At 64.1% G+C, this 114,615-nt stretch carries 101 protein-coding genes (1 of these 101 only partly in view); 44 read left to right on the top strand and 57 right to left on the bottom strand.

Translation table 11 applies throughout. The annotated features are described in order from the left end of the window. On the bottom strand, positions 1–639 hold the start of the coding sequence (locus H6718_21825; GenBank protein MCB9588061.1) for a putative metal-binding motif-containing protein. Its footprint begins 1,056 nt before the window's first position; the window shows 639 of its 1,695 coding nt (coding positions 1–639); the start codon lies at positions 637–639; its stop codon lies off the left edge, out of view. A gap of 73 nt (positions 640–712) precedes the next feature. Next, the gene (locus H6718_21820; GenBank protein MCB9588060.1) at positions 713–2,650 is read right to left on the bottom strand and encodes a PE-PGRS family protein; all 1,938 of its coding nucleotides are present in this window, start codon (positions 2,648–2,650) and stop codon (positions 713–715) included. A gap of 221 nt (positions 2,651–2,871) precedes the next feature. Between H6718_21820 and H6718_21815 the strand changes: the two genes are divergently transcribed. Beyond that, complete coding sequence (locus H6718_21815; GenBank protein MCB9588059.1) at positions 2,872–4,062, top strand: VWA domain-containing protein; 1,191 nt, start codon at positions 2,872–2,874, stop codon at positions 4,060–4,062. 33 nt (positions 4,063–4,095) lie between these two features. On the opposite strand, the gene H6718_21810 is transcribed toward H6718_21815, so the two are convergent. Next, positions 4,096–5,418, bottom strand: a complete 1,323-nt coding sequence (locus tag H6718_21810; protein MCB9588058.1) for a hypothetical protein — start codon at positions 5,416–5,418, stop codon at positions 4,096–4,098. Positions 5,419–5,722: 304 nt separating this feature from the next. On the opposite strand from H6718_21810, the gene H6718_21805 reads away from it, so the two are divergent. The 4 genes from H6718_21805 to H6718_21790 all read left to right on the top strand — a co-directional run bounded on the left by H6718_21805 (position 5,723) and on the right by H6718_21790 (position 13,381). Beyond that, positions 5,723–6,358 (top strand): hypothetical protein, encoded by a 636-nt coding sequence (locus H6718_21805; GenBank protein MCB9588057.1) that lies wholly within the window; start codon positions 5,723–5,725, stop codon positions 6,356–6,358. A 241-nt stretch (positions 6,359–6,599) separates the two neighbouring features. Then, positions 6,600–7,637, top strand: coding sequence for a hypothetical protein (locus H6718_21800; GenBank protein MCB9588056.1), 1,038 nt, complete (start codon positions 6,600–6,602; stop codon positions 7,635–7,637). A gap of 9 nt (positions 7,638–7,646) precedes the next feature. Further along, on the top strand, positions 7,647–10,394 hold the full coding sequence (locus H6718_21795; protein ID MCB9588055.1) for a VWA domain-containing protein: 2,748 nt from the start codon (positions 7,647–7,649) through the stop codon (positions 10,392–10,394). Positions 10,395–10,678: 284 nt separating this feature from the next. Beyond that, entirely contained in the window at positions 10,679–13,381 is a 2,703-nt protein-coding gene (locus H6718_21790; GenBank protein MCB9588054.1) for a VWA domain-containing protein, read from the top strand. A gap of 18 nt (positions 13,382–13,399) precedes the next feature. Here the strand turns inward: H6718_21790 and H6718_21785 are convergent, their stop codons facing one another. Beyond that, positions 13,400–14,008 carry a hypothetical protein gene (locus tag H6718_21785; protein MCB9588053.1) on the bottom strand — a complete coding sequence of 203 codons (609 nt, stop codon included), beginning with the start codon at positions 14,006–14,008 and terminating at the stop codon, positions 13,400–13,402. A gap of 189 nt (positions 14,009–14,197) precedes the next feature. On the opposite strand from H6718_21785, the gene eno reads away from it, so the two are divergent. After that, positions 14,198–15,466, top strand: coding sequence for a phosphopyruvate hydratase (gene eno / locus H6718_21780; protein MCB9588052.1), 1,269 nt, complete (start codon positions 14,198–14,200; stop codon positions 15,464–15,466). A gap of 96 nt (positions 15,467–15,562) precedes the next feature. Here eno and H6718_21775 read toward each other — a convergent pair whose 3' ends face one another. After that, positions 15,563–16,294, bottom strand: a complete 732-nt coding sequence (locus H6718_21775; protein MCB9588051.1) for a hypothetical protein — start codon at positions 16,292–16,294, stop codon at positions 15,563–15,565. Positions 16,295–16,327: 33 nt separating this feature from the next. Beyond that, entirely contained in the window at positions 16,328–17,044 is a 717-nt protein-coding gene (locus H6718_21770; GenBank protein ID MCB9588050.1) for a class I SAM-dependent methyltransferase, read from the bottom strand. 152 nt (positions 17,045–17,196) lie between these two features. Here H6718_21770 and H6718_21765 point away from each other — a divergent pair, with 152 nt between their 5' ends. Then, positions 17,197–17,826, top strand: coding sequence for a DUF4215 domain-containing protein (locus H6718_21765; protein MCB9588049.1), 630 nt, complete (start codon positions 17,197–17,199; stop codon positions 17,824–17,826). A 19-nt stretch (positions 17,827–17,845) separates the two neighbouring features. On the opposite strand, the gene H6718_21760 is transcribed toward H6718_21765, so the two are convergent. Next, complete coding sequence (locus H6718_21760) at positions 17,846–18,550, bottom strand: hypothetical protein (protein ID MCB9588048.1); 705 nt, start codon at positions 18,548–18,550, stop codon at positions 17,846–17,848. 168 nt (positions 18,551–18,718) lie between these two features. Here H6718_21760 and H6718_21755 point away from each other — a divergent pair, with 168 nt between their 5' ends. Beyond that, a complete protein-coding gene (locus H6718_21755; protein ID MCB9588047.1) occupies positions 18,719–19,960 on the top strand; it encodes a radical SAM protein in 1,242 nt (413 codons plus the stop codon). A gap of 11 nt (positions 19,961–19,971) precedes the next feature. On the opposite strand, the gene H6718_21750 is transcribed toward H6718_21755, so the two are convergent. Beyond that, entirely contained in the window at positions 19,972–20,391 is a 420-nt protein-coding gene (locus tag H6718_21750) for a putative metal-binding motif-containing protein (protein ID MCB9588046.1), read from the bottom strand. 652 nt (positions 20,392–21,043) lie between these two features. Between H6718_21750 and H6718_21745 the strand changes: the two genes are divergently transcribed. Together H6718_21745 and H6718_21740 are read left to right on the top strand one after the other, a co-directional pair. Continuing rightward, complete coding sequence (locus H6718_21745) at positions 21,044–22,852, top strand: MYXO-CTERM sorting domain-containing protein (GenBank protein MCB9588045.1); 1,809 nt, start codon at positions 21,044–21,046, stop codon at positions 22,850–22,852. Between the two features lie 43 nt (positions 22,853–22,895). Further along, a complete protein-coding gene (locus tag H6718_21740; protein MCB9588044.1) occupies positions 22,896–23,792 on the top strand; it encodes a hypothetical protein in 897 nt (298 codons plus the stop codon). A gap of 66 nt (positions 23,793–23,858) precedes the next feature. Here H6718_21740 and H6718_21735 read toward each other — a convergent pair whose 3' ends face one another. The 6 genes from H6718_21735 to H6718_21710 all read right to left on the bottom strand — a co-directional run bounded on the left by H6718_21735 (position 23,859) and on the right by H6718_21710 (position 31,732). Next, positions 23,859–24,308: a hypothetical protein gene (locus H6718_21735; GenBank protein MCB9588043.1), complete on the bottom strand. Its 450-nt coding sequence runs from the start codon at positions 24,306–24,308 to the stop codon at positions 23,859–23,861. An 80-nt stretch (positions 24,309–24,388) separates the two neighbouring features. Continuing rightward, positions 24,389–25,651, bottom strand: a complete 1,263-nt coding sequence (locus H6718_21730; protein ID MCB9588042.1) for a hypothetical protein — start codon at positions 25,649–25,651, stop codon at positions 24,389–24,391. Between the two features lie 27 nt (positions 25,652–25,678). After that, positions 25,679–26,962, bottom strand: a complete 1,284-nt coding sequence (locus H6718_21725; GenBank protein MCB9588041.1) for an MFS transporter — start codon at positions 26,960–26,962, stop codon at positions 25,679–25,681. Between the two features lie 85 nt (positions 26,963–27,047). Further along, on the bottom strand, positions 27,048–29,954 hold the full coding sequence (gene topA / locus H6718_21720) for a type I DNA topoisomerase (protein MCB9588040.1): 2,907 nt from the start codon (positions 29,952–29,954) through the stop codon (positions 27,048–27,050). A 206-nt stretch (positions 29,955–30,160) separates the two neighbouring features. Then, complete coding sequence (locus H6718_21715) at positions 30,161–31,066, bottom strand: NAD(+)/NADH kinase (protein MCB9588039.1); 906 nt, start codon at positions 31,064–31,066, stop codon at positions 30,161–30,163. Between the two features lie 9 nt (positions 31,067–31,075). Further along, positions 31,076–31,732, bottom strand: a complete 657-nt coding sequence (locus tag H6718_21710; protein MCB9588038.1) for an NUDIX domain-containing protein — start codon at positions 31,730–31,732, stop codon at positions 31,076–31,078. Between the two features lie 154 nt (positions 31,733–31,886). Here H6718_21710 and H6718_21705 point away from each other — a divergent pair, with 154 nt between their 5' ends. Further along, complete coding sequence (locus tag H6718_21705) at positions 31,887–32,771, top strand: HEAT repeat domain-containing protein (GenBank protein MCB9588037.1); 885 nt, start codon at positions 31,887–31,889, stop codon at positions 32,769–32,771. Continuing rightward, positions 32,768–34,573 (top strand): PQQ-binding-like beta-propeller repeat protein, encoded by a 1,806-nt coding sequence (locus tag H6718_21700; protein MCB9588036.1) that lies wholly within the window; start codon positions 32,768–32,770, stop codon positions 34,571–34,573. Before H6718_21705 ends, H6718_21700 begins: the two co-directional genes overlap by 4 nt. 6 nt (positions 34,574–34,579) lie before the next feature. Here the strand turns inward: H6718_21700 and H6718_21695 are convergent, their stop codons facing one another. Genes H6718_21695 through H6718_21680 form a run of 4 tightly spaced genes read right to left on the bottom strand, consistent with a single transcriptional unit; the run spans position 34,580 to position 37,437 of the window. Beyond that, positions 34,580–34,990, bottom strand: coding sequence for a hypothetical protein (locus tag H6718_21695; protein MCB9588035.1), 411 nt, complete (start codon positions 34,988–34,990; stop codon positions 34,580–34,582). 25 nt (positions 34,991–35,015) lie between these two features. Next, on the bottom strand, positions 35,016–35,567 hold the full coding sequence (locus H6718_21690; protein ID MCB9588034.1) for a hypothetical protein: 552 nt from the start codon (positions 35,565–35,567) through the stop codon (positions 35,016–35,018). 50 nt (positions 35,568–35,617) lie between these two features. Next, positions 35,618–36,253 (bottom strand): sel1 repeat family protein, encoded by a 636-nt coding sequence (locus H6718_21685; GenBank protein MCB9588033.1) that lies wholly within the window; start codon positions 36,251–36,253, stop codon positions 35,618–35,620. A 41-nt stretch (positions 36,254–36,294) separates the two neighbouring features. Continuing rightward, a complete protein-coding gene (locus tag H6718_21680; GenBank protein ID MCB9588032.1) occupies positions 36,295–37,437 on the bottom strand; it encodes a Nif3-like dinuclear metal center hexameric protein in 1,143 nt (380 codons plus the stop codon). Positions 37,438–37,601: 164 nt separating this feature from the next. On the opposite strand from H6718_21680, the gene H6718_21675 reads away from it, so the two are divergent. From H6718_21675 to H6718_21665, 3 genes are read left to right on the top strand one after another with little or no spacing between them, the layout of a single operon-like run. Beyond that, entirely contained in the window at positions 37,602–38,249 is a 648-nt protein-coding gene (locus H6718_21675) for a DUF2760 domain-containing protein (GenBank protein MCB9588031.1), read from the top strand. Beyond that, positions 38,246–40,060 (top strand): Hsp70 family protein, encoded by a 1,815-nt coding sequence (locus tag H6718_21670; protein ID MCB9588030.1) that lies wholly within the window; start codon positions 38,246–38,248, stop codon positions 40,058–40,060. The genes H6718_21675 and H6718_21670 overlap by 4 nt, the downstream gene beginning before the upstream one ends. Positions 40,061–40,098: 38 nt before the next feature. Then, positions 40,099–40,311, top strand: a complete 213-nt coding sequence (locus H6718_21665) for a DUF5360 family protein (protein ID MCB9588029.1) — start codon at positions 40,099–40,101, stop codon at positions 40,309–40,311. Here the strand turns inward: H6718_21665 and H6718_21660 are convergent. Next, the gene (locus tag H6718_21660; protein MCB9588028.1) at positions 40,308–40,928 is read right to left on the bottom strand and encodes a hypothetical protein; all 621 of its coding nucleotides are present in this window, start codon (positions 40,926–40,928) and stop codon (positions 40,308–40,310) included. The genes H6718_21665 and H6718_21660 overlap by 4 nt on opposite strands. A 180-nt stretch (positions 40,929–41,108) precedes the next feature. On the opposite strand from H6718_21660, the gene H6718_21655 reads away from it, so the two are divergent. From H6718_21655 to H6718_21640, 4 genes are read left to right on the top strand one after another with little or no spacing between them, the layout of a single operon-like run. Further along, the gene (locus H6718_21655; GenBank protein ID MCB9588027.1) at positions 41,109–41,744 is read left to right on the top strand and encodes a helix-turn-helix transcriptional regulator; all 636 of its coding nucleotides are present in this window, start codon (positions 41,109–41,111) and stop codon (positions 41,742–41,744) included. Between the two features lie 46 nt (positions 41,745–41,790). Next, the gene (locus H6718_21650) at positions 41,791–42,561 is read left to right on the top strand and encodes a transglutaminase family protein (GenBank protein ID MCB9588026.1); all 771 of its coding nucleotides are present in this window, start codon (positions 41,791–41,793) and stop codon (positions 42,559–42,561) included. Continuing rightward, entirely contained in the window at positions 42,534–44,129 is a 1,596-nt protein-coding gene (locus H6718_21645; protein MCB9588025.1) for a protein kinase, read from the top strand. Before H6718_21650 ends, H6718_21645 begins: the two co-directional genes overlap by 28 nt. After that, a complete protein-coding gene (locus H6718_21640) occupies positions 44,122–44,853 on the top strand; it encodes a class I SAM-dependent methyltransferase (protein ID MCB9588024.1) in 732 nt (243 codons plus the stop codon). Before H6718_21645 ends, H6718_21640 begins: the two co-directional genes overlap by 8 nt. A gap of 44 nt (positions 44,854–44,897) precedes the next feature. On the opposite strand, the gene H6718_21635 is transcribed toward H6718_21640, so the two are convergent. Both H6718_21635 and H6718_21630 read right to left on the bottom strand, forming a co-directional pair. Further along, positions 44,898–46,223, bottom strand: a complete 1,326-nt coding sequence (locus H6718_21635; GenBank protein MCB9588023.1) for a hypothetical protein — start codon at positions 46,221–46,223, stop codon at positions 44,898–44,900. Continuing rightward, the gene (locus tag H6718_21630; GenBank protein ID MCB9588022.1) at positions 46,205–46,642 is read right to left on the bottom strand and encodes a hypothetical protein; all 438 of its coding nucleotides are present in this window, start codon (positions 46,640–46,642) and stop codon (positions 46,205–46,207) included. The genes H6718_21635 and H6718_21630 overlap by 19 nt, the downstream gene beginning before the upstream one ends. 108 nt (positions 46,643–46,750) lie before the next feature. Between H6718_21630 and H6718_21625 the strand changes: the two genes are divergently transcribed. After that, on the top strand, positions 46,751–47,380 hold the full coding sequence (locus H6718_21625) for a YdeI/OmpD-associated family protein (GenBank protein ID MCB9588021.1): 630 nt from the start codon (positions 46,751–46,753) through the stop codon (positions 47,378–47,380). Positions 47,381–47,423: 43 nt separating this feature from the next. Then, positions 47,424–48,353 carry a DUF2236 domain-containing protein gene (locus H6718_21620; GenBank protein ID MCB9588020.1) on the top strand — a complete coding sequence of 310 codons (930 nt, stop codon included), beginning with the start codon at positions 47,424–47,426 and terminating at the stop codon, positions 48,351–48,353. 21 nt (positions 48,354–48,374) lie between these two features. On the opposite strand, the gene H6718_21615 is transcribed toward H6718_21620, so the two are convergent. From H6718_21615 to H6718_21590, 6 genes are all read right to left on the bottom strand, one after another. Beyond that, positions 48,375–48,782, bottom strand: a complete 408-nt coding sequence (locus H6718_21615) for a hypothetical protein (GenBank protein ID MCB9588019.1) — start codon at positions 48,780–48,782, stop codon at positions 48,375–48,377. Between the two features lie 26 nt (positions 48,783–48,808). Next, a complete protein-coding gene (locus H6718_21610) occupies positions 48,809–49,375 on the bottom strand; it encodes a DUF1697 domain-containing protein (protein ID MCB9588018.1) in 567 nt (188 codons plus the stop codon). Continuing rightward, positions 49,376–50,122, bottom strand: a complete 747-nt coding sequence (locus H6718_21605) for a hypothetical protein (GenBank protein MCB9588017.1) — start codon at positions 50,120–50,122, stop codon at positions 49,376–49,378. Next, on the bottom strand, positions 50,119–51,246 hold the full coding sequence (locus H6718_21600; protein ID MCB9588016.1) for an AAA family ATPase: 1,128 nt from the start codon (positions 51,244–51,246) through the stop codon (positions 50,119–50,121). Before H6718_21600 ends, H6718_21605 begins: the two co-directional genes overlap by 4 nt. 75 nt (positions 51,247–51,321) lie before the next feature. Beyond that, the gene (locus H6718_21595) at positions 51,322–51,882 is read right to left on the bottom strand and encodes a DinB family protein (GenBank protein MCB9588015.1); all 561 of its coding nucleotides are present in this window, start codon (positions 51,880–51,882) and stop codon (positions 51,322–51,324) included. A gap of 62 nt (positions 51,883–51,944) precedes the next feature. Then, on the bottom strand, positions 51,945–52,835 hold the full coding sequence (locus tag H6718_21590) for an MBL fold metallo-hydrolase (GenBank protein MCB9588014.1): 891 nt from the start codon (positions 52,833–52,835) through the stop codon (positions 51,945–51,947). Positions 52,836–53,162: 327 nt separating this feature from the next. Between H6718_21590 and H6718_21585 the strand changes: the two genes are divergently transcribed. The 3 genes from H6718_21585 to H6718_21575 all read left to right on the top strand — a co-directional run bounded on the left by H6718_21585 (position 53,163) and on the right by H6718_21575 (position 57,969). Beyond that, positions 53,163–56,021, top strand: a complete 2,859-nt coding sequence (locus tag H6718_21585; protein ID MCB9588013.1) for an Hsp70 family protein — start codon at positions 53,163–53,165, stop codon at positions 56,019–56,021. Between the two features lie 86 nt (positions 56,022–56,107). After that, the gene (locus H6718_21580) at positions 56,108–56,734 is read left to right on the top strand and encodes an HAD-IA family hydrolase (protein ID MCB9588012.1); all 627 of its coding nucleotides are present in this window, start codon (positions 56,108–56,110) and stop codon (positions 56,732–56,734) included. Between the two features lie 59 nt (positions 56,735–56,793). Beyond that, positions 56,794–57,969, top strand: coding sequence for an alanine--glyoxylate aminotransferase family protein (locus tag H6718_21575; GenBank protein ID MCB9588011.1), 1,176 nt, complete (start codon positions 56,794–56,796; stop codon positions 57,967–57,969). 9 nt (positions 57,970–57,978) lie between these two features. Here the strand turns inward: H6718_21575 and H6718_21570 are convergent, their stop codons facing one another. Continuing rightward, positions 57,979–59,061 carry an aldo/keto reductase gene (locus tag H6718_21570; GenBank protein ID MCB9588010.1) on the bottom strand — a complete coding sequence of 361 codons (1,083 nt, stop codon included), beginning with the start codon at positions 59,059–59,061 and terminating at the stop codon, positions 57,979–57,981. Positions 59,062–59,160: 99 nt separating this feature from the next. Here H6718_21570 and H6718_21565 point away from each other — a divergent pair, with 99 nt between their 5' ends. Then, complete coding sequence (locus tag H6718_21565) at positions 59,161–60,081, top strand: LysR family transcriptional regulator (GenBank protein ID MCB9588009.1); 921 nt, start codon at positions 59,161–59,163, stop codon at positions 60,079–60,081. Positions 60,082–60,103: 22 nt separating this feature from the next. Here the strand turns inward: H6718_21565 and H6718_21560 are convergent, their stop codons facing one another. The 3 genes from H6718_21560 to H6718_21550 all read right to left on the bottom strand — a co-directional run bounded on the left by H6718_21560 (position 60,104) and on the right by H6718_21550 (position 63,289). Beyond that, positions 60,104–61,366 (bottom strand): serine hydrolase, encoded by a 1,263-nt coding sequence (locus tag H6718_21560; GenBank protein ID MCB9588008.1) that lies wholly within the window; start codon positions 61,364–61,366, stop codon positions 60,104–60,106. 93 nt (positions 61,367–61,459) lie between these two features. After that, the gene (locus H6718_21555) at positions 61,460–62,236 is read right to left on the bottom strand and encodes a response regulator transcription factor (GenBank protein ID MCB9588007.1); all 777 of its coding nucleotides are present in this window, start codon (positions 62,234–62,236) and stop codon (positions 61,460–61,462) included. Between the two features lie 6 nt (positions 62,237–62,242). Further along, complete coding sequence (locus H6718_21550) at positions 62,243–63,289, bottom strand: histidine kinase (GenBank protein MCB9588006.1); 1,047 nt, start codon at positions 63,287–63,289, stop codon at positions 62,243–62,245. 112 nt (positions 63,290–63,401) lie between these two features. On the opposite strand from H6718_21550, the gene H6718_21545 reads away from it, so the two are divergent. Further along, on the top strand, positions 63,402–63,836 hold the full coding sequence (locus H6718_21545; protein MCB9588005.1) for a DUF4019 domain-containing protein: 435 nt from the start codon (positions 63,402–63,404) through the stop codon (positions 63,834–63,836). A gap of 33 nt (positions 63,837–63,869) precedes the next feature. Here the strand turns inward: H6718_21545 and H6718_21540 are convergent, their stop codons facing one another. After that, positions 63,870–64,895, bottom strand: a complete 1,026-nt coding sequence (locus H6718_21540; protein ID MCB9588004.1) for a hypothetical protein — start codon at positions 64,893–64,895, stop codon at positions 63,870–63,872. 386 nt (positions 64,896–65,281) lie between these two features. Here H6718_21540 and H6718_21535 point away from each other — a divergent pair, with 386 nt between their 5' ends. The 3 genes from H6718_21535 to H6718_21525 all read left to right on the top strand — a co-directional run bounded on the left by H6718_21535 (position 65,282) and on the right by H6718_21525 (position 68,829). Then, entirely contained in the window at positions 65,282–65,797 is a 516-nt protein-coding gene (locus tag H6718_21535) for a hypothetical protein (GenBank protein ID MCB9588003.1), read from the top strand. Between the two features lie 215 nt (positions 65,798–66,012). Beyond that, a complete protein-coding gene (locus H6718_21530; protein MCB9588002.1) occupies positions 66,013–67,131 on the top strand; it encodes an FIST C-terminal domain-containing protein in 1,119 nt (372 codons plus the stop codon). After that, on the top strand, positions 67,132–68,829 hold the full coding sequence (locus tag H6718_21525) for a response regulator (protein MCB9588001.1): 1,698 nt from the start codon (positions 67,132–67,134) through the stop codon (positions 68,827–68,829). A 38-nt stretch (positions 68,830–68,867) separates the two neighbouring features. Here H6718_21525 and H6718_21520 read toward each other — a convergent pair whose 3' ends face one another. The 6 genes from H6718_21520 to H6718_21495 form a co-directional block, all read right to left on the bottom strand. After that, positions 68,868–70,439 (bottom strand): cysteine--tRNA ligase, encoded by a 1,572-nt coding sequence (locus H6718_21520; GenBank protein ID MCB9588000.1) that lies wholly within the window; start codon positions 70,437–70,439, stop codon positions 68,868–68,870. A gap of 1,018 nt (positions 70,440–71,457) precedes the next feature. Then, positions 71,458–72,024: a hypothetical protein gene (locus H6718_21515; protein ID MCB9587999.1), complete on the bottom strand. Its 567-nt coding sequence runs from the start codon at positions 72,022–72,024 to the stop codon at positions 71,458–71,460. A gap of 356 nt (positions 72,025–72,380) precedes the next feature. Next, the gene (locus tag H6718_21510; GenBank protein MCB9587998.1) at positions 72,381–73,130 is read right to left on the bottom strand and encodes a TIGR04255 family protein; all 750 of its coding nucleotides are present in this window, start codon (positions 73,128–73,130) and stop codon (positions 72,381–72,383) included. A gap of 143 nt (positions 73,131–73,273) precedes the next feature. Next, positions 73,274–75,448 (bottom strand): sensor domain-containing diguanylate cyclase, encoded by a 2,175-nt coding sequence (locus tag H6718_21505; protein ID MCB9587997.1) that lies wholly within the window; start codon positions 75,446–75,448, stop codon positions 73,274–73,276. Positions 75,449–75,509: 61 nt separating this feature from the next. Next, a complete protein-coding gene (locus H6718_21500) occupies positions 75,510–75,998 on the bottom strand; it encodes a glutathione peroxidase (GenBank protein MCB9587996.1) in 489 nt (162 codons plus the stop codon). A gap of 100 nt (positions 75,999–76,098) precedes the next feature. Then, complete coding sequence (locus tag H6718_21495; GenBank protein MCB9587995.1) at positions 76,099–76,281, bottom strand: hypothetical protein; 183 nt, start codon at positions 76,279–76,281, stop codon at positions 76,099–76,101. Between the two features lie 220 nt (positions 76,282–76,501). On the opposite strand from H6718_21495, the gene H6718_21490 reads away from it, so the two are divergent. Further along, on the top strand, positions 76,502–77,413 hold the full coding sequence (locus H6718_21490) for an NAD(P)H-binding protein (protein ID MCB9587994.1): 912 nt from the start codon (positions 76,502–76,504) through the stop codon (positions 77,411–77,413). Positions 77,414–77,438: 25 nt separating this feature from the next. Here H6718_21490 and H6718_21485 read toward each other — a convergent pair whose 3' ends face one another. Together H6718_21485 and H6718_21480 are read right to left on the bottom strand one after the other, a co-directional pair. Next, the gene (locus tag H6718_21485; protein MCB9587993.1) at positions 77,439–78,152 is read right to left on the bottom strand and encodes an outer membrane beta-barrel protein; all 714 of its coding nucleotides are present in this window, start codon (positions 78,150–78,152) and stop codon (positions 77,439–77,441) included. Between the two features lie 110 nt (positions 78,153–78,262). Further along, positions 78,263–78,940 (bottom strand): outer membrane beta-barrel protein, encoded by a 678-nt coding sequence (locus H6718_21480; protein MCB9587992.1) that lies wholly within the window; start codon positions 78,938–78,940, stop codon positions 78,263–78,265. Positions 78,941–79,280: 340 nt separating this feature from the next. Here H6718_21480 and H6718_21475 point away from each other — a divergent pair, with 340 nt between their 5' ends. Continuing rightward, the gene (locus H6718_21475) at positions 79,281–79,700 is read left to right on the top strand and encodes a hypothetical protein (protein MCB9587991.1); all 420 of its coding nucleotides are present in this window, start codon (positions 79,281–79,283) and stop codon (positions 79,698–79,700) included. A 285-nt stretch (positions 79,701–79,985) separates the two neighbouring features. Here H6718_21475 and H6718_21470 read toward each other — a convergent pair whose 3' ends face one another. Both H6718_21470 and H6718_21465 read right to left on the bottom strand, forming a co-directional pair. Continuing rightward, the gene (locus H6718_21470; GenBank protein MCB9587990.1) at positions 79,986–80,534 is read right to left on the bottom strand and encodes a hypothetical protein; all 549 of its coding nucleotides are present in this window, start codon (positions 80,532–80,534) and stop codon (positions 79,986–79,988) included. Between the two features lie 11 nt (positions 80,535–80,545). Beyond that, positions 80,546–82,090, bottom strand: a complete 1,545-nt coding sequence (locus H6718_21465) for a mercuric reductase (protein MCB9587989.1) — start codon at positions 82,088–82,090, stop codon at positions 80,546–80,548. Between the two features lie 92 nt (positions 82,091–82,182). On the opposite strand from H6718_21465, the gene H6718_21460 reads away from it, so the two are divergent. Next, on the top strand, positions 82,183–83,571 hold the full coding sequence (locus H6718_21460; protein MCB9587988.1) for a hypothetical protein: 1,389 nt from the start codon (positions 82,183–82,185) through the stop codon (positions 83,569–83,571). Positions 83,572–83,580: 9 nt separating this feature from the next. Here H6718_21460 and H6718_21455 read toward each other — a convergent pair whose 3' ends face one another. After that, positions 83,581–84,342, bottom strand: coding sequence for a hypothetical protein (locus tag H6718_21455; protein ID MCB9587987.1), 762 nt, complete (start codon positions 84,340–84,342; stop codon positions 83,581–83,583). 393 nt (positions 84,343–84,735) lie between these two features. Here H6718_21455 and H6718_21450 point away from each other — a divergent pair, with 393 nt between their 5' ends. Continuing rightward, positions 84,736–86,634 (top strand): AgmX/PglI C-terminal domain-containing protein, encoded by a 1,899-nt coding sequence (locus H6718_21450; protein MCB9587986.1) that lies wholly within the window; start codon positions 84,736–84,738, stop codon positions 86,632–86,634. Positions 86,635–86,757: 123 nt separating this feature from the next. Beyond that, positions 86,758–88,764 (top strand): serine/threonine protein kinase, encoded by a 2,007-nt coding sequence (locus tag H6718_21445; GenBank protein ID MCB9587985.1) that lies wholly within the window; start codon positions 86,758–86,760, stop codon positions 88,762–88,764. A gap of 7 nt (positions 88,765–88,771) precedes the next feature. Here H6718_21445 and H6718_21440 read toward each other — a convergent pair whose 3' ends face one another. The 5 genes from H6718_21440 to H6718_21420 all read right to left on the bottom strand — a co-directional run bounded on the left by H6718_21440 (position 88,772) and on the right by H6718_21420 (position 94,852). Next, positions 88,772–89,305, bottom strand: a complete 534-nt coding sequence (locus H6718_21440) for a hypothetical protein (protein ID MCB9587984.1) — start codon at positions 89,303–89,305, stop codon at positions 88,772–88,774. A 968-nt stretch (positions 89,306–90,273) separates the two neighbouring features. Beyond that, complete coding sequence (locus H6718_21435; protein MCB9587983.1) at positions 90,274–90,768, bottom strand: hypothetical protein; 495 nt, start codon at positions 90,766–90,768, stop codon at positions 90,274–90,276. Positions 90,769–90,823: 55 nt separating this feature from the next. After that, entirely contained in the window at positions 90,824–91,117 is a 294-nt protein-coding gene (locus H6718_21430; protein ID MCB9587982.1) for a hypothetical protein, read from the bottom strand. Positions 91,118–91,246: 129 nt separating this feature from the next. Continuing rightward, the gene (locus tag H6718_21425; protein MCB9587981.1) at positions 91,247–93,631 is read right to left on the bottom strand and encodes a hypothetical protein; all 2,385 of its coding nucleotides are present in this window, start codon (positions 93,629–93,631) and stop codon (positions 91,247–91,249) included. A gap of 156 nt (positions 93,632–93,787) precedes the next feature. Further along, on the bottom strand, positions 93,788–94,852 hold the full coding sequence (locus H6718_21420) for a tetratricopeptide repeat protein (protein MCB9587980.1): 1,065 nt from the start codon (positions 94,850–94,852) through the stop codon (positions 93,788–93,790). A gap of 387 nt (positions 94,853–95,239) precedes the next feature. Between H6718_21420 and H6718_21415 the strand changes: the two genes are divergently transcribed. Beyond that, on the top strand, positions 95,240–96,685 hold the full coding sequence (locus tag H6718_21415; protein MCB9587979.1) for a serine/threonine protein kinase: 1,446 nt from the start codon (positions 95,240–95,242) through the stop codon (positions 96,683–96,685). A 7-nt stretch (positions 96,686–96,692) separates the two neighbouring features. Here the strand turns inward: H6718_21415 and H6718_21410 are convergent, their stop codons facing one another. The 3 genes from H6718_21410 to H6718_21400 form a co-directional block, all read right to left on the bottom strand. Beyond that, entirely contained in the window at positions 96,693–98,129 is a 1,437-nt protein-coding gene (locus H6718_21410; protein ID MCB9587978.1) for a hypothetical protein, read from the bottom strand. A 170-nt stretch (positions 98,130–98,299) separates the two neighbouring features. Then, complete coding sequence (locus H6718_21405; GenBank protein ID MCB9587977.1) at positions 98,300–99,676, bottom strand: hypothetical protein; 1,377 nt, start codon at positions 99,674–99,676, stop codon at positions 98,300–98,302. 230 nt (positions 99,677–99,906) lie between these two features. Next, entirely contained in the window at positions 99,907–102,438 is a 2,532-nt protein-coding gene (locus tag H6718_21400) for a hypothetical protein (protein MCB9587976.1), read from the bottom strand. 278 nt (positions 102,439–102,716) lie between these two features. Here H6718_21400 and H6718_21395 point away from each other — a divergent pair, with 278 nt between their 5' ends. The 3 genes from H6718_21395 (at position 102,717) to H6718_21385 (ending at position 105,222) form a co-directional block, all read left to right on the top strand. Next, a complete protein-coding gene (locus tag H6718_21395) occupies positions 102,717–103,958 on the top strand; it encodes a saccharopine dehydrogenase NADP-binding domain-containing protein (GenBank protein MCB9587975.1) in 1,242 nt (413 codons plus the stop codon). Between the two features lie 177 nt (positions 103,959–104,135). Continuing rightward, complete coding sequence (locus tag H6718_21390) at positions 104,136–104,726, top strand: hypothetical protein (protein MCB9587974.1); 591 nt, start codon at positions 104,136–104,138, stop codon at positions 104,724–104,726. 157 nt (positions 104,727–104,883) lie between these two features. Beyond that, a complete protein-coding gene (locus tag H6718_21385; protein MCB9587973.1) occupies positions 104,884–105,222 on the top strand; it encodes a hypothetical protein in 339 nt (112 codons plus the stop codon). Between the two features lies 1 nt (position 105,223). Here the strand turns inward: H6718_21385 and H6718_21380 are convergent, their stop codons facing one another. The 4 genes from H6718_21380 to H6718_21365 form a co-directional block, all read right to left on the bottom strand. Then, complete coding sequence (locus H6718_21380; GenBank protein ID MCB9587972.1) at positions 105,224–105,928, bottom strand: class I SAM-dependent methyltransferase; 705 nt, start codon at positions 105,926–105,928, stop codon at positions 105,224–105,226. A 203-nt stretch (positions 105,929–106,131) separates the two neighbouring features. Next, entirely contained in the window at positions 106,132–106,419 is a 288-nt protein-coding gene (locus H6718_21375; protein ID MCB9587971.1) for a hypothetical protein, read from the bottom strand. Positions 106,420–106,664: 245 nt separating this feature from the next. Beyond that, positions 106,665–107,393: a UDP-2,3-diacylglucosamine diphosphatase gene (locus H6718_21370; GenBank protein ID MCB9587970.1), complete on the bottom strand. Its 729-nt coding sequence runs from the start codon at positions 107,391–107,393 to the stop codon at positions 106,665–106,667. Then, positions 107,390–107,887, bottom strand: coding sequence for a cyclic nucleotide-binding domain-containing protein (locus H6718_21365; protein ID MCB9587969.1), 498 nt, complete (start codon positions 107,885–107,887; stop codon positions 107,390–107,392). The genes H6718_21370 and H6718_21365 overlap by 4 nt, the downstream gene beginning before the upstream one ends. 184 nt (positions 107,888–108,071) lie before the next feature. On the opposite strand from H6718_21365, the gene H6718_21360 reads away from it, so the two are divergent. Continuing rightward, entirely contained in the window at positions 108,072–109,220 is a 1,149-nt protein-coding gene (locus H6718_21360) for a hypothetical protein (GenBank protein ID MCB9587968.1), read from the top strand. A 5-nt stretch (positions 109,221–109,225) separates the two neighbouring features. Here the strand turns inward: H6718_21360 and H6718_21355 are convergent, their stop codons facing one another. Beyond that, on the bottom strand, positions 109,226–109,870 hold the full coding sequence (locus H6718_21355) for a DUF4303 domain-containing protein (protein MCB9587967.1): 645 nt from the start codon (positions 109,868–109,870) through the stop codon (positions 109,226–109,228). A gap of 21 nt (positions 109,871–109,891) precedes the next feature. Further along, positions 109,892–111,208 (bottom strand): hypothetical protein, encoded by a 1,317-nt coding sequence (locus H6718_21350; GenBank protein ID MCB9587966.1) that lies wholly within the window; start codon positions 111,206–111,208, stop codon positions 109,892–109,894. A 394-nt stretch (positions 111,209–111,602) separates the two neighbouring features. Between H6718_21350 and H6718_21345 the strand changes: the two genes are divergently transcribed. The 5 genes from H6718_21345 (at position 111,603) to H6718_21325 (ending at position 114,548) form a co-directional block, all read left to right on the top strand. Next, a complete protein-coding gene (locus H6718_21345) occupies positions 111,603–112,199 on the top strand; it encodes a hypothetical protein (protein ID MCB9587965.1) in 597 nt (198 codons plus the stop codon). Positions 112,200–112,359: 160 nt separating this feature from the next. Beyond that, a complete protein-coding gene (locus H6718_21340) occupies positions 112,360–112,893 on the top strand; it encodes a hypothetical protein (GenBank protein ID MCB9587964.1) in 534 nt (177 codons plus the stop codon). Positions 112,894–113,032: 139 nt separating this feature from the next. Continuing rightward, the gene (locus H6718_21335) at positions 113,033–113,419 is read left to right on the top strand and encodes a hypothetical protein (GenBank protein ID MCB9587963.1); all 387 of its coding nucleotides are present in this window, start codon (positions 113,033–113,035) and stop codon (positions 113,417–113,419) included. Positions 113,420–113,581: 162 nt separating this feature from the next. Further along, positions 113,582–114,076, top strand: a complete 495-nt coding sequence (locus tag H6718_21330; GenBank protein MCB9587962.1) for a CAP domain-containing protein — start codon at positions 113,582–113,584, stop codon at positions 114,074–114,076. Between the two features lie 304 nt (positions 114,077–114,380). Continuing rightward, positions 114,381–114,548 carry a DUF1328 domain-containing protein gene (locus tag H6718_21325; GenBank protein ID MCB9587961.1) on the top strand — a complete coding sequence of 56 codons (168 nt, stop codon included), beginning with the start codon at positions 114,381–114,383 and terminating at the stop codon, positions 114,546–114,548. Positions 114,549–114,615 lie beyond the last annotated feature (67 nt).

Here is a 114,615-nt window from a genome sequence, read left to right as displayed (position 1 = left end):
GAATCTCCCGCCGGAGAAGGAGTTGAGGGTCGCGACATCCAGAACGCGCTCCGAAAGCGGCAAACCATCCTCCAGGTCCGCCTTCCCATCGCAGTCGTTGTCTATCCCATCGCAGACCTCCGGAGCGCCGGAGTACACCTTGTCGTTGCTGTCATCGCAATCGTCTCCGGTTGCCTCCTGGCAACGCGAGTCGCCGTGCTGATCACCATCGGTGTCCTTCGCCGTCAGCTGACACTTGGGGCCACTGCTGGTCTCGAAGCACTTGCCCGCGCAGTAGGTCGAATCGATACCGGAGCAGTCAACCGCGCTGCCGTTCTGACAGAAGTTGCCGTCGCAGGTCTCGACGCCGTTGCAGGCTTTGCCGTCGTCGCACTCCGCGTTCTTGGTGCACGGCTTTCCGCCTGTGCCACCGGCGCCAGCGACTTCAGTTCCCCCAACCCCGGCTGTCGACGAACCACCAATCCCCGCGGAACCACCTGTCCCGCCTGCCGCGGAGGATCCAGCGCTCCCAGCTGCGCCGCCAGCGTCGGTTCCCCCAACTCCCACGGCCGGCTTGAAGTCATCGAGACCAATCAGCTGCCCACAGGCAACGACCGAAAGCCCGGCAAACAGCACCACTCCAAAGCCAACGCGACGCATCTGGTCGGGTTAGCTCAGCCGGCGCCGGATGGCGAGGCCGAAGGCCTGCTTCCTTGTGGAAGCAGGCCTTTTTTCAGTTGATGTTCAGTCGCGCGGCCGTGGTGCCCGTGGTTCCAGCGTTGCCCGTGAAGGGCGAGGTGCCCGCCAGGCCACCCGTCCCCGGAGAACCGGGAACGCAGCTCCCCGGATCGCTAACGGGTTGATATTGCACGTTGGCGAGTCCACCGATCGCAACGCACACACTCGGACCACCGCCGCCGCCGCCGCCAGGTCCACCTGCGCCGCCCGCCGAGCCATCCCCACCGCGGCCACCAGGACCGCTGTCGTCGCTGTGCCCGCCCCCTGCAGCGCCCGTGCCGCCTTGCTGCCCGGACGCCCCATTGCCGCCATTGGCGCCCTTCCCGCCGTTGCCTGGGAAGATCCGGTTGTCGAACACGATGGCGTTGCCCGCGGCGGCAAACACACCAAACGAACCACCGCCGCCACCGCCGCCAAGGCCGGCATTTCCGCCAAGGCCCCCACAGCCGCCGCTGCCACCCCCGCCACCAAAGTCGGCACAACAGAGATTGTTTCCGCTCCCACCGCCACCGCCACCGCCACCGCCACCGCCGTTACCGTCTTGACCTGGCGTCCCGTTCCCGCCGGTTGCCGGAGAGTAGCCATCAGACGCAACCGAACCGACGGAGAGTCCGCCCGCTCCCGGCCCACCTCCCGATACCACTGAGCCCGGAGTTCCTGGCGAGCCTTGCGTTCCAGCGTCGGGTAGAAGCGGCGTGCATGAGTTGGCCGAAGCGCCAGGACCGCCGGGAGCACCGCTAGCAGCCGGAGATCCCGGTTGCCCAGTCGTGTTGCCCAAGCCACCGTCGCCACCCTTCCCACCCGAGCGAGCACCGCAAGCTACGATGGCACCACCCCCGTGACCGCAATCAGAGTTGCCGTCGCAGTCGATGATGCCCGTGCCCTCGCATCCGCCGTCGCCAACCTTCCCGTCCGGCGCACTGGTCTGCGCGTGCGACTGACCGTTGCCTTTGAACTCACCGTCAGTGCCGTTCGCGAGATCGATCACGTTGTAACGCACATACAGCTGACCGCCGCCGCCGCCGAGGCGCACACCGTAGGTGCTTTGACTGAAGCCTGAAGGCGCCGAGGCTTCCATCGTGAAGCCCTCGATGTGCGTCTCGTCGTTGATCACCGGTGCGTAGAAGACCGTGCCTACAGCGCGAACTACGGTCGTCGCTGCCGCGCTGCGCCTGAACTTGAAATTCGGATCCGTGTGGTCAAAGCCACCGTAGACGGAGATGCCGCTCTCGACGTTGACGGTCTCGTTGTAAATCTCCCCGGAAACGCACACGGCGGGCGCGCCTTGAGTCTTGGCGTAGCCGATGGCTGCGTTGATGCTGGCGAACGGAGCGGCGCGGGTGCCGTCGGCGCTCCCGTCAGAGCCTAGGGAGGCTGAGACGTAGATGCAGGTCTCGACGATGCCGTCGCCGCCGTCGCAGTTCTCGTCTTTGAAGTCCGGGTCGATCTCGTCGGTGCTGCTGGTCGGCGTGCACTCGTACTCACAACCGCAACCGCTGCCGGTGATGGGGTTGCCGTCCAGGTTACAGAAACCTGCAGGGCAGCAAGAGTCGCAACCAACGCCAAGGCCTCCACCGGAGCCTGCCGTGCCGCCGGTGTTGCCGCTACCGCCAGTGCCTCCAGCGCCGCTCATCCCCGCGGCACCGCCCGTGTTCGTTCCACCAGTGCCTGCGGTGCCACCCTCACCCCCAACACCGGCGGTTCCACCGTCTGCTCCGGCGCCTGCGTTACCGCCATTGGCGCTGCCTGAATTTCCACCCGTGGAATTCCCGGCGTCACCGCCCGTGCCTCCGTCACCCGAAACGCCCGCTTCGCCGCCGGTTCCGCCAGAAGCGCCCGAGCCGCGCGCGGTCTCCGCCTCTCCGCCAGCGGCACAAGCCGCCAACGAGCCAGAGAGAATGGTCAACGAAGCACCCCAAAGCAGTCGCCGCATGACGCGAGTGTCTCACGCACCACAGCCGGAAACAAAGCTGCTACAACTCGGTCCTGCTCGCTTCCTTGGTTTGAAACGTTGGTTCCACTGAGGGTGCGTGGCGCGCTTGGGTAAGGCGGCGTCGCAAACGGTCACAAACCCCGCGTATTCGTTTAAGTCTAAAGCATCTCGCCGGCTGTTCGACATCTCGCGTCGGCGGCCAAAGAAGCAAGGAAAGTCCGATGGCTACGAGCTCTGGTCGTCCGAGGTTGGTGCGCTTGGTCTCGCTCTGCTCGCTCGCTCTTGCAGTGGGACTCGCGGGCGCATGCTCCGGTGCGGACGAGGCCCCCGACACCGGCGTCACGGGTGGGAGCGGTGGCGCGCAAGGTGGCAGCGCGGGCAACGCAGGCGGCGCGAGCGGCGGCAGCGCTGGCAACGGAGCGGGTGGTTCCGGCGGCTTCTTGGATGCAGGGGGGAGCGACGCGTTGGATCCCGACGCGGCGTGCGGCTTGGTCACCGAGCGCGCCCAAGCGTTCCCGTTGAACCTCTACATCATGCTCGACAAGTCCGCATCCATGTCCGGCTATAAGTGGGACGCGGTGAAGGACGGCATCACCGCGTTCGTGAACGACGCTGACTCCGCCGGGCTCAAGGTCGCGCTGAATTTCTTCCCGCGCTCCGGCCCCGCAAGTTGCGATCAGACCCTGTTCAAGGAGCCGTCCGTCAGCTTTGCAGAGCTGCCAGGCAACGCTCAGCCGATCATCGACGCGCTGACCGCTGAGGGGCCGAATGGGATCGGCACAACGACTTATCCGGCGCTGGGTGGGGCGATTCTGAAGGGCATCGAGAACGGTCAGAATGATTCCACGACGAAAAACGCCGTGCTGCTCGTCACCGACGGCAACCCCCAGTGGCCAAGCCAACCGCCTCCGACGTGTGGCAGCACCGACAACCCAGAGTCGACCGCGGACATCGCGAGGCTGGCTGCCGCCGGCTATGGCTTCAGCCCCTCGGTGACGACCTTCGTGGTGGGATTGGACGGCGTACAAACCACGTTTGCGAACGCGGTGGCTGCGGCTGGCGGCTCAGGCCAGGCGATCTTGATCAGCAGCACGAATGCCGCTCAAGAGTTCAAGGACGCGCTGAAGAAGGTGCGCGGCCAGGCGTTGCCGTGCGAATACGCGCTGCCAAGCGACGTTGAGGATGGGAAAATTGCCTACGATCAGGTCAATGTGATCTACACGCCGGGCAGTGGCGGTCAGCAAACGCTACTGCAAACCGACGACTGCAACGCGGGCGGCGGCTGGTACTACGACGATCCCAATATGCCGACCCAAATCTTGCTCTGCCCCAGCGCCTGCGAGCAGGTGAAGGCGGACTTCGAAGCGGGGCTCGACATTTTGCTGGGGTGTAAGACCGAGCGCGTGAAGTAGCGCATCCGCACGCCAACCCTCACTCATCAAGAGCTACTGGCGCAGGCCCCGCGGCGCCTCTCCCCAAAGCTTGATGGTGCGGTCGCCCGAGCTCGTCAGCAGGCGCGTGCCGTCCTGATTGAAGTCCACGACGTAGACGTTTGCCGTCCCACCGTGGCGCAGCTCCTTGACCAAGGTGAGCTGTTCGCCGTCCCCGGGCTTCAGCACTCGGGCGCGCCCGTCGTAGGCGGAGACCACGAGCGCGTCTCCGCTGGGAGAGAAGCGTACCTGGTGAGCGTTGTTCTGCTGTCCTCGAAAGTACTTCCGGTCGCCACCGTCTGTCGTGTTCATCACGACGGTGTGCTCTCCCGCCACGGCGAGGAGTCGATCATCCGGAGAAAAATCCAGGCTATTCGTGTACTGAGGCGTTCCCGCGGTGAAACGCACTGCGCCCGCCTCGAGGTCAATCAACTCAACTGAGTTCGACGGGTAGTAGGTCACCGCCATCAGCTTTCCATCGGCGGAGAGCGCCCAGTCCTCGATGCGTTCCTTGCCCTCCAGGGTCAAGAGCAGCGAACCCTTGGCATCGAAGAAGCTGAGCGCTGACGTTTGCGCGGGGATACGCGCATAGGTCGCCCCGAGGACTTCGTGGTTGCGGGTCCAGCGCAGGTCCCAGGCGAAGCTCTGGGCGATCTCCCGCTTCACCTCTCCGCTCTTCGGATCCAGTAGTTGCAGCGAGTGGTCTCCGGCGAAAATCACCCAAGCGCCGAGCGGGCTCTGCGCATCGGGCCAGAGCCCAAAGACATCACGGCCCCAGGGCTTGAAACCAGGGGTCGCCGCCTTAGACACCAGGGCGCCGGTGGTCAAATCGTAGACGCGGATCGCCCCCTCCCCGCCGCCAACCACATAAGCGTGCTTCTCGTCAGGGAATATCCCTGCGGAAGAGAGATGGCTCTGCCCAACTTGGATGCTCCGGCGCACCGTCCAGCGCTTGTAGTCCTGGGGAACAGCGAAATGCGCGGTCGGTTGCACGACCTCCCACAGCTGCTTGCTGCCGACGAACGACTCCGTCAGCTGCCCGTAGCTGCGCCCGCTCGCCGCGACTTGTTGCTCTCCGGTCGCTGGACGAACGACGTCTCCTGGTGCGTTGGCGCCGCGTGGTTCAACGGGCTGGGTGGCTTCAGGTGACGCCGCAACCTGTGAGTTCGCCGGAGTCCCTTCGCCCGCCGTATCGTAGCCATTTCCGCGCGGTTCTGGCTCAGGGGTAGCAGCGCCGCAGCCGTGTAGAGCCATGAGGCTCACCCCCAAACCCAAGACTCGAAGCGCTCGCACCGTTGAGTGAGGCGCGGTACGCAGCTGGATTCCAAACAAAGCCATGAGTGCTCCTACAACGTCGGCGTGGGCGCATGTAGTCCCCATGGCACGCGCCCCTGACACCGTCTTACGTTTCAAGGTGCACTTGCGCGCCAAGGGGTGACCAAAATTGTTCGTGGCTGGCCGATCTGGGCGCGAAATTGTCCACGCGCGCGCAGGGAGACATCGCTTTGGGTGTTCCAGCTCCGCAAGAAAGCCGATTTTCTGCGCGAGAAACTCGGGTGCGGGATTTGGGGGTGAGGTACGCCTCGCGTCCCCCTGTGGGAACTAGAAGCAAGCGGCACGGCTAGTGCAAACCGAGCAGGCAATGCGTTGGTCCGTCGTCTTGGTTGGTTTGTGTGTTGCGTGCGGTGGAAGTGATCCGAGTGTAGGAGGCGCAGATCTCGACTCGAGCGGCACCGGGGCACCAGGCTTGACCGACCCCGTCACAGCAAAAAACCGCAAGGAAATGACCTGCGAAGACGCCCGCTCCTGGCGCTCCGGCAAGATCGAGCTTTCCGCAGCGCCCGGCGTGTTCAACGCCCTACAGCCGCTGTTCACCGACCGCGATGACCTGCTCGAGCTACGCGACAAGGTGAGCCCGGGCTGCGATTGGAGTCTCGAGGTCGTGGGCTCGACCGCACCGGTGGAGCAATGGGTGCCGATGCATCACGCGGGCGAGAGCTTCTGGAGCACGAACCCCCAGGAGGACGTCAGCGTCGATCTCATCGACTCGGGACGGCGCCTGATTCACGTCGAGCTGAGCCACGTCAGCACCCGTGCAGAGCACGGTGGGGACTGTGGTGAGCTCCAACGGGTGCACATCCAAGCGATGCTTGGGGAGGAGAATGATGACAAGCGCGTGCTCTCCCCCGACGGTCAGGAGTCACGCATCGGTGAGTTGATTGAGAGCGAAGACGATCGCCGCATCGAGCTCTGGTTCAGCGCGAAGCCAAGCGAATAGCGCCGAGAGTGGCCGCTGTAGCGTGATGTAGGTAGCGACAGCCTGAAAAGAACACGGAGCGAACTCACCCACTCATGTCCTTCGACCTCGCGTCCGTAGATTTGTCAGCGCCCTGAAGAGTTTTCATAGCTGCCAGTTGTGCCACCTCCCTCAGCACGCCAAAACACGGGCAATTACCCTTGCGAATTGGGATTGAAGTCTCTGCGTAGGCCGGGCACGGCTCGTGCTTATGAAGACTTTGATGGCGTCTTGGGATTATGCCGCACTGCGCAATGCAGGCGGCTTGGTGTTGCTCTCCAGCGGGCTCGTCTTGGCCGCGTGTGGCGGCACCGATGATCCCCAGCGCGCGCCTGCGAACTTCGGTGGAAGCGCTGGGACGACGAACGGCGGCTCAAGCGCGAACGGCGGCTCAAGCGGCTCCGGCGCCCTAGGTGGCAGTGCCGGGAACGGCATCGGGGGTGCGAACGGGGGTAGCGCTGGCGCGACCGGCGGCTCCAGCGCAAACGGCGGTTCCAGTGCGAACGGCGGTTCCGGCGGCTCGAGCGCAAACGGCGGTTCCGCGGGGAGTGGCGCCGATGGTGGGACCGCCGGTTCAGGCAATGGCGGCGCGGGTGGTGACGTGGGCGGCTTCGGCGGCTCAAGCGGCAACAACGGCGACGGTGGAGTTGGTGGGGGCGTGGCTTCGGGCGGCGCGGGCGGCACCGGGGAGACAACCGCCTGTCAGGTGGATCGCGCCTGGGCTCTGAACGTCACCGAGTTCCCGAATCCAACACCCACTCAGCTCGCGACGGCGATGGCCGACCTGGTGCCAAAGGACGGCACGGGACTCGCGCTGGTGTTGAAGTGGAACAGTGGCAACTCGCCCCAGTTTTGGGTCCACGCGATCGGCCTGAACCCGGTGTTCAACGAAATCTACTTCGCTGGCGCCGCAACACCGAGCGGTGTGCCAGCCAATGTTGGAGGAACTACGTTCTTCTTTGATGGGGGTGCGCAGCAATCCAGCGGCACCATCCGCGTGGTCGACGACGTGGGTGAACAGTTCATCATGCTGACGAAGGTCGGGATGGTGGATGGAGTCGCCACAGACGCCGGCTGCACCACGATCCAAGCATTCGTCGTCGCAACGATTCCCAAGGCCGAGGGCGACAAGACCTTCACCATCAACGGCCAAACCTCGACCTTCGCGAACCTCGCGGGTCCTGTGTTTGGCTCCGGCTGGAACCTGGCCATGCGTGTATCTGGCTCGCAGACCAACTTCGCGATCCATCGCCTGCCCTGAGAGAGAACCATGAGCGAACTGCCGCATACATCGGAGACGGCCTCTGGCCGAACAGCTTGGGCATCCAGGATCCAGCGCCTCGTGATGCCGCTTGGTCTGATGGCAATCGGTGCATCGGCGGTTCTGGTCGCTCCTGCTGGTTGCTCCGGCGAGGACCCGCTGGGTACTGTTGGCGATGGCGGTTCGGGCGGCGGAGCGACCTGCGACGACGCGGACGGCGACGGGTTCGGCGACGGTTGCTTGTCGGGGCGTGACTGCAACGACAGCGACCCGAACAGCACGAACGAGTGTTACTACTGCGACATGCCCGGGCGCGAGGGGTGCCCTTGCCCCGCGGATTCAGACGGCGAGCGCGCTGCGTGCGGCAAAGTCGAGGCGGTGATCAACGATCAGGTCGCGTGCGGCTTCGGCGAGTCGGTGTGCAGCGACGGCACGTGGGGCGAGTGCGTGATCAACAACACGAGCCTCGTCCAGAAGCCGAGCGCCGGCGCGATGAACCTGGGCAGCGCCCAGAGCTGCGTGGGGAACGTCTGCGATCCTTACTGCAAGGAGTTCAACGACGACGCGAACGGTGTCGACCCCGGGCCTGGCGGAGTCATCACCGGCCCCGGCGGAGTCACCGTGCCCGGCGCGGCGTGTCCAGCTCCTCCCGCCGACGTCTGCCAGGTGTTCGGTACTTGCTCACACTCGGTCTGCACCACCGGCGCGGCGCTACCTGTCGGATGCGATAACACGAACAGCGTGGTCGGCTGGGAGGATGTGTTCATCGAGCACTTCGCCAACAATAACCAGGGTTGGCTCTGGGACTCGCCATGGGAGATTGGCTCAGCCTCTTCGAGCGGTTGCGGTTCCGTGGGGAACGATCCTGGCACGGATCACAGCTCGGGTGGCAACAACGGCGTCGCTGGTTTGAACATCGGCGGCTGCGTGTACGGGTGGGAGATCTGGTACTACGGCGACCCCTACCTGCTGAGCCCGCCCATCGATCTGACGCCGCACAACGCGGCCGATCTGACCTTCTGGCAGCACTTGCATCACGACTGGCCCGTGGACGGTGACGTGCTCGTGTACAGCGACCCGGGGCTCAACTACCTGGGCCGTGTTTACGCTCCCGCGTCGAGCTACAACAGCTCCAACTGGGAGAAGGTGACTGTCGACCTAAGCGCGTACGCCGGACAGGCGATCCGCCTGGCCTTCCGCACCTTCACGCACAGCACCGACTACAGCTACTGGTTCGAGGAGAGCCCTGGTTGGTCGCTGGATGACATCAGGGTGCGTGGCTACAACCCCACCCAGGTCAGCACCGCAAACCTCGGCAACTGCATTCAGTCCATCTGCAACGACCGGCCCTCGTGCTGCAGTGGCAACTGGGACTCGCTGTGCGCGGACCTCGCTGGCTGCTACTGCACGGTCAGCGACCCTAGCCTGTCATCCTGCGCAAACGACTCGGCGCAGGCGCAGCTCGCTCCGGTCGACCTCTACGTGATGCTCGACCGCTCGTGCTCGATGAACGGCACACCTTGGAACACGGTCACCGGCGCGCTGACCACGTTCATCAATGACTCCTACTCGAGCGGCATCGGCATGGGCATCGAGTACTTCGGAAACGGCAGTAGCTCCTACTGCAGCAGCAGCAACTACGCGAACCCGAACGTCAACATCGGGCTGCTGCCAGGTAACGCTGCCTCGCTGACGAGCTCGATCTCCGGCACCGGCGTAGGCGGTAACACGCCGACGAAACCCGCCATCGATGGCGCGATCAGCCGCGCGATCACGAACCAGAGCAACACCGGCCGCAAGACGGTGGTGGTGCTTGCAACCGACGGTCTGCCCAACGACTGCAGCTCGACAGTGAGCAACGTGCAGACGTCGATCGCCAACGGGTTCAATGGCTCTTCGAAAATCAACACCTTCGTGATCGGCGTTGGGACCGGCGCAGGTGTCACCAACATGAACAACTGGGCGAACGCGGGCGGTACCACCCAGGCAATCGTCGTTGCGGCGAACGACGCGCAAGGCTTCATCGACGCGCTGACAGCGATTCGGAATCAGGGGGTGAGCTGCACCTTCGACATCCCAACCCCAACGTCTGGCACCATCGACCCTGCGCAGGTCAACGTCGTCTACACGAAGGGCAACGGCAGTGGTACCTCGGCGATCCTGAAGGTAACCAATGCTGCGGCCTGCGGCGCCAACGGCGGTTGGTACTTCGACAACAACACCAACCCAACGAAGGTCACGCTCTGCCCCACGACGTGTAGCACTGTCTCGGCAGACCCATACGCCCAGATCGAGGTGGTGTTCGGCTGTCTCTCGCAGCAAGCCCCGGGCAACCCTGGGTACTCGTCGGGCTACTTCGATCGGGACTACGACGCGACCTTCTGCGGAGCGGGAACCAAGCCGGTGTGGGGCCTCTGGTCATGGTCGGCGACCACACCCTCTGATTCCCGTGTGGAATTTCAGGTGGCCGCAGCCAGCACCGCGGCGGGCCTCAATAGCGCGACGTTCTATCCTGTCAGGTTCACGAACCCACCGGGCCCGTCGGGCTTGGCGGGCACGCAGGCCATCGCGCGCAGCACGCCAACCAACACCCAGAGCGGCTCGGCCAATCTCACCGAAGCGCTGGTCGCCGCGGGCGTGCCCCAACAGAGCCCGTTCGTTCGCATCCGCATGAACCTGCATCCATCGACGGACGGAGGTAGCGCGCCTTCAGTCCAGGCTTGGAATCAGCAAGTCAGCTGCGTTCCGTCCGAATAGTCTGCCGAAACCCAGACGCTGGGGCCTGACCAAAGCTTGAGAGCAACGGTCAGGCCCTTTGCGTTTTTGACGTTCGCGCCTGGAGGAGGGAACGCCTGGTCGAGTGGTGCGACTCACAACCACATCGGGCGCCCGGCCTATTCCCGTGAAATGTTGCATACTTGGGGAGCGAGCACCCCGTCCCCATACTAGCCTCAAGACGCTTGAGATTCGATCACGTATGTTTAGTGACAACTACCTGTCACCACAGCAGCGCCGATCGACCTACCGCCTCGAGGCTCGCGATGACTCCCAAGGTTTCAGTTCGTCCCATCCTGCTCATGGCTCTGGGCTTCCTTGCGACCACTGGCGGCGTGACCGCGTGTGGTGATGACGGACGCCCAAGTGGATCCGCCACTGGTATGGGTGGAAGCGGAAGTGGCTGCCAAGACGTTGATGGCGACCAGCACGGAGTCGGTTGCGCCGCGGGCCCCGACTGCAACGACCTGGATGCCAGCGTCTTCGAGAACTGTCCGCAGTGCACGACCACGGGTCGCGATGGCTGCTTGTGCGACGCTGAAGCGGAAGGCACCCGAGTTCCGTGTGGCAAAGTCACGGTGGTGATCAATGGCATCGAGAGCTGCGGCTACGGAGAGTCGTTGTGCAGTGGCGGGCAGTGGGGCGAGTGCATCATCAACAACACGCTGCCACCACCGGAGGCGCAAAGCTCCCACACCCTAGGCTTGGGGACGCCTGACAATTGCGTGGGTAACCCGTGTGATCCTTACTGCATGCAGTTCGACGACGACTCCGAAGGGCTTGACCCCGGAGACGGCGGGAGCGTGATTGGTAGTGACGGCATCACCAACCCGCGCGCAGCTTGCTCAGCGCCCAACCCAGATGTCTGTCAGCAGTTCGGAAGCTGTGGGCACGGTGTCTGCAACACGGGCAGCGCGCTGAGCGTCGGCTGTGACATCGGCGCCTCAAGCGCGTGGGTGCCGCTCTTCCGCGACACCCTCGAGGATTGGTCCAACTGGAGCTCCATCGGCTGGGATATCGGGGCGGCACAGGCGTCCGCCTGTTCCACACTTGGCGGCGCAGAAGATCCAATCACGGACCACACTCCAGGACCGTCGAACTCGATCGGCGGCGCACGCCTCGGAAGCTGCATCAACGTCTTCGACTTTGCGCCCCTCAACCAGTTCTACTTCCGCGGCCCCCTGCTCGACCTGAGTGGCTACACCGACGCGCGCCTGCGTTTCTTCCATCAGCTGATGAGCACCTACCCATTCGTTCATGGGGTGCGCATTCTGAACTCCCATGGGGATCCGATCGCCACGGTGTATACGGCACCAAGCCCGGCCAACATCGATACCTGGCAAGAAGTAACCGTCGACCTGGGCGCTTTCGTTGGACAGCAGGTCCGCTTCGAATTCGAAATCCACGCGGCAAGGTTAGACGCAGCCGACCAAGGGATCTTCGCGCCTTCCTGGTCGATCGACGATGTAACGCTCGAGGTGGTGGACCCAACGCCGAACAGCTATCCGGCACTTGGAAGCTGCATCGAAGACATCTGCGCCGCGCGCCCCAGCTGTTGCAGCGGCACCTGGGACCAAGGCTGCGTAGACCTGGTCGGCTGCCACTGCCTGGTACAGGACCCAAACCTCGATAGCTGTGCCAACGAGTCCGCCGAGGCTGAGCTGGCTCCAATCGATCTGTATGTGATGCTCGACCGCTCCTGTTCGATGGACGACTACGGGCGCTGGGACGCCGTAAGTACGGCGCTGACGACCTTTGTCCAGGACACGAGCTCCGATGGCGTCGGCGTCGGCATCGAGTACTTCCCCTATGACGACACGGAAACCGCCTGTACCCGCGCCAACTACGCCGCACCATCGGTCAACATCGCGCCGCTCCCTGCCAACGCGAGCGCCTTGGCGCTCTCGATTGCCAACACAGGACCCTACGGCTGGAATACTCCGACGCTCCCCGCCGTGCGGGGCGCCGTGGACCATGCGCGAGCCCACCAGCAAAGCAGCGGACGCCGCACGGCCCTCGTGTTGGCGACGGATGGCGAGCCGAACGGCTGCTCCTCCGACGTCTCGAGCGTGACGTCAGCGATCACCGCAGGTCTGAGCGGTGCTGAAGCGATCAACACCTTCGTGATCGGCGTTGGCAGTTCCGCGGGGATTAGCAACATGAACGCGTGGGCCGCGGCCGGTGGCACCACACACGCGTACGTCGTGAACAACAGCGACGTTGCTGGCTTCATCACGGCCCTCAACAACATCCGCGCGACGGGCTTCAGCTGCAGCTTCCAGATCCCGGCGCCAAGCAGCGGCGTCGTCGATCCAGCACAGGTGAACGTCGTGTTTCACTCGAGCGGTCAGTCGGACCGAGTCATCACACGCGTGACGGGAGCGAGCAGCTGCGATGCCAACGGTGGCTGGTACTTCGACGATCCAGCCGCGCCAACCGAGGTCGTGCTGTGCCCAGCAACCTGCGACCAGGCTGAAGGCGATGCTAGCGCGGGCGTTGAGCTAGTGTTCGGCTGCCAATCTCAGACGCTCGCCGGTTCCCCGGGGTACAGTCCATCAACGTTTGATCGCACTTACGACGCCGTCCAGGCGTGCGGCGTGGACTCCGGTTTGAAGCCGGTGTGGGGACTCTGGTCGTGGGCCAGCGCTACACCAAGCGACTCACGGGTACGCTTCCAGATCGCAACTGGCGCCAGTCAAACAGAGCTGGACTCCGCCAGCTTTGCGCCGCTCGAGTTCACGGGTGACAGCGGCACCAGTGGGACCCCAGGCACACCTGCGGTGGCCTCCTTCGCCCTTGGTACCGAGAATGGTTCGCTAAGCGTTGCGAGCAACCTCACCCGGCTTGGGCTGGCGAACGGAGTGCCGTTCGTTCGCCTCCGCATGCTCCTGGATCCGAGCGGCGACGGGCAGTCCGCTCCCACCGTCAGCGCATGGAACCTGCAGCTGAGCTGCGTTCCCTCGGAATAGGTTTCCGCAAGGTAACTATCAACCGTTGCAAGTATAGCTTGAAGCGTTGAGGTTGAGGTTCGAGCACAAACCTGCGCACTGCGTCTGACAAGCCTGGTTGCAGAAGCGACAGCTCAGCGTATCCATGTAGAGCTGGACCGATGTGGACGATGTGCAGGTGGCTTCGATACAAATCTTGATGCAGCCGACCCCAGACGCCGAGTACTCACAGCCCTGCTCGACGCAGGCAACCATGGCCGAACACTCCGTGTTGTCGTCGCACGCCTTCATCTTGTCAGCGCAGTCGAGCTGCTCGCAGAGCAGGCACTCGTCTTGAGGCGTGAACTCCGTGCTCGCGTCGCTCGCGCCCCCGCCGCCGCCAGCCCCACTCGCAGCGCCAGTGCCGCCGGTGCTGGTGCCGGCTGACCCCGCGCTTCCACCGGAACTTCCACCGCTGTTGCCAGAGCCGCCGCTGGCGGAGGACCCGCTACTACCGCCCTGAGCGCCACTCCCTGAAGCGCCGCCATTGCCAGCGCTTCCGCCTTGGTCGCTTCCGCCGAACGCCGATGATTTCGGCTTTTCATCGTCGTTCCCGCAGCCCACCGCGAGCCACGCCGCTGCCAAGCACACGACCGTCCCTGTCCGCATCGTCCAAGCCATCGCCACAAGCCCTCCAAGCAGTCGTCCGCACGACCGATGACAAATAGTGGCGCGCGGTGCGGGCCGTGGGCAAGCCGAGGAGTCTCATGGCGCTTCTTTCTCGGCTTTGGGTGACCTTTCCGCGCGTGACCCGATGGAGAGTTCAGCGCGCCTGACATCTGTGTTATCCGCCGCCCCATGCCGGAGATCATCGACGTATCAGCACGAGAAATCCTCGACTCCCGTGGCAACCCCACGGTGGAAGCCGAAGTCCAGACCATGAGCGGTTTCGGCCGCGCTGCGGTGCCGAGCGGTGCCTCCACGGGCGAGCACGAGGCGGTCGAGCTGAGGGACGACGACAAGGGTCGCTACCTCGGTAAGGGCGTGAAGCAGGCAGTCAAGAACGTCAACAAGGTGCTTGGCCCGGCTCTCGAGGGCATGAGCGCTCTCGACCAGACCGGAGTCGACGAGACGTTGCTCGAGCTCGACGGCACGCCGAACAAAGGCAAGCTCGGCGCTAACGCGATCCTCGCGGTTTCGATGGCAACGGCGCGCGCAGCCGCGGACACCCTCGGCTTACCGCTCTGGCACTACCTCGGCGGAGTTCAAGCCCGGGTGCTGCCGACCCCGATGATGAACATCATCAACGGCGGCGCCCACGCCGACAACGGCCTCGAGATCCAAGAGTTCATGGTAGTTCCTCTGGGTGCGGCCAGCTTCCCCAAGGCGCTCCGCGCCGGCGCCGAGATTTTCCACGCGCTAAAGAAGAACCTCTCCAAGGACGGACTCACCACCGCCGTTGGCGATGAAGGCGGCTTCGCACCTCGCCTGGAGAACAACACCCAAGCGCTGGAGCGCATCCTGCAGGCCATCGAGGCAGCGGGCTACAAGCCGGGCAAGGACGTGGCGATCGCCCTCGATGTCGCCTCGAGCGAGTTCTACAAGAACGGCAAGTACGCTTTCGGCGGCGGGGAGAAGACCTCCGCGGAGATGATCGACATCTACGCAGACCTCGCGAGCAAGTACCCGATCGTGAGCATCGAGGATGGCCTCGACCAGAACGACTGGGACGGCTGGAAGGCCCTGACGGAGAAGCTCGGAAAGAAGCTGCAGCTCGTCGGCGATGATCTCTTCGTCACCAACCCGAAGCGCTTGAAGGACGGCATCCAGAAGGGCATCGCCAACTCGATTCTGATCAAGCTGAACCAGATCGGGAGCCTCACGGAAACGCTCGACACCATCCGCATGGCGTCTCACGCGGGGTACACCTCGGTGATCTCCCACCGCTCCGGCGAGACGGAAGATTCGTTCATCGCGGATCTCGCGGTCGCCACGAACGCAGGTCAGATCAAGACCGGCAGTCTCAGCCGTTCCGACCGCATCGCGAAGTACAACCAGCTGCTGCGCATCTGCGATGAGCTCGACGATTCGGCGATCTACGCCGGCGCCGACGCCTTCCGCTTCTGAGCGCAACGACCGGCAGCATCGAAGCCCGCTGTGTGAAAACACTGCGGGCTTCGCCGTATTTGCACCTGGCCGACCAATGAAACGCGGAGGAACCGCTTAGCGCTTGGTCAACGTCTCGGCGCCCAAGTCGGTGCCACCCGGTTGGCCCCACTGGCCGACCAGCTTCCCGCCAGACTCCACGTACAGCACCACACCGACGTTCTTCGCCGTACCCCAGCCAACGGCGAACACGTTACCTGAGAGCAAACCGACCCCAGAGTAGCTATTGCCGGGGATGTTCCACCTCACATCGTAGAGTTTTCCGCGCGGAGTAATATCCACGGTCCCCTTGTAGATGGAGCCATCGGGATTCTGACCTTTGATGATCTGGTAGTTGCCGTTCAGACCTGGCGGTCCCTTCAGGCTCTCGGCACCGAGCTTCGACATGCTGGGTAAGCCCCAGGTGCCGTCCAGCTGGCCACCATTGACGTGGTACACAACGACGCCATAGGGCTCTGCGTCGGAGAGCCCAACGGCCAGCGTCGTGCCATCTTCGATCGCGACGCCGACCTGCTTCACTGCGCTGGAACCCAGCGTCCAATTGAGCAGGTAGATCTGCCCGTTCTGCGTGATCGCGACTTCCCCGGTGTACTCACCGCCCCCGGGGTTCCGTGCGGCACTAATGGTGTATGAGCCGGAGTGCTTGCCCGTAGCCCCCATCGGCGGAGTAGCCGCAGTGCCTCCAGAGTTCGATGTGGCCTTGCACGCCAGAAGTGGCAGCACGACCACACCCGCGAAACACAACCCGATCAACCCCCGACAGAAAGCCTTGGAATAGCGACCCCACATCGCTGCGCAGCCTAACATAGCGTTCCCCTCACATCATGGCTTCCGCAACACCCACAGGTCACTATCTCCCAGGTTCCCGTGGTTGGTGAGCTCGAGCCCTGAAGCGTCCCCTGCAGCTGCGAGCTCATCGGCGCTCCAGAAGCGCAAATCCAGGGTGTGTTCTTCCACGTGCTCGGGGCCACGCATCGCAGTGAGCGTGAGTTGAATCCTGAGGCGGTTTGTTTCCGCGTTGAACTCGAGAGTTTCCAGTACACGGCAAGGGACGCCGCTCTCAGGGTGTTCGAAGTAGGGGGTGAGGTGCGTCGTTTGCGCGTCGTGATGCGCTTCACGGCGAAGTACATCGCACACCAGCGCCCCACGGGGCTCCAGGTGCCGCTCGACGTGCCCCAACGTCCTCCGCAGGTCCTCTTCTGTGTGTAAGTGAGCGAGCGCGTTGAAAGGACAAATCGCAAGACTCAGTCGTTCACCCAGCTCAAAGTCCCGGAAGTCGACGCACAGCGACGTCAGGCGCTCCCTCACCCCCAAATCCACGGCTTGCTCCTCCAGCAGCCGTAACATCTCGGGAGCCCGCTCCACGGCGCGGACGTGCACTCCGTCTTCCAGCAACGGCAAGCTGATGCGGCCGCTACCCGCGCCCAACTCGAGCACCTTGACCTGGCCCTGCGCGAGCCAGCGGTAGAACGCCACATCGTGCACTCGTTGCCCGAACAAGCGCTGGTAGAAGAGCGGGCTCTGATACAGCTCGGGCACCGGGGCACTCTAATGGCGGCGTAACCCGCAGTCGCTAGTGACAGTGACAGCGTTGTCATGATCTGGGAGCTGCCCCCTCCTGCGCCAACGCCCAAACCAGGAGAAATTGCGCTAGATCCGCTGTTCCCCCTCGTCTGGGCACGCTTGTCGCTATGCTGGCCTTCATGCTGACGAGCTGCGAGCACTGCGCTGGTTTCCTGCCGTCCGGGGCGACGGCGTGCCCCCACTGCGAACGCCGTGTTTCCCGCAGGGCCCGGCTCGCGATGGTGGCTTTGAGCGCCGTCTCCAGCATGACGCTCATGGCCTGTTACGGCGCGCCAAACGACTACGCGTGCGACACGGACCATCCCGAGCTGACACGAACGCCGAGGCCGTTGAGCGACGGCTTCGGCGCCGACTTCGACCCGCTTTCGTGCGGAAACGCTTCAGGTCCAACCTTCATGTTCGCTGTGCACCCCAACGAACCGAGCAAGGCAACCGTGCGCTGGTCCAACCAGAACAGCCTCGCGATAGCCCAGCTCGACTGTGAGGGCAGCACGGAGCACGCCTGTTTCGCTCCGAACGACACCGGCACTTCGACCTTCGAGGTGCTCGGCTCTCAGATCGTCGCGATCAGCGGCGTCGACTCGACCCAGGCAGCGGACACACGCATCTGGGTCGAGTTCACCCCCACGTGTGGTGACGGTATCCAGCAGTCCTACGAGCAATGCGACGACGGCGCGCGCGTGAACGGTGATGGCTGCTCGGAGTATTGCTACACCGAAGGCGGCGTGGGGGAGTAGCGTCCGGTCTCCGTAGTCACTAGAACCACGCGGCGAGGCCGAGATCTCCAGAGATCGCTTGTTTGCCCGGATACCAGTTGCGGACGTCACCTTCGTTGAAGGCGATGCCAGCGGCAAGGACGTGCGTGTACTTGACGCCTGCGGTCAACCCAACGTGGCTAGTTACTTCCGCGAGGAGACGCGCCTCGCCGGCAGCTTGCCAAGAGTGTGTGGTCTGCTCTCCGTCCTCAGGCGCTCGAAACTCGTCGCCGTCGATGTGGTAGGGACTGGTTGCCCTGGAGTAGCCAACGCTCGCGTTCGGCCAGAGCGTGAAGGGGCCACCCAAAGCAATCAGGTAGCCGGCGCGGAACGCACCTCCCAGCTCGGAACGATCCCCATCGCCCTCACGCGACTTTGCCAGGTTGACCAACCCACCCAGCGTCAGTCCGCGAAGCAGCACCGCGTTGGCCCCCAACGTCACTCCGGACCCGAACTTCACTCCTCGGTCGCTGTAGGGACCTTCGTCCGAGTCGCGTGCGAGCTCCGCCTTGGCAACTTCATCGATGTCGAGCAAGAGCGTGTGGTCAGCGACTTGCCGCAACGGCCCAGATGCTCCGTCGCTGCCCCCGCTATCCGCGGGGGTCGCCCAGGCGGGAGCCGTCGACACCAACGCGGTGACCCCAACTGCCAACATCATCCCACTCCGCAACGTGCTCTGCTTGTCAATCTGGCGCATTGTTTTCATTTCCCTCCGGATAAATGACAATTCGTCATTTGGCTTGTTTTCTGCGCGTTTCGCGCGCTGTGCACTCCCAATCAATAGCAACGGAAAGGTATTCCGAAGGCGTCCCCCAAGGCCTCAAAGCGAGCCCCGGTGTAAGTTCGCCGGCGGATGCCCCATACTCAGCGAGCCATGAGTCGTCGGCGCCTGAACGTGCTCTCCAAGGACTTCTTTCCGGCCTATGTCGTGTGGGAGCTGACCCTGCGCTGCGACCACGCATGCACTCACTGTGGGTCCCGAGCAAGCGCCCCTCGACCCGACGAGCTAACGACGGAACAGGCGCTCGAAGTGGTCGCAGAGCTGGCCGATATGGGCGCGCGTGAGGTGGTGCTGATTGGAGGCGAAGCTTATCTTCACTCAGGTTTTCTGGAGATCGTCGAAGCGTTGGCTAGGGCGGGAATCCATCCAACACTGACCACCGGAGGTCGCGGTGTCGATGCGGACCTTGCCGCACGGATGCAAGAAGCCGGGCTCTTGCAAGTGAGCGTCAGCGTCGACGGCTTGCGTGAGACCCACGACCGCATGCGAAACCTCAAGGGCAGCTTCGACCTGGCGACGCGCGCTCTGATCGCCTGCAAAGGCGCTGGCATCCGCATCACGGCGAACACCAACATCAACCGCTTGAACCACGCCGACCTCGAGGCGCTCTTCGAGCACCTTTCGTCCCTGGGGATCGTCGCCTGGCAACTCCAGCTGACCGCGCCGCTTGGCCGCGCGGCAGATCGCACGGACCTGATCTTACAGCCGTGGCAGCTGATCGACCTGCTGCCGCGCATCGCCGACCTCAAGCGCCTCGGCTTCGAGCGAGGCATTACGCTGCTACCGGGCAACAACCTGGGGTACTTCGGGCAGGAAGAAGCGCTACTGCGCTCACCCACCCTGGGCGGCAAGGACCATTGGGCGGGCTGTCAGGCCGGGCGCTTCGTGCTTGGAATCGAGTCCGATGGGGCGGTGAAAGGCTGCCCCTCGCTGCAGACGTCTCACTATGTGGGCGGCAGCCTCAAGCAGCAAAAGCTCCGCGAGATCTGGGACGACGCACCGGAACTGGCCTTCACTCGCGAGCGAGGCGTCGACGCCTTGTGGGGGTTCTGCCGAGAGTGCGTGTTCGCTGCGACGTGCCTGGGCGGTTGCTCATTCACCGCACACTCCATCCTCGGAAGACCAGGCAACAATCCCTACTGCCACTTCCGCGCGAAAACGCTTGCCAAACGCGGGCTGAGAGAGCGTCTAGTGCCGACCGGTCCGGCAACGGGGCTGCCGTTCGACAACGGTGCGTTCGAGCTGGTGACGGAGCCCTTCGATGCACCCTCACCCCCAGAACCAACTGCTGAGGGCTTGGTTCAGATCACGCGTCGGCCGCAGCGAACGAACTGACCCTTGCGAGTTCACTCCGCTGGCGGCGTGGCCACCTCTAACGGCGGCTTGTCCTCGGACGGGGGCTCAGCAAACTCCTTGGGCTTTGGCCGATCGGTGCCGTCGCAGTCCGAGTCGATGCCATCACCAACCTCGTCGGCGGCACCCGGATGAATACTGGCGGAGTGGTCATCGCAGTCTTCCCGAGCGGGAAAACCGTCACCATCTAGATCGGACGTCGGGTCCGCGGGCTCTTGCATATAGGCGTGAGGCGCGCCGTAACAAGCCATCAGAGTCATAGCGAGGCTGCTTCCAATCGCGACCTGGAGCAGGCGCGACCCCAGCCGCGAAACCGCGGGCGGCAACCGCGACGGCGCCGCTCCACAGTGGGGGCACGCCGCACCCTCTGGACTAAAACCACCGCACTCAGCGCAAGCGTCTAGTTTCTGCATTTCCATCCCCAACGCAGCGCACAGCCTCAGCTTACGGCGCTCGACTCAGGATGGGGGGGAGAGGGAGAAACGACAAGTAGCGAGTCGGATCTGCACGAGATCACGCAGGAAAGTCCGAGTCCCCGGGCTGACTCGCTGAGCTCCGACGCCCAGAGTTGCCCCCGAACCAAACGCGCCACAAGGAAAGCGCCATCTCGCCCCCCAGAACCAGCCGTCGTTGCGCGCAGGGTAGGCGACTGATCGGGCCCTGCCCGGCGAAAGCGCCTTCTGAAACCACACGCCACTTCGCGCCCGGGAGGCGCGAACAAACAACAGAGCGCCGGCCCAAACCAGCAGCGAGTCCAAAGATTAAGATCGAAACGCTAGGAAAGGAATCAGCGGTTCCGCACGTATCCGGCCCCCCAACCGAAGAGCAACTTCGCCACATCCGGCGAGCGCCAAGCCGCGCTCCTGGAAATCCCTGAACAAGCGCGAATCGCAGCAAAGCCGTCAGCCATAAGACGGATCATGCAGCCAAAGACAGTAGCCAAAGGCACGGCCAGACCTCAGTTGGAAACACCTACACTCCATCACGTCGACATACGAACGCCATTCTGCTCGCGTCTCCGTGCGCCGTTGACCACGACCGCTAAACTCGGCGACTCTTATGGCTATGCTCAAGATCCGTGCTCGAGCGACTGCGCTCGCGAGTGTGCTCCCAGTCACCATTCTTGGTTTCACCGCGTGTAGTAGCGACCCCACCCCGCCCGGCGAGTCGGTTGGTAGCGCCACGCAGGAGGTGATCGGCGTGGGCAGCGGCAGTACTTGCCGTGTGGAATTGACGAAGGTCAACTACGACGACACAGGTGCAGATACCGCCAACTTCGTCGAACTCCACGTCATCCGCGATTCCGGATCAACGGCGACGACTTTCGGGGAGTGCGGCCTGGGTATTGTACGTCATGTCAACGGCAGCAACTGCGGAACGGTCTGGGACGTCGATGTATCGACCACTACGATCCCCAACGACGACTACTTCGTGATCTGCGCCACGAATGGCATCGCAACGGACAAGTCGATGTGCGATGCATTCCGGGCGAATAGCGGGAACAACGACGACCTGCTGCAGAATGGAGCTCCGGATGGTCTGAAGTTCCTCGACACGAATGGCGCTGCTCTCCTCGACGTGTGGTGGGAGGGCAGCAGAGCGTGCGACCCCCAGACGACGCTCAGCGTTTCCTTGCTCGAGGACACCGGGGCCACGACGGATCAAACCAACATCGCCTGCAACGACGCATTCACCCTGGTCGACACCAGTACGGTCACACTCCGCCAAGCCAACCCTTGCCCCGTCTCAGACGCGGGCGCGGCTGGCGCAGGCGGTAGTGGCGGAACCAGCGGCAGCGGCGGAACCGGCGGAACCGGAGCGACGGGCGGAACCGGAGCGACCGGTGGAACCGGAGCGACCGGCGGAACCGGGGCGGCGACGAGCACCGGCGGCACCGTGGGCACCGGCGCGACCGGAGGTGTGATCGGCGTTGGCGGCAGCAGCACAGGAACCGGCGGAAGCGGCGGCGTGATCGGAACGGGTGGCAGCAGCACCGGAAACGGCGGGACCAGCACCACGGGTGGGAGCGGCGGCGTGATCAGCACCGGCGGTACCGGAGCCACCACCGGAACCGGCGGAACCATTGGGACCGGCGCGACGGGCGGGACAAGCGCGACCGGCGGATCCGGAGGAACCGTCAGCACGGGCGGAACCGGAGGCACGGCGACAACTGGCGGAACCGGGGGAACCACCGGAGGCAACGGCGGAACGAGCACCAGCGGCGGGACGGGCGGAACCGTCAGCACCGGTGGAACCGGAGGAACCACGGCAACCGGTGGAACCGGCGGGACCGTCAGCACCGGCGGAACTACGGCGACCGGCGGATCGGGAGGAACCGTCAGCACAGGCGGAACCGGAGGCACTACAGCGACCGGCGGATCCGGCGGGACCAACACCGGTGGTTCCGCAGGGATTGGCGGAACCGGAGGCACGGCGACAACCGGCGGATCCGGAGGAACCACCGGAGGCTCTGGCGGCGCGACAACTGGCGGAACCGGAGGCACGGCGACAACCGGCGGAACCGGCGGAACCACCGGAGGCTCTGGCGGCGCGACAACCGGCGGAACCGGAGGCACCGCAGGCGCCACGAGTGGCGGAGCGGGTGGCTCTGCAGGCGCAGCGACCGGCGGCTCTGCAGGCGCGGCGACAGGTGGTTCCGCAGGGAATGGCGGCAGCGCTGGAGCTAGCTTTGGCGGTGCGGGCGGCTTCGTCGGCGACGGCGGCGTCGAACCAGCTCCCCGTTTCAAGGTCCCCGACGACGACAGCTGCAGCTGCAGCGTTCCCGGCTCCCCGAGCGACGGCGTGCCAAACGGAGCCCTGGCGGGTTTGCTAGGCCTCGGCGCTGTGATCCTGCGCCGCCGCCGCAGCAGCTGACGCGGGGTTTCGAAAGCGGCGCGCGAAGGGCTAGACTCAGCTCATGTCGCGCGCCGTGCTGCGTTTGTTGGAGGTCGTGTGCGCCCAGCTGGGCGCCGCTGACGCGCGCCTGGAGATTGGCGGGCTCGATCCGGACGACCCGCATTTGATCTGGGTAAACCTGGGGAACGCCGAGCGCGTAGTCGTCGTCTTCGATCAGCCTCCCGCTGAACCCCTGGAGCTGCAGGAGCGCTTGGTTGCGCTCCTCAACACGTTCGCGGAGACACTGTCAGGCGTGGAGCCAGAGGAGACGATGCAGCGCCATGCCCCACCGGACCGTCGTCTCGAGCAAGTGCTGGATAGCCTGCGGAGTCGCAGCGGCGCGGCGGTCGCGCTCGTCGTCGATCAGCAGTCGCCCATGATATGGTCCCAGAGCGGCCTTGGCGGCGGCTACGATCGCGATCTGTTGCTCGACGCACTGGAGACGTCCCGCGCCTGTGAGGAGCTCTCGCTGTCGCTGGTCGAACTCCTGCCCCTGGACGACGAAGAGCTTGGAGCGAGACTCGGCGATGCATTCAAGCAAGCCAACATCTCGAGCCGTCAGCGCCTGCGTGAACTGACCACTCGGGTCGAGCGCACCCGCGGGGAAATCGACGGTGACAACGCAGAGCGCGCGTTGAGCGCGGCAGCGCTGATAGAGCTTGTTGGAAAGCAGCCTGCTCGCGCTGAGCGCTTTCAACTCGCGCTGGAGCACGGTGGCGCGCTCCTCGGCCGCCGAATCAGCGGGATTTACTGGATCGGCCTCGCAGTCGATGCGAACTGGTCCGAGCTCCACACCGAGAGCGCACTGCGCGATTTGCTCTCAGGCATCGAGCGGCTGGTGCTGGCGCTGCCACCGTTCGATCCCCCGCCACGCGGGGCGCGTGTGCTGCGATTGCCAAGCCCGCTGCGCTCCGTTTGACCCCCGCCAGCTAGTGACTCTAGCGGCCCCGAGGCCGCGAGCCATCACATTGCCGCGGGGAATATCTTACTTGGTCTTTGCGGCTTCTTCACAAGCGCCCTTGGTGTAACCAATCACCTTTTGGGCTCCGCAGGCTTCGCATTTGTTGCCGAATGTCTTCTTCGTCGCCGAAGGACAGGGTGTGGTGATGCACCGCACACCCGTGTCGACGAGACCGCACACAGGCATGTACTCCTTGGTGCACATCACGGGGCCGGCGTCAGGCTTGCGAGGCGGACACTGGGTGAACTCCTCCCCAGGTGGACCGGCGTCTTCGGGAGGGTTGCTGCTCGGCTCGGCGCTCGGCACGGGCTCTTCCGTGGCGCTGGGCGCCGCGCTCGGCGTGGGGGCCGTAACCTCCGTCGTGGGCAGCGGCTGAGCCGCGTCGGGGTCCTGAGCCGGCTTGGAGTTGCAGCCGTAGGCCGCGCCAACGCAGACGAACGAGAGAGCAAACACGGGGGTCCAACGCAAAGTCATCGAGGAACGCTTAATGCGAATCTCGAGCCAGCGCAAAGCCAAGCCGGAATTCGCCGCAAGCCGTGGGCGATCGCCCCCCGCTACTGCGCGTTTGGACTGCTCGCCGCGGGTGGCGCGCCGGAAATAGGGACGCCCATTGCCTCGGGCGAAGAGTATCGCCCCACCTTGAGCGTCAGATACGTGCCCTCGCAGCGCCTGTACTCCGCCAGGTCGCCAGGCCGATAAGTGTACTCCTTACCCGTTGCCGTGCGGTAAAGCACACTGTAGGAAGCGCGCTCGGACTTGCGCTCCTTCTCGTCCTTGGCCAGGCCTTCACCCAGCTTGATCTGTTCGGCGCTCGGCCACTTGGGCGCAAAGTCACTGCCCTTCTCTTCGATGGTGCGCTCTGGCTCCCACGCCCACTGTTTCCATTTGAAATACGCAGCCATGACCGGGACGTCTTTGAACCTGGGGACCTGGCGAGTCTTCGTCACCAGGTGAGTCTGAGGCACCTGCTTGGTCTTGGTCACCATGCAGTACTTGGGGCTGCACGTCTCGCCACCGCCAGTGCAAACCTGGTCGCACTTGGCGAAGCCGTTGCCCTGAGGGGTGCACACTTCGCGGCAGCTCTTCGGCCGTGGGGTGCAACTTTGCCCGCATTGCTCCTGCTCGGTGTACGTTTCCGTACGAAAGCCGTTTGGCTCCTCTTCGGTGTACGTCTGTGTGTCGAAGCCATCGGCGACCTTGTCGACGTGGTGCTGGCGCTTCCCCAAAGCTCGCACATCCGTCGCAGACTTCGGCTTTGCATCTTCAAAGCCTTCCCGCTCGACGACCTTCCAGCGCTCGACGTACACGGCCTGGCTCCAGCTAGCGCTGGCGATGGTGCCGTACTCGGTGTGAAAAGCTTCAGCGAAAGCGGCGCCGTGAGTCGAGTAGTCGGAGCGATGGCAATTATCCAGCTGGAAAACCAGGAAGATGGGCAAACAGAACAACCCGAGTAGCACGCCGGCGATCAAGATCCGCCTGAGTGCGCTCTTCCCACGCTTCTGGGGGCGCCCATGACTCGCCGCAGCCTGGGCTGCCTGCTGATGACGCGCGCGATCCCCGCCACAGTTCGCGCAGTCGCCGTCCGCGGCGCGCTGATTGCTCCCACAGTAGCGACAGCGCCAGTTTGCGCCGCCATGAGCGATCTGAAGCAGTCGAGGGTCGGTGACACTCGGGAGCTGAGCCGGCGTTCCCGGCATCCGATACTCCTCGTGTTCTTCCTTGGGGCTGCCGCACGTCTGACAGCTGAGGTGCCTACCGAGATTTTCCCGTCGGCAACTCGAGCACGTCCACACCATCTCGACGACGCGACCGCTCATGCGCCTGCGATGGTACCACTGCGCGAGCTACGCCACTCGATCCTTACCAAGCCGCATGAAGGCGAGCGTCGCGAGCACACCAAGCAGCGAAAAAGCGGCGAGAAACCAAAAGAAGTGTTGATGCCCCGCAAGGCCAGGAGCGCCGTCCAGCAGCACGCCAGCGACCCACGCAACGAAGATATCTGGCGTGTAACCGATCACCGACACCACCCCCACCGCGGTACCTGTGGCCCGCCACGGCACCTTGGCTTCGGCAAACACCGCAAAGTACACACCTCGCAAGCCGAACATCGCGGTGCAAGTCACGAGCACGTTGCCATACAGGATCCAGCGCAGGCCAGGCACCGCCAGCGCGAAGTACAGATCCGTGGCGAGCAAGAGCACGAAGCACCCGAGAATTACTCGCGCCCCACGCAGCCTATCCGCAAGGAATCCAGCGCCAATCGCTGCCACTGGGCGTACCCACTGCATGGACGCGGTGAAGCGGCTGACCTCTACCTCACTCATGCCGTGCACCTCGTGAGCGTACAGCGAGTAGTTGTCGAAGCCCTTGTAGGCGACGTACGCCGCCACGACGATCAGCGCCTGGAGCCACACCTGAGGCAGACGTATTACCTCGCGGATCAGCTCTAGGCTCGCACCATTCCCAGGCGTTTGCGCCGCCCGCTCCGAACGCGGCGCAAACAGCCAGGCAAGTACGCCCGCCAGGAGCGTCACCAACGTGTAGACGTAGATCACGCTGCGCAGCGCCGCTGCGCGCTGTTCCGGAGTGACGCTGGCTTCATCCGCGGGGAACACCAGCTGAAAGAGCAGCGCCGCCGCGCTGGCGAGGAGCGCCGCAAACAAGCCCCGGCCACCGTCGAGGATGCCGTAGGCGCGGCCCTGCTTGTCCTCTCCCCCCCAATCCCGCGTGGCGCGGATCAGGGCCGCCCAGAACAGCAAGATCGTCGTGACCCCCCAGTATCCGAAGAGCCACGCCATGCCATGGTAGCTCGGGAACGTCGCAAAGTAGAAGCCGCCAAGCCCCGTCATCCAGAGCGCGACTGCCAAGAGCTTGTTTGCCGAAAAGCGGTCGGCGAGCGGTCCCCCGGGGAAATAAGCCAGCATCGCCAGCACGCCATAAACTGCCTGTGCCTCACCAAGCTCGGTGTTGGTGAGCCCCAGTACAGCAAGCACGGTCGGCCGAAAAAAGCGCGCCAAATGAAACGGCAAGCCGAACACCGCCTCGCCCGCGATGATCAAACACGTCAGCGCCAGCGCACGACGAAGCTGACCACCTCGCACTATCGCGTTGGACGGCTCGGCTTCCATGGCGTCATCCTACGCAATGAGCCTGGGGCCCACCGCTCGGCTCCGCGGGGTCAGTTTGAGTCCCCACGGAACTAGCAATGGGTCCTCACCCAACCAAATCGGCGGAGCCGCTATCGCTGCTCGGCGCCTTCTTCACCGGCTTTGCGCTGGACTTGGCCTTGGACTCGCCGTCGCTACCCGCTGCCTTGCTAGCAGTCTTCTTGCTGGCCTTCTTGGCCGTCTTCTTGCTGGCCTTCTTGGTCGCCTTCTTCTTGGCGGTCTTCTTGGCCGGCGCGTCGCTAGCAGTCTTGGCGGTGGCCTTCTTGGCCGTCTTCTTCGTCGCCTTCTTGGCGGTCTTCTTCTTCGCCTTCTTCTTCGAAGGCCCCTTGGCACGACGATCGGCGAGCAGCTCGTGGGCGCGCTCTGGCGTGATGGTGTTCGGGTCGTCGTCCTTACGCAGGCTCGCGTTGGTCTCGCCGTCGGTCACGTAGGGACCAAAGCGACCCTCACGCAGCGTGATGGCGCCACCGCTGACCGGATCGTTGCCGAGCTCCTTCAGCGGCGGGGCGGCCGCACGCCGACCGCGCTGACGCGGCTGAGCGAAGATCTTCAGCGCCTCTTCCTGGGTGATGGTGAAGACTTGCTCCTCCGTCTCCAGGCTGCGGCTATCCGTTCCCATACGCAAATACGGGCCGAACTTGCCGAGCTGCGCGGTGATGACCTTATCTTCCGGACCCACGCCGACTTCGCGGGGCAGGCTCAGCACCTTGAGCGCGTCCTCCAGCGTCATCGTCGCCGGATCCATGCTCTTCAGGATGCTGCCAGTCTTGGGCTTCTCTTTGCCCTCGCCCGCTTCCCCAAGCTGCACGTACGTGCCGAAGCGCCCGGCTCGCACGAACACTTGCAGGCCGCTCTCGGGGTCCGTTCCCAGATCGCGATCGCCGCTCGGCGCGTTGAGCATCTCGCTGGCCTTCTCCAAGGTCAGCTCATCGGGCGCCATGTCCTCGGGGAGGCTCGCGCGATCTTCGTCGCGCTGCAGGTAGGCGCCGTAGCGACCGACGCGCACCACGATTTCTCGACCCTCTTCGTCTTTGCCGATGGGCAGCGAGTTGATGGCGCGGGCGTCGATCTCACCCAGCTGATCGGCAACCAAGGAGCGCAGCCCGAGGTCCAAGCCGGAGCCACCGTCGTCGGGCCCGTCGTTCTCTGGCTTCTGGCCGAAGTAGAAGCGCTTGAGCCACGGCACGACCTCTTCGTTGCCGCTGGCGATGGAGTCGAGCTCATCTTCCATCCGCGCGGTAAAGGCGTAGTCGACCAGGTCGCCGAAGTGTTGCTCGAGCAAGCCAATCACGGCGAACGCAGTGAACGACGGAACCAGGGCGCTGCCCTTCTTCCAGACATAGCCGCGCGCCTGAATGGTGCTGATGATCGAGGCGTACGTCGAGGGACGACCGACGCCGAGTTCCTCGAGCTTGCGCACCAGGGAAGCTTCCGTGAAGCGCGCCGGCGGCTGCGTCTCGTGGCCTTGAGTCTCGAAGGACAAGCTGTTCAGCGCGTCGCCTTCCTTCATCGCTGGCAGGTGCTTCTCCTTGTCGCCGAGCTCGGCGGCGGGGTCGTCACTGCCTTCGACGTAGGCGCGCAAGAAGCCCGGGAAGATGATCGTGTTCCCGCTGACGTTGAACAGCGCGTCCCGACCATCCTTCGCCTTCGCGCTGATCCGCACGGAGATGCTCTCACCGCGAGAATCAGCCATTTGCGAGGCGATCGTCCGCTTCCAGATCAACTCGTAGAGCTTCGCTTCGTCGCTGTCGACTTCGCGCGCGACGTGCTCCGGAAGCTTGAAGACATCACCCGCCGGGCGGATCGCTTCGTGGGCCTCTTGGGCGTTCTTGACCTTGTTCTTGTAAACGCGGGGCGAGCTCGGCAGGTAGTCCTTGCCGTACATCTTCTCGATCTGCGTGCGCGCCGAGTTGATGGCTGCAGACGACAGCGTGGTGCTGTCCGTACGCATGTAGGTGATGAAGCCGTTCTCGTACAGGCGCTGCGCGGCACGCATGGTCCGCGCGGAAGTGAAGCGCAGCTTGCGTCCTGCTTCCTGCTGCAGCGTGCTGGTCATGAACGGAGCTGCCGGGCTGCGACGGTTTGGCTTCCGCTCGACGGAGAGCACCTTGGCCGGCGCGTCTTTCAGCGACTCGACCAGGCCCTTGGCTTCCGCTTCCTTGAGCAGGAAGAGATCATCTTTCTTCAGCTTGCCGAGATCGTCGAAGTCTTTGCCTTGAACGACGCGCTTGCCGTCGAGTTCGAGCAGGCTGGCTTCGAACTGGCCGCCACCGGGCTGATCTTTGCCGTCCTTCGTGCCGAAGGTGCCGTCGATGCCCCAGTACTGGGCCGAACGGAACGCCATGCGCTCCTGTTCGCGAGCCACGATGATGCGTGTCGCCACGCTCTGCACGCGACCCGCGGAGAGCTTGGGCATCACCTTCTTCCACAGGACGGGCGACACCTCGTAGCCGTACAGGCGATCGAGGATGCGTCGCGCTTCCTGCGCGTCGACCAGACGCCGATCGAGCTCACGCGGATGGTCGATGGCTTCTTGGATCGCGCGCCGCGTGATCTCGTGAAACACCATGCGCTTCACGGGCACCTTCGGCTTCAGCACCTCGAGCAAGTGCCACGCGATACTCTCTCCCTCGCGATCTTCGTCGGTTGCGAGGAAGAGTTCGTCCGCACCCTTCAAGAGATCCTTGAGCTTCTGGATGTGGCTCTTCTTGTCGGGGTCGACGATGTACAGCGGCTGGAAGCCGTTCTCGACATCGACTCCAAGGCGGGCCCAGGCTGACTTCTTATATTGCGCCGGGATGTCGCTCGCTCGCTTCGGCAGGTCACGGATGTGACCGATCGAGGACTCAACGACGAACCCATCGCCGAGAAAACCCGCGATAGTTCGCGCCTTTGCGGGAGACTCAACGATGACGAGGGAGCGAGCTGTAGCCATGGCGGGGGGGCTCAACATATTCGGGAAGTCCGCCAACGCAAGACCGGCCCGAGGGCCAATAAGCAAGCTTCAGGCCTAACCTGCCGCACTCAGCGACAATTCGGCCTTGTAGGGGGGGTGCATTTCTTTGACAGGCCCACTCGGATCCGCCCCCGTTGGACGCTGTAACGCTCATTCCAGTGGGGTTGGGGGTGAGGTCCGGCGTTCCCCAACCGAGGCTCAGCTTACTCGGCGGCTGCTGCGCGGGTCCGCCGACGCCCGCTGAGCCCAAGTAAGGTCAGCGGCTCCTTGCTCAGCCGGAACACCACCTGGTCCCCGAGCCGCAGGCGGTACTCGAGATGAGGGCCGTCCAAGTAGAGCGCAGCGTCATGCATCTTGATCTGCACCTTCACGCTCCGACCCGGTTCCGCAAGGAACCGACTCAAGCGATACTCTTCACCGGCTGGCACATACGGTTCGCGGACCACGAACTGGAGCTGCTGACTGGTGAGTGGCAAGATACGACCACCCGCAGAACGCAGCGCGGCGGTAGACCCAGCCGGGGGGCCAATCCAGAAACCGCTCGAGCGGTGCTGCTCGTTGATGCGCCCATACCGCACGATGTAGCGCGACGTGTGCGCTGGCGACGTGTGACAACACAGCGCCTCGTTCAGCACCCTGCGCGAACGCACGCTCCCGTTTACCTCGACCTCCATGCGTGCCAATTCCACTCTGGTCAGCTTGCCGAGCAGCGCCTTCTCGAGGGCCTCCCGCAAGCCGGCTCGATTTACCGCACAGAAAAATCCGACGCTATCTTTGGGTGAGCTGTTGACCGCCAGCATCGGCGCGCGCGAGACGTGATGAGACGCCGCAAGCAGTGTGCCGTCGCCACCCACGGTGACCACCAAATCGCAGCTCGAAGCGTCAAAGACAGCGTGAGACTTGCGCAAGATCAGCGCCTTCGCCCCAAGCCGCTCGAGCTCCCGCTCGACGGCTTTCACCGTCTTTTGGTGTGCCTGATGTGCGGCGCGCCAACGGCGCACCGACGGGTCTTGCTTTTGCACCAACTCGCCGACGCGGCGGTCCCGCTGCTCCTCGACGTAGTGAGTGTACGCAGAGCGCTTCGCAACGACGATGACTCGCGGCCTCACGTGTCACCCCTACAGCTTGCCGAGGAGCTCGAGCTCCGCCAAGCGCCGTAACCCGAGTTCTGTCTTCGCGTCCTCGAGCAAGCCTTCCCGGCAGGCTTCGAGGGCCGTCGTGAGACGCACCGGAATGATCGCGGCGCCCGCTTCGAGCGCGGACCCATCGAGCGTCGGTTCCCCCCGCTCGGCAGGCTTCACTTCCACGTGGAAAAAGAAGTGACGTTCAGCGATCACCCCTGGTGCCGGGTAGGTGCTGGGGCCCAGCTGGCGAAAGCACTCCACCGGGTAGTCGAAGCCAGTCTCCTCCAGGAGCTCGCGAGCCGCGCAGCGTGTCAGCCCGGCGGCATCCTGCTCGTCTTCTTCGAGCAATCCTGCAACGAGCTCCCACATGCCACGTTCGGGAGGCTCGTCGATGGGAGAGCGCTTCGGATCTCGCAGGGCAACCGGTGGGCGAAGCGCGCTACGCAGGTAAACGTAACGGATCCCGCCTGCCACGTAGTGCGGCGCCACCACCACCGCGTCCAGCGCTTTGCGATCCACCTCGTCGTAGACGAACACCGCACTCTCCGAGCTGTCCGGGTAGCGAGCCACCAGTTGCCTACGAACCAAGCGCAGGAAACCCGGCGGCGCGGCAGAATCGACAGACTTCACCTCGAGCTCGATGCGCGGCATGTGCTGCCCCAGAGCCCCGGCCTCTTCGATGGGTTTGGTCATGCAGTGCACCAAGGGTAGAGGTTGTTCGGGCTTTGCGCGACTCCCTCGCTGCGATAGAGCATACCGGTCCTTTCCGTCCGCTGGTCAGGAGCCGGAACAGGGGGAAGTCATGATGCACACACGTCCTATCTCCATCGCCAATCGTGTGGCGCCAGTCCTGCTGCGCTTCACCTTGGGCGCCGCAGTGCCGCTGCTCGCGCTCACCACCGCCCAGCCAGCGTCGGCCGCGCCAGCCAAGTTCGACACGGAGGCGGTCAAGAAGCAGCTCCTCAGCGGCAATAGCGAGGAGATTCAGAAGGCGCTCGAGACGATCAAGGAGGCAGGCGCTGCCGCCAAACCCATCGTCCCGACGCTGAACACGGTGCTCAAGAAGGGCTCTACCGCTTCTCTACTGGTGGCCCTGATTCAGAGCGCCAGCAAGCTAGAGGACCCCTCCTCCAGCTCAGCCATCGCGCCCTACGTCCGGCACCGCGACAAGGCGGTCCGCCAAGCGGCTGCGAAGGCGCTGCTCCACACCAAGGGTCCCGATGCGGTCAAAGCGCTGCGCCGGGGGCTGCGCAGCCGAGATCCAGTCGTGCGCGGCACCGCCGCTGGTGGGCTCGGCACACTGGGCGCGAAAGAGGCGCTGCCAGATTTGTTCGCCGCGTTCGATCACCGAGTGGGCGAGGCGGCTGTCTCCATCGGACAGCTCTGCGAAGCCGACGGCTGCAAGGACTTCCTCAAGCGCGTTGGCAAAGTGCCCTTCGACATCATGACGTCTGGCCTGGACCAGATGTTGTTCCGCCCGCCGGCGAGCCTGAGCGACGACGCGAAGATCGGCATCATCGGCAAGCTGCGGGAGCTGGGCACTGCAGAAGCCGGCAAGTACCTGGCGGACGTCGCGGAGCGCTGGCCCAAGGACTGGAGCAAGCGTGTGAAGGCCGCCCTGGATGCCGCGGTGAAAGCCGTAGGCAAGGGCAAGAGCAGCGACGACGACGACGACGAGGATGACGAATGAGCCCGCGAATCAAGCAACTGAGCAAGTTCTCAAGTCTCGTGTGTGGCGCCGCATTGCTGGCGGCGTGTAGCGGCTCCAACGCCTTGTCTGGTGCGTTTGATACCACCTGGCAAAACGACGGCGGCCAGTCGATCAGCAGCGTCCAGCGTGAGCTCGCATCGGCTTCGATTCCGAAGGGAACCGGGCTCGCCGTTGGTGTGGTCAAGGGCGGCTTGGTCGCGACGACTCTCGCCGGCAAGAGCTGGAAGTACACCGGCAGCGTAGACGCACGACCGAAGCTAAGCGGAGACGTGGTCGTGGCCACGGGAGACAACCAGCTGTTCGCTCTCGACGCTCGCACGGGACAAAAGTTGTGGTCCATCTCGTCGGGCGGGCGCAGCTTGCGTGGCGCAGGCGACGACGGCACCTACACCGTGGCTTCTCTCGGCGCGCTGAACGGCGGGCAAAGCCGCCTGGTGGTGGTCAAGCGCGGCGGCAGCGTGATCCTCGATGCTGAGCCAGAGCCTGAAATCGGCACGCCCGCCATCGTCGGCGGCATCGCCTTCGTTCCGTGGGGCAACCAATACGTCTCAGCCATCGACGTCACGACTGGCGCGGAGCGCGGGCGACTCCTGATGCGTCAGCAGGTCACCCACGCAGAAAACGTCGGCGGAGAGCTGTACTTTGGTGAGTCTCAGCTGCTGCGCTTCGACCCGAAGATTGGCGCAGCTGCTGGGGGCGGAGGCACGCTAGCGGCGCTGCCAAAACACGAGCTGCCCGGCACTCCACGCTGGTTCGCCCCCGGTGCAGAGGTACTTTCCCCTAGCGCCAGTGCACCCGATCGCATCCGCCTGATCGCGAAGCCCACGGGCGAAGGCAAGTTCGAGAACGACCGCATGGCCGCAACGTACTTCCGCGTGGCAATGGGCTTTGGCGCCTCGGATGGTGAGCTGCGTTGGGCAAAGCTCGTCGACTCCGACATCCTGGGCGGAGCAGCGGCCAAGGGCGGCTTCGCCTTCTGTACGGCGAAGGGCGATGTCTTGCTGGTCGACAGCGCGAGCGGCGCCAAGGCGGGAGTGCTCAACCTGGGCGCTCCTGTGATGAGCTGTGAGGTACAGGCCGGCGACTTCACGGTCCCGAGCAACTCCCCGGAGAGCACCCTCGCCGAACAGCTCGGCGAAGTCATCGCCACCAAGGACCCGCAGATGGTTCCAGCGCAGCGCTTCCTCTTGACCAAGCTCGGAGGCATGCAGGACGACAGCGTCACCAAGGTGCTGATCGATCTAGCGAGCAACACGGACACGCCGCCAGCGCTGTACGAAGACTCGCGAAAGCTCCTCGCCGAGCGCCGTAGCGGCGCTGACTTCATGCTCAAGGCCCTCGAGCGCGAGTACGACTTCCTGGACGACGTCCTGCTGCCGCCGCCGGTTGGCCCCCTCGCAGACGCCCTCGCGGCGATGAAAGAGCAGCGCGCCGCCGGGCCGCTCGCGCATCACCTGAACGATCCGTCGGACACCCCCGACGACATCAAGCGGGCGGCCAAGGCCCTCGAAACCCTGGCCAGCGCCGAGCAGTTCAGTGACCTGAAGATCTTCTTCGCGCTCTACCGCGCCACGGCCTCCGACGATGACATCATCGCCGCAGTCGTTTCCGTGGCGAAAGCGATGTTGCGAGTTGGTGGTAAAGAGGGCGAGACCCTCGTCGCGGAAGCAGCGAAAGATCCGCTGACGAACTCCGAGGTCCAAGAGGCGCTTCAAGGCCTCAAGCCGGCCGCAGCCGAAAAGAAGCCTGAGGAGCCAGCGAAGAAGACCGCCTCGAAGTAGGCGCGATCAGTAGTGACCGGGGCCAGGAGGCAGCTGATGCATCGCCTCAGTGCCTCCCTCCGTCAGCGTGCCCGCGAGCGCCGCGAACAAGAACGGCGCCGAGTAGCTCAGCTTGGTGGTGTGCCCCGCCCAGATCTGGAACTGCCGCTCCGCCTTGCCACCGGGACCAAACAGATTGGCGAAGTGAACCTGGACGTAGTGCACGCCTTCAGGGAGATCGAAGTACGTGGTGCCCCAAGGCCGCTGCTGCGGCTGCCCATCGATAGTGATCGTCGGCTTTGCAAAGAACAGAAACCACATCAGCGGAAAAAAGCTGGTGTAGAGCTGCAGTCGGCCGACGCCTCCCCCACCCTGTGGCGGCACGAAGCCTTGGCCGTGCCCCGGAGGCGCGTAGCCTCCCCCTGGATATCCCTGCATCCGCTGACGCTAACGCAAACGCACGTCAGTCGTCGACCCGAACGCGCGGCGGAGGATCCGCTTCGGTCGGCTTGTCCTCCTTAGCCTCCTGCGTGACCGCGCTCCCTTCAGCGGCGTCGCCAGGAGGTGGACTGCTCTTGGTCTGGCCGGCGGCGGTTTCACGCACGCCAAGTACTTGCTCCACGCGATCTGCAACTCGTTCCACGACGTTGACGAGTTCGCGGCCTGCATCTTCAGCGAAGGCTTCGATCTTCTCTGGGCGCAGGTTCTCAGCAGCCTTCTTCCCCAACTCGGTCACGCGATCCTTGTCGAGCCGCTCCACCTCACGGGTCGCCCGCGCAGCCGCTTCGCGCCCCATGGTCTCGATCTTCTGCGGATCGATTCCCATCACGGCCTTCTTTGCCGCACGGAACATGAGCCCTAGACCCTGGGTCAGGTCATCGACGGCGCTGGACTCTGGCGCGGCATCAGCTCGTGCGTTGTTGTCGTCGGCTGTGGTGTCCGACGTGGCCTCTGGCTCCACATGCGGGCTCTCGGCGTCATCGGGGCGATTGTTGTCGGGGCTCGAGTCAGACATTCGCGCCAACATGTGCACGCTGTGCGCGCGCGCAAGCTCGCGGGGTCGCTCTACTTGGAGGGCTCCCCGCAAGCTTCTACCACCCCGAGATCACATGATTTTTCCCGATACTCTCGGGCGGCGTCTGACTTCTTTCCACGCTCGAGCGTCTGCGCCAAGAGCCAGCAACCACTCCGAGCCCCGAGTTCACACGCCCGTTTCCAAGCCGTTTCCGCCGCTTCGGGCTCACGCAACACGCCTTTCCCGGTGACCGCGACGCCCCCCTCCATCAACACGTTTCCCTCTCCGACACAGCCGAGCGCCTCGCCCGCCTCACAAGCCGCGCGGAAATGTTCGAGGGCATCGCGCTGGTCACCGTTCGCGAGCTTTGCGGAGCCAAGCCAGACACAGGCAAGCAACTCCTGCGAGCCAGCCTTGCTCGCCTCAGAACGGCGTTTGCACTCCGCCCCGGCACGCGCCAGCGTCTTTGCATCAGCACCATTCGGGTCCACGCTCTCCCAGCTCACCACAGCGGCCTCCGCATTTTTCGGGGGTGAGGGGGCAGGCGTTGGGCCTCCATGGTTGTCGCCGTCGCCCCCCGCTTTGGCTGCGGTGGTTTGGGGGTCCGCGTTTGCACCTGGAGCGCAGCCTGCCAGAGCCAGCAGCACCACGCCGCCAATCAGGCGCACTACGTTACCGCGCGGCACTACCTCACCCCCTGATGAGCGATCGAGAGCATCGAAGCGCCTCAGACGATTTCCAGCGGATCCCGGTCGCGCTGGGAGACGACGAGCTCCAGCTCCGGGAGGGCGTCGCGCACGCGCTGGGACAAATGCGGTAGGTAGCCGCGCTCCGTGTTCGTGTGGTCGCAGAGGATCACGCTCGAGCCGGTGGCGACCCGTGCCAGGACGTCGTGATGGCGCATCTCCCCGGTGAACAGCAGCTCCGGTCCGCCACGCGCGGCGGTCGGCAACTTCTCGAAGAGGCTACCTCCAGCGCCCGCACAGACTGCGGCCCGGGTGATCGGCTGCCCTTCACGATGGGCCTCGCACGCTGCCACGCGGATATGTTCCAAGCCGAGGCCCACCTTGACCCGATTCACGAGCTCACCGAGCGTCGCCGGCTTGCTCAGCTCATGCAGACGCCCCATTCCGCTGCCCTTTCGCGGGCGCGGCTCAAGAGCGTAGACCTCCCAGGCTGGCTCCTCATAGGGGTGCGCCTGACGCAGCGCCTCGCTGACCAGCGTCAGGTGCTTCCGCGCGCAAACCATCTCCACCCGCAGCTCCGAGACGTTCTCCGTCTCGCCGACCGTCCCGATGTATGGATTCGCGCCTTCTCCAGGTCGAAAGCTGCCGTGCCCCGGACTCGAAAATGCGCACTCGAAGTAGTTGCCGATGCGCCCGGCCCCAGCCTTGCCAAGCGCCAAACGCAGCGCGTCGGCGTGCTCCGCGGGGATGAACGTGACGAGCTTGAGCGCCTGCTCCGGATCCAGCTCGAGGGTCTGCTGGATTGGGCGCTGCTCCCCGGCGCCGAGCACGTCGCACAGCCAGTCATTGACACCCCCCGGCGCGGCGTCCACGGCGGTGTGCGGCGAGTAGATGGCGATGCCCTCGGACAACGCTTGAGTGACCACGCGCTCGAGGGGTGTGTGCTGAGTCAGGCGCTTCAAACCGCGAAAAATTGGCGGGTGGTAAGCGACGATCAGCTCCGCGCCGAGAGACAACGCCTCGGCGAAGACCGGCTCAGTCAAGTCGATGGTGAACAGCACCTGACTCACGGTTCGCACGTCCGGCGGCTCGACCAACAAACCCACGTTGTCCCAGTCTTCGGCGAAGCGGGTCGGCGCGAGCGCTTCCAACACGCGAACGACATCACGGAGAGACGTAGCCATCGCCCGCGAGCGTAGGCGAAAACGCGGCACCTAGCAGCTACGCTTGGCGCAACAATCGCGGTTTGTCGCGCCAGAAGGCGCTCCGCGGCGCCGCCCGAGAGACTGTTCACGATGCGCGCGAAAAGTGTGGCCATCCGGGGCGAGATCGGGCCAGAACTCCCGCCGTGAGCGAACAGGATCCCAACGAATCACCCCTCGGCTTCTTCACGCGGTTTTGGTTGGCGTACATCGTCTTCTTCAAGATCCTCTTCGACGGGTTCTACGCCAAGCGCATCAACAACCTGCATCCACCGAAGGCGTTGCCAGACGCGGTGGTCGAAGCCGACACCCAAGCCGAGCTGGAGAACAAGCTCGGCAAGGACGAGCGGCGTATTCACGAGCTCGAGGCGGAGCTCAAGGCGCTGAAGAGCGAGGCAAGCGTTGCGGGCGACGCGCGCGCCGACGGCGCGTTGTGGCTGCTTGGCCTGTTGCAGAAAGAAGGTCGCTTCGTCGACTTCCTACAGCAAGACATCGCGAGCTTTGACGACGCAGAGGTGGGCGGCGCCGCCCGCGTGATCCACGACGGCTGCAAGCAGAGCCTGGAGAAGCACCTCGATCTCGAAGCAATCCGCACGGAAGAAGAAGGCGCGAAGGTCACCTTGGAAGAAGGCTACGACGCGAAGGCCGTCAAGCTCACCGGCAATGTCTCCGGCAAGGCACCGTACAGCGGCACGTTGCGCCACAAGGGTTGGAAGGCAACTCGCGCGGAGCTACCCGCGCTGCTCCCCGAGCACGATCCGAAGGTGCTGGCCCAGGCGGAAGTCGAGCTATGACGAGCCGCTTCGTCGTCGGCATCGACCTCGGCACGACGCACAGCGCCCTGGCCGTCGTAGACAGCGAGGGCGAAGCCAAAGGACCCGCCGTCCAGGGCATCTCACAGCTCGTCACGCGCGGCAGCGTGGAGAGCCGCACGCTGCTGCCGAGCTTCGTCTACTTCGCACACGAGAGCGAAGGTGCCCTCGCCTTGCCGTGGGATGACGAGCGGAGCTTTTGCGTCGGTGAGCTAGCGAGGGAACGTGGCGCTGAAGCTCCTGGGCGCGTGATCTCGAGCGCGAAGAGCTGGCTCAGTCACACCGGCATCGACCGGCGTGCGGCGGTGCTGCCGTTGAATGCCGCCGAGGACATCGAAAAGATCTCCCCGGTTGAAGCCGCGTGGAAATATCTGGATCACCTCGCGGAGAGCTGGCAGCACGCTGGGGAGGAGCGCCCTGCCCTGGCCGAGCAAGACGTAGTGCTCGCCGTTCCCGCTTCTTTTGACGCCGCAGCGCGCGATCTGACGGTCGAAGCGGCCTACGCCGCGGGCTTCGAAAACGTCAGCTTGCTGGAGGAGCCTCAAGCTGCGCTCTACGCCTGGCTCGAGGCGATGGGAGACGACTGGCGCAAGGAGCTGAAGGTCGGCGACGTGATCCTGGTGGTCGACATCGGGGGCGGCACCACGGACTTCTCCGCCATCGTTGCTCTGGAGAGCGACGGTAACCTCGAGCTCCACCGCGTCGCGGTTGGCGATCACATCCTGCTCGGCGGCGACAACATGGACCTCGCCCTTGCCCACACCTTGCGCGTGAAGCTCGAGGGCGACGGCAAGAAGCTGGACCGCTGGCAGCTCGGCGCCCTCACGCACGCTTGCCGCGCGGCAAAAGAGCGACTGCTGAGCGACGAGCAACTCGACAAGCTGCCGGTAGTCGTCCCCAGCCGAGGCTCCCAGTTGCTCGGTGGTTCGCTGAAGACGGAGCTGACGCGCGAGGAGGTTCGCGCGGTCATCGTGGATGGCTTCTTCCCGGCGGTGCCCGGCAACGCAAAGCCCGCGACCCGCGCCCGCGTCGGCCTGACGCAGGTGGGCTTGCCCTACGCCGCGGACCCCGCAATCACCAAGCACCTCGCCGCCTTCCTGGCTCGCCAGGCTGGCGCCACGAGCAAGCTCAAGGGTGACACCATCAAGGGCACGTTGCTTCACCCCACGCGAGTGCTGTTCAACGGTGGCGTGCTCAAGGCGGAGCTGGTCAAGCAGCGCGTGCTCGAGACACTGGCCGCTTGGGTCACCGCGGATGGCGCCCCCGCGCCCACCGAGCTACCCGGCAGCGATCTGGATCTCGCGGTGGCGCGCGGCGCCGCGTACTACGGCGAGGTGCGGCGCGGCAAGGGCCTGCGTATCCGCGGGGGAACGGCGCGCGCCTACTACGTCGGCATCGAGGCGCCGGTCCCCGCAGTGCCAGGCATGGAGCCGCCGATCAGCGCGCTGTGTGTCGCACCTTTCGGCATGGAAGAGGGCACTGACGCCGAGCTACCGCCCCAGGAGCTGGCAGTGGTCGTGGGCGAGCCCGTGCGCTTCCGCTTCTTTGGCAGCTCGGTGCGGCGGGAAGATGCGCCCGGAGCGGAACTCGAGGACTGGTCCGATGAAGAACTCGAGGAGCTTGCCCCCGTGGAAATTACCCTTCCCGCAGAGGGTCGCCTCGAGGGCGATCTCGTGCCGGTGCGCCTGAATGCATCCGTCACCGCCATCGGAACGCTACTTCTGGAAGCGGTTCCGCTGGAGCCCAACGAGCCGGACGAGCGCTGGAAGCTCGAGCTGAACGTGCGTGAGTAGTTGCTAGCTTCTTGCTCTACTGGGGCCTCAGCGGAGCGATGGCGCTTGGCCTCCTCAAGGTGCCCGCGGACTGGCTGTTTCGCGACTACACCGATCCGAACATCGTGGCTTGGAACTGGTCCTTCCTGCCCCTCGACTTGCTGGCGAGTGTCACCGGCCTCAGCGGGGCGAGCAACCTGTTCCTCGTCGCCTGGCCGCTGGCGATGCTTGTTTTCTCACGGAAACACTACTTGGTCCCAGCGAGTGCCTAGTTCTTCGGCGCGCAGCTGTCCTTCTCGCGAGTGCTCTCCGCCTCACTGAAGCCGATCAGCGCCCACAAGGACCAGTCGTTGTACTTGGGAAAGGCATCTGAGTAGCGCAGATCGTAGCTCCCCTCGATGCGCAGACCGAAGCCGCGGCGGTTGACGTCTTCCACCTCACAGCGGGGGCAGTCATAGCCGATGGCGCCTCCCATGCAGCCAAGCACGCCAGTATCGCTACGACGACGTCGCTGCACCTCGAACCAGTACAGCCACTCCAGCCCGAGGGCAGGACTGTGAGTCCCGACGAACCACCGAGACTCCAAGCGCGACACTCGCACGGCGTCCACGGTGAACGACGGGATCAGCATCCAGCGCTCTGAGAGGAACAGCGCGCGCTCCACGCCAGCATGCAACTCGACGTCGAGCTGCTCTCCGTTGCCGTCGACTCGAAAGCCGCCCACTGCGCTGGTCGAGTCAATCTTCCCGCCGACTACGCGGCGCGTCTCAACGGCATAAAGCGGCTTGCGATCCCCAGCCACTTCCGCGTAGCCAGCGTGCACTGTGGTCCAGGAGGTACAGCCACAGGCCCCGAGTAGCGCCAAAGCCGAGAGCATGCGGACGCCCATCACCCGTATTACGCTCGGGGTTGGTAACACCTCCTCCGGCGCAGCACCTCCTCTGGCGGAGCAAACCCCGGCATCCACATGAGCAGCAACACGCGATGGGCCGGACGCCTTTGGTTTCAACCAGGTCTCTGGGTGTTTTTCGGCATTGGCAGCCGAGCTCAGGCCCATCGCCATCATGCGGTGCAACTCGCCTGGGCCCTCGACGAACCGCTCCAGGCAAGCATCGATGGCCGCACGCTGCAGGGCGAGGCGATGCTCATTCCAAGTAACGCCCGCCACAGCGTCGACTGCCGTGGCCGCGTGCTGCTTGCCTTCCTGGAGCCCACTGCGGCGCTGAACGCCCTGGGTCCGCAGGTCGCGACCAATATTTCCGCGAGGCATTTAGCGCAGACGCCGCCGCAATCACCCCGGGACTTCCCAGCTTGGAGCGCACACTTGCTCGAAGCCCTCGCGCTTCCGTCGCGGCCCGCCGCTCCGCCCTCGGAACCGATCCGGCGCGCACAGGAATTGGTGCTGCATCGATTACCAGAGGTGCCGAGATTGCCCGAAGCAGCGCAGGCGGCGGACCTTGCTCCGACCACGCTCACGCACCGCTTCACTCAAGAAGTTGGCTTACCCTTCCGCCGCTGGGTGTTGTGGATGCGTGTTCAGCTCGCGGCGCGCCTAGCGGCCAACGGTGGCCCGACATCGATGACCCATGCCGCCCACGCCGCTGGATTCAGCGATAGCGCGCACTTCACCCGCACCTTCCGTGGACTCTTCGGGCTGCCACCCTCCAGCGTGTTGTCGGAACTCGAGTTGATCGACTCAGGCTGACCGCAACGTTCAAGCCGAGCGGCGCGCGACTCACCAAGTTCAGGGCATGCAAGACCATCTACTCGGTGCAACCCCGCTGCTCGATCACCAACATCCCGCCATCCAATCCTTGATCGCGAGCCGCGGCTGGCGCTCACTGCCCGAGTTCGAGCGCATCGGCGCGGTCTACGACTTCGTGCGGAACGAGATCGCCTTCGGCTACAACATCGCGGACGATGTGCCCGCTTCCCGCGTGCTGGCTGATGGATACGGTCAATGCAACACCAAGTCGAGCTTGCTGATGGCGCTACTCCGGGGCAGCGGAGTCCCCTGCCGTTTCCACGGAGCAACAATCCACAAGTCTCTGCAGCGCGGCGTAGTGCCTGCGGCGTTCTACCCGATCGCACCCGAGAGCATCGTCCACAGCTGGGTGGAAGTGGACTTCCGTGGCTGGCGTGCCCTGGAAGGCGTGATCCTCGACGAAGAGTACCTTAGCTCGTTGCAGGCTCAGTTCGGCTCGGGAGAATTCCTGGGCTATGGGGCGGGCACCACGCAACTGGAAGCACCCGGCGTGGAGTGGAGCGGAGTCGACACCTTCATCCAGCGCACCGGCGTCAACGCAGACCTTGGAGTCTTCGACGATCCAGACGCCTTCTACCGAGCCCACGGTGGGAACCTCAGCGGCCTCCAGCGCTGGCTGTTCGCGTACGGGATACGCCACCTGATGAACCGGCGAGTGAGGCAGCTACGAAGAGGCGCAGCGAGAAAAAGCACGGACTCTCCGGGTCTCTGCCGCTACCCTGAAGGTGGATGGATTCGATCTCGGCCGGCACCGTAATTGGCGGGGAGTTCCGCATCGTCCAGCGGCTCAGTCAGGGAGCCATGGGGCAAGTCTACATTGCCACCCAGCTCAGCACCGGTAGCCGACGCGCGCTGAAGCTCATGCATCCAGCGCTGCTAGCGAAGCAAGAACTCCGGGAACGGTTCCAGCGTGAGGCGCGTGTCTCGGCTGAAATCGCCAGCGACCACGTCGTTCAGGTACTGGCAGCGGGAATCGACGAGGAGCTATCCGCTCCGTGGCTGGTGATGGAGTTCCTTGAAGGGCGCACCTTGGACGCCATGCTGCGCGAACAAGGGCCGCCCCCGTTTGCTACCGCACGGATACTCTTTGCGCAGCTGGGGCACGGTCTCGTACAGGCCCACGCGAAGGGCATCGTGCACCGCGATCTGAAGCCCGAGAACCTCTTCGTCGCTACCTCTCGCACCACCGATGCTCCGTTTTGCCTGAAGGTGCTGGATTTCGGCATCGCCAAGATCCTCGGGAGCACCACGGATAGCACGGCGGCCCTTGGCACTCCGCTCTACATGGCCCCGGAGCAGACGGACGCTGGAAATCGCATCGGGCCGCACACCGACGTGTGGGCCGCAGCGCTCGTCGCCTTCTTCACCTTCACCGGGCGCCACTACTGGCGGAGCGCCAACCGCCCCGAAACAGGCCTCCCCGCCTTGATGCGCGAGGTGATCTTCGACCCTCAAGATCCCGCGTCGACCCGCGCGCAGGAGTTCGGCGCGCAGCATCCGTTACCTCACGGATTCGACGCGTGGTTTGCGCGCTGCACGTCACGAGTGATCGATGAGCGCCCCAGCACGGCCCAGGCATTTGCCGAGCTGGATGCACTGCTGGCGCGACCCGAAGCAGAGAGCCTCGCGCTGGCGGCGACTGCTTCTCAAGCGCCGAGCGTGGCTCCTCACCCCCAACAAACCCACTTGAGCAGCCAGAATCTGTTGCCGGCAACCCAAGGGCTGCACGGTGCGCCGAACTTTCCCGCGGCTTCGCTGCCCCCCCAACGCAAGCGCAACCTCAAGTGGGTGTGGGCGCTTGTCGGCGGTCTGATTGTCGCGAGTGTGTTGATCGGCGTCTTCCTGCAGCGTCGCAAGGCTCGCCAGGCGAGTCACACGCGGAGCACGGCAGCCAACACCCGCGACGCGTTGCCGACGTCAGGGGAGAGCAAGCCCGCGTCCACTGGGGAGCGAAAGCGCCGACTGAAGATCTCCTGCACGCCTGCTTGCTCCTTGATCGTGAACGGGGCGAACCACCCAGCCCTGGCCGAGCGCTCGGTCGTGCTGCCGGGCAAAGGTAACCTCAGGGTGATCTTCGACCTGGTGAAAGCGAATCCACGCCTGATCATCAACACCGGGCTGGACGAAAAACCCTCCGCGATGATGCCCGATGCGGACGCCACGTTGACCTGTTTGGACAGCTGTTGGCTGACGTCGACTGCAGGGATCGGAAGCCGTGGCTCCCACTACGTCGCCACGCGTGGCCGCTTGCTAAAGCTGCAGGTCGAACCCCAGAAGAAGTACAAGGGCTACCCGCTGGTCACCTACTCCGTCAGCGATGAGTAGAGGATGGACCGCGCGGAGTTCGTTCCACGTTAAGACAGTGACCAAGATGCGACTGACCTACGAAGAGATCTACCGCGACCACGCGGCGCAATACGATCGGTTGGTGCGAGCAGAAGACCACCAAGGTCAGCTGCCAGCGACCCTCAACGCGTTGGTGTCGTTGCGCGACACGGACGTGATCGAGGTCGGCGCCGGCACCGGCCGAGTCACGCGTCACTTGGTAAGCGCCGGTGCGCGGGTGGTGGCGACAGAAGCCGCCGAGGCGATGCTCAAGCTGGGCTCAGAACGCGTCCCTGAGGCGAGTTGGTTCCTCGCGGATGCGAGGACCCTCCCCGTCGAAGACGCCAGCGCGGATGTTGGGGTCGCCGGTTGGGTGTTCGGCCATTTGCGGCACTGGGAGCCCGACAGCTGGCGAGCCGAGATTGGCCGAGGGCTCGATGAGCTCGCGAGGGTAGTCCGCCCTGGGGGAACGCTGATCGTCGTGGAGACGTTAGGCACCGGCCATCGCGCCCCGAAGCCACCGAATGCAGACCTAGCGGAGTACTACGCCTGGCTCGAGAATGAACGAGGCTTCGTTTGCCAGCCAATCCGCACGGATTATCGCTTCGACTCACCAGCAAGCGCGCGTGAGCTGGTTGAGTTCTTCTTCGGCGAGAGCAAAGCAGAGCTTGTCGAGGACGCGCTGTTGCCCGAATGCACCGGCGTGTGGAGCCGGCGCCGCTAGCGCGCGTGGTAGCTGTCGCAGAGCGAGACGGCCCAACGTCATTGCTACTCGTAGAGTTCGAGGAAGTTCTGCTTGAGCACACGAGTGAGGGCGTCACTAGGGACATCCGGGCAACCAGCGACCTGCGGTGTTCCAAGCTCCAAGCCGCGCGCATCGATCGTCCCCTGACAGGTGTCGAAGCTCTGCGCTTGGTCGGCTGGGCCACGCAAGATGTGCATCCACGCGGAATAAGACGCAGGCAAGCAAGTCTGGCTCACCCGACGATCCGTCCCGAACAGGATCTGCTGCGGATAGGCCGCGAAGAGGCTCCGCGCCTGACAGCCAGCCGCCGCGAAGGCATCCAACCGTGAGGTGTCCACAGAGACGCCAGTGTCCAGGAGTGCAACCAAACCGGCAGGCTCCCCCGTCAGGAACCCCATGTGCGCGACGATGAAGCGGCGACGGGCAGCGCTATCCACTTCGTTCGAGAGCCAGGTCGCGAGGGACTGCTGGTGACGTCGCGTCACGAGCGCACAGTTGTCGATGGCCCCAAGCTCCGGGTCATAGCAGGTCGTGGTTGCCCCCTGGTAGGACGCCGCATGACTGACGATGGGCAGGCGCAGCTCCGCCACGATGTAGCGAACGACCTCTCGCCAAGCAGGCTCGAGCGCCAAGTAGTGCACCGTCGATTGTTGCATGCAGCTGGAGTTGGGGGTGAGGGAGCCCTGGGGCACAACGCAGAAGCCGTTGAAGCGATTCCACCCACCGATGAACATGCCCCCTTCGGCTTCCCCGGTCTCGTACTGCTTGCCAATGTGATCTTTGAATCCAATCGCGCCCTGGCGCGCCCAATCCCGGGCTTCCGCCTTGCAGGCTTCGGCCCAGCTCTCATCTACCTTCCGCTGATACAAGCAACGGAGCCCGGCAAAGAAGCCTACCGCCTCGGGCTCCTTCGCTGCGGTGTCGCGAGCGGTCTCGTTCAGCCCCGTGAAGTAGTTCACCGCTTCCGCGGGGTAAATATCTTCGTTGATCAGCCAGTACTCGTTGCTCAAGAGCACCGCGCGAGCGGAGTACAAGCCTTCCAGAGACGCGAGGCCACTGGTGTCGCAACAGCGCGCGCCTGCGCAGTCAGACATCAGCTCACAGTGCGTGTGAACATCGATGAAATCCGCGCTCGCCCAATCCGGCGGAGGCCGCTGGCTTTTCAAGCCGGCGTCTACCGCGCCATCCACGTTCGTCGCGTCCCCATCTGCCCCCGCGTCTGCCGGCCCACCTGCGCGATCCGTCTCTTCCGCAGAGCAACCCGCAAGCACGGCCAGCGCGATACCCGCGCCCCAGCCCAAACGGCCTTTGATACCTCGCGGTAATTGTCCTAGCACCCCGTCTCGCATTCGATGGCTTCAGGATACTGGATCGCCTTGCTGCAGTCTGCGACGTAGCCAAACAATGAGAGACCCGGCGTCTGCAACCCCTGTGGGGCGCAATTGTTGAAGCAGTTGCATCCCTCGCTGGCCCGCCGCGCCTCACAAGCGTTCCAGCACTGCACGATGCGCATGCAGTTGGGATCCGCCGCGCAGTTTTGCTGTTGCGCACAGCACCCCTGGTCCAACGCGCTCTCGCAAGCAGGCGTCTCGAACAAATGCATGCCGCAGGCGTTCGCGTTCGGACCCGCGGAACTGGGCGGCGGCGTACTTCCACCCCGTCGGCCACCGCATGCGCCGATCGATATCAGTGAGAGCGCCACCAACAGGGCACCCCAGACGCGGCGCCTGGAAGCGGATCGCCCCACTCCAAAACGGTTCTGCTGCATGTTTCTCAGGTTCTACGCCTCATCGCTTCGAGAGATCTCCTGCCTGCCCAACCCCCTAGCGTCGCGTTTGTCCAATTGACTTGTACCCCCGCGGGCTACTGTCGCCAGATGGCAGCCAAAAAGTCCCAGCCAGCCACGAGCGACGCTGAACCCCAGTTGAGCTTCAAGGATCTCGCGAGCTGGCTGAAATGGCTCAAGAAGAACCACGCGAAGTCCGGCGCCGTCTGGCTGCGCCTCGCCAAGCGCGGGGCCGCCCCAAGCATCACCTATGCCGAAGCCATCGAGGGCGCTTTGATCTGGGGCTGGATCGACAGCCAGAAGGCCGCGCTGGACGACACCGCTTGGCTGCAGCGCTTCTCTCGCCGAACCGCCAAAAGCCCGTGGTCCAAGATCAATCGCGAGAAGGCTGATGTGCTGATCGCCGCGCAGCGACTCGAGGCCCCCGGCCAAGCCGCAATCGACGAGGCCAAGGCTGACGGACGCTGGGCAAGGGCCTACGCCGGTTCACGAACGATTGAAGTTCCTGAAGAATTCACCCGAGCGCTCGCGAAGGTGCCCAAAGCGGAGCGCTTCTTCGCGAAGCTAGATAGCGCCAATCGCTACGCGATCCTGTATCGGCTGCATAGCCTGAAGACCGCCAAAGGGCGCGAGAACGCAATCTCGCGCTTCGTGGACATGTGCTCCCGTGGGGAAACGCTACACCCGCCCCGGTCGAAGGCCAAGACCCCGAAGCGTTGAAGCAGCTCCGCTAGAAGCGTAAGCTGCTCCTCGGGAGGGACACATGGCGCTATTCGAAAAACTCCGAAAGGGGATCATCCACGAGATCGAGAGCCAGGGAGGTCGCCACGCGGAGCCAGCGCTGTACGCTGAGCCTCTGGGTGACCCTGGCTTGATCGGCCCTGGGAGCATCTCCTGGGAGATCCACGGTGACCTCGCGAGCCTGCTCATCGGTGGACCCGCCGCGATCCTGATGGAGGTGCTCCACCCTTCCGTGATGGCCGGGGTGTTCACTCAGTCTTCTTACCGCACGGATCCATTTCGAAGGGCTCGCAACACCCTCGGCTACGTCTTGCGCACCACCTTCTGCAGCACCCGCGCCGCAACCCGGGTGATTGAACAGGTAAAGGGCGTCCACGCGAGAATCAAAGGCACCCGCGCCGATGGCGTCGAGTATCACGCGCTCGATCCAGAGCTGATCGGCTGGGTGCACACGGCGATCCCCTGGGCAGTCATGCGCGCTTTCGAGACCTACAACCGCCCGCTATCGCGCGCGGAGAAGGACCGCTACTTGCGAGAGCAAGCGCCCATCGGGCGAATGGGCGGGGCGGACTACGTTCCAGAGAGCGTCTCCGAGCTAGAAGACTACTTGCTTCAGATGCGCCCGAAGCTCGCCATGACGCAGCAGTTCCAGGAGTTCCTCGACTTCCTGAGCGGACAGACGGATGATTTTCCGCAGTCAGCCAGAGAGCGGCGGGAACGCTGGGTCGGCGTGCACGCCAGCATGGCACTGCTTCCAGAGTGGGCTCAGCGGCTGACCGGGACCTACCAGTCGAAGGCGCTCCGCGAAGGACTGCTTTTCCCCGCGGATCGGCTGAAGGCCCGTCTCGTGCGTTGGAGCTACCCCGAGCTACCATGCAAGACCATGGCGCTGGAGCGCGCTCGTGCAGCTCCGACCCCAAACAGCGACCTGGCGGAGCGAGACCACGCCTAGGCGCCGTAGCCAGAAGACTCGCTACTTCTTGGGGTGCCAGAGCGGCTTGCCGTCTTGCGCGCGCAAATCGATGCGGGGGCCGCTCGATCGGATCGATGTAGCCTCGAGTCCTCCTGCCACACTGCGCGCCTCGATCGCCACAGCGTCCTCCTTCTCGAGGCGTAAGCCGTGTTCATCCAGCACCCAGCCCGGCGCGAGGTCTACGTCGAGCTCCGAGCCGTCGCCCACCGCCACCGTAATGCGCACATTCTGCTGCAGGTCGTCCTCCGGTCCTCGTTCGATGCGCGTGACCCGCCCCTCGATAGACGAGCGAGCCGCCGAAGCTCCGGGGATGGGCGTTGTGGGCGGTCCGCAACTCACGGAGGAAACCAGCAGAGTTGCGGCGAAGATGGCGGAAACGAACTTGAACATGGCGACCTCGACGTTCATCAACTGCATACGCCATGCCGCGCGCGCTAGTCGCTCTCGACCTCTTCCAAGAGCGCGCTGATCGCCTGCACGGAACGCCAGTTGCGCAGGGTGACGGTTGAGCCCACCGCGCGATCGAAGACTGCGGGGGTGAGCTTCGAGCGTCCAGCTCCCCCAACGAAGTCGACCCACAACGCGTCGCCCTTGAGGGCCAAGCGTTCATCGAGCTTCGCGTACTCCTCGAGCTTGCTGATGCAACCCTTCGCGGGCTTCTGCTTCGACAGGCCCAAGTGCAGAAACTTCGGCCGCGCCTCCTCAGCGTCAGGGAACGCGGACGCCTTGGCGTAGCTCTTCCATTGCTTTGCGGTGCGGGCGATCACATCAGCATGGAAGCCGAACTCCCCCTTCACGGCTTTCTCAATCGTCTGCTCGAGCGCGCTCTGGTCGAGCCCACTGCGAAATGCGAGGTTTCCGCTCTGAATGTATGTCCGTACGGAACCTAGTCCAAGCTCCTCGCACAGCGCTCGCAGCTCCGCCATCGGGAGCTTCTTGTTGCCCCCAACGTTGATGCCTCGAAACAGCGCGATGTAGGTGGTGAGCGACTTGCCGGGCATCTAGCCCTTCCTCATCTCAGGGAACACCACAGTCAGTGCCGCCCTCAAGTGCGACACAAACTCGCACATGCCAACACTCCCGTCTCCGTGCCGTTCGAGTACGCTCCATGGCTCGTCCAGGCACTCGATCCAGCGATCGCGATTCGGTTCGAGCATTTCCAGGACAGACTTCGCGTCACGGACTGACGCGTGAGTCGTCGACTTGAGCTGGTGAGGGCGTTCTGTAGGATCGAATCCGAGCTTTCGGGTCACCTCATCCAAGCGTTTCCGCTCGGTATCATCACGAGGAACGTAGCCGGCAACGTACCACGCCTCCGCTTCGGGTTGCGGCGCTGCGAGAACAACAGGAAACGGTGGCTTAGTATGCTCGACAGCACTCTCGAAACCATGACGGCGGTTGGGCTCTCCATCCAGATCTCGGGCGATGATCAGCAGGGTGGGAGGGGGCTTGCAGACCTTCATGAATAGCAAGATTGCCGCGCGGTATTGCCGAGCTTCGAGTGCCTTGGGATCATTCTGGAAGCCTCCGTAGAAGTTTAGCTTCTCCTCGCGAGCGCGAGCGCAAGCCTTGCTCAGCTGGAAATATTCGACCGACTGGAGCCCCGCCCACGTTCGAGTCCCGTCAAGGACCGCCCCTTCCTCAAGCCAATCGATGCCCTCGACTAGAAGTCGATCGGTGATTCGGGTCGTGAGCTTGTGGTGCGCTGCGTCTTCGCCGGCTAGGCAGAAGAGCTTCGTGTGCGTCACTGGGCAGCGGCCTCATCCTCAAAGATCCAGTCCTCGCCTACGCTGGACCAGAACTCACCCGGGAGCATCGCGTCTTTCCACTTTTCGTACTCGGGATGCTCGATCAGGCGCCTAGCGCTCGCCGCACCCGTCGCTCGCTCTACCTTGGTCACGAAGACGCTCTCCGGCGGCGCGGCGTCGACCACAAACGGCGAGTGCGTGGTGCAAATCACTTGGAGATCGCTCGCTGCTGCTAGGGCATCTTGAATTCGCCGTACCGTAGCTTGCTGGGCGAGGGGGTGTAGCCCGCGCTCCAAGTCGTCTATCAAGAGGACCCGAGGGCGTGTTGCCGAGCGGATAAGAGTTGACAATGTGAGGGCCAATACCGTGCCCTCACTCAACATTTCCGCAGGGATCCACCCCTGCTTCCCCAAACGCAGTTCAAATGACTTACCAACAACGTCTCGCTTTGTTTGACGGGGGAGCAGATCGTCGCCAATCCTGACAAGCTCACTCTCGGTCACAGAGGTCCACGCGTTGGGTAGGCGCAAGTCTTCCACCCCCGGAACAATGGCTTTGACGTCCTCCAGCACCAAATCGAACTGTTGCCTCGCGTTGCCCGCTAGATCTGAAAGAACAGTGGCAACACCGTAGCCATCTTCCTCTACCTCAGGCGTGTCGCTTCGAGGTAACGCCACGGCCGTTAGTCGATCCTGGGCGAAGCGGAAGTAGCGCGCAGTGGGTATATGACCCTGAGCAGCATCAAGGCGCGTTTTGCACTCGGAGGAGGTTGCCGGTACTTGGTTGCTGTCAAACGTGAGAAAGAGGCGCTTGTCTTCGACCCCCTTAGAGTTAGCGTGCACGCTGAGTACGTGGCGTGGATACGTGAGAGTGAGCTGAAAGTGCCCCTGGCGTGCAAAGCTCTCCGCATCGAACTGCGACTCGTCGAAAACGAGCGCAGGCCTCCCGCCCACTCTCCTTCCCTCACCGGGTAAGGGCTGCGCCAGCATGCACATCTTGCGGATGCCCTCGAGCATCGTGGACTTACCGCTTCCGTTGCGACCCACGATCACGGCGAAGCGCCCAGGCTCGAAGACCACGTCGCGCAAGCTCTTGAAGCCTTTGTAGTGAATCCGCTCGATCACCGCCGGATCGTATCCTGCTAGCGCCCCGCCCGCCAGGCTCCCGCCAGACCGAGGGTGTTGCGGCAAACCCGCTTCTCAGCACCCCCAGATCTGCGCCTCGCTGAGCCCAATCTCCGCAAGCTCCTCGGCCCTGAGGTGCACCTCCCCCGCCATGAAGAACTCATCCAGCTGAGGCGGCTTGACCGAGGTGCCGCTCAGCATCGCGTGGGCCTGCCCCCGATGATGGATCTGGTGCTGAAGCAGGTGCAACAGCGTCCGTGCCACGCAGTCCACCTGCACATGATCCCGTCGCTGCATGCGCACCTCGCGACTCAGATCCTCGGGGCAAAGCCCGGTGCAGAAGCGAATCAAGCGCTGGTCGACGGCGCGCTGCTCCCTGGCCAGGTCCGCAAAATTCGGACACGGGACATCACTCGCGAACGCAGCGAGGCCGAGGTCACCTCCCTCGAGCGCGTCCACGTAGTACCAATCGACGATCAGGTTGTGATTCAGGGTCGCACTGATCGACGGAAAGAAGCTGGTGCGCGAGGCGTCAGCAAACTCCTCGGCACTCAGCTTCTCGCAGGCGACCAACAGCCGGTGATTGGACCAGGCGTTGTTGCAGGCTTGGGCTAGGAACAGACGCGGCGTTTCCACCGCCCCGTCCTAGCCCGGATTGCACCGTGCTCGCAACGACCGCAGCTCGCAACGACCGCAGCTCACATCGCCTTGGGCTCGCCGGCCTCGTCGGTGGGCCGCCGCAGGTTCAGCGGAATCGAGAGGTAGCGGCGACCGTTGGGGTTCTCCGGCGGTAGTTGCCCTGCGGCAATGTTGATCTGCACGCTCGGGTAGAGCAGGCGCGGCGGGTCCAGCGTCGCGTCCCGTGCTTGGCGCGCCTCGACGAAGGCTTCACGCTCGGTGGACTGCTTGAGCTGCGGGTTCTTCGCCTTGCTATCGGCGATGGTGGTCTCACAGCGCAGCGGGCGCCCACCGGGCTGATAGTCGTGGCCAACGAAGACGCGCGTCTCTTCGGGCAGGTTGTACAGCTTACCGTGCACCGAGTCATAGAGGTCCGCAGCGTTGCCGCCAGGAAAATCACAGCGTCCGGTGCCGTAGTCCTCGATGAACAGCGCGTCGCCGGTGAACACCGCGTCGTCGATCAGGTAGCTCACACAAGCCGGCGTATGGCCGGGCGTTGCGATCACCTTGACCTCCAAGCTCCCTGCCTTGATCACCTCATCGTCGGCGGCCAGCTTGTCGAACTGCGAGCCATCCGTCTTGAGCTCACCCAGCGCGAAGATGTCCTTGAACATCGACTGCACCTTCGTGATCTTCTCCCCGATCACCACCTTCGCGTTCAGGTGACGCTTGAGAAACTGCGCGCCGCTCAGGTGGTCGGCGTGAGCGTGGGTCTCGAGGATGTAATGGACGTTGAGCTTGCGCTTCTGAATGAACTCGAGCACGTGGCTCGCGCTCATGGTCTCAGTAGCGACGGTCAGCGGGTTGAAGTCCAGGACCGGATCAATCACGACCGCGTCGTTCGTCTGCTCGTCCCAAACGACGAACGTCAGCGTGAAGGTGGGCTTGTCATAAAACGACTGGATCTGCATGGCTCACTCCTGTTCCCCCGTACTCGTGTGTGAGCTGCTCGGGAGGAAAACGGTTCTTTCAAAGCGCGCCCCTCAGGCGCGAGTGGTTGGTGAGGTAGGGATTGCAGCCGGCGTGCCAGTGACTGACCCCACGGAAATGCCGGAGATCACGGGACTTGCAGCCTCTGAAGAGGCGGCGAGCGCGTTGCAAACACCTGAAACCAGCTGTCCCAGTCGTTTCACGACGTTTCATTGGTTGGGGGTGAGGCGCTCCATTTCGCGCAACGCAATCCCGCCCAAATGGCCTCGCTTCCCCGTTCTGTAAATCGCGCAAACGTTTCGTGCAGCATGTTGCAGTGGGTGAAACATCGCACGACGTCGAACATTTGCTACCTCCCCCCCGTGAGCAAGCAGGGCTGCATCGTTGGCATCGACTTGGGCACCACCCACACCGTGGTGGCGTACTCACTGCTCGCTGAGGACGGCACACCTGGGCCGGTCGAGCTGTTTCGCGTGCCGCAGCTCATCGGCGCCGGCGAAGTCAGCGCGCGGGACCTCTTGCCTTCTTTCCTGTACGCGCCGCTGGATGATGAGCAGGTTGCGGATCCGTGGGGAGATGCACCCTGGGCACTCGGGGAGTACGCACGCAACCGCGGTCGCGAAGTCGTCGGACGCCAGATCGCCTCGGCGAAGAGCTGGCTCTGCCACCCTCGCGTGGACCGCAGCGCGGCTATCTTGCCTTGGGCGAGCGAAGCCGAAGGCTTGACCAAGCTGTCGCCGGTTCAGGCGAGCGCGCGTCTCCTCTCCCATGTGCGGGTTGCTTGGGATCGTGCCCATCCTGAGCTGCCCCTGGACGAGCAGCAGGTGGTGCTGACGGTACCCGCGAGCTTCGATCAAGGCGCACGCGAGCTGACCCTAAGCGCGGCCAGCGCCGCGGGACTCAACGTGCGTCTCCTGGAGGAACCGCAGGCTGCCTTCTATGCCTACTTGGCCGATCGTGGCCAACAGGAGCTGGAGGTACTCAGCCAAGCTGGCGCGGCGCGCATCCTCGTGTGCGACGTGGGTGGCGGGACGACGGACCTGACACTGATCGAAGTCTCGAAGCAGCCAGACGTGTTGAACCTGGAACGGGTCGCCGTCGGCAACCACTTGCTCCTCGGCGGCGACAACATCGACCTCACCCTGGCGCACTTGCTGGAAAAGCGCCTCGCGGAGCAGCTGAAAGGCGAGGCCCTGGACCCGGGTCGCTTTGCGCAGCTGGTGATGGCTTGCCGCGCGGCAAAGGAACAGCTCCTCGGCCCCGAGGCTCCGAACGAAGCCCCGATTCGCCTCTTGGGGCGTGGAAGCGCCCTGCTTGGCAATACGCTCAAGGCCACGCTGTCCCGGGAAGAGGTACAAGGCGTGCTATTCGATGGCTTCCTGCCGGAGGCGCCGCTCAGCGTGCGGCCCAAGCGCGGACGCGGCGGCTTGGTGGCCTTTGGGTTGCCCTACGAGGCCGACCCAGCCATCACCCATCACGTCGCCTGGTTCCTCACGCGCCACTCGAAAGACGGCGACATCCAGCTCCCGAGCGCTTTGCTGTTCAACGGTGGTCTGTTCCGCGCGAAATCAGCACGCGCACGCCTGCAGCAAGTGTTCGAGGGCTGGGCCGCACAGCCTGTGAGTGTGCTCAGTGAGTCGGATCCAGATCGCGCCGTGGCGCGTGGGGCGGTGGTGTATGGCCTCGCGCTGCGCGGCGAAGGGCCGCGCATCGGCGGCGGCTCGGCGCGCGGCTACTACATCGGGGCGGCGAGTGAAGATCCGTCCAAGCGCCGCGCCATCTGCGTGATCCCGAAGGGGGCGAAGGAAGGCGAAGCTCACCGCGCGGCGGCTCACCCTCTGAGCCTGTTGCTTGGCCAAGCCGTGCGCTTTGACCTGTATGCCTCGGATGACGCGAGCGTTCATGCGCCAGGGAGCCTGGTCGACATCGACGAGGCGCGCTTCATTCGCTTGCCACCCGTCTCCAACGCCTTCGAGGCGGACGCAGACAAGGCACGGGAAATCCGCGTCGAGCTTCAGGGGGAGCTGTCCGCCATTGGCACGCTCGAGCTGGCTTGCGAGGAACAAGTCGAGACGAACCCCAGGCGCTACGCCCTGGCCTTCGACCTACGCGGCCCGGTAGAAGCCGAAGGACCCAAGGAATCGCTTCCTCCGGGATCCATTCCGCCTCAGAGTCGGCGCTCCCAGTTGCCAGGAGACCCGCGCTTCGAACAGGCGACGGATGCCATCGATCGCGTCTTTGGCAAGGGGCGCACCGACGTCAAGGCGCGGGAAACCAAGGACCTGGTGCGCGACCTGGAGAAGCTCCTCGGAGAGCGCAAGAGCTGGACCCCGGAGACCAACCGCGCGCTCTTCGACAAGCTGATCAAGGACGCAGGCGCCCGCAAACGCTCAGCGGATCACGAGCGCATCTTCTGGCTACTGGCCGGCTTCTGTCTGCGTCCAGGGTTCGGCTACCCGGGCGATGAGCAACGCATCAACCGCGTGGCCAAGCTCATCCCCGCGGGCTTGATATTCCACGCAGAAAGTCGCAACTGGCAATCGCTGTGGGTCGCTTGGCGTCGGCTGTGCGGCGGATTACCGGAGGAGGCGCAAATCGCGATCCGCGACCTGGTGGATCCATTCCTCGCGCCCGCCGAAGAGAAGTTGAAGAAGCCGAAGAAGCTCCGCCCGACGAACCCGGTGGAGATGCTGGAGCTCGCATCCTCGCTGGAACGTCTGCCTCCAGAGCGGCGCGCCGACTTGGGGCGCTGGATCTTGGAGCGCACCTGGACGGATCGCGATCCGCGGCTGTGGGAGGCCCTGAGCCGCATCGGCGCGCGTAACCCGATGTACGCCAGCGCCCATCACGTCGTGCCGACCCGCACCATCGAGCGCTGGCTCGATCACATGACCCGAGAGAAGTGGGAAGAAGTGCCTGCGGCCGCCCACGCCGCGGTATCCCTCGGGCGCGTCACCGGCGATCGCAGCCGCGACATCGGAGAGGCAGCCAGGGAGTCCATCGTCCAGCGCCTGGAGAAGGCCGCAAAAGCCGGCATGCCTGTCGAGCCAGAACAGCTCGCCGAATGGACCCGCGCCCTGCGCGAGTTCGTGCCGGCGACTGCGGGTGACCAAGCGGCGTTCTACGGAGAAGAGCTGCCCGCTGGGCTGCGCCTGGTGAACGGCTGACCTCCCCCCCAAACCCCCGAGCAACGTCACACTCCGGAAACGGTCACGCGCTAGCCTCACACTTCCCGCAGACAGCGTGCTACCAGATGGCGACCTTGGCAGTAGACAGCTCGCGCGAATACGACGCTTGGCTCGTAGATCTGGACGGTACGCTGTATCGGCCGAAGCCCCTCAAGCTGATGATGGCGCTCAGCCTGGTGCTGTTTGGCTTTCGCCACGTGAAGCTCCTGCGGCGCTTTCGGCATGAACACGAGGCCCTGCGCGAACACCTGACCGAGCCGGTGGAGAGCCCCTTCGCGATCCAGCTCGAGCGCACTGCGTCTGCAACCAAACGCCCTGTGGACGAGGTGCGCGGGATCATCACGGACTGGATGGTGGCGAGGCCGGGACGCTTCATCCGCTGGTTTCGTCGCCAGAGCCTGCTAGACGAAATACAGCGTTTCCACGCGGATGGCGGAAAGACAGCGCTCGTGAGCGACTACCCGGCGCAGCTCAAGCTCGAAGCACTGGGCGCCGTGGAGCTCTTCGATGTGGTGATCGCCAACGGCGAGCCCGACGGACCGAGTCGCCTCAAGCCGTGGCCTGATGGCTACCTCAAGGCCGCAGAGCGTCTCGGCGTGGATGCGAAGCGCTGCTTGGTGATTGGCGATCGCGACGACGCCGATGGTGCCGCAGCGCGCTATGCCGGCATGGGCTTTCGCCTCGTACGCTGACTCAGCTCGTCGAGCGCGAGCGCTTGCCTTCCCAGGGCAAACCGGGGAAGGCTCGCAGCATGCAGCAGCTGACACCTCCGACTCGCGTCCTGATGGGGCCCGGACCTTCGCCCGTGCCTGCAAGCGTGCTGAACGCCTTGAGCAAGCCCACCGTCGGGCACCTGGACCCGTACTTTCTCCAGGTGATGGACGAAGTACGCGAGATGCTGCGCGGCGCCTTCAACACCAAGAATCGCCTGACGTTTCCCATGAGCGGTACCGGTTCCGCGGGGATGGAAACCTGCTTCGTGAACCTGGTGGAGCCAGGCACGCGCGTCTTGGTGGGAGTGAACGGTGTTTTCGGCACACGCATGGTGGAGGTGGCGAAACGCTGCGGCGCCGAAGTCAGCGTTGTTGAGCAGACCTGGGGCCGCGCCCTCACCAAAGAGCAACTGCTCGCGGCAGCTGGCGGCAAGTCGTTCGATATCCTGGCTGTGGTGCACGCTGAGACCTCGACCGGCGTGCTGCAAGACCTGGCGCCGATGCGCGAGGTCGCAAACGAGCTTGGCGCGTTGCTCTTGGTGGACGCCGTGACCTCTCTTGGCGGCTCCCACATCGACCTGGACAAGCACGGGGTAGACGCCATCTACTCCGGCACCCAGAAGTGCTTGTCTTGCCCGCCAGGACTCGCGCCGATCAGTTTCTCGGCGAAGGCGGAGGAGCGCCTTGCCGCACGAAAACAACCCGTGCAGAGCTGGTACCTGGATCTGAGCCTGATCGCCAGCTACTGGGGTCAGGCGCGCGCGTACCATCACACGGCGCCCATCAACATGATGTACGCCTTGCACGAGGCGCTGCGCTTGACCCTGGATGAGGGGCTGGAAGAGCGCGTTGCTCGCCACCAGCGCCACTCGAGTGCGCTCAAGGCCGGGCTCGAGGCCATGGGCCTGTCGCTCGCGGTGCCCGAGGCGGAGCGACTCCCCCAGCTGACGAGCGTGAACATCCCGGAAGGCGTCGATGACGCGAAGCTCCGTAGTCAGCTGCTGCACGACTTCGGCTTGGAGATCGGCGGTGGACTGGGACCGCTCAAGGGCAAGACCTGGCGCATCGGGCTCATGGGTGCTGGTGCCACGCGGAATCATGTCACCACCTGCCTCAGCGCGCTGCTCGCCGCCCTCGGCAACCAGGGCGTCGCGCCCAAGGGTGATCCGCTGGGCGCCGCAGCGGACGCCTACGCTGCTCAGCGCGCCGAGTAGCAGGACTGCTCAACGCGCAAGGTAGCGCGGCGGCTTTCGAGCAACGTCCGCGGTGTGGATCATGCTCTGGATCTCCCCCTCAAAGAAGCTGTAGGGGAAGCTCTGGGGTAGCGCACTCACCGCGTCCAGGCGCTGCCGCAGCTCCGTGGGGATGTCGAAGTCCAGCGCCCCGAGATTGTCTTCGAGTTGGCTGAGCTTGGTGGCACCCACGAGCACCGACGCCACGCCTGGTCGATTCGCCACCCAGTTCAGCGCCACTTGCGCCATCGAGTGGCCCAGCGCGTCGCTCACCTGCTCGAGCTCGGCCACGATGCGCCAGTTCCTCTCTTGCTTCAGCTTGGTGAAGCCCGGGTTGGTGGAGTCCTGCATCACCTGGAGGCGACCCTCGGTGGATGGTGCCGCGCCGTCTTTTGCGCGATACTTCCCGCTCAGCATCCCGCTGCCCAGCGGGCTCCACACCATCACGCCCATGCCGAGTTCGGTTCCGAGCGGAATGAACTCGCGCTCGATATGGCGTTCGACGAGGGAGTACTCGAGCTGCAGCGCACTCAAGCGCTCGTAACCACGCGCCTCGGCCAGCGTCTGGCCACGCGCCGCATACCACGCCGGAGTATTCGAGAGCCCGACGTGGCGCACCTTTCCCGCGCGAACCAAGTCGTCGAAGGTGCGCATCACCTCTTCGACCGGCGTCACGCCGTCCCAAGTGTGAAGCAGGTAGAGGTCGATGTAGTCCGTCTTGAGACGGCGTAATGATCCTTCAACCGCGCGCAAGAGGTTCTTGCGACCGTTGCCGCCCGCGTTGGGGTTACCCGGTTCCGCGTTGTACGAGAACTTGGTGGCCAGCACGACGCGGTCACGCAGCTTGCGTTCGCTGATCATCTCACCCAGCCACTGTTCGCTGGTGCCGCCGGTGTAGAGGTCCGCGGTGTCGATGAAGTTGCCGCCGCGCTCCAGGTACAGGGACAGCATTTGCTCCGCGGTCTCGCGGTTTGTGCCCCAGCCCCACTCGGTGCCGAAGGTCATGGCGCCCAGCGCCAGGGGGCTCACGCGTAAGCCGGTGTTTCCGAGGGTGAAGTAGCGGTTCAAGGTCATGTGGATCTCCTCTCGATGGCTGACCCAGTGACTGTGCACCCTGCAATGCGTTCTGATAATCGCCTGCTGATTGCATGCATTATGAAGTAGAGTTTCACAATGCAGGAGCTGAGCGCCACGCGGGACCTCTTGAGGCACCTACCGGTGGTGCTCAGCGTCGCGCAAAAGCGGAGCTTCACCGCGGCCGCGCGGGAGCTTGGGATGACGCCTTCCGCCGTCTCTCACGCCGTGCGCCAGGTGGAGAGCGGCCTCGGCGTCGCTCTGTTTGCGCGCACGACCCGCAGCGTTTCCCTCACGGAAGCGGGCCATGGTTTTGTCGCGGCGGCCGAGCCGGCGTTGACTGGCCTGGGTGAAGAGCTCGAGCTGTTGCGGCTCGCCGCTTCGGGAGAAGCCACCGGGCTGCTGCGCCTGAATGTTCCCCGCGTGGCGCTCCCGTTGACCGTCACTCCGCTCGCGCTTGAGCTCGGGCGAAAGCACTCCAAGGTTCAGCTGGAGATCTTCATCGACGATGGCTTGTCAGACATCGTCGCCCAGGGTTTCGACGCTGGGGTGCGCCTCGGTGAGATGGTTCAGCAAGACATGGTCGCGGTTCGGCTGACACCGCCTCTGGAAGCCATCGTCGTGGGGAGCCCGACGTATTTCCGTACGCATCCACCTCCGAAGACGCTGTCTGACCTCGCGCAGCACCAGTGCATTGGCTACCGGGAAGTCAGCGGGGGCGGCCTTTACCGTTGGGAGTTTCAGGAAGCAGGCGACGATCGGCGTGTCGAAGTGCGCGGCTCACTGGTGGTCAATGACGCCTTGTATGCAGCCGAGCTCGCCGAGGCAGGCCAGGGCCTCGCCTACTTGTTTGCGCCCTTGGTCGAGCGCCAGCTCGCCTGCGGCTCGTTGATGCGTGTGCTGCCGGAGTACAGCATCGTCGAGAGCGGGTTGTTTCTTTATTTTCCCCAGAGAATTTCTACTGCGCCCAAGATGCGCGCGCTCCTCGAGTGCGTGCGGTGCTTGCAGCCGCCACAGTAACCGCAGCTAGCCGCACGTCGCGTCACTTCGCGGCTGGCCACGGCAGCTCGGACCACGCCAGCCAACGCATCGCTACCGGTTCGCTCGCGAAGTTCGCGCCCGCGTTGTTGACCAGCACGAGCGCTAGATCTTCAGTCGGCCAGATCACGGTGTGCGCATCGAAGCCATCCAGGCTGCCCTCGTGAGCCAGAAGTGGCTTGCCGTTGTAGCTCGCAACGACCCAGCCCATGGCGTAGTCGCCGTTCGGCGTGTGCAGCTTGTCGAAGCTGCCTTGGCTCAGGAGCTCTGGATCTTCACGACGCGCCCGCAGGTGGAGCTGGACGAAGCGTGCGTAGTCGAGCAGCGAGAAGCTGAAGTTGCCTGCAGTGCTCAGCCCGAGGGGCATCGAGACGTCAGTGGGCGGGTGCTCTTGCAAGGGTCCGGTGATCGACCAATGGGCCCAGGGCTGCTCTGCTTCGGTGCTCGCGGGCCAGCTGAGCCACGCCTTGGACTGCATCCCCAGAGGTTGCACGAGGCGCGAGTCGAGGAGCTCTTCGTAGGTCATACCGCTGGCGCGTTCGAGGATCGCACCCACGAGGCCATAGCCGGCGTTCGAGTAGTTGAACTCACCGATGGGGGTCGCCGGTGGCTGCTGGATCAGCCACTCCGCGAACTTCTGGCGATCGTCGGCGACATCCGTGGGGATGACGTTGATGGACAAACGGCTGGTGTAGGCTGCGATGCCAGCGCGGTGCTGGAGCAACATCTCGAGGGTGACGTCCGCCAGCCCTAGGTCGATACCCGTTACCTCGGGGAATAAGTCGCTGAGCTTGGCGTCGAACTCTAGCTTGCCGTCTTCCACCAGCATCGCGCACAGCGTGGCGGTCATGGCCTTGACGTTGGAGCCGATGTGCCAGTGGTCATCCAGCGTCGCCAGATCCGGCTGACTGAGGCGCCTCACACCGCTCACCCCTTGATCGACGATGCCGCCTGAGCGGAGCACCACGCCAGCGAGCGCCGGTAGACCGATCTCGGTCTGCGCTGTTTCGATGAGGCTCTGGAGATCGGCTGTGGCTTGCCCGGCGGTGCCTCCCGTTTCGGTTCCGCCGCTGCCCGCAGCTCCACTGGCTCCACCGGTGCCCGCGCTACTTCCGGCGCTGCCCCCCTCACCCCCAATCCCTGCGGAACCTGCCGTGGACGAACCGGCGCTCCCGCCCGCGCCAGACGCGCTGTCATCATCGGAGCAACCGACTCCGAGGAGTGACACCAGCAAACAGAGACTGCCAACTTTCGCGATGCGCAACATGGGTCCGAGTTTGCAGGATCTTTTGTGGCGTTCCACCGCTTCAGGCCAAGCGGAGCCCTCGTTGGATGAGCGGCTCCGTACCCGGATGAGTGGTCACACCCCGAGTCGACTCCGAAGCTCCGTCGCCCGCCGACGGCTGAGCTGCACGGCGCGTGGCCAGCCTTGCAGCGTGACGCTGTGACTCGACGAGCTCTCCCGGGTGATCTCGCGAATGAAGCTCACGTTCACGATCGTCGAGCGATGGACGCGCACGAACTGACGCTCCGGCAGTTGCTGCTCCCACACCAGCAGCGGCTTGAGCACCAACACGCTCACTCCACCCTGCAGTCCGATCTCGGTGTAGTTCCCCGCGGCTTGAATCAACACCACCTCGCTCACCCGAACGAAGCGCGCCTTTCCACCTTCTTCACAGAAAATCAGGTCCTCTGGTGAGAGCTTCGAAAGCTCCGTTGCCGGCGCAGTCAGAGCCGCTCCCCCCACGCCCGTGGACGGCGTTTCTACCCGAGATTTTGGGGGTGAGGTGCGCTGCTTTGCGCGGTCGAGCGCCGACTGCAAACGTTCCAGCGCGACCGGCTTCATCAAGTAGTCGAGGGCGTTCACTTCGAAGGCGCGCACGGCGTAGGAGTCATACGCCGTCACGAAGATGACCGGGGGCAGCTCGAGCTGCCCGGCGCGCTCGAATAGCTCGAAGCCAGTTTCCCCGCGGAGCTGAATGTCGAGAAACACCAGGTCGAAGCGCTCTTGCGTGAGCGCGTCGATGGCGTCCTTCAGGCTGCTCGCCTCCTCGCACTCGGAGACGCCGAGGTGACCGAGCAGGCCTCGCAGCGCACGACGGCTCAGCCGCTCATCATCGACAATCAAGGCCTTCATGCAGGGTCACTTCGGAAGCTCAGGTCTGAGGCTCAAGCTCACGCGCACCCACTCTCCATCGGCATCGGTGGTGAGGGAGTAGCGCCCAGGATACTCGGCGGCGAGACGCTGTTCCACGTTGGCTAGGCCTTTGCGGGTGCCGGGCACGCTCGCGTCTTCGAGCCAGCGCCCGGTGTTCGCGACCTCGACCCACAAGGCGCCGTCCTCGAAGCTGGCGCTCAGCTTGATCCTCAGCGGCGTGGGGCTCGTGCGCTGCCCGTACTTGATCGCGTTATCGACCAACGGCAAGAGCAAAAACGCGGGCACTTCCTGCACACCGGCAGCCTCCGAGATGGCGTAGGTCACGACCAGATCGCTCTCGAAACGCACTTGTTCAATCCCGAGGTAGGCGACGATGGCTTCGATCTCCTGCTGGAGCGTGACCCGGCTCGCTTCCTCATTGCTGGGCAAGAGGGAGTAGCGAAGGAAGTCGGCGAGCTGAGTCACCACCTGGCGCGTCTTCTCTGGATCCTCCGTGGCTAGCGCGCCGATGCTGTTGAGCGCGTTGAACAGGAAGTGCGGGTTGAGCTGATAACGGAGCGCCTCGAGCTGAGCTCGCTGTGCCGTACGCTCCACCTCCACCAAACTTTGTTGTTGGCCGCGTAGGCGAGTGCGCTGCTCGAGCAGGAGCAGCACGACCAAGAGCCCCAGTAAAATCCCCGGAAACGCCAGGGGTGAGTCGAGGCGCGCCTCCTGGCTCGGCGCCAAGAAGAGGTAACTCGTGTAGGAAGACAAGAACGGGTCCGCCATTTCCTCGAGGATTGACCCACCGATCCCCCACAACAGGGAGAGCAGGGTCGCGAGCACCACGAGCCCAGCGAAGCCACGTGGGCGCTTCACACGTGGCACCAGCCAAGCCAGCGGGAGACTCGAGAAGAAGCCGGAGAGCGTCCAAGCCAGACTGCGTCGTGCTGCGACGTCCTCGAAGGGCAGAAACTCGAGCAACGAAAAGAAGTGGAGCAACCCAAAGGCCGTCCACCACACGCCGATCACGAGCCAGGTCGAACGCGACACTGTTCGCAGCTGAGCATCCGCCAGGCGCGAGCGCTGGGACGCTGTGACGAGCGGCGCCAGCAGAGGACGAGTGGTAGCGCCCAGGTGCACGTTCCCGGCTAGCCTGTGTGCGGTGAAGTCCGTGGTGCGTCGCTTCTGGCTCGTTGCCTTGTTGCTGGCTTGCGCGGGCTGCCACCAGGCGCCACCGAAGGAGCACCCGGCAGACATCGCCGCGCGCGAGTGGCTCGCGCTGCTCGACGCCCATCGCTACTCCGAGACATGGTCAGCAGGCTCTGAGTGGCTGAGGGTGAGCGTCTCGGAGCAAGGCTGGACCGCCGCATTGCGCCAGGTGCACGCTCAGAGCGGTGAGCTGAAACGCCGCGACTTGCACGCGCTGCGAAGTACGAAGTTGATCAAGAATCTCCTCGAACCCGGAGAGTTCGTGATTGTGCAGTACGCTAGCGAGTACGCAGCGTTGCCAGGTGTCGAGACCCTCGTACTCCGACATGAAGGAGACACCTGGCGAGTCACAGGTTACCGTGTGGAACCAAGGATGCCGTGGGACTAGGGCGCCGTTGTACTAGGGCGCCGTGGGACGGAATCAGCCACTGGTGTTGATCAGCTTGAAGGTCACCGCCGGGAACATCGCGTTCTGAGTCTTGAACACCAGCCCCCCGTCGAACAGCTTCGGGCCAGGTTTGACCGATGTGTAGGAAGCGGCGAAGCGCGTCGTGGACTGCTGCCCGTTGACATAGAGCATGATGTCGATGCCGCTGCCGGTGACCAGGTCCGAGCTGCGGATGTTGATCGACGAGCGCTGCGCCGGCGGGATGAAGTTGTAGAACTTGCCGGAGCGCCCGGGCGCGCGCTGCGCCTGGGAACAGTAGTACTGCGTCGTGCGCGTTTGACGAATGCACACCTGAACGGTGGTGCCCTGGGGCGCGTCCACCATCGTCATCTGCATGGTCTCGAAGCGCCAGGTCGCCGTCGGGTTCATCTCGCAGCGCCCCGAAGCGTTGCAGCGGGTGCCAGCAAAGTTGCAGTCACTGCACTCGGCGACGGGCGGTGCCGCGGCGGGTACGAAGGTCCCGGGCGCCGTGGAGACTCCAAGCACTCCCGCCATCTCCGCAGAGTCGACGAGAATCCCTGAGGCAACATCAGGCGTCACGGCTACGCTTTGGTTTGCTCCACCGTTGAACTTCTTCAACTGGCGGAACATCGAGCCACGATGGAAGTACCCACGCGTTTCCTCGCGGGTACCATCCGTACGGTTCGTGATGTCCAAAGCGAAGATCAGCTGTCCCGTCGGGGAGTAGAGGTACTCCTGGTAAGGGTTACCGCCACGGATGATCTTACGCAGGACGTCGCCGTCGAAGTAGCCAAGCACGCTGGCACCTCTCGAGTCACGACCGCTCACTGCGCGGAGCTCACGCCGCGTCGCGCGGTTGTTGATGTCCGTGTATTGCGCGGCGACCCACTGGACGCTGGGAGAGTCGGGTTCGCTCGCGCTGCTCACGTCGATCGATGCGCCTGAACCGAAAGTGTCGCCTAGATCCAGCCGATCACAGCCACTGGTGAACACGAGAGCGAGCAATGCCGCCATCCCTAGACCCAACGTTCTCTTCATCACGTCCTCCAGCAGTTCCGCCGACGCCCTTGTTGTGTCGCGCAGCGCGCGCCAAGACCGCGAACAGACGACATTGAACATTACCGTGGGGAGCCCGAGTTCTCCCTATTCAAATCAAGTTTCACCGCATAAAATTAGGAGTATCCGTTCGAGCTAGGTCGTAGTCACATGCCGGTTCCGTGAAGCAACGGATGCGCTCGCCTGCCGCTTCCGTCACTTGACCAAGCTCACGTGTTCACCTCGGTCGGTCCCATGGGTCAGATGACGGACTCAGAAGCATTCGCGGTCGATGGGAAGGAACTGGCCTACCTCGGCGTCTAGCAGAGTACACTCACCGCCCTGAACGAAAGCGACAGGACCTTCAGCCTGAGCTTCGAGGAGGAGTCATGCAGAGACGAACCGCTTACCTCGTACTACTCGTAGGCGCTTGGTTGACCCTGGGATGCAACGACAAGGCGAAGGGCGGAGACGAGATCGCGACGCCTGATCCGTCGGCGGTAGCCAAGCTGCTGGAGACCGCCAGTGCCCTGCCCGCTTCGTCAGGCGGAAGTGCGCCGGCGTCGAGCGCGCCTGCCGCGGCGCCGGTTGCCACTGAGGTCACCTTCGAGGGATTAGGCAAGGCCCTGCCAGGCCCGGCGATCCTGAAGTTCAACGCGACCGTGATTGAACACTCGAAGTGCGAGTCGGGGCAAGACGGCACGCCCTGCCTGAAGTACATCGTCGTCTCGGAGCGATCCGAAGGTCCGTTCGACAAGGCGAAAGATTACGTCGTCCTGACTCCTGGCGATCCGGCTCAATATCCGCTCGGCAAGAAGCACGAGTTCAGCGTCACCGTGACCCCCAAGAAGGAAATCGGCGGTAAGTTGAACGATCTGCGGCTCGTCTACGCAAGCGCACTCTAAGTCTGCGAGACAGGCTGACAGGACAGCCGCTGGTAGCTTCGCGCCTCAAGCTTCGACCGACGCAGCCGTAGCTCTAGTGTGCTCCTGTGTCCGGCGACTCATCGCGCTTCTCTCGAAGCCGCTTCTGAGAGATGCTCTGAAGCGCTGCCCACGGCAGCCCGCGTGATGCCAACGCATCTCGCAATGGGCGGTGCTCGGGTTCGGGGGGGTCGGGGTTGAAAGTCGCGCACATCACTTGGGATCCCGCTGACGGATTCATCGATCACGACGCGCTCGACTTCGAGCCACAGCTGGTACTGAGCCTGGGTGAGTACTCTGCGTTTGCGCAGCCCGACGCGGTCTCGGCGATCTGTCAGCGCTTCGACCCCCAGGTCGTGCTTGGTGGTTCGAGCGGCGGCAGCATTCGAGGAACATGCGTCTGCGACGGAAACCTCGTCTTGACCGCAATGCGATTCCGGGAGGCGGAGGTGCGCGGCGCATGCGCCGTGCTGTCGGACTTCGCCTCAGCCTTCGACGCAGGCGTATCCCTGGGGCAACAACTTTCCGACACCAGCCTGCGTCTCGTATTCGTCCTCTCGAATGGCCTGGTGATCAACGGTAGTGAGGTCGTCCGTGGCCTGGCTGCTGGCCTCCCCAAGGATGTCCCGATTAGTGGCGGGCTCGCGGCGGATGGCGCGGCGTTCAAGGACACGCTGCTCTTGAGCAAGGGCAAGCTGGTGAGGAGCGGGCTATGCGCGGTCGGGTTGTACGGCGAGAGCCTGCGGGTTGGCTGCGGCTTCGCCGGTGGCTGGAGTGCATTTGGCCCCGAACGGGTGATCACCCGCTCCTCCGGAAACCTGCTCTACGAGCTGGACGGTTGCTCCGCCTTGAAGCTCTACCGCGACTACCTTGGCCCTTATGCAGAGGGCCTGCCAGCAGCAGCGCTGCGCTTCCCCCTCAGTGTGAGAGCCGAGGTCGCCGATAGCCCCCAGGTGGTGCGCACGATTCTCGGCATCGATGACGAGGCGATGCGTTTCGCCGGTGATGTCCCCGAAGGGCACCTCGCGCGTTTCATGTTCTCGAGTACCGCGCGGTTGGTGGACGGTGCCGCCGTCGCCGCCCAGCGCGCCCTCGAGCAACACGGGGGTACGCCACAACTCGCAATTCTCGTGAGCTGCGTCGGACGCCGCCTCTTGATGGCGCAAGAAGCCGAGGACGAGCTGGACGCTGTCGTTGAACACCTCCGCGACTGCAAGCTCTCGGGCTTTTACGCCAACGGCGAGATTTGTCACACGATGCCTGGTGAAGCGCTTCACAACCAGACGATGACTGTCACACTTCTCTCCGAGAACTGAATGCACCGCCTCCTGCGCCGCCAGCTGCAGCGCGCTTACGACGGTGGGGATCCGCCGGACGACCCCCCCTTCAAGAAGCTGCTTGAACTCGTCGAGGCGGCGTACGCGCAGGCGGACTCGGAGCACGATCTAGTGGGTCGCTCGCTTCAGCTCGTTTCCAACGAGCTCCTAGAGCGCAATCGCCAGCTGACGGAAGAGCTCGCGACACTGACCGAATACGAGCAAGCGCTCGCCAATAGCCGCACGGAACTACAAGAGGTCCTGACGGCCATCCCCGACCACGTGTGGCTGGTGGACGACTCGGGTCAGGTCCTGAACCCGCGACCTCAAATCACCAGCTCACTGTCCGACTCACTGATCGAAGCGGGCGGAGTGCAGGCACAAGCAAAGAAGGCGCGCATCGAAGGCCGCATCCGCCTCTGGGAGTTCGAGTTGCCTTCGGCCGACGGAGTGAAGCTCTACGAGGGGCGTTGTGTACCCCACGGAACTCGCGGCTGCGTCGTGCTGGTGCGGGACATCACCGAGCTGCGGGACATCCAGCAACAGCTCAACTTGAGCGAACGCATGGCGTCGGTGGGTGTGATGGCCGCTGGCGTGGCCCATGAGGTGAACAACCCCCTCACCTTCGTGATCGCGAATCTGGATCACGCGCTGCAGAGCCTCTCCGATGGCGACGCCGCAAGCGCAATGGAAGACGCGCTCGAGGCGCTGCGCGAAGCCAAGGCAGGCGCCGAACGCGTGAGCCACATCGTGCGCGATCTGCGAACGCTGGCGAACCCCCAGCCAGAGGTGCGCAAGAGCTGCGATATCAACCAAGCCGTGGACACCGCGCTCACGATGACGGCAAACGAGACCCGCCACCGCGCGCAAGTGGTGCGGCGTCGCGAGGATCTCCCGCTTCTCCGCGCGGAATGCTCCCGCATCGTCCAAGTATTCGTAAACTTGCTCTTGAATGCCGCTCAAGCGATCGAGCCGGGCAACGCGAAAGAGAATCGCATCGAAATCGCAACCCGCTGCACAGGGAGCTGGATCGAAGTCGAGATTTGCGACACGGGAGCTGGCATCGAAGCTCGTGATCTGCGCAAGCTATTCGACCCATTCTTCTCGACCAAGCAGAGCGCCGGCGGGCTCGGCTTGGGGCTCTCAATCTGCAGGAAGATCATCGACGAGCACGGCGGGAACATTCGCGTGACGTCCGTTCCTGGAGCCGGCACGTGCGTGATCGTCCAGCTTCCGGAGAGCCTCTCTCAACCCGCCCGTGTGCTGACCCCAGAGCCTCCGCGGGTCGCGTCCGCTGAGCGACGTCAAATCTTGATCATCGACGACGAACCCGAAGTCGGGAGAGCCATGAGGCGCGGACTCGCCCAGCTCCACGATGTCACCCTCGCGCAGACGGGCATGCAAGGCCTGGAGCTGATGGGGGCAGGCGACTTCGATCTGGTGCTCTGCGACCTGATGATGCCGGAGATGAGCGGAATGGAAGTGATGAAGCGCGTCCAGGCGCAACTTCCGAAGTACACTGAGCGCCTCGTGTTCATGACCGGAGGAGCTTTCTCCGAAGCCGGAATTCGTTTCCTCGAGGAACTCAACTCGGGGCATCTCGACAAGCCCTTCGATCAGCGCGAGTTGCGCGCCTTCGTTGCGCGGCAGCTAGCCCGGCTCGCAGCGGCGGGAGCCGGGGGGGGTGAGGAGCGCTAGCCCCTCACCACGCTGACCTACGGCGCTTGCTTACTCGCTCAAGGCAACTTGAAACGCACACCTTGGGGTGTGTCCTCGAACAACACGCCCAGGGCCTTCAGGCCATCGCGGATCGCGTCCGCCGTGCCCCAGTCCTTGTTCTTGCGAGCGGCGTGACGTGCGAGCGCCACTTGGCGAAGCTCTGCGGGGCTCAAGCTCGGCTGCGCGAGCAGTTCCTTCGCCCGCTCGGGGCTCGGTGCCTGATCGACCTCCGCGTCCAGCTCGGCTTTGCTGATGGTGCCGCTCTTGCTCTCCTTGTTGAGCACTCCGAGGACATGATCGGCGCGATCCAGCGCAGCCAGCGCCTTCGCGGCATCGGCCCCGGTGGGCTGCACACGATTGATTCCATTCACGAACTCGAACACCGCCGCCAGGGCGTTCGCGGTGTTGAGGTCGTCGTCCAGGCTCTCACCAAAGCCACGCTCGAGCTTGGCGACGGCTTCGTCCACTTCGGCGCTCTTCGGCTCCTCACTCAGCTCCTTGCGCTCCACCAGCAGGTCGCGGCAGGTCTGCAGCCGCCCCATCGAGGCGCGCGCTGCGTCTAGCCCTTCCAGCGTGAAGTTCATGGGCTGGCGGTAGTGGTTGGAGAGCAGCAGGTAGCGGATCTCCTTCGCGGTGTAACCCTTCGCCTTGAGATCCTCGAGGGTGTAGAGCGTACCCTCACTCTTGCTCATCTTCTTGTTGTTCACCAGCAGGTGCCGCGCGTGCATCCAGTAGCGGGAGAACTCGCCATCGGTGGCGCCCTTGGCTTGGGCGATTTCGCACTCGTGGTGAGGGAAGATGTTGTCCTCACCTCCTGTGTGGATATCGAACGTATCCCCAAGGTAACGCGAGCTCATGGCGCTGCACTCGATGTGCCAGCCAGGGAATCCCTTCTGAATACGCTCATCGAGCTTCGGACGCGCGCCAGGGTAGCCCTCCCACGTCGCATCGGCGTGAGGGTCCCACTGCATCAGGTGTCCTTGCTCCGTCTTCCACAGCGCGAAGTCTGCCGGGTGGCGCTTCACCGTGTTGACCTCTACGCGAGCACCCGCCTCCAGGTCTTCGGTGATCTTCCCGCTCAGCTTGCCGTACTCCGGGAAGCTAGAGATGTCGTAGTAGACCTCACCGGTGCCTTCGGGGATGTAGGCGTGGCCGCGGTCGAGCAGCTGTTGCACCTGGACCAGCATGTCGGGGATGTGATCCGTCGCGCGCGGGTACTGATGCGCATTTTGGATCCCTAGGGCAACGCGATCCGAGTGAAAGCCGTCTTCGAAATGTCGGGCGACCTTGAACGGATCCCACCCCAGCTCACGCGCGGTCTTTTGGAGTTTGTCCTCCCCCCCTGCATCCGCGCGATCATCCTCGGTGAGGTGCCCCACGTCGGTGATGTTCATCACCTGCGTCACCTCGAAGCCGCGATACTCGAAGTAGCGACGCAGCAGATCCGCAAACACGAAGGAGCGAAAATTACCGATGTGCGCCGTGGAGTAGACGGTCGGACCACAGTTGTAGATCTTGACCTTGCCCGCTTCGAGGGGCTGAAACTCCACCTGCCGCTTCTGTCGCGTATCGTAAAGATTGAAAGCCATCAGAGGCTGCTCTAGCCCATCGGGGCTCAGTCGCCAAGCCGGGCTCAGTCGTAGAGCGCGGCGGCTCCCACGGCCCTCCTGGTTCGGGCTTGAATGGGGGTCGCTAGGGAAAGGCAACGTGGCGGCCTCGTGCGAGTCTTGGCCTGCGCACAGCGACCATAGAATCTACGCTTCCAGCTCTGATCTGAAACCACCCGCGAGCGTCCATCGCGAAGACCGGCCTCACGCAGGCTACGCTCACCCGCCTCGGCGCCCGAACCCTGCGGGCCGTTGCGCCGCCTCCACAACTCCCTCGCTTTTCCTCGAGTACGGGTGACTAAAGACGCCTAAAGGGACTCAGACGTCCGGTGCCTTGAGTTGACCTACGGCTCGGCTCGGGTTTCGCCCATTGCCTCAGGGAAATATCCTTGGCGCTTCGAGGCTGGCGCGCTGTGGGGGTGTTGCCGGTTCGGGTTCAGTCGGCTCCCACGGCCCTCCTGGTTCGGGCTTGAATGGGGGTCGCTAGGGAAAGGCAACGTGGCGGCCTCGTGCGAGTCTTGGCCTGCGCACAGCGACCATAGAATCTACGCTTCCAGCTCGCATGGCCCCGCGCGGAACTACTCCGTGCTCTCGCAAAACCCCAGCGGGGTGAGGGTTTTGCGAGAGCAAGATCTGGCAGAGGTGTGCGCGGAGCCGGTGATCTCGATCTGCAGGGTGTTTTCAACACCCTGCGCCTGAAACCAGCCGCGAGCGTCCATCGCGAAGACCGGCCTCACGCGGGCTACGCTCACCCGCCTCGGCGCCCGAACCCTGCGGGCCGTTGCGCCGCCTCCACAACTCCCTCGCTTTTCCTCGAGTACGGGTGACTAAAGACGCCTAAAGGGACTCAGACGTCCGGTGCCTTGAGTTGACCTACGGCTCGGCTCGGGCTTCGCCTATTGCCTCAGGGAAATATCCTTGGCGCTTCGAGGCTGGCGCGCTGTGGGGTTGTTGCCGGTTCGGACGGTAGGCTCGGCTCGGGCCCGTCACCTCAGGCTCATTAGTCGTTTCGACCGTCGCTTCGCGCGACGAAGCGCACGAGGCATGCGTTCAACAAGGTCCAGGCGGCTCTGCTGAGCCTCGCTTCGAGATGAACGTGCTCGGGAAACGCCGCCTTGTGCAGCGTCACCGGATTGGTCAAATCCGCAGAGAAATACTCAAGGTTCCCTGCAAGACGCCAATCCGGTAGGTAGAAGCGCCGATACTGGGTGAACCCGCGAAAAGAGGAGAGTAGCGTCGCCTCGATCTCCGATCCCCAAGCCTCGACTGGGACGATCTGAGTGAACTCAACATCGTCCAGCTCTCGATCGAAGTCGCAGCTATTCCCCAAAACCATCCAGAAATCTGTCTCACGCTCGACAAGAGACGGATCGCCCTCGGCGTCAATCAGGGGAACATCTGACTCGATTCGAACAACATCTCCCTGGCAGAGGTCATTCGGCGAACGGAGATTTGCCGCGGATCTCCATTCGTAGAAAGACTCCTCTAAGAACTCGCGTTGGCTCAGTTCCTTGATGTGCAGGCGAAGTTCTTCCTCGCCATAAACCCCTGGCCACCGCTCCCCCATTGCGCGCTATCCATTCTTCTTTCGGAGCTTTGTGATCTTCCGGGATGCTCGCCGTTCATTGGCGAGCCGCGTCGCAAGCGCGTCCGCTTCGTGATCTATCGGGAGCACTTTGGCGATGGCTTGGACAAGGGACGCAGCCTCGCGAACCACCCGCGCTCGACGGCTACCCGCGGCATCAACAGACACCTCCCATGAACCCGAGGTTGTTACCGGAAAGGCAACAGGCGCGATGTTTGCCGGCAACGGCGTCTCGGATCCAAGTCCAAGCGACAACCGTATCTCCTGAGTTTGAACAGGATGATAAGGCGCTCCTGCACTCAAGCTCGAGAGCACCACGAAACTTAGCAGTCGCTCACTCATGGTTTCTCCCCCATCCACTCGAGCAGTGTTGGCGCACTCGCCGCACAGAACACTGAGTATATGTCCGCGGCGAAATCGGGCAACAGCCGCTCGGTCTCGACGAGCTGGAACGCACCCTCGACGTAGCGGTCGATATCGAGGCGAAAGCCGAGCTTTCCTTGAGGGTCCGTCACCAGTCCGTACTGCACCGTCAGGGCTCCGGGGTCTCTTGGCGCGTTGACTTGCGCGGTGAAGCGGGCGTCGCTGTGAACCAAGCCGCTGGGTGGAGTGATGAAGGCTGACGAGACCAACTCGCTCCAATCAACCGCGCGTCCCAGCTCATCCGAGACCTGAAGCGCGTCTATGTGGTTGATGTAGCGGAGGCCAAGACGAACCGGCATGATGGGCTCGAAGAGCTTCTGAAGTGCGCGCAAGCCGAATTCGAACAACTCGAACGAACCGTCTTTCGAGTCATGCGCCTGCATCTCGAGCGTGAGTGACTGATTGGTCAGGCTGATCGCGTATTGATCCCCGAGGAAACGATGAATCGTTTCGTCCTCGACGCGAATGGGCCCGAATGGCTGCATCTGAACAGTTTGCGCCTTTGACGGCTGATAGCCGGCGAATCTGGGTCGTACGGCGTCTTGAAAGTCAGCTACACCGCGCTGGATGCGCAGTATTGGTTGGAACCGCAGGTCGACGATCACCGCTATCAGCGGGTTTCGCGCGTAAACCTTGTGCTCCACTGAGGGTAGCTGCCAGGGCATACTTCCGGTCTAGCAGGATCCGCGCCAGATGGACAGTCGACTTCTCGGCCTTCCTACTATGGGAAAAACCCGGCACCTCGTGGCCGCCGCTAGCGCGGACACCACGTCGCCGCCAGTGCGACAACCTCGAATTCCCCACGGATCTACGCCGCAGAAGCCCCGCTCAGCCGCGGATTCCAGGCGGTGACGCGGTTACGGCCGCCGCGCTTGGAGGCGTAGAGGGCTTCGTCGGTGGCCTTGAAGAGCGCATCCCAGTCGCGGCCGGCGACCGGGAATGTCGCGACGCCCACGGAGCAGGTGCAGCGCACCGCGTGGCCATTCGCGTGGAAGGTCGTGCCTTCGAGCTCGGTGCGCACGCGCTCGGCGAGGAGGATCGCGCCGGCGCTGTCGGTCTCTTCGCACACCACCACGAACTCCTCACCACCGAAGCGACCCACGGCGTCGGTGTCGCGCTTCTGGCGCTTGAGGATGGTGCCGAGGCCCTTGATCACGATGTCCCCGACGTCGTGGCCGTAGGTGTCGTTCACCTTCTTGAAGTGATCGATGTCGCACACCAGCACGCTCACTGGCTTCTCGAAGCGCTCAGCGGAGCGAATCATGTGGCCCGCGGTGTCGATCAGCGCGCGTTTGTTCAAGAGGCCCGTCAGGCCATCCGTCGTCGCAAGCTCCTCCAGGCGCTTCACCATGCGTGCGTTGGCGAGGCTGACCGCGACGTGACTCGCGAGCACTTCGAGCGTGGTGCGCGCGTCATCACCAAACGCCCCACGCTGACTCGAACCGAGCACCAGGGTGCCAAGCGCCTTCTCGTGCACCAAGAGCGGCAGCACCAACAGCGACGGCATGCTCGGTGGGTTCAGGCGCTTGCTGAACACGACCTGGCGCTTCGGATCGTACTGACCGCGGTAAGGCAGCGGGTGGTGATTCTCCACCACCATGCCGACGAGACCCGCGTTATGCCGGAAACGGCGGCCCACCAGGTCGTCGGCACCCGCGCCGCTCACTGCACAGATTTCATGCTCTGCAGTGCTCTTGTCGAACAGCGTCACCGCGGCAAAGTCGAAGCTCGCAAACTCTCGGGCGCTGGACACGCCGTGCTCGATGACTTGAGCTTCCGTCGTCGCGCCAGCCAAGAGCTCTGCCGCGCGGTAAAGCTTGCCCTGCTGCACCTTCGCGCGCTCGAGCTGGATGAACACGCGCTCGTTCTGGATCGAACGCGAGAAGAAGCGCGTCGCTTCGTGGAGCAGCGCCTCGTCATCATTGGTGAACGGCTGCTTCTCCGGGCGGTCCACCACCAGCATGCCCCGCGGCTGTCCGCGTTCCAGCACCGGGACAGCGCACGCTGCACCCACGCTGGGCACCAGCGCGTAATACGGCAGGTGCCGACCAGCCTTGGTGCCGTTCAGGCTCACCGGTCCCCCACGACTGAACGCTGCGGCGAACAAGCCTTCTTTCGCGGAGAACGGGCCGGGATCGATGTTCTGCGCCGAGGTCGAGATCTCGTGGATGCGCAGCTTCTCCCCAGAAGCGTCGAGCCACAGGAGCACCGCGGTGCGTGCCCGGAGCGAACCGCGCAAGAGGTCCAGCGCCAGGCTCAGCGCCTGATGGATCTCTTCAACGCCGGAGCGCACCAGGCGCTCTTCATCCGTCTCGAGGGAACCGGGGCGCACCGAGGTACGCTCACTGCGCGCGCCGCTGCTGCTCGGCGGCCCTAGCAGCCGATAGGTGCGCGCGGCCTCACGCAGCTTGTCGAGCTCGGAGTCGATATGGGCGCGAGACAAGCGACGCACCCGAGCAATCTCCGCGCGGAAAACAAATGCATTGACCGAAGCGAACGCAACCAACAGCGCCGCGTGTCCCCACTGGTCCCAGATCGCGTTGGTTCCGCGACTGAAGCCGACAATGGCCGCCTCCAAGCCAAGCGTGAAGAGCACGATCACGACCGTGGCGCCCGGGCGCGCGAAGGCCGCCGCCAGCATCATGAGCACGTAGACCGCCGGGTAGCTCGGCCCTGCCAGCCCCGCTTGCGTCTGCAGCACGATGCCGAACGCAAGCACCACCAGGTGAGTGAAGAGCTCGATGTCGAGGCGAAGTGCGTCTTCGGGAGTCAGTCGCTCGAGGCGGCGCACCAGGCGCACCAAGAGCGAAACCACGAGGCCCGCACCGACGATCGCCAGCCACCACCAACTGAGCGCGTGGCGTTCGCTGACGCGCACCTGGCTCCACACCAGGAGGGCCCCCGCCGCGAGACTGATCGCCAAGCCCGCGGAGCGCGCGATCGCTTGTTGGACTGCGAGAGCGCCGCGTACCAAGGGATCCATCGTCCGTTCGCGGCTATCAGAAGCCGGCGCGGCGGGCCCAATTTGTTGTCGCGCTTGGAGCCTAGCCGAGCGCCTTCTCGAGCGCGGCTTTCAGCTCTGCCGCCTCGGGCTCCACCGTGGGGGAGAAGCGAGCGACCACCTGACCGTCGCGGCCCACCAGGAACTTCGCAAAGTTCCACTTGATGTCACCGGGGCCGTCGGGCTCGGTGCTCTGGGAGGTCAGCCAGCCGTACAGCGCGTCGCGACCAGGCCCGTTGACCTCGATCTTCGAGAACATCGGGAAGCTCACGGAGAAGTTCGTGGTGCAGAACTCCTGGATGTCCGCTTCGCTCCCAGGCTCCTGAGCGCCGAACTGGTTGCACGGGAACCCGAGCACTTCGAGGCCCCGATCGGAGTATTCGTCGTAGAGCTTCTGCAGTCCGTTGTAGTGCGGCGTTAGACCGCACTTGGACGCGACGTTGACGATCAACAGCACCTTGCCGTCGTATTCGCCAAGGCTCTGGTTCTCTCCGGTGATGCGCTTCAGGCTGAAATCGTAGACGCTCGACATGCCCACTGCGCTAACGCGAGCATCCGGCGGCGGCAACCGGTGACTTCAAGCACAGCGGCGCCGCACGAAACAGCTCAAATCCCCAGCTTCAAGTGAGTCATCACGCCACCACGTTGAGGTTGTGACCGGCGCTGCCCTGGGGAGCGCGCGGTGCGGAAGCGTCAATCAGTGCCAGCGCTTGCTGGCCCATCTCCTTGGTGGTTTCTTGTGCCTTCGCCAGCACTTTCACGGCCATCTGCTCGGGCACCATGGCGGCGCTGAGCCCACTCGATACTGCGTTCATAACCCCAGCGAACGGGTGCCGTTCCAGAACCTGTAGAAGAGTCCGCGAGAACGCGAGTCGCGCTGCGTCATTGAGCCTCATTCCGTCAGGGAAATTGCGCGCTATCTCGCTTCAGGGGCGCACATCACCCACATCCGCCTATCCGTAGAGGAACCGGGCGGCGACCAGAGGTCGGCTTTTTTTGGGGGGGAGGCGGCACCGCACCAGCAGGCAGCGCGAGATGACCCAATCAGCACAGCAAGCCTCTGAAGCCAAGCACGTGCTCGTCGCTGGTATTTCCTCGCGGCTCGGGCGCAGTGTCGCTCTCGAGCTCCTGCGACGTGGACACCGCGTGCGCGGGCTGAGCCGCAAGCCGCTGAGCGACTTGCCGAGCAGCATCGAACACTTCAGCGCGGATTGTTTGCGCGCGGAACCAATCGACGCCTGCCAGGGCATCACCCACGTGTTCTCCTGCGTCGGAGCCTGCGTGCAGCCTGACTTGCGCCTCGGCCGCGCGTCGTTTCCACGCTTCGACCTGCCGGCGAACCTGAACTTGCTGCGCGCCGCAGAGAGCGCTGGAGTCGCCCACTTCACCTACGTCAGCGTGGCGGGCGCTGAGCGCACCCGGCACCTGGCTTATGTAGACGCCCACGAGCAAGTGGCAGAGGCCATTCAAAGGTCGAAGCTCTCTGCCTGCATCGTGCGGCCCACAGGCTTCTTCTCCGCGCTGGAAGCCATGCTCCCGATGGCCAAGCGCGGCCTCGTCCCTTTGATGGGTGACGGCAACGCCGTCACGAATCCCATCGCCGACGAAGATCTCGCCATCGTGTGTGTGGACGGCATCGAGGGCGCCTTCAGCGAACGTGAAGTCGGTGGCCCAGAGACGCTGAGCCGGCGCCGGATCGCGGAGCTGGCGTTCGAAGCCTGGGACAAGGCACCTCGCACCCCGGCGCTGCCCGTCTTCTTCACCAAGCTCTCCGGCTACATGCTGCGCCCGCTGAACCCCCGGGTGGCCGACTTGATGCACTTCTACGCCCATGTGATGACCCACGACTGCGTCGCCGAGAGCTTCGGGCAACGCAGCCTCGCGAATCATTTCCGCGCGAAAGCACAAGCGAGCATCAAGGCGCTCCCGGCCGCGAGCAACAACTAGCAGGACCGGCCTAGAACCAGTCGTCCTAAAACCAACCCACGAGGCCGGCGTTGAGACCAAAGCTGCTCAGCGTCGCGTCGACGTCCTCGCTGCCTCCCCCACCCTCGTCGGTGTACGTGCCGCTCAGCCCGACGTCCACGGTTGGCCCTAGATAGAAGCCGAACCCAGCGATCGGCGACAACACCAGAGCGCCATCGGCGGACAGGGCGAATCCGGTCAAGCTGTCGTCCGAAGGGGTGTTCTGCACGTCATACTCGTATGCCGCACGGAAATAAGTCACCCCGGCGCGCAGCCAGAAATCCACGCCGTCGGTTAGCGGGAAGACGTAGCCCACCCGTGGGGCGAGCACCAAGGCCGTCACCGTCGGTACGTCGGAGGTTTGCCCCCCAGCTTCGACCTCACCCGTCCGGCGGGTGTAGCCGATGGAGCCGCCAATCGACACGCCGTCTGCCACCATGTAGTCGAGAGCAAGGCGCGGAATCGAGTAAGGCATCGGGAACGTCGCTTCGTCGAAGGTGGCCGTCGTTCCTCCGTTCACCACCAGGCCAATCGAGGTCCCGCTTAGCGTCACCTCGGGCTTTTCGGATGGCTTGGCCGTCGACGACCAGTGGTTGATGCCGAACAGTCGCTCGACCCCCAGCGCGACCTGCCCTGGCTCGCCCAGCTCGTCAGCGGCGTGGGCGTTGTTGGACAACAGCCCGCAGAGGACAAAAGCACCCAAAAACCAAGACTTCCGCATGCAGACCTCGCTTTTTCCGTACTCAAAATAGCGAACGACGCGCAAGACTCGAGGTCCAGCGCGTCGCCCATCCCTGTTTCGCCTGGCTGCCTAGGCAGCCGAATGTTCAATCAGAACCAGCCGACGAGGCCGGCGTTCAGACCGAAGTTCGTGTACTTCGAGTCGAGCTCCTGTGCGCCACCGCCAGGATCCTGGGTACCGCTCAGTCCGAAATCCACCGTCGGCCCGATGCTGAAGCCAAATCCTGGAATCGGAGACAACACGAACATGCCCTCGAGGCCGAGGCCCAATCCGCTGTCCTTCGAATCGTCCCCCTGATCGGGAGAGACCGTCCGCGAGTAGTACGTGATCCCGCCCCGGACCCAGAAGTCGGCTCCGTCAGCGACGGGGATGACATAGCCCACGCGGGGGGCGATGACGAAGGACGACACACTCCCATTGTCCTGGGTGTTGCTCCCTGCGCTGGTCTTGGTCTCCGTCTCGCTGCTCTGACTCACGTAGCCAAGTGAGCCACCAATCGAGACACCATCGGCCACCATGTAGTCGAGCGCAACGCGCGGCACGGTGTACGGCGTGGCTGCATCATTGAAAATCAAGCCAATCGAAGTACCCGACGTGGTGCTCTCGTTTCCGTCGAGCTCGAGCTTATGTGAGAAGAAGTTCAGACCGAAGACGCGCTCGGCGCCGAGAGCAATCTGCCCAGGCTCGCCCAGCTCATCAGCCGCGGCGGCGTTGAAAGAAACCAGCCCGGCGAGGGCAAACACACTCAAGAACAAGGCTTTCCGCATTTGAGGACTCCTTTAGGGCGCGACGCACAGGCCACGCTGTTTCAAGACCAAGGTCGAGACGTTGGACGCGCCTCCTACGCGACTCGTCCAAAGAACGACCCGCTGTACACCCCTCACCCCAGCCATTGCGGCTGCGAGTTACCGCGAATCGGCGAAATGGTCCACCAAACGACGAACCCCACGGCGTGGAAACACCGCGTCATTGAGCCGACCCAGTGCTTCGCCTGTCTCAGGCGGTAACAACTGCGCAAAAGCTTGCCCACCGCTCACACGAACGCCACAGCAGCTTCATTCTCACTGGAAATCCGCCCCGCAGCACCCAAGCTTTCGTGGCGCAACCGTGTCAGGCTTAGCGTTGCGCCGGCGCACGGCATCGGGGGACTACATGTTGCGACTCACCAAACTGACCACGCTGACTCTGACTCTGGCCCTCTTGGGTTTGGGGGTGAGTAGCGCCGAAGCGAAGCCCAAGGCGAAGTCAGCCAGCGGTTCGAGCCGTGCGGAAGCGTTGCGCGCGCCGACTCCGAAGAGCAGCATCGATACCCCCAAGGCAAAGACCGCCAAGGGTAAGCCGCTGCGCCGCTCTCAGCGCCACAGCAAGGCGCAATCAAAGAAGCCGCGCACCGAGCGCATCGACACCGTGATCGTCACCGGCCGCGCGATGCGCCCCCAGGCAGTGATCGAGATCCCCAAGGTGCAACCCAAGTTCAAGAGCGGCACCACCAAGTACAGCCCGCGCGACCGCGCGTACCAGAAGTAGGCCTGCGCGACACGATCCGCGGCGAACCCCTCCGCCCGCCCCCACGGGGTGAGGGGCGGGCTCCTCCCCAAGGCCAAGCGCTGAAGAGAAACGGGTTTCCTCCCCAAGGCCAAGCGCTGGAGTGAAACGGGACCAGTTCGCGGGCTCGAACACTTCACGTTTCCCCGTGGCAATAAATGACATCCGGCACTTGCCGATTGGGGTGGGGGCTCCAGCAACACAGGGGTTGAGCACGGAGCTCCAGCAAGTGCTGACCAGCTCTGGTGCGGTAACCCGCCGTACGGATTATAGGCGGAGGCGGCGCCAGGTGAATGCGGCGACGGTGGTGAGCAGGCTGTAGACGATGGCGCTGATCACGATCAGGAACTTCAGGCTCGCGCAATAGTAGGCGAGGCTCACCCAGCCTTGGCTCTGTTCACCCCAGAAGAGCTGGAGCATCGCGTAGTTCTCCACCGCGTCGGCGAGCCCGGCGACGATCATGGCGCGGCTCAGGAAGACGCCGACGTTGCTCAACAGCCCTTGCTTGAACACCAGCGCGCCCCAGGCAGCGCCGGCAGCCAGGAGGGTGCCATACACGAAGATGTACAGATAATCCGCGCCGATGCCGAACACCGCGAAGAGCTGTTGCTCTCGATCCCAGCTCGCGAGGATCGCGCGCGCCTGCTCCAGCGTGCCCGCGAGCTCCAGGCTCACGATGTGACCCGGCGCAGCCTCGGTGACCAGGCGAGCATTGGCGCTCCCAATCCCAAGCATGATTACCGTGTGGATCAGCACCCAGAGCAAGAAGCGCTGTCCGCGTTGCCTCCGGTCCAGGTCGTGAAAGGGGTACCACATGCGATTCTTGCTCAGCGTCTCAAGAAGCGGAACCAGCGCTCGAACAGCCCTTTCACGCGCGGTGTGAGTCGGGTGCGCATGTACGCGTCGCCAAGCTTCTTGCTGATTTCGCCTTGAGACGGGTACGGGTGAATCACGCTGGCGAGCTGGCCCAGGGTCATGCCGTGAGTCACCGCCAAGGTAAGTTCCCCGATCAGATCTCCTGCGCGAGGCGCCACGATGGTCGCGCCACGCACGTGGCCTTTGCCATCGTAGTAGGCGCGTGCGAAGCCTTGCTCGATCCCTTCGAGGATCGCGCGATCCAGGCTGCTCAAATCGACCTCGAGGGACTCCAAACCTTCAGCTTCCGCTTGCTGATGGGTCACGCCGACGTGAGCGACCTCGGGATCGGTGTACGTCGCCCACGGCACCACGAGCGAGCTGGTTTTTGCGTGACCGAAGAAGAACGCATTGCGCAGCACGTTGCGCGCCATGGCGTCGGCCATGTGGGTGAACTGGAGCGGCGAAGCGACGTCGCCAGCCGCATAGATATTGGAGTTCGTCGTGCAAAGCTGGTCGTCGACTGTGATGCCTTTGCGCTCGTCGAAGGCGACACCCGCAACTTCAAGGCCTATGTCTTTGACGTTGGGCACGCGGCCAGCAGCGATGAGGAGGTGCGAACCTTCGATGGCGCGCTCTTCGCCGGAGTCTCGTGAACGAATCGTCAGGCGCACGCCGTCGCCGCTCGACGCGTTCGGAGCCACAGCGGCGCTCAGGATGTCGACGTGAAGCGTAACCCTCACCCCCTCCCGAGTAAGCGTTTCCAGGAGGATATTCGCTGCGCGCTCGTCGTCTTTGGGCAAGATGCGTGCGTCGCGATCCAGCAGCGTCACCTCACAGCCCAGGCGCCGCATGGCTTGCGATAGCTCACAGCCGATGGGTCCCGCACCGATCACCAGGAGGTGGCGCGGCGCCTCGGTGAGGGAGAACACCGTCTCGTTGGTGAGGTAAGGAACCCCCTCCAGTCCGTCGATGGGCGGCACGCCGGCGCGGCCACCCGTGGCGATCACGGCCTTCTTGAAGCTGAGTTCGGTGTCACCTACCGAGATGCGGTCCGGCGCCGTGAAGCGCCCCGCGCCGAGAAAGACGTCGACGCCCTCTCCAGAAACACGCGCTGCACCGTCGTGTGGTGCGATCTTGGCGCGCCGCTCGCGGACCCAGGCCATGGCAGCCCCAAAGTCCGGCTGTGCCGAAGCATCGCCAGCCGGCGCAAACTGATTCCGCGCGGCAAATGCTCCGTGGGCCGCAGCAAGCAACGCCTTGGAGGGAACGCAGCCGAAATTGAGACAGTCGCCCCCAAGCAGGTGCCGCTCGACCAGTGCTACCTTCGCACCCAGTCCGGCGGCGCCCACCGCGCACACCAAGCCGGCGGTACCGCCGCCCAACACCACCAAGTTGTAGGTGCCGTTGGGCGTGGGATTCTGCCAGTCGGTGGGCCGCAAGGTGTGCAATAGGCGCCAATCCGCATCATCTACTGGACTGAAAGGAACTTCGGTCACATGCCAATCCCACGCCATTGCGCCGCAGCGAGCGTAACGCAAGTTCGAGCAAGGACGATATAATTCAGCAATACTGGCAGTTCCCCCCGGTCCTGTTGCAAACTGCCCCGATGCCTAGAGCGCCACTTGGTCTCTCGATTCTCGTTTCCTGTCTAGCCGTCGCCGCGTGTACTGCCAAAGAGCGGACGGAAAATCTCGATACCGATCCCAACGGTGGATCCGCGGGGAATTCCAGTGCGGGCAGCGGAAACGCGGCCGGATCACCTGCCGGAGGCTCTGGAGGGAGCGCGGCGGGTGGCACAGGGGGCGGGACAGCGGGTGTGAGTGGGAGCGCGGGCTCCGGGGGCTCCGCGGGCACCGGTGGAGGCACTGGCGGCCAAGGTGGAATGCCCTACGCGACCTGCAACAACAGCACGCCGGACGTCTTGGCTTCCGACCAGGTATTTGACTCGCGGCTCGAGTTCGCGTTCAGCGTCTGCGACACGACTGGTGCTTCTGAGACGAGCGCCTTCTCAGCGTTTTTATCTCCACGCGGAATCGAAATTGCGAGATTGGATCCAGGCAACAATGGCTCACCGCTAAAGCGCGAGTGGGTCTACGACACCACGGGCATCTACCAAGTCGTTGGGCTGTCCTGCGACGACGCCAGCGTGGACATGGTCGTTCGGCGCAATAACCAGATGCAGCTGCTGAGCTTCCCTCGTGTTGCTTCTGACATCACGCTCACACCCACCTCAACGGCGCAGCCAATGCCCGCCAGCTGCTCGAACTATCGCAGCGCTCGCGTGTCGTTCGACGACAAGCTCCATATCGTCTACGAGTGCGACGAAGGGGCCACACGAAACTTCTTCCTTGGGGAAGGCACCAACGCCCCCGAGCAGTTCGCGTCGGGCCCGGCAGACGACCAGTTCCGTGTGTCGACGTACGCCTACCACGGGGGCAACCACCTGGTGCTGGTGGCCGACAATCGGGCCTTTTTCGGGCAATCCATCGCCGAGCTAAAGACGGAACGGCCACTCAACTTCGAAGCGAACCGGCTGACGTTCCTCACTCGCTTCGTGCCCACTACCGACGGCTTCTTTGGTGTCGGCCTGACGGTGAAGTCGCAAGACGAACTGCTCCCCGCCAAGTTCTTCGCTGGACCGACGACCGGCGTCGAACTCGATGCGCTACTTGGCGCTGGGACAGCGCTTCCCACGCTCGTCGAACGGCGCACGATCACCACTACGGACGACATCGGGGGCATTCGCGCGATGGACGCGAGTGAGTCGCGCACCGACCTCGTCATGCAAACTCTGCAGAAAGAGCTCAAGTTTTTCGCCTTCTGGCCCACGGGCGAAGTGCGAATGTGGGGCCACGACGCGTACACGATTCCAGAGGGGTGGGATGTGTACTGGGGCGCGGTTGGAGCGACGAGAGCGTCAGGAAACCTCCTGCTCTGGAGCGAGGAATCCGCGGGCGTTCATCAGGTGAAGGCGCAGACCGTGTCGTGCTTCTGAAGCACGACGCTACTTGTCGTCGCCCAAGGCCTCGCCAATGCACTTGCCAATGGAGCACTCACGCTTCGCGCAATCGGTGAACGGCTTGCGATACTTGTCCTGCAAGCTGGCGATGCCCTTCTCGCACGTGGATTGGTTGAAGAGCTCCCGCTCGTCTTCATCCTTCGGGTTCGGGCAGGCACTGAGGATCCCCTCACAGGTCTTCTTGTAAGCCTTCTTCACGCAAGCGACCTTGATCGCTTCGAACGCACACGGCTTGGCGTCCTCGGGGCTGCACTGATTCGCCTGGATCTTCTGGTTGAGGCAACCCACCAGGGCCTCCGTGACCTTGGGCTTGAGCACTTTGCTCAGGCTCTTGCAGAGCATCGGCGCGACGAACGCCGCTGGGCAGGACATCGTTGGATCCGGCGGAGGCAAACGGGAGCAGGCATTCGTGTCTCCGCCTGAGTCGTCGCACTTCGGCGCCGCGGCGACTGGTGCGGCATCGGGAACGCCAGCGTCCTCTGGAGGTGCACTCGCGCTGGGCGGCGGCGGTGCGCTGGGGGGCGGCGGAGCGCTGGGCGCCGGTGTAGGTGCGGGTGGCGCAGAGGCTTTCGGCTTCGCTGACGGCGCCGCGTCCGCATCCGAACCGGCGTCCGCACTCGCATCGGGGCCAGCGTCGGGATCTTCGTGGCCCCCAAGCGGAGTCGTGGAGGGCAGCGGCGGGCTGCCACAAGCCACAAAATAGCCCAAAACAAGCAGGCTCGCGCAGGTCAGCTTGAAGACTCGCATGTAGGTCCGGGAGCCTACGCAAGCTTCTACAGGGCACCAAGCGAAGGTTTCGTCCGCTACCGTGAAACCGGAAAGATTTTGTCAAGAGCGGTATCTGGAGCCGAGACACTTTTTTTCGACCCCGCTCGGAACCATCGCCCCGGGTCGCGTTCTAAGCCCCCCGACGACGCACGACGCTGGTTGAGTTGGCCGCAGGCGGAAGTCAGCAACGTTACCCCACGGTAACACCCAACACCACCCACGTCGCGTACGCGGCCACGGCTCTGCAACCGCAGCGCCGCACGGCTCCGCGTGCGTCATGAACCAGACACTGCCACCCGGATTTTGGCGCGCGTGGACCGCGCGGAAATGACCACACACGCTCGCCGCTAGTCGGCGGGAAGGGACACGACCATGAACTGCAAGCGACTGACTTTCTCCATCTACCGTAACGGCCAACACTGCGGCGAGCAGAGCTTCGAGCAAGGCGTGCTCAAGCTGGGCTCCGACCCCAAGAGCCACATCAGCCTCGAGGGCATCGACCGCATGCACGCGGTGCTACAGGCAACCGGCAGCCAGCTCGAGCTGGTCGACCTCGGAAGCACGGTCGGCACTCAGGTCAACGGGACCCGCATCGACAAGTGCGCGCTCAAGGTCGGTGACCGTCTGGCGCTCGGCGAATGGGAGGTGCGCTTGGACGACGTGCGCGAGCCCGAAGCCACGGTCGACGCGGTCTTCAACGGCTTCAGCGCCGAAGACAGCAACAATCCCTTCGCTCGTGCGGCCGCCAACAACCCCTTCCTCGCGACGGCTCCTCGCGGATACGCGAAGGGCGACCAGTACGCGATGATTCGCAACGCGCCTCCCGTACCGGCCTCTGAGGTCGAGCAGGAGAACGTGAGCGCCGTTGAGGTGAGCATCTCTTGGGGCGGCAACGTGCTCCACGTCGCGCACCTCACCCCGCCGCGCAGCTTCTACGTCGGCGACGAGCAAGGCAAGAACCTCGGCTGCGACTTCCTGGTGCCCAGCGAGACCCTCGGCGCTTCACGGGCCCCGGTGGTGATTGAGCGCGCTGGCAGCTTGTTCCTGGTCCTGCCTGCGGGCGCCAAGGGCGACCTCAAGGACAAGAACGGCGAGAGCAGCCCGCTGGCGTCGCTCAGCGGCACGCCCAGCGCGGAGCTCGCTGGAGCGACTGAGATTCCCCTGCCCAGCGACGTCCACGCGACGTTCGAGCACGCCGGCCTCACGTTCCGCGTGGCAACGGTGAAGGCTGGAAAGAAGATCGCTCGCGGCTTGGCCAGCGAAGACACGGGCCGCGTCGCTGGGTACTTTGGTGTGACCCTGGCCGCCGTCGCGGCGCTGGTCGGGTCCTTTGCGATGTTCGTGCCACCCATGGGGCTGGTCGACGACGAAGGCCTGAACAAGGAGCGCATGGAGCTGATGCAAGCCTACCTGACCGCCTCTGCCGAGCGCGAGCAGGACAAGGTGAAGGAAGACACCCAGGAGGAGGCGCCCACGGATCAGTCTGGTGGCGAAGGCACTCGCGCCGAGAAGGACGAAGGCAAGATGGGCAAGGTGGGTAGCACCGCCGAGGGTCGCTTCAACATCAAGGGACCCAAGGACAACGAGGACGTGCACGTCGCCCGCACCAAGGAGTTCGCGGAGAACTTCGGCCTGGTTGGCCTGCTGGCTGGCGGCGCCGCCGGGGACCCCGACGCGCCCACGGCTTGGTTCGGCCGCGATGATTCCCTGGGGAGAGACGACGTCAGCGCCGATGGCTCGATGTGGAGTGACAAGATCGGTGAAGGCGGCGGCATGGGCGGCCTCGGGCTGACGGGCGGCGGCCTCGGCGGCGGCGGCTTCGGTGAAGGCATCGGCCTCGGAGACATCGGCACCATCGGTCACGGCGCGGGGCGCTGCATGGGCGGAGACTGCCAGGGCTTCGGCAACAGCCACGGGATCTCCGGCGGGACCCACGCTACCAAGGCTCCGAAGGTGCGCGTTGGGGTCGGCAACGTCAGCGGGCGCATCCCGGCAGAGGTGGTCCAGCGCATCGTGCGCCAGAACTACGGACGCTTCCGCATGTGCTACGAGAACGGCCTACGCAGCAACCCGAACCTCGAAGGGCGTGTCACGGTGCGCTTCGTGATCGGCGCGGACGGCGCGGTCAGCAACGCGAGCAATGGTGGTTCGGATCTGCCCGACTCGGCGGCGGTGGGTTGTGTGGTGCGCGGCTTCTACAGCCTGAGCTTCCCGAAGCCCGAGAGCGGCATCGTCACCGTCGTGTACCCCATCATGTTCAGCCCTGGCTGATATGTAAGTAGGTTCGAGTAACGGGTACGAAGCCAAGAGCGCCGCGGTTCCACTAGGTGGACCGCGGCGTTACCCGTTTGTCCTCACCCCCAAAACCCGCGGACGGAAGCTATGCTTCAGCCCATGACGAAGCGGGGGGACTCGAATCCCGATCTGAGCGACGAGATGCAGACGCTGCGGCGCAACCCTGGAACGCAGCGTGTCCCAGAAGCGCATCGCGCGACCGAACGTGTCGACGTTGCAGGGCAACCCACGCAGTACGCGCCGTCGGAGCGTGAGCCGCACAAGCCCTCCGAAGGGGACTCGGGTAACAGCGGCAAGACCGTGAATGTCGACGACCAGAGCCTCACCGAGCGCGCGTTTCAAGAACGCTATGAAGCACGACGCACCCTAGGCGCTGGTGGCATGGGTGAGGTCAAGCTCTGCCACGACTCGCTCATCGGGCGCGACGTCGCCGTCAAGGTGATGCACAGCGGGTTCGGCACCGATTCCGACGCACGCTCTCGTTTCCTCCGGGAAGCACGAGTACAAGGTCAGCTCGAGCACCCGAGCGTCGTCCCGGTGTATGACCTGGGGCGCAACGCCCAGGGTGAGCCCTTCTTCACCATGAAGCGCATCAAGGGCCTGACGATGGAAGAGATCATCGATGGCTATCGCAAGGGCGACAGCGCGGTGATCGATGGCTACTCGCGGCGTCAGCTGCTCACGGCGCTGTCACGGGTGTGCTTGGCCGTCGCCTTCGCCCACAGCCGCGGTGTGGTGCATCGCGATCTCAAGCCGTCAAACATCATGCTCGGTGACTACGGCGAGGTGAACGTGCTGGACTGGGGCGTCGCAAAGATCCGCGGCGCTGCGGAGATCGTCACGCCCGCTGGGGAGCTGCACGATGTACCCGGGGGCACCCAAGCCGGCACCATCTTGGGCACGCCAGGCTTCATGGCGCCGGAGCAAGCGCGCGGCGAAATCGACGCCATCGATGAGCGCACGGATGTCTACGCTTTGGGCTGCATCCTGTTCGAGCTGTTGGCGCTCGAGCCGCTACATAAGGGCACCACGCCGCAGGCGTTGCTCGTGAACACCGTCACGGGCTTTCAACAGCCGCCGAGCGAGCGCTCGCCACACCTGAGTATCCCCCCGGAACTGGATGAAATCGTGAGGAAGGCGACGCAGCTCGAGGCGCACCGGCGCTTCGAGTCGGCACGCGCCATGCACGACGCCATCGAGCGCTTCCTTGACGGTGAGCGGGACGTGGAACGCCGCAAGGAGCAGGCGCAGCACCACACGCTCAATGCTCAGCTTGCGCTGGCAAAGGCGACGGCGGGCGGCCCCGACGCGGCTGCAGAGCGTGCCAGGGGCATGCGCGAGCTCTCCACCGCGCTCGCGCTGGATCCCAGCCACGACGGCGCGATGCACACCCTGATGAAGGTGCTGCTGGATCCGAAGATCGAACTACCGCCAGAAGCCGAAGCCGAGCTCTTCGAGCAGAATCGTCGCGACCGGGTACAGGCCGCCAACGCGAGCTCCGTGGCCTACGCCGCTTGGGCGCTGATGGCGCCGCTGATGGTCCTGATGGGGATCAGGAGCTGGGGCCTCTTGGTGCTGATGGCGACGACGCTGACGGTGCAGATCAGCATTTCCACGTGGATGGGTCTCACAGGCAACGTGATGCCGAAGTACATGCGCTGGACCATGCCGACCACCTTCGCGGCGGTAGCGAGCCTCTCGATTATTTTCGGGCCACTGTTCTTGATGCCGGGAGCCGTGGCGGTGAACGCAGCCGTGATGATGGTCAGCATCCGAGCCAATGCGATCACCCGGCGCGGCATCATCATGGCAGCGAGCCTCGCGCTACTGATACCAACGGCGCTGATGATCTTCGGGGTCGTACCCAATCCCTACGTGTTCGAAGACGGCGCTTTGAAGATCCTACCCGCGGTAGTCAATTTCCCCAAGGAAGCGACTCTGGCGCTGCTGTTCTTCACCTCAGCGCTGCAAATCCTCTCGAGCGGTTTCCTCGTCGGGCGCGCGACCAAAGCACTCACCGAAGCCGAGCGAACCATCTTCGCTCAAGCTTGGCGGCTGAGGCAGCTGCTCCCGCAAGACGAGCGTCCCGCGGCGAGCGTCGGCTAGCAGCGCCTTAGAGCCGGCACTCACCCAGCTCGAGCTGGATGTCTTTGCCTGGCTCCGCACATTCCCAGCGCACACTCTTCATGCCGTCGGTCGCGCACTTCACAAAGTCTTCAACGCCGTCTTGAGTCGTCACGTCGAGCGACACCGCGACGTCGTCCGCGTCCTTTGCGGCCTTGACGGTGAGCTTGCCGCAAACGGCCTTGGCGCCTTCACGGCACTTCTTCACCAGCTCTTCCAGGCTCGTCTTCACGCCGCTCGGGCTACACGCAACGGGCGCATTGGACACCGGAGTCAGGCTCCCCTTGAGCGGCGGCGGCTCCTTGGGTCCGCTCACCGCGCTCTTCTGCGTCTCGTCCACTTCTTGGGGGGGAGGCGCACTGTCTTGAACAGCGTCGCCTGCCGGCGGCTGCACCGGTTCCGCAGGGATAGACTCCGGGGTAGCTGAGGCGCTGGTCTCTGGTGTATTGGCGCTAGGCGGCGGCGCGCCAGCGCAGGCAGCGACCGTGGACAAGAACAGCAATCCGGGGAGTTTCGAGTTCACGTTAGGCTTGGGTGACTGGAAGGCGCCGCGGATTCAAGCGGTGGGGAGACATGAGCGCTAACCCCCTGGAATCATGACTAATTCGCGCGCCGAGATCGTGGGGCTCGCATTGGAGCGCGGTGGTCGACACTCGGCTGCGACCTCTCGAAACCTCGGCAAGTAGCTCAAGCAACCAAATCATCGATCTGGCCTAACTGGTCCGCTACCGACGAGGTACCGTTTCGCACCTGCGGGCACAGGCCACTGCAGCAGCAGGTCACCGGTCTCAAGGTCGTAGATGGCGGTCCGGATTGAAATCGAATTGGTGCTACCAGAATAGACTTCATAAGCCCATGGGAACGAATCTCGTTCTGACGCGGTGAAGAATGTAACGTAAAGGCTCTGGTGCCCCTTCCAATGCGCACCAACGTACTGGCGCCCCATGTCCGATACATCCGCGCCCATGGTCGCAAGCGCGGACTCGAACGCTGCCGCGTCGGCAGCGCTCGGGCTCCAGCAATCGGAGTACGCTAGACTTGCTGCCCTGGCGGGAACCAAGAACGCGTCAACGCGCGGTGCCAGCGTTACGAACCGTTCTGAACTCGAACTGTCCGAACTACCCTCCTGCGCCTTATGGCTTCTCCGCAAGCACAGATAGCCTGTCGTTCCTACGAGCGATAGCAAGACCAGAGCCGTCCAGCGCCTCACTTCTTCTTACCTCCGCCCTTGCCCTTACTCGGGGCCTTTCGCCCTGCCTCCCCGTCGTGGGACATGCGCAGATTCATGTTTCGCTCCGCACGGAGGTCATTCTCGGAGATTCCGTTGGGATCGGCGAAGCCCGGAACGCCAGTGGCGCATCTGTGAGCTCCTGGATGAGGGTGAGAGCGTTGGCGCGCTGCTCCGCGGTCATCGAATCCGCGAATTGCAGAAACGATGCAGCTGCCGCCCAGCACCGTACGGGAGGAAGCGCACTCGGAACCGCGAAGACTTTAGTCCTCGCAAGGAAACGCGGTGTCCGGGTACTCCTCTTCAAGATTGCCCGCATCCTCAATCGACAACTCGCAGCGTTGCTCCCACCAAAACCCTCCAAGCCCGAGCGCGTACTCAAAGTCGAAGTAGAGCTTTACATCACAAACCAGTCGTTCGTCCTGAACGTCAACAAACCGAAATCGCTGCCAATGTACCGGATTATGAGCCGCGAAGAGGTAGAAGTACTCATCCTCCTCACCGCTCGCCGAGGCATCACCATCGAACTCAAACACCCTTCCGTTGAGGGAAGCAGGGCCGGAAAACCTAGGGAACGGACTCCCCAGCCCGAAGGAGAGCCCCCGCACACTCTGAAATTCGGCCACATCTAGCCAGTCTTCTGGCACGACTTCGGCGTTGAGACGCACTTCAATCCAGAAGCCATTCCATATCGCGTTACTTCCGGCGATCCCGTGCTGAATAACTCCTCGCGAGAAGACGAGTGCGTCAGGCGTCATTCGCCATCGGCCTGTGTTACCCCACGGCACTGAGCAAACCTCCGTTCGCCAAGTTTCAGCGTCGCCGCGGATGGGAGAGTGCGGCGAGCAGCATGAGTTGTGCGTACGACGCTGCCACCAGCACCGCACCAAGCAGAAACGCCGAAGCGCCGCGGAGACCGTAGGCGCTAGCTCCACCGAAGACAGCTGTGATGGTGACTCCTCCGAGCGCAAGCGCATCCACGAGGGGTGCGAAGGAGATGCCCGACCCCGTTGACCTTCGCCTTGCCAAGAGCCAAGGAACCGAGAGGTTCCACATAGCCTTCAGCGCGAGAACCAAGGCGCAGGCGTGGAACAGCAACGCAGACATCAGACGCTGCACACTCTTGCCCGCGGTTCCGCTTCAGGCAAGGGTCGCGACAAAAAGCGACAGGGCAACGCCTCTCAGCGTTGCCCTGCGGTCTCAGCGCGACTTCAAGCCGCGCTCTTTTTCAGAAGCTCAGCGCGGACCACCTTGAGCGCAGAAGCCGTTGATGCACTCGTTGGTCTTGTCGCAGCAGTCTGCTGCTGTCTCGCACTTCTCCTGCACCTGAGAGCAAGAGCCGCCCGGTGGCTTGTTGGAGCACTCGAGCTCACCGGAACTAGAGTTTGGCTGGCAGAAGCCGTTGCAGCACTGGTCGCCGGACTCGCAGCTCGTTCCGTCTGCGCGACACGGATCGAGCACCCAGAAGCCGCGGGAGTTGCCAGCGAGTAGCTCTTGTCCTGGCAGGTAGAACGCCGGGTGGCTCGCGTCGGTGCCCGGCGCCGCGCTCAAGTCGACCGCCGCGACCCACAGCTTCTTGGTGGTGATGTTGTTCTTTAGATCAGCCCAACGCGGGTCGGAACAGAACGGCGGAATCGTCGCGACGTTGCCATACATGCGACGGCTAGTGAACACCACCCAGGCGTAACCACCGCCGGGGATGGGGTTCACCGTGGGTTCGTAGTTGTAGTTCGCGTCGTCGCTGTGGGTGCGGTCGATACTGCCGACTTCGTACCCATCAGCCTCGCAAGCCAATCCGTTCGGAGTTGGAAGCGAGGGCAGGTAGCCGACTCCGTTCAGTTTGTCGAGGTGCGTGACGCTGGTGTTACCGTCCAAGTTCGTCCACCAGACCTGTGCCCGAGCACCGCGCCGCGTGCGGAGATCGGCCCCTTGCCCATCGGCGACAGTCGCCCCAGCTTGATTCGGAGTTGCGGTGGTCTGCCAGTGATAAACGAGGGACTTGTTGTCCGGCAGGAACGCGCCCCATCCAGGCCGCTGAGTCATGGCTCCACCGGTGTCATCCGCCACCACGCGCCGGTTGGAGAACGTCAACGTGGACTGGTCGAAGTCCATGACGACCAGCTGCTGGCCAGTACCCCCGCCTGGGTTTAGGACAACCAGCTTACCGTCCGGGGAGAACGCTGGCGTGCCCAAGTTGCTATCCGTAATCCCGGTCGTTACCAGTGGCGCCCCTGCTGCTGGCAGGGGCAGCAAGTTGCCATTCGGCGCAAGAGCCATGGATCCGTCCGGATACATCCCAGGGAACTCCGCACCAATCGCCATCGGCGTTTCCGTCGCACCCGTTGGAGTGAGATCATACGAGGAGCTGATGGCGCTGTTGTCACCATGCTGAGTGACCAGGCGCGACCCGTCTGCAGCTACGGAGTGGCACACCCGACATTGGGACGTCCCGCCGGTCGCCCCGGCAACCAGCTTAGGCGCGGAATCTCCTACCCTGATAGAGAGCGTCGCCCCACCAAACGTCACACCGTTCTGCGTTAGGTTTTGAGCCAGGTTCGTGCCGTACGAGTTGTAGTAGATGATGCCCGAGAGGCGCGCGGGAGCGATGGTCCAGGTCTGAGCGATGGGACCATACGCCTGGCCGCCGCTCGCGACGGTGAGCTTCAGCGTCAGGCGATCCGTGTTGCCGCCGGCGGTGTTCGTGGCCGCCTTCCACACGTCCTGGGGGATGGGGTGGCGGATGAACTTGCCACCCGTCTGCACGAGGATTGCGGGACGGCTGAAGGTGCCCTTCCAGGCGAACGAGCCACTCTGGGTGGCTAGCTCGAGCTGGATCGCATCGGCGTCACCAATCGACCAGTCCCAGGAGACGATGGGCGCGAGAATGCCCCGCGGAAACACCGTGTTGTCGTAGGGGTAGAGGAACTTGAGCCCCTCCGCGCTTCCATTGCCGCTGGGCATGCCCAGGGCGTCGATGATGCCGGTGTCAGTCACCGCGCCGCCGAGGCCGTCACCACCGACCCCACCGATGCCGCCGCCTTCAGTCAGCGAGCCCACATCCGTGGGGATCTGTCCGGCTTGCTCCGGGTTGTTCGGGTCAGCGCCGTTCTGTTCACCGGTCAGCTGCACCAGCACTTCGCGCTCGCGCGTCTCGCCGTTCAGGCCCGCGGTGATCTTGGCCAGGCCGCCCACCTTGCCAGTGGGGGTGAAGACGCCCGTCTCCGCGGTGCCGAGGGTGATGCTGCCGATGTCCCCGCGATCCACCGCCCAGCCAACGCCAACGGGCGAACCGTTGAAGGTCGCGTCGAAGGATACCGTCGGAGCGTTGGTTCCGAACGGAACCTGGATCACCTGTTGATCCGTCGGCGTGACCTGGAAGCCCTGCGTCTGAGAAGTACCGCCGGAGCCCCCGCCATCGATGTTCAGCGTACCGCCATTGCTCGTCCCGCCGCTTTCGGTGCCGGCGTTCCCGCCGCTCCCGGCGTCACCCGCGTTGCCGCCAAAGTTGGAGCCGCCGTTGCCCTCGGAGACCGAGGCGTTGTCTCCGCAGGCGGAGAAGAGGGCGGCGACACAGATCGAAAACCAAAGCAGCAAAGCGGTGCGCGGGACGCGTGCAATCATTCCAGAATGATACAGGGCTCCTGAAATCGCGCCAACGTTGCGCGGGCGCCTACATCATCCCCATCCCGCCTACCTGAACAGTCGGCAGCGGGCGCTCGACGCCAAGCGATACCTCGGGGATACGAGTGGCGAAATGCGAGTCGTCTGAGTCGCGTCTCAGAAGCTGCCGCTCATACCCATCGAGTTGAGCCCAACCCAGGGTGTGACGTGGGGCTCATTGCGGGCCGACTTCGAGTCGCCGCTGGATAGGATGAACATCACGACGCCCGCCACGAGCGCCGCGCCACCCACGCCGAACGAGATACCCGACAGCGTGCGCTGAGACGCGGCGTCTTCGTTCAAGGTGTTGGACTCCGTGCACTTGGAGGAGTCGAACCCGGTTTTGAACTTACAAAGCCCCTCATCGTAGAGCTTGTCCGAGTCGTCTTGGGTGCTGCCGGCCTGAAGCAAGAACACCGTGCCCAACGCGAGCCCGACCACACCAACGCCAAAGCCGATGTAGGCGCCGAGCCGAAGACCCGAGGAGCCGCCCATGTCCTGCGTCGACAAAGACGCCCCACTGCCCCCCTCACCCCCGCCCGCTCCGGGTCCTTCACCGCCTTCGCCACCGCCTGGCGGCGGCACGACGGCATTCGGATCCGCGACGAGCTCGATGGAGATCGACTCGTGGGCCGCCTCGGCGAGGGTCACTTCCTTCTCTTGAGGAACGAAGCCGGGGGCGCTGACGGTCACCTTGCGCGCGCCTGGGTCCACGGGGCGCTCGACGCCAACCAGCGCCTTGGGCACTTCGGCGCCGTCCATCTTCACATCGGCTTCGCCAGGCTTTGGCCCGCTGACGCTGATGGTGAGGTAGGCAATCTTCTTTTCGACCTCAGCCACCTCCGACGCAGCGTCCTTCTGTGCCTGCTTGAATGCGGGCGGGGCGTTGCCAGCGAGCGTCTCCCTGAGGATCTTGTTGTAGAGTTCTCGCGCCTTTACGTAGCCACCCAGCTTGGCGCTGGCGCGGGCTGCATAGAGCAAGTGCGGCGGCGCGTGGACCAGCGACTCTGCCCGCTCAAAGCGGTCGAGCGCCTCCTGCCATTTCTCCGCCTTGTAGGCCTTGAACCCCTGTTCGGCGAGGGACCGAGCCCCAGCGACTTCATCCGCCGACGGCTGCGCAAAAACCGGCACCGAGGTCAGCACCATCGACGCAATCAGCGGCAGCGCGAGTCCCGTTCGCACCCGTTGACCCAAGCTGCGGGGACGAGTCGAACGAGCGGGGACACCAACGGGGCTGGAGGGGCGGGCAGTCATGTTGGCGGATGCTAGCCCCACCGGAGGCTTTTTGCCTAGCGAAGGGGGAGCCGTTCGCAGGTGCAGCGCGACCTCGTGGCGCCAGTGTTCGGGCTCCGCGAGGCTCACTCGCGCCTACGGGTGCAAACGAGCAGGACTTAAGCAAGTCGCGCGGCCGGACGCAGTGATTGCGGGGATATACGTTGCGGATGGATCTCCGCACCCCGCTACACGTCTGTGGAGGCGGGACCGGCGCCCGCGCGGCAGCCTCGAACCCTTCTCAGATTGACCGTTGGAGTTTGCGCGGAGCCGCAAAAACAGGGACATTCACAGACGATGGCACTCAGCGCTGGCGACATCATCGATGACAAGTACCGCATCGTCCGCTTGCTCGGCGAAGGCGGCATGGGCGCGGTGTACGAAGCGGAGAACACCCGCATCGCACGACGCGTCGCGATCAAGGTCTTGCTCGGCGATGCCGCCGAGCGTCCCGACGTCGTGCAGCGCTTCGAGCGCGAGGCACAAGCCGCTGGCCGCATCGGCTCGGATCACATCCTCGAGATCCTCGACTTCGGCAACTTGCCGAACGGCGACCGCTTCATGGTCATGGAGATGCTCGATGGTGAAGAGCTCTCGGCGCGCATCAAGCGCCAGGTGCTGACCCCCGAGCAAACCGTGCCGCTCTTTCTGCAGCTGCTCGACGGCCTCGAGGCTGCGCACAACGCAGGCATTGTCCATCGCGACCTGAAGCCGGATAACATCTTTATCCTCAAGGAAAAGGCGGGCAACAAGGACTTCGTCAAGATCATCGACTTCGGCATCTCGAAGTTCAACCAGCTGAACGACTCCGAACACAGCAAGACCAAGACCGGCATGCTGATGGGTACGCCGTACTACCTCTCGCCGGAGCAGGCGCGAGGCGCGGCGCGGTCCGATCCCCGCAGCGATATCTACTCTTGCGGCGTCATCCTGTATCAGTGCGTCACCGGGGTCGTGCCGTTCGACGCCGAGACGCTGAACGAGCTGCTGTTCGCCATCGTGTTGAGCCCACCGCGGAACATCGACGAAGTCGCGCCTCATCTGGACGCTGGCTTTCGCGCGATCATCCAGCGCTCGATGGCTCGTGAGCTCCACGAGCGCTTCCAGTCAGCCAAGGAGTTCCGCGACGCGCTCGAAGCGTGGGGCCAGGGTCGCGGCTTCGTGGCCGCCCCGATGCAAACCGCACCCGCAGACATGAGCGGACCGGTCGCGGCGGTGGGCATGATGACACCGCAGACTCCCAATCTCCCCATGGATACGCGGGCTAGCTGGAGTCAGTCCCAGGACATGGGCCAGGTGCCCAAGAAGAGCAACGCCGGCCTGTTCATCGGGCTAGGCGCCGCGGCGTTCCTCTTGCTCGGGGGTTTGGGGTTAGGTGCAGTGTTCATGCTGCGTGGTGCGCCAGAGCCGCCGCCTGAGCCCGCGGCTCAAGTCGACGCGCCAACGGACCCGGCACAAGAAGAGCCCAAAGCAGACGACAGCGCCGAGGCAGAAAAGGCCAAGCTCGAAGCCGACGAGGCCAAGCTGAAGGCAGACGAAGCCAAGCTCGAAGTCGACGAAGAGAAGCTGAAAGAGGCGGAGAAGGCCGAAGAAGAGAAGAAGGACGAAGCGAAGGTCGCCAGCAAGCCGGCCGCGCCGACTCCTGCAGCGCCGAAGCCAGCGGCTCCGAAGCCGGCCGCGCCGAAGCCGGCGACGCCAGCGCCGGCCCCCGCCAAACCAGCCAAGCCCGACTTCGGCTACTGAATCGGGCTCAAGGTTTCATGACCCCAAGCACGCGCCCGTTGCTGCCACCACTGCCCTGAACCGTCCAGTAGAGGGCGTCGCTGGTGACGACCAGGCTATGAACATTTCCCGGCGTGTCAGCGACCGACTCCACGGGCGAGCCGCTCAACGGAGCGCGCTTGAGCTGACCTACAGGTAGTCGCGAGAGCCAGTAGATGTGCGTCGCGTCCACTTCCACATCCCACGGCTCACCCCCGCTATCTAGCGTGCGAATCGCGCCTCCAGACTTCGGGATGGAGAAGACACCACCGCTGGCGTCGCGAGCAGTCCAATACAGCTGGGTGTCATCCACAGCGACGGCGGTGGGATTGACCTGAGAGGTCGTGAGGGTCAGCTTCGACTCCGCGCTTGCGAGATCTCTTGGCATACGCACGAGCGCGCCATTGAACGCCTCACTGAAGTAGACGTGAGTCCCATCTAGGGTCATCCCTTGGGCGTTCTTCGCTCCTCGAGAATCGGTGCCATTGAAGATCGACGCCGACGTCGTCCAAAACAGCCCTGCGCTGTCTCCAGTCAGCTGTGTCGGTGTCAAACCCGCCGCCACGTCGGTGATGTTGCCGCCAATCTTTGCGACCTTCCCAACACGGCCGCTCGCCGTTTCCTCGATGAACACGACCTCGTCACCAACCAGCACCAGATCCTTCGGATTGGTCAACCCGGTAGCGACCGAAGTCGCAGAGCCTGTGGTTCCGCGAGGTGCGCGCTCGATGGCACCTCCCTCGCCGTTCGCCCAGTAGACGTCGGTCCCATCGGCAGCGATGCCGAGCGGGTCCTTGGGAGTCGCTACCGTAAACGGCTGACAAGCCCCCATCAAACACGCTCCGGGCCCGCAGTCATGCCCGCAATAGCCACAGTTCTTGGCATCGCTCTTTGAACTGACGCACGCCCCGTCACACAACAGAGCGTCCGTCCCACAAGCGACTCCACAGGCACCATCCGTTTCGCACACGGCAGTTCCGTTTCCGTGCGGGCATGGATCGCAGCTCAGTCCTCCGCAACCTTTGTTCGGATCGTCGAGGGCTTCGCACTTGCCGTCACATAGCTTCTGTTCTGACGTGCACGTCGGTGCGCCGGCGGTTCCGCCTGTGCCGCCGCTACCCGCAACGCCCGACGTTCCACCACTGCCGCCGGCATTGCTGCCTGCGTTGCTGCCGCCTGCATTGCTGCCGCCTGCATTACTGCCGCCTGAACCCCCTGAAGACGTCCCACCCGCGCCACCCGAGTTCACGCACAGGCATTCGCCGAAGACCATGCCATCACACGCCTTCTCGGCTACGCAGCCCGTCGAGTGTTCGCAGCTCTTGATCTCGCCGCCGCTGCACTCCTTGGTGGTCTGATTCGTGGAGGAGCTACTGCAGCCAGCGGCGCACAAGACCAAGACGAACAAGCTGGACCAACGACGCATCAAACCCTCCCAAGCGCCCGTACATGGGCCCCCTGATCCTCTTCACCTCCGCGCCCGGGGTCAACCTATTCCCGGGCATCTGCGGTTCGAGCAGGATTCAGCCCCTTGGAAACAACGAAAGCGTCTCCACGCGGAGCCGGAACCTGCGTTCGGCGGGAGACCACGCGTGGTTAGGGTTTGGCTAGACCCTGAACTCTAGCCAGCGAGGCGTGCTGGACCGTCCAGTAGAGCGCGTTGCTGGTGACGACCAAGCTGTGCACCTGGCCGAGGCCCGTTGCGAGCGTCTCCACGCCGCCGCTCGCGAGGCCGCGACGACGCAGCTGACCACCACTCTCGCGGGTGAGCCAGTACGCGTGAGTCGCGTCGATCTCCACGTCGTACGGCATATCGGTGGTGTCGAGGGTGACTAATGCGCCGCCAACCTTGGGCAGGCTATACACGCCGCCCGAAGTATCGCGATTCACCCAGAACACATGGGTCGCGTTCACGGTGATCGCGGTGGGCTTCGTTTGCGACGCGATCAGCTCCGCCGTCGGCTGAGAGGAGCTCAGGTCGCGGGGGGCGCGACGGATGGACCCTTCATTGAAGGTCGTGAAGAAGACCCCAGTGGCGTCGAGCGCAATTCCCTGGGGATTCGCAGCGCTGCGGGAATTAGTACCGTCAGTGATTTGATCGGTGCCTTCGAGACCCCAGTAGATCGACGTGTCCGCCGCCAAGGCAGAGGGCGTGATCTGTGACCCGGCGATACCGGTTGGCGTCCCCCCGGTCTTCGGAATGCGTCGAACGCGGCCGTTGGTGGCCTTCTCAATGAAGATCAAGTCGTCGCCTTGGACGACCACCGCAAATGGGTTGATGAGACCCGTAGTAAGCGTGTTGTGCTGCGCGGCGGTTCCCCGGGGCGCGCTCTGTATCTCACCCGCGTCCGCGTCCACCCAATAGACGGTCATGTCGTCCGCCGTGATCCCCACTGGATTCTTGGGGTTCGCCAACGTAAAGCGCTGACACAGCCCATCGACGCAGCTGCCCGCGAGGCAGCCGTGCCCGCAGCGGCCGCAGTGCTGCGCGTCAGTGTCGAGGTTGGCGCACTCCATGCCACAAGCCACCTCAGGCAGCGTGCAGCCGCCACCCGAACCGCCCGTTCCTGCACTTCCGGCTGCTCCGCCGCTGCCTCCACTCGTGGAACCCGCTGCCCCGCCGACGGCTCCGGTGCCTCCACCCGATGCGCCGCCGGCCGACGTCGCGCCAGTTCCAGCCGTGCCACCAGACATGTTCCCCGCGGAACCACCAGAGCCGGAGCTACCACCCGCGCCAACTACGCACTCACAGGCACCAAATACGCTGCCGTCACAGACTTTCTGAGCGGTGCAGCCCGACTCGTGTTGGCACGACTCGACCTCGCCAGACGTACACTCGCGCGCGGTTGCGTTCGTCGACGAGCTACTGCAGCCCACGAAAGCCGACCAGCTGATCGCGGCCAATACGCCCCAAAGACCCAAGCTCTTCCACCGCATCATCTCACCGCCGTCTCGCTGACGCGTCTCGCGCATCAGCTCCAAAAAAGTAGCTCTCGAGTGTCGGTGTAGCTCGCTCAGCCGTCAACCCAAACGGGGCCTCCCACGCCGGGCCCATGATGGCTTTCCCACGCGGCGTTGTTTTCCCACGCGGCAACGCTACGCATCCCGGAGGGTGCAGTTCACGCAAGGTATGCGCAAGCGCCGCCCAGGCTCTGTTGCTGAGCAGAGCGTGGGCGGCGCGTTTCTGCGATATCGGAAGGTGACTACTGACCGATTTGCGGCACGGCACCCGACACAGCCATGCCCAAGAAGCGCACGGCGTCGGCATTGGCTGCAGGCACGTCGAACACGACGAAGTGCCCGTCGGCACCGCTCATCGGCCCGTACTGCCGTGCGCCAAGCGTGAGGTCGTTGCCGTCCACCACATCAGTCAGGCTAAGCGGGACCGCTTGCTCCGTGAGGCCCAAGTCGTCCGGAACGGCCGCGGAGCCGTCGTGGATGGCGAGATCCGCCTCGGTTGCCAAGATGTAGTTCTCGATCGTGACGTTCGGACTGTAAGTGTCGTTCTGGCCGTAGGTCACGAAGAGGTGTTTGGGGGTGACTCCGCTCACCGGCTGACGCCCAATCAAGATGCCATAGTTGATCGGGTCTGCTGGCTCGATGAACTGCTGGAGCAGGTTCATCACCGGGTGACTGGTTCCTCCCGGCAACTGGAACTGGGAGTCGTAGTCACCGAGCACCAACGGGATCGCTCCGGCGATATTCACTGGCTTCTTCTTGCTGATCAACGCATCTCGCAGGATCGCGCCGTTGCCGCTGAACACGGCCGCGCGATACACGTGGCTGTACGGCACACCCAGGCTGCCCTCCGTTGACCCTTGAGAGTGGCCGAAGAAGGCGATCGCTGTCGGGTCGATCTTGATCGCGTCTCCACCAGTCTCCGTCGCGGTCAAATCCAAGCTCGCAGCGAAGCGACCCAGAGCGATCTGATCGGCAGCACCCTGCATCGGGTTGCCTCGTGCCGCCGCTGGGTTGGCGAAGTTGAAGAACAGGTTGTTGGGCGACTCCGTCGAGCCATTGCGACGCGGCCCATGAGACACCTGATCGATGCCCAGCACGGCGACCGGCACGCTGCCTCCCGGAGTGGCGGCGGCGGCCAATACGCCCGCGACCTCCGAGCGGATGTGGCTACGGAAGCTTCCGCCGGTTCCGTGCGCAAACACGACCAGGGGCCAACCGGCGGCCGGCATGCTCGCTCCCTTGGGCACTGTGAGCGCCATGCACACATCCTCGTTGCGCACGGGACCGGTCGTCTGGATCGCGCCTCCTGACGTTTGGTACGGCGCGTCACCCTGCTGGAAAATCGGCAGGCTCACCAGCGCGTGATACTCGTCGTAAGCGGGGTCAGCGCTACCGCAGGCGCGATCGCCCGTGTGATCTGGACACGGGGACTCGACGCCAGCATCGCACTTGACCCAGCTCGATGAGGTGGGCACCGGCGCGGCTTCCACCGCTGCGGCGAGCTGCTCCATCGGCGCTCGCGTGTCGCCCACCGTGATGACGGAGGCGTTCAGCACCGTAGCCGGATCGATATTCTCACCAGCCAAGTAGTCGCGAAGAGGTGCGTAGGCCGCATGGGCCGCGCCGAGCGCTGCGTCGGTGGGCGTCACACTGCCGAGCAACGCCTGAAGGTGCTCCGAGCGCTCGATCTGCGTGCCGTTCTTGGCGCGGCCATCGGTGGTGAGGAAAATTGCGTAGGTGTGCCCCGGCTCCAGAGGCGAACGAGCGGAGCGACGGATCGCAAACCAATCGCGGCAGATGTATTTGCCGCCGCCCTCCGAGTAGTACCAACGCAGCCCGGCTTGCGCGCCGTAGGACGGGTCGCCGGGCGTTACGTCCACCCAGCGCACGGGACGAATGCTGTGGTCATCCGGCTCGCGGAAGCTCTCGAAGGCGATGGGACCGGAGAAGCGGAAGGTGACCACTGGGTTCGCACCCCAGCCATTCTCCTTCTCCACCTCGTCGACGTACACCTGCACCGGATCGAACGGCAGCAAGCTGACGCCAGGCGTGGGGAAGCCAGTGAGATCCGGCTTGCCGTTCTTCAGGCGTGCGTCGTTCGGGAACGGCAGGCGGAAGAAGTCCTTCTCCTGACCCGCGGGGTTCGCGCCAGGCAGCTCGAAGTAGGCACGTACGGAGCCCTCGGAAGGATCATCGCACTCGATGGTTGGTGATCCAGGAATACCAAACGGCGGTGCGCCCGGCGGCACCGGCGCACACTGTCCAGCGATGCACGCGAGCCCTGCGAAGCAATCGCGACTCGCGGTGCACGAGCCACCGGCGTCAGTGTTTCCTTGCGGAACGCATTGAGCGCTAAAGCCAACCAGGTCGCAGCGCAGACCCGCGCTGCAGTCACCGTCGGACTCGCAATCGGATCCTTCGCCGCCGCTACCGCCGGGCGCGCACAAGCCGCCGATACACTGGAGCCCGTCTTGGCACTCCCCAGCAATTACGCACGGGCTGCCTTCGGGAGTTTCGCCGCCCGGCTCGCATACGCCAGCATTGCAGGCGAGGCCCGGTCGACACGGATCCGTATCGGTGCAGCTCTCCCCCACCCCGTGCCCCGCAGGAACCCCACCGGTTCCTCCGTTGGCGGCGGTGCCACCCGTGCCGCCGCTGTTCCCAACGCCACCGGTGCCACCGGTCTCTTGCGCCGTGACCGCGCTGCTGCTGCTGCACGCCAATCCCAGCGCAGGAAGTCCGAGAAGAAACACCCCTAAGTAAGCTAGACGCATTCGAGTCCCCTTTCGCACCTGAGTGCCAAGCCGCGGCTCCAACCAAGCCATTCGTGTCCCCACCACCGTGCTCTTGGTTTCAGAGAACAGCGGCGCCGCGTTCCCTGCGCGGATCCGCAGAAGCATACACGCAGTTAGCCGTGGTTGCTCGCGCGGCGTCGCCCGGCAGCGGTTCCATCCCGCACTGGTTTTTTCCCAAGGGCCGCTCGGCGACGCCCCCAGCATGTTCCCGTGATCGGTCTTTCCGCGCTGGATCCCAGAGCCTAGAGTCCCGCGTCATGTCGGAACGTCGATTCGAGATCAGCGTGCTAGGGGCTACAGGATTCACTGGCCGGCTCACCGCGGAGTACCTCGCGGGGGCGGCGAGCGGCCTGCAACGGCGTGGAGGTGCCCCCTTACGCTGGGCCATCGCAGGGCGGAATCCGAAGCGCCTCGCCGCGGTGCAACGGACATGTGAAGCGCTTGGCTCGAAGCCGGAGGTCGTGCTCTGCAGCGTGGACGAACCGCAGAGCTTGCAGGAGCTAGCGCGCCAGAGCGGAGTCATCGCCACGACCGTTGGCCCTTTCATCCGCTACGGCTTTCCCGTCGCGCAGGCGTGTGCGGAAGAGGGCGCACACTACCTGGACATCACCGGCGAGCCAGACTTCGTCAAGCGACTGATGCGCGAGCTGGATCAGCCAGCGCGAGAGCGCGGGGTCAAGCTCGTGAGCTGCTGCGGCTTCGACTCAATACCTCATGATTTTGGCGCGTGGTATTGCGTACGCCAGCTCACTGCGGACGCGCCAATTCGCATGTATGCGGTGGTCGAAGGCAACGGCGAGTTCTCCGGAGGCACCTGGCACTCCGCGGTCGGTGCAATGAGCGATCTGGGCAAACGGCGCGGCGGCAAGTCAGCAAAAAGCCGCACGGATAATCCGACGGGGCGTCGAGTGGGGAAGCTCCCGAGCGTGCCGCGCTATGACTCGGTGACGCGAGGCTGGATCGCTCCCCTGCCCACCATCGACCCAACCATCGTCCTGCGCACAGCCGCTTCGATGAACGCCTTCGGTCCCGACTTTCGCTACGGACACTTCATGCGAGTTGGCTCGAGCGGCAAGCTGCTGCTTGGCGGCGTCGGAGTGGGTGCAGCGCTCGCGCTGTCCAAGGTCTCGGTCACTCGAGACCTGCTGCTGAACTTCAAGCGACCCGGGGAGGGCCCAAGCCGTGAACGCAGGGCGCGGTCGTGGTTCCGCGTGACCTTCGTCGCAGAGTCGGAAGGCGGAGCAAGGGCCTTGAGCGAAGTCAGCGGAGGAGACCCTGGGTACGACGAAACCTCCAAAATGCTCGGTGAATCGGCGCTCTGTTTGGCTCGCGACGCTGAGGCGCTCGCCGCTTGGGACAGTCAGTTCGCTGTCGGCCCCTCCGCCAGCACCCCGTCTAGATCGAACAACGCGGGCGTGCGTACTCCGGTGCAGGCGCTGGGAGCGCCGCTCCTAGAGCGGCTCCAGCGCGCCGGCATGTGCTTTCGGCAACTGGACTAGTGCTGCTCGTGAGACGAGAAAACGCTGTGTTGATTTGTTCTGCGAATCACAGATTCGCCGAACTCGCGTAGCTTCGGTCAGCATACGTTCGCCCACTCCCACTCCTAATCGCTTTAAGTTTGAAGCGATTGCCCGAGGATGCGCCCTGCCAGAAGTCAGAGTACCTTTGAGGGACAAGTGAGCGCAGGGGAGCAGCAGCCCGCCGAGAGGGAGCGGACAAGCGAAGTGCGTGGTGTGTGGTTCGTCACCGCGGCTAGCTATTGCGAGAAGCGCTTTGGCGCGGCGGCGCTGCAAAGCGTTACCGACGAGATGCCTGCGCCACACCGACGCGCCCTACTGAATCCCGACGGAAACGCGTGGTACCCAGAGAGCATGATGCAAACGTCCATCGCAGCGATGGAGCGCGTGCTCGCTCAAGGTGACAGTGAGCGCTTCACGGGTATCATCGAAGGCTGCACTGAAGAAGGCGTTGGCCTCGCGTTCCGCGTCTTCTTGCGCGTCACCACGCCAGCCTTCGTGATCCGCCAAATCCCATTCATGTGGCGTCAAATCCGCCGCGGACGAGGCACCGTGGAGGTGTCGCCTGGAGTCGCGAGCGCGTCGGTGCGCTACGGCGACTTCCCGTACTTCGACGACCCGCGCTATCGCCTCCTGACAGAAGGCTCCTTGCGCGCGTTGGTACGCATCGCGACGCGGCGTGAGCCCGACGTGCGCGTGGTCGACTTCACGCGGAGCTCGCTGCACGTCGACATCCGCTACTTCCGCTAGCAACGGCTGCAGCGGCGTATGCTGTCCGATACTTCAGGCTTGAAGCATCGGTCAGGCGGAGGCTGCCGAAGCGCGAATACCTTGCGTCCCTTTAGGCTCGATTTGCAGGTTTGAAAGGTTCGCGAATCGACGTGTGGCTAACCGATGGAAACTGTTGATGCGAGTCGTTAGCCAGTGTGGCACGGCACTCGCAGTGCCCATCTCACCCATGCCCAGCCCCAACGACCTAATGAACGGCGCGCGAGAGAAGCTGATGCGTGCGCTCGGCGCGGAAGAGGGGCGTCGGATCCTCAACGAGGCGCTACGGCGTAGCGGCCTGTCGAGTGTCGATACGGCAGGGGATCTGCTGAAAGTCGCGGATCAACTCATGCGGCGCGGTGGCCTGCTGGAAGCGGTGGCGCGCTCCCTGAAAATTCAGGCGATCCTGGCAGGAGCCAGTGAGCCACCGCCGCCCAGCCAGGTCGGTGACCGTCCGTCCGCACCTCCAGGCGTGTGACTCAGTCGACCCGGCGAAAGCGCAGCGTCATGCGATCGCTTTCACCAACACTGGCGTAGGCGGGTCCGTCCTTCGACACCGGAGGCAGCGACCAGACACCGCTCGGGTAGTCCCGGGTGTCCTTGGGGTTGCCGTTGATCTCGGAGCGAGCGTCTAGCGCGAAGCCCGCCGCGCTGACGGCTTCGATCACGCTTGATTCCGCGAGGTAACCTGAGGTGAGTCGATCGCTGGGAGCGCGATGGGCGATCACACCAAACACCCCTTGGGGAAGCAGCGCCGAATGCACCGCACGGTACATCGCTCGCTCCTCGCTACGGGCCCGGTAGGTGTGCGCGACGCGAATGCCTAGCACGACGTCGAAGCGCGGCGTGCTCCAGCTCTCGAGCGGTAACCCCGGTAGCAGCTCCAGCGGCGGCTCGAAGCTCTGACTGAGCTCCTGCAAATCGAGCCAGCGATCGAGGAGCGGGCCAGTCTCAAGCGGTACGCTGAACACCTCGGGCGCGATGAACGGCGCAAGCACCGTCAGTCTCTGGCGCCCTTCCGCTGGCTCGAGGTACTCACCCAGCAAGCGCGTGTAGTAACCGTCTCCGGCTTCGAGCTCCAAGACGCGCGAGCTGGGCAAAACCTCGAAGAACTCCAACGTCTCGCGAGGATGCCGTGCTGCGTCTCGCGCGCGATCTTGGCTCGTACGCTGGGGCGCGGCCAAGGCGCGAGTGAGTGGAGAGGCTGGCGGAGGCGGTGGGGAGTCTGCGCTGGCACTCGCAGCGGGAGCCTCTTTTGGCGGCGGCGCTGTTGAGGGCGCGGCGGGGCTGCAGCTCGCCAGCACCAAAGCATAGGCAAAGCTCAATTCCGCACGGATTCGCGTCGACGCCAACGAAGAGCCTGCTCGAGTCGGGGCGCCGACGCGCGTCAGCGGCGGGGCGCGGAAGGCTCTGACGGCTCGAGGCTGTCGAGGCCAAGCTCGATGGGGCGCCACGCGAAGTGCATCACGTAGAAACAGCGCTTGCACACCAGGGCGGCCATCGGCGTGGTGACGGTGCTCTGTGCAGAGCCGTCCGCTTGGTAGCCCAGCTCGGCGACCAGGCCAGCGAACTCCCAGTGGGTGTAACGGCAAGCTGGGCAGCCAGGCATGTGCCCGCCGAACTTCTTGTTGAAGAAGGTCTGGATCTTCTCGAACACTCGCGGGTCCCCTGACATCTAGGCCTCCCGGGTAGCACTGGGCCTAGGCTGGTTCAACCTGGCTTCACCCAAAGCGCCCGAGTTCGGCGCCCTAGAGCCTCCGACGGCTCAAAAGCTGAAGCCTTCTCGGCGCTTGATGCCAACTTGGAGCGCTCCTCTCCCCCAAAAGAAAACCCCTACGCGGGTCCTAGGTCGCTTGGCCTAGGGTTGAGCGACGCCCCAGGGAGTGCGACCGGCGTACCCCAGTACGGTTTGCTCCCGACTCAGGCGGCGAGCTCTGACCAACGCCGCAGCTCGATCTGACCGTCAATAATTTCCACATAGGAATTGCCGCGCATCCAGTTTCCCGAGTTGACGTACAGGCCACCTTCGAGATCGATGCGCTCTGCCTTGTGGGTGTGCCCGAAGATCACGCAGTCGAAGCCCCGGCGCAGGAGCATCTCTGCGGCCTCGTGGTACACGCTCTCTTGCTCTCCCTCGGGCGTCGTACGGTACTTGTCCTTGAGCCGCTGGTAGTAAGACCAGAGGTAGTAGACGTCCGGGTAGATGTGCAGCAGCGGCCCTGCAGCCTTGGTCGCAAACTCGTACAGGTCCGGGTGCTTGACGAAGAACGGATCGTACAGGTGACCGTGCTCGATGCGCACGCGCTGCCCGCCTGATTTCAAGTTCAGGAACGGACAGATCTGAATCGCGGCCCAGCTCTCGAGGAAGTGCTCGAGCACGATGTCGTGATTCCCAACGACGTAGTACACGTTCAGCCCGTCTTCGATCAGGCCGCGGATCTGATTCAGCACCTCAATCGAGTCACCTGCGAGGTTCGCGAAGCTCGACTGTAGAATCTCGAAGCCGTCGCCATTGATGCACAGGCTGTAGCGCTCGCGCTTGGCGAACTTGAGAAAATCCGCCAGGTGCGTGTTGGCTTGAGAAAACGGATTGCCGATGTGCAGGTCCGAAATCACCAAGAGGCGCGGGTCGTTGCACTCGATGATCAAGCGCCGCCCTCCGGCGCCTTGCCATCAATTTTTCCACGCGGCTTTACGCTCGGCGGCGCCTCACCCTCGTCTGGGCTGTAGAGCATCACACCAGCGCGGTGCCCGCTCTCGGCCTCGAGCAGCTTGACCAGGCGCGCATTCAGCGTGCGCACGCGACCGCTCAAGCGGTGCAGCATCTCGAAGGCAAACGTCGGGTCACGACGCATGCGCACCAGGAGGCCACCAGCGCTGATGACAAGCAGCCGCGTCTCCCCCATCGCGCGCGCGTTGGCGTCCCGAGGCAACGACTCGAGCACGCTCATCTCGCCAAAGAAGTCACCCTTGCCCAGCACGGCAAGCTCCAGCTCACGCTCGCCCACCTTCTTGCTGATGACCACCTGGCCCGCCTGAATGACGAACATCTCCCGGCTCACGTCGCCTTCACGCACGATGAGCTCGCCGTCGGCGTACACGCGCTCCAGCTCTTTGCCCCGATTCAGCTTCTTCGTCTGCATGCCTTGAGTGGTTCCGTCCTTGGGTACGCGCTCATTTGCCGGGCTGGCCAGCGTAGCAGACTTGGCCGAGCCTCGATTGCCTAAGCGAGGCGCATTCCAGTTGCTGTGACCGCGGCGTGCTCCTTACTGTAGGTACTTCGAACGCTTTGGGGAGGCGGCTTTGAGCACTCATACGGGTTTGGGGGTGAGGCGAGACGGTTTCTGGCGCGGGCTCTGGGTGGCCCTGTGCATGGGCAGCGCCGTAGCCCAAGCGGGCTGCTCTGACTCGACCGATGAACAGGGGGGCGGCGTTAGTGGCTTACCGAAGCAACGCATCGTCACCGCCGATTTCCTCGAGCAGAAGCTCCGCGTGCTCGACTACTCCAGGGTGGTCGCGGGTCCAGCTGACGTCGCTGACGTCAGCTCGAAGTCGATCGATCTGGCGGGTTTTGCACCGGGGCCACTCCAGCTCGAGCTGACTCCAGATGGGAACGAGGCACTGGTCGCGGTGGGCACCGGCTTCTACGACAGCCTCGGCGTGGTGTTCGGTTTCCCCGAGGTGAGCGGCGATGGAGCATTGCTCGTCGTGAACCTGAACGACGACAGCGTCGTGCAGATCCCCACGGCGAGCGCGCCCATGGGTGTCGCGATCACGCCCGACGGCAAGTACGGCTTGTCCGCCAATTTCGGAACGAAGCTCGCCGGGGGTTCGACGCTGACCCGCGTCGACCTCGAGAGCCACAGTGTGGTCGAAGAAGTGGAAGTGGGTGGCAGCCCCGAACAGGTGCGGCTCTTCGACGGCTCCCTCGGCATGCTCAACACGGCGAGCCAAGGCGGCGTGCGCCGCTTCGACCCAACGGATGTGGAAGGCTCTTTGTCTGCCGTCGTACCGACGTCAGACGACCCCTCGGACATCGCCTTCGTGAGCGCTAGCAAAGCCGTCGTGATCGACTCCCGCGGCGCTGCGGGCTACTCCGTGGTGACGCTTGATGGTGGCGACCCCGGCATGACGGTTGTGGAACAGGTGCCCACCGATGGTATTCCGTACGGAATCTGCCACATCCCAGGCACCGACCAGGTGCTGGTCGGCATCGCCACCGGTGCGCCAGCCCATGTCGTGCGCGTCGACGTCAGCGCCAATCCGTCGACGGAAGTCACGACTTACGATCTCGGTAACACCGCCAGCACCTTCGTGATCAACGTCACCTGTTCACCCGACGGCAAGTTCGCCTTCGCGCCGGTCCCAAATGAAGACACCCTCGTCGTGATCAACCTTGAAACCGACGCGGTTCATCAAATCAGTGGCTGGAGCAATACCGCGCCGACGTACGTCGGTGTGTTTTTGGGGGAGTAGCAGCCTCACCCGAGCCGTCGCCTGAGCTGCCTGCCTCGCTTCATGTCGCGGAAGACGCGCTCGGCTTGATGCGCGGGGTTCAGGCGCTTGATGGAGCGCTTGGTGAGCTCGACGTCGCTGCTGAACACGCCGAGCATCACCCGCGAAGGCTGCATCACGAAGCCGCCGTGGGCGTCCAGATCGCGCAGCACCTCGCCGTAGAGTGTGCGCAGTTCAACCATCAAGGGCGCCCACTCGCTGTCCCAGCGGCGATCGAACTCCGAGCTGCTTTGCCTGGCGTCCAGGTGTCGGTCGAAACCCTGACGTAGTTCCTCGAGGCAACGGTTGACCTCAGCAAAAGCTTCGCTCTCCTGGTACGGCCACTCCCCGTCGAGCCAGCGTTGGCGATGCATCACCTCTTCGGAAGAGTCTTGACTGACAGGGGTCGCGCTCGGCAATTTGCGTAGCCCTTGCTTGCTTGCGGCAACGGCGCTCAGCGTGAGCTCGTCCTCCGAGAGCAGTAGCCCAAACACGTAGAACGTCTCGAGCTCGTGCTCCCGAAGGATCGCATGCCAAGCAGCGCGCGTTGCGTAGCGCAACGTGACGTAGAGCTCTTCCCGGCTGAAGCTCGGTGGGGGGTCGAGCCAGGCGGGCCAAGGTGGCTGGGGCATGCGCCGCGGAGCTTAGCAGAACTAGCGCGCTGTCGCCGAGCGGATCAACCAGTGGCTCCCGTTCCACTCGAGCAAGACGTCGACTGGCTTTGGCCAGTCCTTGCACGGCTTGGTGTCGTCGTCGGTGAGGGCACAGTAGGCGGTCAAGCGGCGCTCACCTTTGTTCCCTCCGGGAAACACCTCGTAGCTGAAGCTCACCGCCTGAGCGCCTTCGCGGGCGAGCGCCTGCTTCACTGCTTTCGTCAGCCGGGCGTGCACCGCCTCTAGCTCCGCTGCGCCGCTCTGCACTGTCGCTTGCCTGGCCTGGGCCCACTCAAGGCTTAGCCAGTCGTCCACTAGCTCGGGTATCTCCTTGGGGAAACCAAAGCGCTGCACCAGGGTGCCCGATTGATACTCCCAGCTCAGGTTCTTTCCGCGCACCATCGCCGGGCGAAACACCGAGTACCAGTCGGGGTAGGTGAAACTCACGCTGCTGCCCTCAGCCTTCACGCTGACGTCTTCGCACCAGCGGCCGCTCGTCTCGTGATCGAGCAGCGCCTTTGGCTGTTTGGGGTCTCCGCTCGGCTCGAGCACGCGCATACGCAGGGTGCGCCAGCACGACGCCATCCACGGGTGCGTGTTCACGATCGCAAGCAGCGGCTCTTGTGAGCCAGGCGGCTTGAGCACATCGAGATCCAGCAGCAAGAGCTGCTTCTGGTCATCCACTCCATCATGAGTCACCACGACGCGGGTGCGCACCTGACCCGCACGCCACTCATACAGCGCAATCCCCTGCCCTTGCTCGGTGTAGTAGCTCGCCACGGGGTATCCAGCCGCGAGGAGCACCCCAAAGTTCTCTCGATGGCTCGGGTCCTCGCTGATCAGGGACACTTGTTGGTTGAGTTGCTTTCCGCTGAGCCTCCCCCCACAACCCGACTGATAGAGCTCATCGAGGCGCAGACGGATTGCCTCGGCGATTGCACGCTGCGGCTCCTTCTCCGCGGATCGGCTCGCGACCTCGAAGGCATTCACGAATAGCTGCTGAATTTTCCGCGCGGGTTTTGGACAGGCACCGGGCTTGCTCGGGGGCGCGTCGTGGAGCTTTCCTTGGGGGTGAGGTGCGGCGTCCGTCCCCTGCACCACCTGAGAAGGCACTGGTAGCGGAGCAGACAGCACCACGGCAGCTGACGACTTCGCGACATTTGTCCTCACGGAAATGGCAGGCGCCGGCGCAGCTGCAGGCCGCGACGCGCAACCAAGGAGCAACACCAGACAACTCCAAACACCCACCACGAAACTCACGAGCACGCGCACGGCATGGAGACGCGGATCCGTGACAAGCTCCTTCCAGAGACCCACGCACGCTACCTCCGATGGCCTAGGCCCCTGATAATTCTAAAGAAATCGGACCGACCCGGGAATCTAACCAGGCGCTTCAGGAGTAACAGCCGGCATGACTACATGGACCCGAGCCGCATCCCTGTTCACCTGTCTTGGAGTGGCTGCGTGTGCCGCGAACGCAACCGCCCCTGTGTGCCCGCCAGCCGCTCCACGCGCCGTCGCATCGCTACCTTCCGCCTCGGCCGCTCCCGCAGATTCCGCGGCTCCGGTCGCCAGTAACGCCCCGGTTGCTCCACCTTCGGCCAGCGCGCCGCCTGCACCCACACCGACCGCAGTTCCAAGTTCCCCCGCGGAACCGCCCAAACCCAAACGCAACCCGTACGCCGAAGGCAGCGTCTACTACACCGAGGACATGTTCAAGTTCAATCTGCGGCTGACCCTCGGCAAGGAGTGCGATGAGGCCGCGTACTTGGCCTTCGAATGCAAGCAGCCAGGCACCTTGGAGATCTTGGAGAAGGAGACGGGCAAGCTGCTCCAAACCATCGCCCTCGACGAAGTGCGTGTCGCTCCGGATGAAGCCATGGGCCTCAGCCTCGGGATCGTCAATGGCTACGGCTCGATCCCCGGAACCCTGGCCATCGAAGACTACAACTTCGATGGCGAGCCAGACATCGCCGTCGTGCGCAACGACTGGGGGCTCTACCGCGGCCCGATGTACACCGTCTTCTTGTGGGACAAGCGCAAGAAGCGCTACGTACTCAACAAGCCGCTCACTGAGCTCACGGAAACGGACATCGTGTCCTTCAACCCCGACAAGAAGCTGGTCAGCGCCATGTGGAAAGACGGCTGCTGCAACCACGTCTACCGCGATTTCCGCATGGTCAACAATCGCCCGGTGTTGATCTACAAGCTCGTGATGAAGGAAGGCGACCAGCACGAAGAGCGCCTGGTTCATGGAGTTTGGAAGCGACGAAAGGTCTCCGGAGACGAACCGGACCTGCATCCGTAGGCGCTGGCCCGCGGCCACAAAGCAAAACCGGTCGCGGCAAGCGCCGTGACTGCGCTTCACAGCGTGGTCGTGGAGCGACTCCTGCCCTCACCCCCTGCGGCCGAAATCTAGGCGTTCTGGGCTGCGTTTGCGTTGGCTCAGGCTTTGCTCATGGGCGAGCATGCACGCGCCGCTTGGGATCCGTACTGGCACTGGCTTGCTGTGTTTGCTTGGGGGGTTAGGCGCACTGAACAGCGGCTGCATCAACTGCAGCGAGCGCATCGAACAGACCAGCGGCTGGATCGAAGTGAAGCGCGACGAAGCGTGTCCCCCAGTCAGCGACTCGCTCTACCTGAGCTACTCAGGAGACGATCTGCTCTCCGTTGACGGCCCAGGCAAGCAAGCCGTGCTGCAACCCGCCAGGCAACGCTGTTGCTACGATGGAGACTTCACGTTCCGCGGTAGCGAAACGCCAAGCTTGTGTCGCTACGTCGAGGGCGCCGAAGTCCCCGACGAGGGCGACGTGAGCCTGTGTCCGCAAACCGATCCGGCAGACGCGCCGAATCACTGGTGGTACGCCAACGACGGACTAGGCGGCAGCCGCGACGTCAGCGCCACACGCATCGGCGAGCCGCGCTTGGAGTCGGTCACGCCGCGCACCTGGCAGTGCGTGTATCCCATCACGGTGCGACGCACTGCAGACGTCTGCGGGTGATGTTCCAGTTCAGAACTGCAATGTCGCTCGTTGCCTGCGGGCTACGCTCCGAGCGTCGCTTGGAGGCTACGGTTGACGGGGACACAGGCGCATTTTAGCGGAGAATCCCCATGGAACGCAGCTTGCTCAAGGCTGCGACATGCAACGCGAAGACGCTTCCCCCTCGAACCGCGACGTTACGACGGGCGCCCAGGCCATCGAGAGCCTGTTCACCCAAGACTTGGAAGTCGACGTCACCGAACACAGCCAGGCAAACTTCTACGCCAGCCTCGAAGACAAGCAACCCCGAGGTGTCTTCGTCGCCACCTGGCTCACGCCGAGCATCGGCAGCAAGGTACGCGTGACCCTGACATTGGCAGGCATCGAAGAGTTCGAGTTCGAGGGCACCGTGGATTGGACACGCGACACCTTGCGTTCCACCACGTGGCCCGGAGTCGGCGTGCGCTTCCCAGCGATCCCCTCCGACGTGCGCGCCGCCGTCAGGCGCTTCAGCGAGTTGCGCGGCCCGCTGCTCTTCGACGCATAATTCCTTACGGAATTTTATTCTGGGGGCGCCAGCCCCGCGCTGCTTGGGGTGACGAGCCCACTTGGCCGCCCGGCCCGCGCGTCAGAAACCGACCGTACCGAAGCGATTTGATCACCCAAGCAGTGAAATTGGCCTAGCTCGCGGTCGCCCGAGCAGGAACAGCTGCAGGCTCGCTGGGAATCTCCGCACTGGCCTCATTCCCCCGAGGAAACACGATCAAACGTCGGCGGCTACGACGTACTAGGAGAGAACCTCTCCTATTGCGGAGGCACCGGCTGCGCGGATGACCCGGGCATCACCGACGGAAGCGGCAAGGGCGACGGCGAAGGTTGGTGGGAAGAGCGCAACGACTACAACTGGGCTGACGACAGTAGCAACGGCGTCACCTCTCACTACACCCAAATGGTCTCGTCCAATGTGTACGCGATTGGCTGCGCGACTCAGCGCTGCGACGCGCCCGGCCCGTTTGGCTGGGACGGCGAGTGGTGGTGGACGATTTGCCAGTACGGTCCCCGCGGCCAAGGCTACTGGGCACGAAGCCCTACGACGCGGGCTCCGGCGGCTTGGTCGAGCCGCCCGCATCGGTCTACGATCAGCACCCCGGTTTGTGCGGCCCCTGACTCGGTCCCAGTCTTCGAGCATGGCGTCGCAGCGTAGAGCCGCGATCTCCGTTTGCCTTTCTTGGGGGTGAGGGAGCAACTCGCCCAAAGTCAGGGGATTCCAACCAGTGTGGCGCTTGGGATGCGTGTCACATGCTGGCGAGGCAAGCGGGCTGGCGCACAGCGGGGTGAAGCGCAACGCGCGCCGCAGAATTCGGCTTTTCTGCGCACAAACTCGCCCTCCTCCGCGGTGGCACGTCGGTTGCTCTTTACTTGATTCAACTGAGGGCGCTCACCACCGAGCGCTCAACATTGAATCACAGACGCCGTGCGGATGCGCGGCGACTCGAGAGGAGCACACCATGCTAGGTTGGACATTGACCTTCTTTTTGATCGCACTCGTCGCCGCGTTCTTCGGCTTTTTCGGCATCGCTGGTGCCGCCGCAGGTATCGCCAAGATCCTCTTCGTCGGCTTCCTGATCCTCGCGGTAATCAGCCTGTTCACCGGCCTCGGTCGACGAACGGTTTAGCTAGACGACGCAGCATGAAGCTAGAGCCAAGAACCGCTCTTCACCACTGAAGGGAGCGCGGTTCTTG

Source organism: Polyangiaceae bacterium (assembly GCA_020633205.1).
Classification (GTDB): domain Bacteria; phylum Myxococcota_A; class Polyangia; order Polyangiales; family Polyangiaceae; genus JAHBVY01.
Note: the sequence above shows the minus strand (reverse complement) of the source record. Positions and strands in the feature narration are given on the sequence as shown.

What these genes read in the sequence shown, in the direction of transcription:
- H6718_21665 (MCB9588029.1), top strand. Translation starts at nt 40,099, where the DNA reads ATGGCGCTTGGCCTCCTCAAGGTGCCCGCGGACTGGCTGTTTCGCGAC.
- H6718_21590 (MCB9588014.1), bottom strand. Translation starts at nt 52,835, where the DNA reads ATGCAGATCCAGTCGTTTTATGACAAGCCCACCTTCACGCTGACGTTC.
- H6718_21485 (MCB9587993.1), bottom strand. Translation starts at nt 78,152, where the DNA reads ATGCGGAAGTCTTGGTTTTTGGGTGCTTTTGTCCTCTGCGGGCTGTTG.
- H6718_21535 (MCB9588003.1), top strand. Translation starts at nt 65,282, where the DNA reads ATGCAGAGACGAACCGCTTACCTCGTACTACTCGTAGGCGCTTGGTTG.
- H6718_21650 (MCB9588026.1), top strand. Translation starts at nt 41,791, where the DNA reads ATGCAAGACCATCTACTCGGTGCAACCCCGCTGCTCGATCACCAACAT.
- H6718_21760 (MCB9588048.1), bottom strand. Translation starts at nt 18,550, where the DNA reads ATGAAAACAATGCGCCAGATTGACAAGCAGAGCACGTTGCGGAGTGGG.
- H6718_21515 (MCB9587999.1), bottom strand. Translation starts at nt 72,024, where the DNA reads ATGGGGGAGCGGTGGCCAGGGGTTTATGGCGAGGAAGAACTTCGCCTG.
- H6718_21445 (MCB9587985.1), top strand. Translation starts at nt 86,758, where the DNA reads ATGACGAAGCGGGGGGACTCGAATCCCGATCTGAGCGACGAGATGCAG.
- H6718_21470 (MCB9587990.1), bottom strand. Translation starts at nt 80,534, where the DNA reads ATGTGGTACCCCTTTCACGACCTGGACCGGAGGCAACGCGGACAGCGC.
- H6718_21375 (MCB9587971.1), bottom strand. Translation starts at nt 106,419, where the DNA reads ATGTCAGGGGACCCGCGAGTGTTCGAGAAGATCCAGACCTTCTTCAAC.
- H6718_21765 (MCB9588049.1), top strand. Translation starts at nt 17,197, where the DNA reads ATGCTGGCCTTCATGCTGACGAGCTGCGAGCACTGCGCTGGTTTCCTG.
- H6718_21455 (MCB9587987.1), bottom strand. Translation starts at nt 84,342, where the DNA reads ATGCGAGTCTTCAAGCTGACCTGCGCGAGCCTGCTTGTTTTGGGCTAT.
- H6718_21660 (MCB9588028.1), bottom strand. Translation starts at nt 40,928, where the DNA reads ATGGGCGTCCGCATGCTCTCGGCTTTGGCGCTACTCGGGGCCTGTGGC.
- H6718_21555 (MCB9588007.1), bottom strand. Translation starts at nt 62,236, where the DNA reads ATGAAGGCCTTGATTGTCGATGATGAGCGGCTGAGCCGTCGTGCGCTG.
- H6718_21510 (MCB9587998.1), bottom strand. Translation starts at nt 73,130, where the DNA reads ATGCCCTGGCAGCTACCCTCAGTGGAGCACAAGGTTTACGCGCGAAAC.
- H6718_21385 (MCB9587973.1), top strand. Translation starts at nt 104,884, where the DNA reads ATGCGAGTCGTTAGCCAGTGTGGCACGGCACTCGCAGTGCCCATCTCA.
- H6718_21735 (MCB9588043.1), bottom strand. Translation starts at nt 24,308, where the DNA reads ATGACTTTGCGTTGGACCCCCGTGTTTGCTCTCTCGTTCGTCTGCGTT.
- H6718_21580 (MCB9588012.1), top strand. Translation starts at nt 56,108, where the DNA reads ATGGCGACCTTGGCAGTAGACAGCTCGCGCGAATACGACGCTTGGCTC.
- H6718_21505 (MCB9587997.1), bottom strand. Translation starts at nt 75,448, where the DNA reads ATGGATCCCTTGGTACGCGGCGCTCTCGCAGTCCAACAAGCGATCGCG.
- H6718_21755 (MCB9588047.1), top strand. Translation starts at nt 18,719, where the DNA reads ATGAGTCGTCGGCGCCTGAACGTGCTCTCCAAGGACTTCTTTCCGGCC.
- topA (MCB9588040.1), bottom strand. Translation starts at nt 29,954, where the DNA reads ATGTTGAGCCCCCCCGCCATGGCTACAGCTCGCTCCCTCGTCATCGTT.
- H6718_21805 (MCB9588057.1), top strand. Translation starts at nt 5,723, where the DNA reads ATGCGTTGGTCCGTCGTCTTGGTTGGTTTGTGTGTTGCGTGCGGTGGA.
- H6718_21810 (MCB9588058.1), bottom strand. Translation starts at nt 5,418, where the DNA reads ATGGCTTTGTTTGGAATCCAGCTGCGTACCGCGCCTCACTCAACGGTG.
- H6718_21710 (MCB9588038.1), bottom strand. Translation starts at nt 31,732, where the DNA reads ATGCCGCGCATCGAGCTCGAGGTGAAGTCTGTCGATTCTGCCGCGCCG.
- H6718_21625 (MCB9588021.1), top strand. Translation starts at nt 46,751, where the DNA reads ATGGCAGCCAAAAAGTCCCAGCCAGCCACGAGCGACGCTGAACCCCAG.
- H6718_21690 (MCB9588034.1), bottom strand. Translation starts at nt 35,567, where the DNA reads ATGTCTGACTCGAGCCCCGACAACAATCGCCCCGATGACGCCGAGAGC.
- H6718_21700 (MCB9588036.1), top strand. Translation starts at nt 32,768, where the DNA reads ATGAGCCCGCGAATCAAGCAACTGAGCAAGTTCTCAAGTCTCGTGTGT.
- H6718_21465 (MCB9587989.1), bottom strand. Translation starts at nt 82,090, where the DNA reads ATGGCGTGGGATTGGCATGTGACCGAAGTTCCTTTCAGTCCAGTAGAT.
- H6718_21540 (MCB9588004.1), bottom strand. Translation starts at nt 64,895, where the DNA reads ATGAAGAGAACGTTGGGTCTAGGGATGGCGGCATTGCTCGCTCTCGTG.
- H6718_21680 (MCB9588032.1), bottom strand. Translation starts at nt 37,437, where the DNA reads ATGGCTACGTCTCTCCGTGATGTCGTTCGCGTGTTGGAAGCGCTCGCG.
- H6718_21785 (MCB9588053.1), bottom strand. Translation starts at nt 14,008, where the DNA reads ATGCGGACAGGGACGGTCGTGTGCTTGGCAGCGGCGTGGCTCGCGGTG.
- H6718_21775 (MCB9588051.1), bottom strand. Translation starts at nt 16,294, where the DNA reads ATGTGGGGTCGCTATTCCAAGGCTTTCTGTCGGGGGTTGATCGGGTTG.
- H6718_21340 (MCB9587964.1), top strand. Translation starts at nt 112,360, where the DNA reads ATGCACGCGCCGCTTGGGATCCGTACTGGCACTGGCTTGCTGTGTTTG.
- H6718_21435 (MCB9587983.1), bottom strand. Translation starts at nt 90,768, where the DNA reads ATGACGCCTGACGCACTCGTCTTCTCGCGAGGAGTTATTCAGCACGGG.
- eno (MCB9588052.1), top strand. Translation starts at nt 14,198, where the DNA reads ATGCCGGAGATCATCGACGTATCAGCACGAGAAATCCTCGACTCCCGT.
- H6718_21325 (MCB9587961.1), top strand. Translation starts at nt 114,381, where the DNA reads ATGCTAGGTTGGACATTGACCTTCTTTTTGATCGCACTCGTCGCCGCG.
- H6718_21425 (MCB9587981.1), bottom strand. Translation starts at nt 93,631, where the DNA reads ATGATTGCACGCGTCCCGCGCACCGCTTTGCTGCTTTGGTTTTCGATC.
- H6718_21500 (MCB9587996.1), bottom strand. Translation starts at nt 75,998, where the DNA reads ATGTCGAGCGTCTACGATTTCAGCCTGAAGCGCATCACCGGAGAGAAC.
- H6718_21750 (MCB9588046.1), bottom strand. Translation starts at nt 20,391, where the DNA reads ATGCAGAAACTAGACGCTTGCGCTGAGTGCGGTGGTTTTAGTCCAGAG.
- H6718_21345 (MCB9587965.1), top strand. Translation starts at nt 111,603, where the DNA reads ATGTTCAAGTTCAATCTGCGGCTGACCCTCGGCAAGGAGTGCGATGAG.
- H6718_21405 (MCB9587977.1), bottom strand. Translation starts at nt 99,676, where the DNA reads ATGCGCGAGACGCGTCAGCGAGACGGCGGTGAGATGATGCGGTGGAAG.
- H6718_21585 (MCB9588013.1), top strand. Translation starts at nt 53,163, where the DNA reads ATGTTGCAGTGGGTGAAACATCGCACGACGTCGAACATTTGCTACCTC.
- H6718_21645 (MCB9588025.1), top strand. Translation starts at nt 42,534, where the DNA reads ATGGATTCGATCTCGGCCGGCACCGTAATTGGCGGGGAGTTCCGCATC.
- H6718_21415 (MCB9587979.1), top strand. Translation starts at nt 95,240, where the DNA reads ATGGCACTCAGCGCTGGCGACATCATCGATGACAAGTACCGCATCGTC.
- H6718_21815 (MCB9588059.1), top strand. Translation starts at nt 2,872, where the DNA reads ATGGCTACGAGCTCTGGTCGTCCGAGGTTGGTGCGCTTGGTCTCGCTC.
- H6718_21395 (MCB9587975.1), top strand. Translation starts at nt 102,717, where the DNA reads ATGTCGGAACGTCGATTCGAGATCAGCGTGCTAGGGGCTACAGGATTC.
- H6718_21740 (MCB9588044.1), top strand. Translation starts at nt 22,896, where the DNA reads ATGTCGCGCGCCGTGCTGCGTTTGTTGGAGGTCGTGTGCGCCCAGCTG.
- H6718_21705 (MCB9588037.1), top strand. Translation starts at nt 31,887, where the DNA reads ATGCACACACGTCCTATCTCCATCGCCAATCGTGTGGCGCCAGTCCTG.
- H6718_21575 (MCB9588011.1), top strand. Translation starts at nt 56,794, where the DNA reads ATGCAGCAGCTGACACCTCCGACTCGCGTCCTGATGGGGCCCGGACCT.
- H6718_21495 (MCB9587995.1), bottom strand. Translation starts at nt 76,281, where the DNA reads ATGAACGCAGTATCGAGTGGGCTCAGCGCCGCCATGGTGCCCGAGCAG.
- H6718_21565 (MCB9588009.1), top strand. Translation starts at nt 59,161, where the DNA reads ATGCAGGAGCTGAGCGCCACGCGGGACCTCTTGAGGCACCTACCGGTG.
- H6718_21460 (MCB9587988.1), top strand. Translation starts at nt 82,183, where the DNA reads ATGCCTAGAGCGCCACTTGGTCTCTCGATTCTCGTTTCCTGTCTAGCC.
- H6718_21730 (MCB9588042.1), bottom strand. Translation starts at nt 25,651, where the DNA reads ATGAGCGGTCGCGTCGTCGAGATGGTGTGGACGTGCTCGAGTTGCCGA.
- H6718_21670 (MCB9588030.1), top strand. Translation starts at nt 38,246, where the DNA reads ATGACGAGCCGCTTCGTCGTCGGCATCGACCTCGGCACGACGCACAGC.
- H6718_21695 (MCB9588035.1), bottom strand. Translation starts at nt 34,990, where the DNA reads ATGCAGGGATATCCAGGGGGAGGCTACGCGCCTCCGGGGCACGGCCAA.
- H6718_21570 (MCB9588010.1), bottom strand. Translation starts at nt 59,061, where the DNA reads ATGACCTTGAACCGCTACTTCACCCTCGGAAACACCGGCTTACGCGTG.
- H6718_21725 (MCB9588041.1), bottom strand. Translation starts at nt 26,962, where the DNA reads ATGGAAGCCGAGCCGTCCAACGCGATAGTGCGAGGTGGTCAGCTTCGT.
- H6718_21450 (MCB9587986.1), top strand. Translation starts at nt 84,736, where the DNA reads ATGAACTGCAAGCGACTGACTTTCTCCATCTACCGTAACGGCCAACAC.
- H6718_21560 (MCB9588008.1), bottom strand. Translation starts at nt 61,366, where the DNA reads ATGTTGCGCATCGCGAAAGTTGGCAGTCTCTGTTTGCTGGTGTCACTC.
- H6718_21820 (MCB9588060.1), bottom strand. Translation starts at nt 2,650, where the DNA reads ATGCGGCGACTGCTTTGGGGTGCTTCGTTGACCATTCTCTCTGGCTCG.
- H6718_21745 (MCB9588045.1), top strand. Translation starts at nt 21,044, where the DNA reads ATGCTCAAGATCCGTGCTCGAGCGACTGCGCTCGCGAGTGTGCTCCCA.
- H6718_21620 (MCB9588020.1), top strand. Translation starts at nt 47,424, where the DNA reads ATGGCGCTATTCGAAAAACTCCGAAAGGGGATCATCCACGAGATCGAG.
- H6718_21640 (MCB9588024.1), top strand. Translation starts at nt 44,122, where the DNA reads ATGAGTAGAGGATGGACCGCGCGGAGTTCGTTCCACGTTAAGACAGTG.
- H6718_21610 (MCB9588018.1), bottom strand. Translation starts at nt 49,375, where the DNA reads ATGCCCGGCAAGTCGCTCACCACCTACATCGCGCTGTTTCGAGGCATC.
- H6718_21490 (MCB9587994.1), top strand. Translation starts at nt 76,502, where the DNA reads ATGACCCAATCAGCACAGCAAGCCTCTGAAGCCAAGCACGTGCTCGTC.
- H6718_21795 (MCB9588055.1), top strand. Translation starts at nt 7,647, where the DNA reads ATGAGCGAACTGCCGCATACATCGGAGACGGCCTCTGGCCGAACAGCT.
- H6718_21630 (MCB9588022.1), bottom strand. Translation starts at nt 46,642, where the DNA reads ATGCAGCAGAACCGTTTTGGAGTGGGGCGATCCGCTTCCAGGCGCCGC.
- H6718_21615 (MCB9588019.1), bottom strand. Translation starts at nt 48,782, where the DNA reads ATGAACGTCGAGGTCGCCATGTTCAAGTTCGTTTCCGCCATCTTCGCC.
- H6718_21635 (MCB9588023.1), bottom strand. Translation starts at nt 46,223, where the DNA reads ATGCGAGACGGGGTGCTAGGACAATTACCGCGAGGTATCAAAGGCCGT.
- H6718_21410 (MCB9587978.1), bottom strand. Translation starts at nt 98,129, where the DNA reads ATGCGTCGTTGGTCCAGCTTGTTCGTCTTGGTCTTGTGCGCCGCTGGC.
- H6718_21525 (MCB9588001.1), top strand. Translation starts at nt 67,132, where the DNA reads ATGCACCGCCTCCTGCGCCGCCAGCTGCAGCGCGCTTACGACGGTGGG.
- H6718_21520 (MCB9588000.1), bottom strand. Translation starts at nt 70,439, where the DNA reads ATGGCTTTCAATCTTTACGATACGCGACAGAAGCGGCAGGTGGAGTTT.
- H6718_21400 (MCB9587976.1), bottom strand. Translation starts at nt 102,438, where the DNA reads ATGCGTCTAGCTTACTTAGGGGTGTTTCTTCTCGGACTTCCTGCGCTG.
- H6718_21365 (MCB9587969.1), bottom strand. Translation starts at nt 107,887, where the DNA reads ATGCAGACGAAGAAGCTGAATCGGGGCAAAGAGCTGGAGCGCGTGTAC.
- H6718_21355 (MCB9587967.1), bottom strand. Translation starts at nt 109,870, where the DNA reads ATGCCCCAGCCACCTTGGCCCGCCTGGCTCGACCCCCCACCGAGCTTC.
- H6718_21335 (MCB9587963.1), top strand. Translation starts at nt 113,033, where the DNA reads ATGCAACGCGAAGACGCTTCCCCCTCGAACCGCGACGTTACGACGGGC.
- H6718_21480 (MCB9587992.1), bottom strand. Translation starts at nt 78,940, where the DNA reads ATGCGGAAAGCCTTGTTCTTGAGTGTGTTTGCCCTCGCCGGGCTGGTT.
- H6718_21790 (MCB9588054.1), top strand. Translation starts at nt 10,679, where the DNA reads ATGACTCCCAAGGTTTCAGTTCGTCCCATCCTGCTCATGGCTCTGGGC.
- H6718_21430 (MCB9587982.1), bottom strand. Translation starts at nt 91,117, where the DNA reads ATGTCTGCGTTGCTGTTCCACGCCTGCGCCTTGGTTCTCGCGCTGAAG.
- H6718_21800 (MCB9588056.1), top strand. Translation starts at nt 6,600, where the DNA reads ATGGCGTCTTGGGATTATGCCGCACTGCGCAATGCAGGCGGCTTGGTG.